The sequence below is a fragment of the Enterococcus sp. SMC-9 genome (assembly GCF_021011285.1).
In the GTDB taxonomy this organism is placed as follows: domain Bacteria; phylum Bacillota; class Bacilli; order Lactobacillales; family Enterococcaceae; genus Enterococcus_C; species Enterococcus_C montenegrensis.
On sequence record NZ_JAILYE010000005.1, the window covers coordinates 57,672 to 173,014 of the forward strand.

Annotated in this window: 100 protein-coding genes, 1 tRNA gene and 1 other annotated feature (2 of these 102 cut by a window edge); of the genes, 82 read left to right on the forward strand and 19 right to left on the reverse strand. The window is 37.2% G+C overall.

Annotated features, from left to right (window positions below):
* The 18 genes from pdhA to K4422_RS08715 form a co-directional block, all read left to right on the forward strand.
* Positions 1 to 899, forward strand: partial view of a pyruvate dehydrogenase (acetyl-transferring) E1 component subunit alpha gene (gene pdhA / locus K4422_RS08630; protein WP_396140026.1) — the 3' portion only. Its footprint begins 217 nt before the window's first position; only the last 899 of its 1,116 coding nucleotides appear in the window; its start codon lies off the left edge, out of view; the stop codon is at positions 897 to 899.
* A 2-nt stretch (positions 900 to 901) separates the two neighbouring features.
* Positions 902 to 1,879: an alpha-ketoacid dehydrogenase subunit beta gene (locus K4422_RS08635; protein WP_173103191.1), complete on the forward strand. Its 978-nt coding sequence runs from the start codon at positions 902 to 904 to the stop codon at positions 1,877 to 1,879.
* A gap of 47 nt (positions 1,880 to 1,926) precedes the next feature.
* Positions 1,927 to 3,555 carry a dihydrolipoyllysine-residue acetyltransferase gene (locus tag K4422_RS08640; RefSeq protein ID WP_230710593.1) on the forward strand — a complete coding sequence of 543 codons (1,629 nt, stop codon included), beginning with the start codon at positions 1,927 to 1,929 and terminating at the stop codon, positions 3,553 to 3,555.
* Positions 3,556 to 3,562: 7 nt separating this feature from the next.
* On the forward strand, positions 3,563 to 4,969 hold the full coding sequence (lpdA, locus tag K4422_RS08645) for a dihydrolipoyl dehydrogenase (RefSeq protein WP_230710595.1): 1,407 nt from the start codon (positions 3,563 to 3,565) through the stop codon (positions 4,967 to 4,969).
* Positions 4,970 to 5,068: 99 nt separating this feature from the next.
* Positions 5,069 to 5,344, forward strand: a complete 276-nt coding sequence (locus K4422_RS08650; RefSeq protein ID WP_206903701.1) for a UPF0223 family protein — start codon at positions 5,069 to 5,071, stop codon at positions 5,342 to 5,344.
* A 2-nt stretch (positions 5,345 to 5,346) separates the two neighbouring features.
* The gene (locus tag K4422_RS08655) at positions 5,347 to 6,111 is read left to right on the forward strand and encodes an inositol monophosphatase family protein (RefSeq protein WP_230710597.1); all 765 of its coding nucleotides are present in this window, start codon (positions 5,347 to 5,349) and stop codon (positions 6,109 to 6,111) included.
* A gap of 148 nt (positions 6,112 to 6,259) precedes the next feature.
* On the forward strand, positions 6,260 to 8,098 hold the full coding sequence (gene typA, locus K4422_RS08660) for a translational GTPase TypA (RefSeq protein ID WP_173103186.1): 1,839 nt from the start codon (positions 6,260 to 6,262) through the stop codon (positions 8,096 to 8,098).
* Positions 8,099 to 8,404: 306 nt separating this feature from the next.
* Positions 8,405 to 8,695 (forward strand): YlaN family protein, encoded by a 291-nt coding sequence (locus K4422_RS08665; RefSeq protein ID WP_206903699.1) that lies wholly within the window; start codon positions 8,405 to 8,407, stop codon positions 8,693 to 8,695.
* A gap of 3 nt (positions 8,696 to 8,698) precedes the next feature.
* Entirely contained in the window at positions 8,699 to 9,898 is a 1,200-nt protein-coding gene (locus tag K4422_RS08670; protein ID WP_230710600.1) for an FtsW/RodA/SpoVE family cell cycle protein, read from the forward strand.
* Positions 9,899 to 9,948: 50 nt separating this feature from the next.
* Positions 9,949 to 13,380, forward strand: a complete 3,432-nt coding sequence (locus K4422_RS08675) for a pyruvate carboxylase (RefSeq protein ID WP_230710602.1) — start codon at positions 9,949 to 9,951, stop codon at positions 13,378 to 13,380.
* Between the two features lie 15 nt (positions 13,381 to 13,395).
* Positions 13,396 to 14,505 carry a CAP-associated domain-containing protein gene (locus tag K4422_RS08680; protein WP_230710604.1) on the forward strand — a complete coding sequence of 370 codons (1,110 nt, stop codon included), beginning with the start codon at positions 13,396 to 13,398 and terminating at the stop codon, positions 14,503 to 14,505.
* Positions 14,498 to 14,935, forward strand: a complete 438-nt coding sequence (locus K4422_RS08685) for a YlbF family regulator (RefSeq protein WP_230710610.1) — start codon at positions 14,498 to 14,500, stop codon at positions 14,933 to 14,935. The genes K4422_RS08680 and K4422_RS08685 overlap by 8 nt, the downstream gene beginning before the upstream one ends.
* On the forward strand, positions 14,925 to 15,275 hold the full coding sequence (locus K4422_RS08690; protein ID WP_230710612.1) for a YlbG family protein: 351 nt from the start codon (positions 14,925 to 14,927) through the stop codon (positions 15,273 to 15,275). The genes K4422_RS08685 and K4422_RS08690 overlap by 11 nt, the downstream gene beginning before the upstream one ends.
* A gap of 206 nt (positions 15,276 to 15,481) precedes the next feature.
* Positions 15,482 to 16,045 (forward strand): 16S rRNA (guanine(966)-N(2))-methyltransferase RsmD, encoded by a 564-nt coding sequence (gene rsmD, locus K4422_RS08695; protein ID WP_206903694.1) that lies wholly within the window; start codon positions 15,482 to 15,484, stop codon positions 16,043 to 16,045.
* On the forward strand, positions 16,038 to 16,532 hold the full coding sequence (gene coaD / locus K4422_RS08700; protein WP_206903693.1) for a pantetheine-phosphate adenylyltransferase: 495 nt from the start codon (positions 16,038 to 16,040) through the stop codon (positions 16,530 to 16,532). Before rsmD ends, coaD begins: the two co-directional genes overlap by 8 nt.
* A complete protein-coding gene (locus tag K4422_RS08705; protein ID WP_230710614.1) occupies positions 16,522 to 17,544 on the forward strand; it encodes a SepM family pheromone-processing serine protease in 1,023 nt (340 codons plus the stop codon). Before coaD ends, K4422_RS08705 begins: the two co-directional genes overlap by 11 nt.
* A 100-nt stretch (positions 17,545 to 17,644) precedes the next feature.
* The gene (locus K4422_RS08710) at positions 17,645 to 18,025 is read left to right on the forward strand and encodes a DUF1149 family protein (RefSeq protein WP_206903691.1); all 381 of its coding nucleotides are present in this window, start codon (positions 17,645 to 17,647) and stop codon (positions 18,023 to 18,025) included.
* 9 nt (positions 18,026 to 18,034) lie between these two features.
* Positions 18,035 to 18,406, forward strand: coding sequence for a VOC family protein (locus K4422_RS08715; protein ID WP_230710616.1), 372 nt, complete (start codon positions 18,035 to 18,037; stop codon positions 18,404 to 18,406).
* 295 nt (positions 18,407 to 18,701) lie between these two features.
* Here the strand turns inward: K4422_RS08715 and K4422_RS08720 are convergent, their stop codons facing one another.
* From K4422_RS08720 to K4422_RS08730, 3 genes are read right to left on the reverse strand one after another with little or no spacing between them, the layout of a single operon-like run.
* Positions 18,702 to 19,925 carry an ABC transporter permease gene (locus tag K4422_RS08720; RefSeq protein ID WP_230710618.1) on the reverse strand — a complete coding sequence of 408 codons (1,224 nt, stop codon included), beginning with the start codon at positions 19,923 to 19,925 and terminating at the stop codon, positions 18,702 to 18,704.
* A gap of 12 nt (positions 19,926 to 19,937) precedes the next feature.
* Positions 19,938 to 20,630 (reverse strand): ABC transporter ATP-binding protein, encoded by a 693-nt coding sequence (locus K4422_RS08725; protein WP_206903688.1) that lies wholly within the window; start codon positions 20,628 to 20,630, stop codon positions 19,938 to 19,940.
* A gap of 8 nt (positions 20,631 to 20,638) precedes the next feature.
* Positions 20,639 to 21,496 carry an efflux RND transporter periplasmic adaptor subunit gene (locus K4422_RS08730; protein ID WP_230710620.1) on the reverse strand — a complete coding sequence of 286 codons (858 nt, stop codon included), beginning with the start codon at positions 21,494 to 21,496 and terminating at the stop codon, positions 20,639 to 20,641.
* 133 nt (positions 21,497 to 21,629) lie between these two features.
* On the opposite strand from K4422_RS08730, the gene K4422_RS08735 reads away from it, so the two are divergent.
* The 22 genes from K4422_RS08735 (at position 21,630) to K4422_RS08840 (ending at position 49,825) form a co-directional block, all read left to right on the forward strand.
* On the forward strand, positions 21,630 to 22,364 hold the full coding sequence (locus K4422_RS08735; protein ID WP_206903686.1) for a metallophosphoesterase: 735 nt from the start codon (positions 21,630 to 21,632) through the stop codon (positions 22,362 to 22,364).
* 437 nt (positions 22,365 to 22,801) lie between these two features.
* Positions 22,802 to 24,970: a Tex family protein gene (locus tag K4422_RS08740; protein WP_230710622.1), complete on the forward strand. Its 2,169-nt coding sequence runs from the start codon at positions 22,802 to 22,804 to the stop codon at positions 24,968 to 24,970.
* A gap of 1 nt (position 24,971) precedes the next feature.
* Positions 24,972 to 25,433 carry a SprT family protein gene (locus K4422_RS08745; protein ID WP_206903684.1) on the forward strand — a complete coding sequence of 154 codons (462 nt, stop codon included), beginning with the start codon at positions 24,972 to 24,974 and terminating at the stop codon, positions 25,431 to 25,433.
* 231 nt (positions 25,434 to 25,664) lie between these two features.
* A complete protein-coding gene (murC, locus tag K4422_RS08750; protein ID WP_230710623.1) occupies positions 25,665 to 26,999 on the forward strand; it encodes a UDP-N-acetylmuramate--L-alanine ligase in 1,335 nt (444 codons plus the stop codon).
* Between the two features lie 178 nt (positions 27,000 to 27,177).
* Positions 27,178 to 27,663: a MaoC family dehydratase gene (locus K4422_RS08755; protein WP_396140019.1), complete on the forward strand. Its 486-nt coding sequence runs from the start codon at positions 27,178 to 27,180 to the stop codon at positions 27,661 to 27,663.
* Positions 27,656 to 28,345 (forward strand): Bax inhibitor-1/YccA family protein, encoded by a 690-nt coding sequence (locus K4422_RS08760; protein WP_206903681.1) that lies wholly within the window; start codon positions 27,656 to 27,658, stop codon positions 28,343 to 28,345. The genes K4422_RS08755 and K4422_RS08760 overlap by 8 nt, the downstream gene beginning before the upstream one ends.
* Before the next feature lie 280 nt (positions 28,346 to 28,625).
* Positions 28,626 to 31,268, forward strand: a complete 2,643-nt coding sequence (gene polA, locus K4422_RS08765) for a DNA polymerase I (protein ID WP_230710625.1) — start codon at positions 28,626 to 28,628, stop codon at positions 31,266 to 31,268.
* A 12-nt stretch (positions 31,269 to 31,280) separates the two neighbouring features.
* Positions 31,281 to 32,120, forward strand: coding sequence for a DNA-formamidopyrimidine glycosylase (gene mutM / locus K4422_RS08770; RefSeq protein ID WP_230710627.1), 840 nt, complete (start codon positions 31,281 to 31,283; stop codon positions 32,118 to 32,120).
* A 5-nt stretch (positions 32,121 to 32,125) separates the two neighbouring features.
* A complete protein-coding gene (gene coaE / locus K4422_RS08775) occupies positions 32,126 to 32,728 on the forward strand; it encodes a dephospho-CoA kinase (RefSeq protein ID WP_230710629.1) in 603 nt (200 codons plus the stop codon).
* Positions 32,729 to 33,045: 317 nt separating this feature from the next.
* A complete protein-coding gene (gene nrdR / locus K4422_RS08780; RefSeq protein WP_206903677.1) occupies positions 33,046 to 33,522 on the forward strand; it encodes a transcriptional regulator NrdR in 477 nt (158 codons plus the stop codon).
* 19 nt (positions 33,523 to 33,541) lie between these two features.
* Positions 33,542 to 34,912 (forward strand): DnaD domain protein, encoded by a 1,371-nt coding sequence (locus tag K4422_RS08785; RefSeq protein WP_230710637.1) that lies wholly within the window; start codon positions 33,542 to 33,544, stop codon positions 34,910 to 34,912.
* Positions 34,912 to 35,835 (forward strand): primosomal protein DnaI, encoded by a 924-nt coding sequence (gene dnaI / locus K4422_RS08790; RefSeq protein ID WP_230710639.1) that lies wholly within the window; start codon positions 34,912 to 34,914, stop codon positions 35,833 to 35,835. Before K4422_RS08785 ends, dnaI begins: the two co-directional genes overlap by 1 nt.
* A gap of 97 nt (positions 35,836 to 35,932) precedes the next feature.
* Positions 35,933 to 36,637: a tRNA (adenine(22)-N(1))-methyltransferase gene (locus K4422_RS08795; RefSeq protein ID WP_230710641.1), complete on the forward strand. Its 705-nt coding sequence runs from the start codon at positions 35,933 to 35,935 to the stop codon at positions 36,635 to 36,637.
* Positions 36,631 to 37,749: a Nif3-like dinuclear metal center hexameric protein gene (locus K4422_RS08800; protein ID WP_230710648.1), complete on the forward strand. Its 1,119-nt coding sequence runs from the start codon at positions 36,631 to 36,633 to the stop codon at positions 37,747 to 37,749. The genes K4422_RS08795 and K4422_RS08800 overlap by 7 nt, the downstream gene beginning before the upstream one ends.
* 40 nt (positions 37,750 to 37,789) lie before the next feature.
* On the forward strand, positions 37,790 to 39,025 hold the full coding sequence (pepT, locus tag K4422_RS08805) for a peptidase T (RefSeq protein ID WP_230710650.1): 1,236 nt from the start codon (positions 37,790 to 37,792) through the stop codon (positions 39,023 to 39,025).
* Between the two features lie 114 nt (positions 39,026 to 39,139).
* Positions 39,140 to 39,406 carry a DUF1294 domain-containing protein gene (locus tag K4422_RS08810; RefSeq protein WP_230710652.1) on the forward strand — a complete coding sequence of 89 codons (267 nt, stop codon included), beginning with the start codon at positions 39,140 to 39,142 and terminating at the stop codon, positions 39,404 to 39,406.
* A gap of 18 nt (positions 39,407 to 39,424) precedes the next feature.
* Positions 39,425 to 40,465: a lysylphosphatidylglycerol synthase transmembrane domain-containing protein gene (locus K4422_RS08815; RefSeq protein WP_206903670.1), complete on the forward strand. Its 1,041-nt coding sequence runs from the start codon at positions 39,425 to 39,427 to the stop codon at positions 40,463 to 40,465.
* A 398-nt stretch (positions 40,466 to 40,863) separates the two neighbouring features.
* A complete protein-coding gene (locus tag K4422_RS08820) occupies positions 40,864 to 44,460 on the forward strand; it encodes an MSCRAMM family protein (RefSeq protein ID WP_230710654.1) in 3,597 nt (1,198 codons plus the stop codon).
* Position 44,461: 1 nt separating this feature from the next.
* Positions 44,462 to 45,880: a pilin N-terminal domain-containing protein gene (locus tag K4422_RS08825; protein ID WP_230710655.1), complete on the forward strand. Its 1,419-nt coding sequence runs from the start codon at positions 44,462 to 44,464 to the stop codon at positions 45,878 to 45,880.
* Positions 45,881 to 45,984: 104 nt separating this feature from the next.
* Complete coding sequence (locus K4422_RS08830; RefSeq protein ID WP_230710658.1) at positions 45,985 to 46,404, forward strand: hypothetical protein; 420 nt, start codon at positions 45,985 to 45,987, stop codon at positions 46,402 to 46,404.
* Between the two features lie 201 nt (positions 46,405 to 46,605).
* Positions 46,606 to 49,212, forward strand: a complete 2,607-nt coding sequence (gene clpB, locus K4422_RS08835) for an ATP-dependent chaperone ClpB (protein WP_230710660.1) — start codon at positions 46,606 to 46,608, stop codon at positions 49,210 to 49,212.
* Positions 49,213 to 49,369: 157 nt separating this feature from the next.
* Positions 49,370 to 49,825: a hypothetical protein gene (locus tag K4422_RS08840; RefSeq protein ID WP_230710662.1), complete on the forward strand. Its 456-nt coding sequence runs from the start codon at positions 49,370 to 49,372 to the stop codon at positions 49,823 to 49,825.
* 169 nt (positions 49,826 to 49,994) lie between these two features.
* Here the strand turns inward: K4422_RS08840 and K4422_RS08845 are convergent, their stop codons facing one another.
* Complete coding sequence (locus tag K4422_RS08845) at positions 49,995 to 51,215, reverse strand: GNAT family N-acetyltransferase (protein WP_230710663.1); 1,221 nt, start codon at positions 51,213 to 51,215, stop codon at positions 49,995 to 49,997.
* Positions 51,216 to 51,387: 172 nt separating this feature from the next.
* Between K4422_RS08845 and lepA the strand changes: the two genes are divergently transcribed.
* Positions 51,388 to 53,223 (forward strand): translation elongation factor 4, encoded by a 1,836-nt coding sequence (gene lepA, locus K4422_RS08850; protein ID WP_230710669.1) that lies wholly within the window; start codon positions 51,388 to 51,390, stop codon positions 53,221 to 53,223.
* A 172-nt stretch (positions 53,224 to 53,395) separates the two neighbouring features.
* On the opposite strand, the gene K4422_RS08855 is transcribed toward lepA, so the two are convergent.
* Both K4422_RS08855 and K4422_RS08860 read right to left on the reverse strand, forming a co-directional pair.
* A complete protein-coding gene (locus tag K4422_RS08855) occupies positions 53,396 to 54,751 on the reverse strand; it encodes an FAD-dependent oxidoreductase (protein WP_230710672.1) in 1,356 nt (451 codons plus the stop codon).
* Between the two features lie 84 nt (positions 54,752 to 54,835).
* A complete protein-coding gene (locus K4422_RS08860) occupies positions 54,836 to 56,302 on the reverse strand; it encodes a helix-turn-helix domain-containing protein (protein WP_230710674.1) in 1,467 nt (488 codons plus the stop codon).
* A 230-nt stretch (positions 56,303 to 56,532) separates the two neighbouring features.
* Here K4422_RS08860 and K4422_RS08865 point away from each other — a divergent pair, with 230 nt between their 5' ends.
* From K4422_RS08865 to K4422_RS08905, 9 genes are all read left to right on the forward strand, one after another.
* Positions 56,533 to 59,358 (forward strand): lectin-like domain-containing protein, encoded by a 2,826-nt coding sequence (locus tag K4422_RS08865; protein WP_230710676.1) that lies wholly within the window; start codon positions 56,533 to 56,535, stop codon positions 59,356 to 59,358.
* Positions 59,359 to 59,372: 14 nt separating this feature from the next.
* Positions 59,373 to 59,687, forward strand: coding sequence for an LPXTG cell wall anchor domain-containing protein (locus K4422_RS08870; protein ID WP_230710678.1), 315 nt, complete (start codon positions 59,373 to 59,375; stop codon positions 59,685 to 59,687).
* Positions 59,680 to 60,240, forward strand: a complete 561-nt coding sequence (locus K4422_RS08875; protein ID WP_230710680.1) for a WxL domain-containing protein — start codon at positions 59,680 to 59,682, stop codon at positions 60,238 to 60,240. Before K4422_RS08870 ends, K4422_RS08875 begins: the two co-directional genes overlap by 8 nt.
* A gap of 50 nt (positions 60,241 to 60,290) precedes the next feature.
* Positions 60,291 to 60,776 carry a hypothetical protein gene (locus K4422_RS08880; protein WP_230710682.1) on the forward strand — a complete coding sequence of 162 codons (486 nt, stop codon included), beginning with the start codon at positions 60,291 to 60,293 and terminating at the stop codon, positions 60,774 to 60,776.
* Positions 60,773 to 60,931, forward strand: a complete 159-nt coding sequence (locus K4422_RS08885; RefSeq protein ID WP_230710684.1) for a hypothetical protein — start codon at positions 60,773 to 60,775, stop codon at positions 60,929 to 60,931. Before K4422_RS08880 ends, K4422_RS08885 begins: the two co-directional genes overlap by 4 nt.
* 59 nt (positions 60,932 to 60,990) lie before the next feature.
* A complete protein-coding gene (locus tag K4422_RS08890; RefSeq protein ID WP_230710692.1) occupies positions 60,991 to 62,028 on the forward strand; it encodes a DUF916 and DUF3324 domain-containing protein in 1,038 nt (345 codons plus the stop codon).
* A 685-nt stretch (positions 62,029 to 62,713) separates the two neighbouring features.
* Positions 62,714 to 63,082, forward strand: a complete 369-nt coding sequence (locus K4422_RS08895; protein ID WP_206902679.1) for a hypothetical protein — start codon at positions 62,714 to 62,716, stop codon at positions 63,080 to 63,082.
* On the forward strand, positions 63,083 to 63,394 hold the full coding sequence (locus K4422_RS08900; protein WP_230710699.1) for a hypothetical protein: 312 nt from the start codon (positions 63,083 to 63,085) through the stop codon (positions 63,392 to 63,394).
* Between the two features lie 568 nt (positions 63,395 to 63,962).
* Positions 63,963 to 65,747, forward strand: coding sequence for an FAD/NAD(P)-binding protein (locus K4422_RS08905; RefSeq protein WP_230710702.1), 1,785 nt, complete (start codon positions 63,963 to 63,965; stop codon positions 65,745 to 65,747).
* 200 nt (positions 65,748 to 65,947) lie between these two features.
* On the opposite strand, the gene K4422_RS08910 is transcribed toward K4422_RS08905, so the two are convergent.
* The 4 genes from K4422_RS08910 to K4422_RS08925 all read right to left on the reverse strand — a co-directional run bounded on the left by K4422_RS08910 (position 65,948) and on the right by K4422_RS08925 (position 67,376).
* Complete coding sequence (locus tag K4422_RS08910) at positions 65,948 to 66,217, reverse strand: hypothetical protein (RefSeq protein ID WP_206902682.1); 270 nt, start codon at positions 66,215 to 66,217, stop codon at positions 65,948 to 65,950.
* A gap of 2 nt (positions 66,218 to 66,219) precedes the next feature.
* Positions 66,220 to 66,582, reverse strand: a complete 363-nt coding sequence (locus tag K4422_RS08915; RefSeq protein WP_230710704.1) for a hypothetical protein — start codon at positions 66,580 to 66,582, stop codon at positions 66,220 to 66,222.
* A gap of 370 nt (positions 66,583 to 66,952) precedes the next feature.
* Positions 66,953 to 67,258: a hypothetical protein gene (locus K4422_RS08920; RefSeq protein WP_230710707.1), complete on the reverse strand. Its 306-nt coding sequence runs from the start codon at positions 67,256 to 67,258 to the stop codon at positions 66,953 to 66,955.
* A 34-nt stretch (positions 67,259 to 67,292) separates the two neighbouring features.
* Positions 67,293 to 67,376, reverse strand: a tRNA-Leu gene (locus K4422_RS08925).
* Positions 67,377 to 67,556: 180 nt separating this feature from the next.
* Here K4422_RS08925 and K4422_RS08930 point away from each other — a divergent pair.
* Complete coding sequence (locus K4422_RS08930) at positions 67,557 to 68,495, forward strand: DNA/RNA non-specific endonuclease (RefSeq protein WP_206902685.1); 939 nt, start codon at positions 67,557 to 67,559, stop codon at positions 68,493 to 68,495.
* Between the two features lie 142 nt (positions 68,496 to 68,637).
* Here K4422_RS08930 and K4422_RS08935 read toward each other — a convergent pair whose 3' ends face one another.
* The gene (locus tag K4422_RS08935; protein WP_206902686.1) at positions 68,638 to 69,084 is read right to left on the reverse strand and encodes a hypothetical protein; all 447 of its coding nucleotides are present in this window, start codon (positions 69,082 to 69,084) and stop codon (positions 68,638 to 68,640) included.
* Between the two features lie 101 nt (positions 69,085 to 69,185).
* The gene (locus K4422_RS08940) at positions 69,186 to 69,713 is read right to left on the reverse strand and encodes an HdeD family acid-resistance protein (protein WP_230710709.1); all 528 of its coding nucleotides are present in this window, start codon (positions 69,711 to 69,713) and stop codon (positions 69,186 to 69,188) included.
* Positions 69,714 to 69,870: 157 nt separating this feature from the next.
* Between K4422_RS08940 and K4422_RS08945 the strand changes: the two genes are divergently transcribed.
* Positions 69,871 to 70,347: a hypothetical protein gene (locus K4422_RS08945; protein WP_230710711.1), complete on the forward strand. Its 477-nt coding sequence runs from the start codon at positions 69,871 to 69,873 to the stop codon at positions 70,345 to 70,347.
* Between the two features lie 48 nt (positions 70,348 to 70,395).
* Here the strand turns inward: K4422_RS08945 and K4422_RS08950 are convergent, their stop codons facing one another.
* The gene (locus tag K4422_RS08950; protein ID WP_206902689.1) at positions 70,396 to 70,992 is read right to left on the reverse strand and encodes a nitroreductase family protein; all 597 of its coding nucleotides are present in this window, start codon (positions 70,990 to 70,992) and stop codon (positions 70,396 to 70,398) included.
* Positions 70,993 to 71,166: 174 nt separating this feature from the next.
* Between K4422_RS08950 and lepB the strand changes: the two genes are divergently transcribed.
* The 6 genes from lepB to pheT all read left to right on the forward strand — a co-directional run bounded on the left by lepB (position 71,167) and on the right by pheT (position 83,260).
* A complete protein-coding gene (gene lepB, locus K4422_RS08955; protein WP_206902690.1) occupies positions 71,167 to 71,718 on the forward strand; it encodes a signal peptidase I in 552 nt (183 codons plus the stop codon).
* Between the two features lie 128 nt (positions 71,719 to 71,846).
* Positions 71,847 to 75,377, forward strand: coding sequence for a PD-(D/E)XK nuclease family protein (locus K4422_RS08960; RefSeq protein WP_230710713.1), 3,531 nt, complete (start codon positions 71,847 to 71,849; stop codon positions 75,375 to 75,377).
* Entirely contained in the window at positions 75,370 to 79,050 is a 3,681-nt protein-coding gene (gene addA, locus K4422_RS08965; RefSeq protein ID WP_230710715.1) for a helicase-exonuclease AddAB subunit AddA, read from the forward strand. Before K4422_RS08960 ends, addA begins: the two co-directional genes overlap by 8 nt.
* Before the next feature lie 60 nt (positions 79,051 to 79,110).
* Positions 79,111 to 79,434 (forward strand): winged helix-turn-helix transcriptional regulator, encoded by a 324-nt coding sequence (locus K4422_RS08970; protein ID WP_206902693.1) that lies wholly within the window; start codon positions 79,111 to 79,113, stop codon positions 79,432 to 79,434.
* 38 nt (positions 79,435 to 79,472) lie between these two features.
* Positions 79,473 to 79,681: a binding site (T-box leader), on the forward strand.
* A gap of 111 nt (positions 79,682 to 79,792) precedes the next feature.
* Positions 79,793 to 80,836 (forward strand): phenylalanine--tRNA ligase subunit alpha, encoded by a 1,044-nt coding sequence (gene pheS, locus K4422_RS08975; protein WP_206902694.1) that lies wholly within the window; start codon positions 79,793 to 79,795, stop codon positions 80,834 to 80,836.
* A 6-nt stretch (positions 80,837 to 80,842) separates the two neighbouring features.
* The gene (gene pheT, locus K4422_RS08980; RefSeq protein WP_230710718.1) at positions 80,843 to 83,260 is read left to right on the forward strand and encodes a phenylalanine--tRNA ligase subunit beta; all 2,418 of its coding nucleotides are present in this window, start codon (positions 80,843 to 80,845) and stop codon (positions 83,258 to 83,260) included.
* An 80-nt stretch (positions 83,261 to 83,340) separates the two neighbouring features.
* On the opposite strand, the gene K4422_RS08985 is transcribed toward pheT, so the two are convergent.
* Both K4422_RS08985 and trpS read right to left on the reverse strand, forming a co-directional pair.
* Positions 83,341 to 84,009, reverse strand: a complete 669-nt coding sequence (locus tag K4422_RS08985; protein WP_230710721.1) for a YoaK family protein — start codon at positions 84,007 to 84,009, stop codon at positions 83,341 to 83,343.
* Between the two features lie 389 nt (positions 84,010 to 84,398).
* Entirely contained in the window at positions 84,399 to 85,409 is a 1,011-nt protein-coding gene (trpS, locus tag K4422_RS08990) for a tryptophan--tRNA ligase (RefSeq protein WP_206902697.1), read from the reverse strand.
* A 340-nt stretch (positions 85,410 to 85,749) separates the two neighbouring features.
* Between trpS and K4422_RS08995 the strand changes: the two genes are divergently transcribed.
* The 8 genes from K4422_RS08995 (at position 85,750) to cbpB (ending at position 92,227) form a co-directional block, all read left to right on the forward strand.
* Positions 85,750 to 86,487 carry an amino acid ABC transporter ATP-binding protein gene (locus K4422_RS08995; protein WP_277988633.1) on the forward strand — a complete coding sequence of 246 codons (738 nt, stop codon included), beginning with the start codon at positions 85,750 to 85,752 and terminating at the stop codon, positions 86,485 to 86,487.
* A gap of 51 nt (positions 86,488 to 86,538) precedes the next feature.
* A complete protein-coding gene (locus tag K4422_RS09000) occupies positions 86,539 to 87,345 on the forward strand; it encodes a transporter substrate-binding domain-containing protein (protein WP_206902698.1) in 807 nt (268 codons plus the stop codon).
* A gap of 12 nt (positions 87,346 to 87,357) precedes the next feature.
* The gene (locus K4422_RS09005; protein ID WP_206902699.1) at positions 87,358 to 88,005 is read left to right on the forward strand and encodes an amino acid ABC transporter permease; all 648 of its coding nucleotides are present in this window, start codon (positions 87,358 to 87,360) and stop codon (positions 88,003 to 88,005) included.
* A gap of 15 nt (positions 88,006 to 88,020) precedes the next feature.
* Positions 88,021 to 88,677 (forward strand): amino acid ABC transporter permease, encoded by a 657-nt coding sequence (locus tag K4422_RS09010; protein ID WP_206902700.1) that lies wholly within the window; start codon positions 88,021 to 88,023, stop codon positions 88,675 to 88,677.
* A gap of 233 nt (positions 88,678 to 88,910) precedes the next feature.
* Positions 88,911 to 89,723, forward strand: a complete 813-nt coding sequence (gene racE, locus K4422_RS09015; RefSeq protein WP_230710723.1) for a glutamate racemase — start codon at positions 88,911 to 88,913, stop codon at positions 89,721 to 89,723.
* A gap of 4 nt (positions 89,724 to 89,727) precedes the next feature.
* On the forward strand, positions 89,728 to 91,074 hold the full coding sequence (gene rph / locus K4422_RS09020; RefSeq protein ID WP_230710724.1) for a ribonuclease PH: 1,347 nt from the start codon (positions 89,728 to 89,730) through the stop codon (positions 91,072 to 91,074).
* Between the two features lie 44 nt (positions 91,075 to 91,118).
* Entirely contained in the window at positions 91,119 to 91,631 is a 513-nt protein-coding gene (locus K4422_RS09025) for a metallophosphoesterase (protein ID WP_230710726.1), read from the forward strand.
* Between the two features lie 98 nt (positions 91,632 to 91,729).
* Positions 91,730 to 92,227 (forward strand): cyclic-di-AMP-binding protein CbpB, encoded by a 498-nt coding sequence (gene cbpB, locus K4422_RS09030; protein WP_206902704.1) that lies wholly within the window; start codon positions 91,730 to 91,732, stop codon positions 92,225 to 92,227.
* Between the two features lie 99 nt (positions 92,228 to 92,326).
* Here cbpB and K4422_RS09035 read toward each other — a convergent pair whose 3' ends face one another.
* The 3 genes from K4422_RS09035 to fabI form a co-directional block, all read right to left on the reverse strand.
* Positions 92,327 to 93,244 (reverse strand): mechanosensitive ion channel family protein, encoded by a 918-nt coding sequence (locus tag K4422_RS09035; protein ID WP_206902705.1) that lies wholly within the window; start codon positions 93,242 to 93,244, stop codon positions 92,327 to 92,329.
* A 147-nt stretch (positions 93,245 to 93,391) separates the two neighbouring features.
* On the reverse strand, positions 93,392 to 95,113 hold the full coding sequence (locus K4422_RS09040; protein ID WP_206902706.1) for a Na/Pi cotransporter family protein: 1,722 nt from the start codon (positions 95,111 to 95,113) through the stop codon (positions 93,392 to 93,394).
* A gap of 356 nt (positions 95,114 to 95,469) precedes the next feature.
* On the reverse strand, positions 95,470 to 96,225 hold the full coding sequence (fabI, locus tag K4422_RS09045; RefSeq protein ID WP_206902707.1) for an enoyl-ACP reductase FabI: 756 nt from the start codon (positions 96,223 to 96,225) through the stop codon (positions 95,470 to 95,472).
* Between the two features lie 210 nt (positions 96,226 to 96,435).
* Here fabI and K4422_RS09050 point away from each other — a divergent pair, with 210 nt between their 5' ends.
* Positions 96,436 to 96,870 carry a 3-hydroxyacyl-ACP dehydratase FabZ family protein gene (locus K4422_RS09050; protein WP_206902708.1) on the forward strand — a complete coding sequence of 145 codons (435 nt, stop codon included), beginning with the start codon at positions 96,436 to 96,438 and terminating at the stop codon, positions 96,868 to 96,870.
* Between the two features lie 63 nt (positions 96,871 to 96,933).
* On the opposite strand, the gene K4422_RS09055 is transcribed toward K4422_RS09050, so the two are convergent.
* Positions 96,934 to 97,674 carry a peptidylprolyl isomerase gene (locus K4422_RS09055; RefSeq protein ID WP_206902709.1) on the reverse strand — a complete coding sequence of 247 codons (741 nt, stop codon included), beginning with the start codon at positions 97,672 to 97,674 and terminating at the stop codon, positions 96,934 to 96,936.
* A 175-nt stretch (positions 97,675 to 97,849) separates the two neighbouring features.
* Between K4422_RS09055 and K4422_RS09060 the strand changes: the two genes are divergently transcribed.
* The 15 genes from K4422_RS09060 to dnaJ form a co-directional block, all read left to right on the forward strand.
* Positions 97,850 to 98,941, forward strand: a complete 1,092-nt coding sequence (locus tag K4422_RS09060; protein WP_230710737.1) for a DUF871 domain-containing protein — start codon at positions 97,850 to 97,852, stop codon at positions 98,939 to 98,941.
* A gap of 205 nt (positions 98,942 to 99,146) precedes the next feature.
* Positions 99,147 to 99,767: an NUDIX hydrolase N-terminal domain-containing protein gene (locus tag K4422_RS09065; RefSeq protein ID WP_230710739.1), complete on the forward strand. Its 621-nt coding sequence runs from the start codon at positions 99,147 to 99,149 to the stop codon at positions 99,765 to 99,767.
* Between the two features lie 20 nt (positions 99,768 to 99,787).
* Positions 99,788 to 100,723: an alpha/beta hydrolase gene (locus tag K4422_RS09070; RefSeq protein WP_230710741.1), complete on the forward strand. Its 936-nt coding sequence runs from the start codon at positions 99,788 to 99,790 to the stop codon at positions 100,721 to 100,723.
* 91 nt (positions 100,724 to 100,814) lie between these two features.
* Positions 100,815 to 102,128 (forward strand): GTPase ObgE, encoded by a 1,314-nt coding sequence (gene obgE / locus K4422_RS09075; RefSeq protein WP_230710744.1) that lies wholly within the window; start codon positions 100,815 to 100,817, stop codon positions 102,126 to 102,128.
* A gap of 177 nt (positions 102,129 to 102,305) precedes the next feature.
* Entirely contained in the window at positions 102,306 to 102,878 is a 573-nt protein-coding gene (locus K4422_RS09080; protein ID WP_230710745.1) for a DUF1269 domain-containing protein, read from the forward strand.
* Between the two features lie 84 nt (positions 102,879 to 102,962).
* Positions 102,963 to 103,901, forward strand: coding sequence for a ribonuclease Z (gene rnz / locus K4422_RS09085; RefSeq protein ID WP_230710747.1), 939 nt, complete (start codon positions 102,963 to 102,965; stop codon positions 103,899 to 103,901).
* 5 nt (positions 103,902 to 103,906) lie between these two features.
* Positions 103,907 to 104,698 carry an SDR family NAD(P)-dependent oxidoreductase gene (locus tag K4422_RS09090; protein ID WP_230710750.1) on the forward strand — a complete coding sequence of 264 codons (792 nt, stop codon included), beginning with the start codon at positions 103,907 to 103,909 and terminating at the stop codon, positions 104,696 to 104,698.
* A 360-nt stretch (positions 104,699 to 105,058) separates the two neighbouring features.
* Complete coding sequence (gene recJ, locus K4422_RS09095; RefSeq protein WP_442896731.1) at positions 105,059 to 107,347, forward strand: single-stranded-DNA-specific exonuclease RecJ; 2,289 nt, start codon at positions 105,059 to 105,061, stop codon at positions 107,345 to 107,347.
* Positions 107,348 to 107,358: 11 nt separating this feature from the next.
* Positions 107,359 to 107,871 (forward strand): adenine phosphoribosyltransferase, encoded by a 513-nt coding sequence (locus K4422_RS09100; RefSeq protein WP_206902717.1) that lies wholly within the window; start codon positions 107,359 to 107,361, stop codon positions 107,869 to 107,871.
* A 543-nt stretch (positions 107,872 to 108,414) separates the two neighbouring features.
* Positions 108,415 to 109,308, forward strand: coding sequence for an oxygen-dependent tRNA uridine(34) hydroxylase TrhO (trhO, locus tag K4422_RS09105; RefSeq protein ID WP_230710755.1), 894 nt, complete (start codon positions 108,415 to 108,417; stop codon positions 109,306 to 109,308).
* A gap of 226 nt (positions 109,309 to 109,534) precedes the next feature.
* The gene (gene hemW / locus K4422_RS09110) at positions 109,535 to 110,698 is read left to right on the forward strand and encodes a radical SAM family heme chaperone HemW (RefSeq protein ID WP_230710757.1); all 1,164 of its coding nucleotides are present in this window, start codon (positions 109,535 to 109,537) and stop codon (positions 110,696 to 110,698) included.
* A gap of 166 nt (positions 110,699 to 110,864) precedes the next feature.
* Entirely contained in the window at positions 110,865 to 111,905 is a 1,041-nt protein-coding gene (gene hrcA, locus K4422_RS09115) for a heat-inducible transcriptional repressor HrcA (protein WP_206902720.1), read from the forward strand.
* Positions 111,906 to 111,938: 33 nt separating this feature from the next.
* Entirely contained in the window at positions 111,939 to 112,472 is a 534-nt protein-coding gene (gene grpE, locus K4422_RS09120) for a nucleotide exchange factor GrpE (protein ID WP_206902721.1), read from the forward strand.
* A gap of 43 nt (positions 112,473 to 112,515) precedes the next feature.
* Entirely contained in the window at positions 112,516 to 114,345 is a 1,830-nt protein-coding gene (gene dnaK, locus K4422_RS09125) for a molecular chaperone DnaK (protein WP_230710760.1), read from the forward strand.
* A gap of 144 nt (positions 114,346 to 114,489) precedes the next feature.
* On the forward strand, positions 114,490 to 115,343 hold the 5' portion of the coding sequence (dnaJ, locus tag K4422_RS09130; RefSeq protein WP_206902723.1) for a molecular chaperone DnaJ. Its footprint extends 316 nt past the window's final position; 854 of the gene's 1,170 nt are visible here — the first part of the coding sequence; the start codon lies at positions 114,490 to 114,492; its stop codon lies beyond the right edge, outside the window.

Consider the following 115,343-nt stretch of genomic DNA (forward strand, 5'->3'; position numbering starts at 1 on the left):
GACGTCTAGGCTTTTACGCACCAACTGCAGGACAAGAAGCAAGTCAATTAGCAAGTCACTTTGCTTTTGAAAAAGAAGATCGCCTGTTTCCAGGTTATCGTGACGTACCACAACTCGTGCAACACGGCTTACCATTGAAAGAAGCATTTTTATGGTCTCGTGGACATGTTGCAGGTAATTTATATCCAGCAGATTTACATGCAATGCCACCACAAATTATTATTGGGGCGCAATATGTACAAGCTGCCGGTGTTGCTTTAGGTCTTAAAAAACGCAATAGTAAAAATGTTACGTTTGTATACACTGGTGATGGTGGTTCATCTCAAGGTGATTTTTATGAAGCAATCAACTTTGCAGGTGCTTACCACGCTAATGCAGTTTTCTATATTCAAAATAATGGTTTTGCCATTTCAACACCGCGGGAAAAACAAACCGCTGCAAAAACATTAGCACAAAAAGCAGCAGCTGCTGGTATCCCAGGAATTCAAGTAGACGGTATGGATGCACTTGCTGTTTATACAGTTTCTAAAGCTGCTAGAGAATGGGCCGCTGCTGGTAACGGACCTGTTTTAATTGAAACATTAACGTATCGTTATGGTCCGCATACTCTTTCTGGAGACGATCCAACACGTTACCGCTCAAAAGATTTAGACAATGAATGGCAACAAAAAGATCCATTGATTCGGATGCGTAACTATTTGACTGAAAAAGGACTTTGGTCAGAAGCTAAAGAAGAAGAAGTCATTGAAAAAACAAAAGAAGAAATCAAAACAGCTATTGCTGAAGCTGACCGTGTACCAAAACAAAAAGTTTCTGATTTCTTGAAGAGTATGTATGAAGTACAACCTCAAAGTATTAAAGAACAAATTGCATTTTATGAAGCGAAGGAGTCGAAATAGTCATGGCGCAAAAAACAATGATCCAAGCGATCACCGACGCATTGAGTTTGGAATTAGGTGCTGACGAAAATGTCTTAGTATTTGGTGAAGACGTAGGTAAAAATGGTGGGGTGTTCCGCGCAACAGAAGGTTTGCAAGAAAAATATGGTGAAGATCGCGTTTTTGATACACCGTTAGCAGAATCTGGTATTGGTGGTTTGGCTTTTGGTTTAGCTCTTGAAGGCTTCCGTCCAGTCCCTGAAATTCAGTTCTTTGGTTTTGTTTTTGAAGTAATGGATGAAATCGTAGGCCAAATGGCGCGAACACGTTACCGTATGGGCGGGACACGTAATTTGCCAATCACCATTCGTTCTCCATTTGGTGGTGGTGTGCACACACCTGAACTTCACTCCGATAATTTAGAAGGTTTAATGGCGCAATCTCCTGGTTTGCGGGTCGTTATTCCATCAAATCCTTATGATGCCAAAGGTTTATTGATTGCTTCAATTCGCAGTAATGATCCCGTTGTCTTTTTGGAACATATGAAACTTTATCGTTCATTCCGTGATGAAGTGCCAGATGAAGCTTATGAAGTTCCTTTGGACAAAGCAGCAGTAACTCGTGAAGGTAAAGATGTTTCAATTATTACTTATGGTGCAATGGTTCGTGAAGCAATTAAAGCTGCAGACAATTTAGCTAAAGAAAATATCGATGCTGAAATTATCGATCTTCGTACTGTTGCACCTTTAGATATTGAAACAATTATCGCATCTGTTGAAAAAACCGGCCGCGTCGTTGTCGTGCAAGAAGCACAAAAACAAGCTGGCGTTGGTGCTCAAGTTGTTTCAGAAATCTCTGAACGAGCTGTTTTATCTCTTGAAGCTCCTGTTGGTCGCGTTTCAGCGCCAGATACAGTCTTCCCGTTTGGTCAAGCTGAAAATATTTGGTTACCAAATGCTGCGGATATCGAAGCAAAAGTAAAAGAAATCGTCAACTTTTAATTAGACGTAAGCTTATGAATTCTATTTTCAGGAAGGAAAGATTATAAATGGCTTTTCAATTTAAATTACCGGACATCGGCGAAGGTATTGCAGAAGGCGAAATCGTAAAATGGTTCGTTAAACCTGGCGATACAATTAACGAAGATGATACGTTATTAGAAGTACAAAATGATAAATCAGTCGAAGAAATTCCATCACCTGTTACAGGTACAGTTAAAAATATTATTGTACCAGAAGGAACAGTAGCAAATGTTGGCGATGTATTGGTTGAAATCGATGCTCCTGGGCATGAAGATAATGAAGGTGATAGTGGCGTAGCTGCGACGGAACAAACCCCAGCGCAACCTGCTGCAGTACCTACTGAGCAAACTTCAGCAGCAAGTAGTGGTGTTTATCAATTCAAATTACCAGACATCGGCGAAGGTATTGCAGAAGGCGAAATCGTAAAATGGTTTGTTAAACCTGGCGATACAATCAATGAAGATGATACATTATTAGAAGTACAAAATGATAAATCAGTCGAAGAAATTCCATCACCTGTTACAGGTACAGTTAAAAACATTCTTGTCTCAGAAGGGACAGTAGCAAATGTTGGGGATGTATTGGTTGAAATCGATGCACCAGGACACAATGATGCACCGAAATCTGCACCTGCAGCACCTGTAAGTGAAGCTGCAACTCCTGAAGCTTCACTTACAAGTAGTGTTGTCAAAGCAGCTGATCCGAATAAACGTGTCTTAGCGATGCCGTCAGTTCGTCAATATGCTCGCGAAAAAGATGTTGATATTACACAAGTAACAGCTACAGGTAAAGGCGGACGTGTAACAAAAGAAGATATTGATAACTTCTTAAATGGCAACACTTCAGCTGCAACTGCCGCAACGACTTCTACACAAGCAACTGACGTACAACAAAGTCAACCAGCTGCTAAAGCGGCACCTGCACCAAAAGCCTTCACTTCAAACATGGGCGATATGGAAGAGCGGGTTGCTCTAACACCAACGCGTAAAGCAATTGCTAAAGCAATGGTTACAAGCAAACAAACAGCACCTCATGTCACATTACATGATGAAGTAGAAGTTTCTGCACTTTGGGATCACCGTAAGAAATTTAAAGAAGTAGCTGCTGAAAATGGCACTAAGTTGACATTTTTACCTTACGTTGTCAAAGCGTTGACTGCTACGGCTAAGAAATTCCCAGTTTTGAATGCTTCTATTGATGATGCAAAACAAGAAATTGTTTACAAACATTACTATAATATTGGGATTGCAACCGATACAGATCATGGTTTATACGTACCAAATGTTAAAAATGCAGATCAAAAAGGTATGTTTGCAATTGCTGATGAAATTAACGACAAAGCCCAATTGGCTCATGACGGTAAACTTGCTGCTGATGATATGCGTAATGGCACAATTACAATCAGCAATATCGGTTCGGTTGGTGGAGGATTCTTTACTCCAGTTATTAATTACCCAGAAGTTGCCATTTTAGGTGTAGGTACAATTGCACAACAACCAGTTGTTAATGCTGAAGGTGAAATCGTAGTTGGCCGCGTTATGAAACTTTCATTAAGTTTTGACCACCGCATCGTCGATGGCGCGACTGCTCAAAAAGCAATGAATAATATTAAACGCTTGTTAGCTAACCCAGAGCTAATGTTAATGGAAGGATGATAGACTCATGGTAGTTGGAGATTTCGCTATCGAATTAGATACAGTTGTAATCGGAGCTGGACCTGGTGGCTATGTTGCTGCCATCCGGGCTGCCGAAATGGGACAAAAAGTTGCCATTGTGGAAAAAGAATACATTGGCGGTGTCTGCTTAAACGTGGGATGTATTCCTTCAAAAGCGTTAATTTCTGCTGGACATCATTATCAAGAATCATTGGACTCTAAATTATTTGGTGTTTCAAGCGAAAACGTGACATTAGATTTTGCTGCTACCCAAGAATGGAAACAAAACGGTGTTGTGAACAAATTGACTAGTGGTGTTGGTTTCTTACTTAAAAAACACAAAGTTGAAGTTTTGGAAGGCGAAGCATATTTTGTTGATGATCACACGTTACGTGTAATGCATCCAGACTCTGCGCAAACATATTCTTTCAATAATGCAATCGTTGCGACTGGTTCACGTCCGATTGAAATTCCTGGTTTCAAATTTGGCGGTCGCGTATTAGATTCTACTGACGGTTTAGCATTAAAAGAAGTACCTAAAAACTTTGTTATCATCGGCGGTGGTGTTATTGGTGCTGAATTAGGCGGCGCATATGCTAACCTAGGTGCGAATGTCACTATTTTAGAAGGTTCACCACAGATTTTACCAACTTATGAAAAAGATATGGTTAAAATTGTTGAAGATGAATTTAAGAAAAAAGGTATGACGGTTATTACCAATGCAATGGCTAAAGAAGCGGTTGACAATGGGGATAGTGTTACAATTAAATATGCTGTGGATGGTAAAGAAGAAAGCATCACAGCAGATTATGTAATGGTTACTGTCGGTCGTCGTCCAAATACGGATGAATTAGGTTTAGAACAAGCTGGTGTTGAAATCGGCGAACGAGGCTTAATTACAGTTGATAAACAAGGAAGAACGAATGTTTCCAACATTTTTGCTATTGGTGATATCGTTCCTGGAGCCGCTTTAGCGCATAAAGCGAGCTATGAAGCAAAAATTGCTGCTGAAGCAATTAGTGGTAAAAAAGTTGCGGTTGACTACAAAGCAATGCCAGCCGTTGCCTTTACAGATCCAGAACTTGCTTCTGTTGGGATGACGATTGCTGAAGCAAAAGAAGCTGGTCTAGAAGCAAAAGCCTTTAAATTCCCATTTTCTGGCAATGGGCGTGCGTTGTCTTTAGGTAAAACAGAAGGCTTCATCCGCTTGGTAACAACGGTTGAAGATAACGTTTTAATCGGTGCACAACTTGCTGGTGTGGGTGCTAGTGATATGGTTTCAGAACTTGCTTTGGCAATTGAATCTGGCATGAATGCAGAAGATATCGCCTTGACGATTCATCCACATCCATCACTAGGGGAAATTGTTATGGATGCGTCAGAACTTGCTTTGGGTATGCCAATCCATATTTAATGTAAACTTTAAAACGCTTAAATTGGAGCTGCGCCATATCTGGTGCAGCTCTTTTCTTTGTATCATCTCATATGCTAAACTAACCTAGAGGTGAAATATATGCGGGAATATCAATATCCTCTTGATTTGTCTTGGACAACACAGGAGATGGTGGTTGTCATGAAAATGTGGGAAACACTAGAAGTTGCATACGAAAAAGGCACTACAGCCGAAAGTTTTTTGGCGGTTTATCAACAGTTTAAAAAAGTTGTTCCAAGTATTGGAGAGGAACGTCGCTTGGGCAAAGAATTTGAAACTTTATCAGGGTATTCCTTATACCACACAGTAAAGGTGGCTAAGGAAAATCCCAAAGGAAAGTTGAAGGTGACCAATTAGATATGGAAGCAATGGTAAATGAAATTAAAACTTGGATTTATGAAGCTGGCGAAGTTATCAAAAAAAGTTTTCAAGCAGATGATTTAGTCATCGATACAAAGAGCGGTCGCACAGATTTAGTCACAAATTTGGATAAAGCAACCCAAGAATTTCTGACACAACGAATTATGAATTTTGATCCTGAGGCAAAAATTTTAGGCGAAGAAAATGGGAAAGATAACCTAGATGATTTTAGCGGGCGTGTTTTTGTCATTGATCCAATCGATGGTACGATGAATTTTGTTTTGGAACAAGAAAACTTTTGTATTATGGTAGCAGTCTATGAAAATGGTGTAGGAAAATTGGGCTTTGTTTATGATGTCATGAAAAATGAATTTTTGTGGGGCGGTCGCGGTATTGGTGTGTATTGCAATGATAAAAAAATCGATGCACCAAAAGATATTGCCTTATCTGAAGGCTTAATTGGCTTAAATCACGTAATGTATCAAAAAGACAGTTGGCACGTGCAAAAGATGGGAGAAATTGCCCTAGGCGTACGTATGACAGGTTGTGCAGGCTATGAGTTAATTGGTCTGGTAATGGGAAGAAGAGCGGCCTATATCTCACGGTTGGCCCCTTGGGACTATGCTGCCGGTGGTGTTTTGATTGAAGAATTGGGACTACGCATGTCTAATATAAATGGTGAAGCGTTAAAACTGGCGGGCCGGGAACTTTTTGTCGCAGCAACTCCCAAAGCTTATGAAAATATTATGGAAATTAAGAGTTGAAAACCCCAGAACACTAGGCTTTTTTTAACAGATTCACAAAACTTAGCGATAAGATTGCGTTTTTTTGAAAGTTTTCACTATATTTCAGAAAGATAATCTGTTATAATGAGCCGTCAGATTATACACAAGATTAAAGGAGCCAGATAAATTGAAATTAAGAAATGATATTCGCAATGTGGCCATTATCGCCCACGTTGACCATGGTAAAACGACACTCGTAGATGAATTATTGAAACAATCCGATACCCTAGACAGCCACACACACTTAGAAGAGCGTGCCATGGACTCCAACGCCTTGGAAAAAGAACGTGGTATTACGATTTTGGCAAAGAATACTGCCGTCGAATATCAAGGTACTAAAATTAACATTATGGACACACCGGGACACGCGGACTTCGGTGGTGAAGTAGAACGAATCATGAAAATGGTTGACGGTGTTGTTTTAGTTGTTGATGCATACGAAGGTACCATGCCCCAAACACGTTTTGTGTTGAAAAAAGCTTTAGAACAACATTTAACACCAATTGTAGTTGTAAATAAAATTGACAAAGACTCAGCACGTCCGGCAGAAGTTGTCGATGAAGTTTTAGAATTATTCATCGAATTAGGTGCAGATGAAGATCAATTGGAATTCCCAGTGATTTATGCTTCTGCTGTAAACGGAACTTCTAGTTTATCTGATGATCCAAGTCAACAAGAACATACAATGTCGCCAATTTTTGACACAATTATTGAGCACATCCCAGCTCCAATTGACAACAGTGATGAACCATTGCAATTCCAAGTTTCTTTACTTGATTATAATGATTACGTTGGTCGTATCGGAATTGGTCGTGTCTTCCGTGGGAAAATCGCGGTTGGTGATCAAGTATCTTTAATTAAATTAGACGGTACAATTAAAAACTTCCGTGTTACTAAATTATTTGGTTTCTTCGGTTTGAAACGTTTGGAAATTAAAGAAGCTAAAGCTGGCGATTTAATTGCGGTTTCTGGTATGGAAGATATTTTCGTCGGTGAAACAGTAACACCGGTTGAACATCAAGATGCGCTACCTATCCTGCACATTGACGAACCAACTTTACAAATGACTTTCTTGGTGAATAACTCACCATTTGCTGGTCGTGAAGGAAAATGGGTAACAGCTCGTAAAATTGAAGAACGTTTGATGTCTCAATTGCAAACTGACGTTTCTTTACGAGTAGATCCAATTGCACCAGATGCTTGGACTGTTTCTGGTCGTGGTGAATTACACTTGTCTATTTTGATTGAAAATATGCGTCGTGAAGGTTACGAGTTGCAAGTATCTCGTCCTGAAGTTATTGAACGTATCGTAGATGGCGTAAAATGTGAGCCTTTTGAACGGGTACAAATTGATACTCCAGAAGAATATATGGGTTCTGTGATTGAAGCGTTGGGTCAACGTAAGGCAGAAATGCAAGATATGATTCACGTCGGCAATGGTCAAATTCGTTTAGTTTTCTTAGCGCCTGCTCGTGGTTTAATTGGTTTTACAACTGAATTTTTATCCATGACACGAGGTTATGGGATTATGAACCATACGTTTGATCAATACTTGCCAATGATTCAAGGTACAATTGGTGGACGCCACCATGGTGCTTTGGTTTCGATGGAAAACGGGAAAGCAACAACTTACTCTATTATGTCTGTTGAAGAACGTGGAACTGTCTTTGTTGAACCAGGTACTGAAGTATACGAAGGTATGATCGTCGGTGAAAATTCTCGGGATAATGACTTAGCGGTTAATATCGTTAAAGCAAAACAAATGACTAACGTCCGTTCTGCAACCAAAGACCAAACTTCTGTCATTAAAAAACCACGTATTTTAACATTAGAAGAATCTTTAGAGTTTCTAAATGATGATGAATATTGTGAAGTAACGCCAGAAAGTATTCGTTTACGTAAACAAATCTTAAATAAAAACGAACGTGAAAAAGCTGCGAAAAAGAAAAAAACTGCAGACAAATAATTTTTTAGCCAAACCTTTTCTTGAGGTTTGGTTTTTTTGTGGAAAAGTTTTTGGTGTTAAAAGTTAATTTAACAATGTTTTTGCGTATATTGTTAGATTAGGAAGTTTATTATTCATTTTTTTGTTCCACAAACAATCATTGTTTCACGATGTGTGAGATTAGAAACGACGAAGAGAGTTTTGCGGAAAATGTTCGGCTTTATCATGGCTTTCGTGAAAATTTTACGAAGCTTTCCAGTATTTTGTCCCAATCAATTGGGGATTATGCTATAATAATGAAACTAAGAAAGAAAGGTTGGATTAGAGATGGATTCAATTTCTCATGAATTTGCTTTGGAATTATTGATGCAAGATGCCGACCGCATTAAAAAATTAATTCGCAATCAAAAAAATAGTTTATGTATTTCTCAATGTAAAGCTTTTGAGGAAGTGGTTGATACACAAATGTACGGCTTGTCTCGTCAAGTAACCTTCGCGGTGCGCCTAGGCATCATAAAAAGTGATGAAGGGCATCAGTTATTGAGTGATTTGGAAAGAGAATTAAATCGCTTATATTCTGAGGTTTACGAAGATCAAAAGACGAACAAGGAGGCGTAAGCCTTGCCACAAAAAATAAAGAAACGTCACCTGTTGGATTATAGTATTCTAATTCCTTACCTCATTTTATGTGTTTTGGGTTTGGTGATGGTATTTAGTTCAACTTCTTATCTTTTAGTTGAACAAGGTCAGAATTTTATGAGTTCGGTCATCAACCAAGCTGTTTTTTGGCTTTTAAGTTTGGTGGCCATCAGTTTTATTTACAAGATGAAAACAGATGTTATTCGCAATAAAGCATTTGCCTCCATGGCAATGATCATTGTGATCGTATTACTTTTAGTCGTTTTAGTAATTGGTAAAGAAGTTAATGGTGCAAAAGGTTGGTTGTCTTTTGGTCCGGTTAATATTCAGCCAGCAGAGTTTTTTAAAATTACAACGATTTGGTTTTTAGCGTTGAAGCTTTCAACGCGGCAAAAAACTATTCAAGGTCAGACTTTTTTAAACACAGTTTTTCGACCATTAGTCTATGTTATTTTCGGGTTGCTTTTAATTGCCCTATTGCCTGACTTTGGGAATGCGGCTGTCATTACCTTGATTGCTTTTTCTGTCATTATGGCAAGTGGGATTAACTACTTGTATACATTAGTTTTAGGAATTGTTGGTGTAGTGGGCTCTTTTGGTGTGATTCAGTTGATTAATTTAACTAAAGGTAAATTAATCCCAGCACATGTTTATAGTCGCTTTGCGATTTATCAAAATCCCTTTAAAGATGAGTTTAATTTAGGGCATCAAATGGTAAATGGTTATTATGCCATTTATAACGGGGGACTTTTTGGCCGTGGTTTGGGCAATAGCATTCAGAAAAAAGGCTTTTTGAAATTTGCCCACACCGATTATATTTTTGCAATTGTAATAGAAGAATTAGGCTTGATTGTAGCGTTGTTGGTTTTAGCCTTGTTGTTTTACATGATTGCGCGGATTTTTCTAGTGGGAATCCGCTCAAGTGATGCCTTTAATTCGATGATGTGTATTGGGATTGGCTCACTATTTTTGATTCAGGTTTTTGTTAACTTAGGGGGAATTACCGGTATCATTCCTTTGACTGGGATTACTTTTCCCTTTTTAAGTCAAGGGGGATCATCGCTTTTAATGCTTTCTATCTGTGTTGGTTTTGCACTAAATATTAGTGCGGATGAAAAGAAAAAGCAGTATGGTATTACAACAAGTAAGCCGATGAAAAAAAGGTTACCGCAAAAAAAATGAGTTAAGCTGATTTTCAGCTAACAATAGATTAAATCTCAAGGAGTGGTTTGATGAAAAAAATTCTCGTTGCTAACCGTGGTGAAATTGCCATTCGTGTTTTCCGTGCCTGCTCAGAATTACAAATAGGGACGGTGGGTATTTATGCTGCCGAAGATGAATACTCAGTTCATCGTTTTAAAGCTGATGAAGCTTATTTAGTTGGCAAGGGGAAAAAACCAATCGATGCGTATTTGGATATTGAAGATATTATTCGAATTGCAAAAGAATCCGGTGCAGAAGGAATCCACCCAGGTTATGGCTTCCTTTCTGAAAATTTAGCATTTGCCAAACGTTGTGCCGAAGAAGGATTGGTATTCATTGGGCCAAGCGTTCACCATCTTGATATTTTTGGTGACAAAATTAAAGCCAAAGAAGCAGCGATTGCGGCTGGTATTCAATCGATTCCTGGGACTGATGGACCAGTAGCTTCAATTGATGAGGTTTTAGCGTTTGCTGCAACTCATGGCTATCCGATTATGATTAAAGCTGCTTTAGGTGGCGGCGGTCGTGGAATGCGGGTAGCTCATGATGAAAAAGAGGCAAAAGATGGCTATGAACGAGCAAAAAGTGAGGCCAAAGCCGCTTTTGGTAGTGATGAAGTCTATGTTGAAAAATATATCGGCAATCCTAAACATATCGAGGTTCAAATCTTAGGAGATAATCAGGGCAATATTGTTCATTTATTCGAACGGGATTGTTCTGTTCAACGACGCCATCAAAAAGTAGTAGAAGTAGCACCATGTGTTTCTTTAAATGACGCTAAACGTGAAGAAATTTGTCAAGCAGCTGTGCAGTTAATGAAACATGTTGGCTACATTAATGCTGGGACAGTTGAGTTCTTAGTTGAAGAAGATCAATTTTATTTCATTGAAGTTAACCCTCGTGTTCAAGTTGAACACACCATTACCGAGATGATTACAGATATTGACATTGTCACATCTCAAATTCTAATTGCAGAAGGTAAAAATTTGCATACAGAAATTGGAATTCCAAAGCAAGAAGCAATCACTTATAAAGGTGCAGCGATTCAATGTCGGATCACAACAGAAGATCCGGTTAACAATTTCATGCCCGATACAGGTAAAATTGATACGTATCGTTCTCCTGGTGGTTTTGGCGTGCGACTTGATGTAGGCAATGCCTATGCTGGTGCGATCGTTACGCCTTACTTTGACTCGTTATTGGTGAAAGTCTGTACACACGCTAGTACTTTTGAACAGGCAATTCAAAAAATGCAACGTTGTTTGCGGGAATTTCGGATTCGCGGTGTGAAAACCAATATGCCTTTTATGTCAAATGTCATTAACCATCCTGAATTTCAAAGTGGTGATGCGAAAACGACCTTTATTGACAATACACCGGCATTGTTTGTTTTTCCTTCAACACGAGATCGTGGGAATAAAACAATGAAGTACATCAGTGAAATTACCATCAATGGTTTTCCTGGTATTGAAAAAAATAAAAAGAAATATTATGGAGAAGCGAGACTTCCCCATAAATTGATTGAACCTAAAAAAAATATTTTAAGTGCCAAAAACATCTTAGATGACAAAGGCGCAGATGCTGTCGTTAATTGGGTTAAAGATCAAAAGAAACTATTATTAACGGACACGACTTTTCGAGATGCTCATCAAAGTCTTTTAGCAACGCGGGTAAGAACCCATGATTTTGAAAAAATAGCAGCTAAAACCCAAATTGCTTTACCAGAATTGTTTTCTGCAGAGATGTGGGGAGGCGCTACTTTTGATGTCGCCTACCGCTTTTTAAATGAAGACCCTTGGGTACGCCTAAAAACATTGCGCAAATTAATGCCAAATACATTATTTCAGATGTTGTTTAGAGGCTCCAATGCGGTCGGGTATTCTAATTATCCAGATAATGTTATTGCTGAATTTATTAAAGAAGCCGCTAAGCAAGGAATTGATGTTTTCCGGATTTTTGATAGCTTAAATTGGTTGCCGCAAATGGAAAAAAGTATTCAAGCAGTCCGCGACAATGGCAAAATTGCTGAAGCTGCGATTTGTTATACAGGGGATTTAAACGATCCAAGCCGTGCTAAATATAATGTGGATTACTATAAAAATATGGCCAAAGAATTGGAGCAGGCCGGAGCGCATATCATTGCAATCAAAGATATGGCGGGCTTGTTAAAACCACGGGCAGCTTATCGTTTAGTCAGTGAATTAAAAGCTACCGTTTCTTTGCCAATTCATTTGCATACGCATGATACTAGCGGCAATGGTATCATCACATATTCGGCTGCGACACAAGCCGGCGTTGATATCGTGGACGTTGCCACCAGTGCAATGAGTTCTTCAACTAGTCAGCCAAGTATGAACAGTTTGTACTTTGCTTTAGATCAAGATGAAAGACAGCCAGAAATCAATATTGACAATGCCCAACAGTTAAATCATTACTGGGAAGATGTTCGCATGTTTTATAAACCTTTTGAAAGTGGCTTAAATGCACCACAAACAGAAGTTTACAAACATGAAATGCCAGGAGGTCAATATTCCAACTTGCAACAACAAGCAAAAGCAGTTGGTTTAGAAGAGCGCTGGGATGAAATCAAAGAGATGTATCAAACCGTTAATTTAATGTTTGGTGATATTGTGAAAGTAACCCCATCTTCAAAAGTTGTAGGAGATATGGCGTTATTCATGGTACAAAATAATTTAAGTGAAAAAGATGTTTATGATCGTGGTGATGAATACAACTTCCCAGAATCAGTGATTACGTTTTTCCAAGGGGAGCTTGGGCAACCAGTTGGTGGATTCCCAGCAGAGCTACAAAAAATCATCTTAAAAGGCCGGCCAGCCTTCACAGTACGTCCAGGATCATTAGCTGAACCTGTCAATTTTGAAAAAGTCAAAAAAGAATTAGCAAAAAAAATTGGCTATGAACCAAAAAATGAAGAAGTATTGAGTTATTTAATGTACCCGCAAGTTTTTCTAGATTACCGTTCTGCTTATGAAAAATTTGCTGATATTACGGTTTTAGATACACCAACATTTTTCCAAGGCATGCGCTTAGGAGAAACAATTAATGTCGAAATTGAAAAAGGTAAAATTTTAATCATTCGCCTTGATGAGATTGGTGAACCAGATATTGAAGGAAATCGTGTTTTATTCTTTAACTTAAACGGACAACGTCGGGAAGTAGTGGTTAAAGATACATCAATTATCAGTTCAGTCCAAACCAAACAAAAAGCAGAACCAACCAACAAAGAACAAATTGGGGCTACGATGCCTGGTTCGGTGTTAGAAGTTCTAGTGAAAAAAGGCGATAAGGTGAAACAAGGCGATACTTTATTGATTACAGAAGCCATGAAAATGGAAACGGCAATTGAAGCCCGTTTTGATGGTGTCGTCAAGCATATTTATGTGTCTAGTGGCGAACCTATCGCCCAAGACGATCTATTAATTGAAATTACTGAAAGTTAGAAAGTAGGACTTGCTGTGAAACGAAGACTTATCTTTTTATTGCTATTGTTTATAGCAATACTTGTAGTCTATTTACAACCGGTCTTCTTTCCACGGCAAGCTCCCGCCTATGATAATCAGACAAACAAAGATGTGAGTCAAACGAGTTTGAAATATGAGCCGATTAAAGTTTCGGGTTATGCTAGTTTAATTGGTAAAAATTCAAGCGAATTAACGAATATTTTAGGTAAGCCACTGGTTAGTTATGACAGTGGCTTTGGCTATCGTGTGAATACGTATAAGACCGAAAATAAAACCAGCTACATCGCGGCCAATATCCGTAATGGTAAAGTTGCGGCAGTTAAAGTTGCCGGTAATGATGATAAGCATACCACACCGTTTAAATCAGGAATGACCATGAATGATTTAACCAAGGTGACGATGTTATATCCTAATTTCTCACTGGACTATAATGGCGAGAAAATTCAGTTTGAATTGATGGAAGAAGATATGAATTATCGTCCCTTAGTCGCTTTTACCAACGATACCTTTGCTATTCTTTTTTTCAATCAAAAAAAATCACAGCTGATGGGAATTACCTATCTGGATAAACAAATGCTACTAGAGTTAGCTCCATATACGTCCATTGATGGACAACTTCCCAAAGTTCATAAAACGCAGCTAACAGACTGGGATGAAGTTAATCGCTTAAAGGAGACCTCGGCTTTTGAATTGTTAAACGTCTTGCGGCAATTAGAAAGTCGCTCTATCTATACAACCAACTTTACATTACAAGGTCGCGCGGACGATATTAATGCCGACTTTTTAAAAGAGCCCCGCAAATATTTGAATGAAGAACGTTTTAAACAATTTGAACGCATGAAAGATGTTACAAATCCACAACCTTTTTTAATTGTTAGTGATGAATTTGATCAAATGTTAAAAAAAATGAAGATTCCGTCTGTTGCAGGTTTTTATTATCGTCCCATGATGGATACGATGTTTCAAATTATGTCCTTTTATAGCGATCCGTATTTGCATACGCGCTTTTTAAGTGAGGGGCGACAAAAAGTTGGGGTTGGCATTGCCGAAGACAATATGGTAATCTTGTTAGAGGATACTGAAGAAACTGAGGATAGTGAATAACGTGATTTACGATGAAACAACCTTACATTTAGTACAATTGTGTGAGAATTTAAGTGATAAGATTTGTCAAAGTCTTATCTTTCAACAATATGAGCAAACCCGTAGTGAGATGCAACAAGATGAAAAAGCTATTGCTGCTAGAAAAACTTTTCAAAAAGCAAAAGCAAGTTATGAAGAATTAAGTCGTTTTGGCTCCTATGCGCCAGGGATTAAAGAACAAACAAAAACACTCTATCAAAAAAAAAGGCAGCTGGATATGTGTGAAACAGTGGCGGACTTTCGCCAAGCTGAAACCCAATTGCAAGCATTACTTGATGGTGTTTGCCAACAAGTTGCCAACAGTTTTTCTGAAGAGATTAAAGTAGCATATGGAAATCCCTTTTTTGAAACTAGAAAGTCTGATTGTGGAGGAAATTGTCATGCAAGTTGATACAACAATTGAATTTAAACCAAAACAAAGACGTGGTCTGATCGTTTGGGTCTATAGCTTGCGTCAATTAAAAAATTTGAAACGCTATGGCTTGGTGCATTACGTTTCCCGCAAACTAAAATATGTTGTGCTATATTTAGACGAGGCAGGTTTTGAAGAAACCATGGCAAAAATCGAACATTTGCATTTTGTTCGTAACGTTGAGCCATCTTATCGACCAGATGTTGAAATGAATTTTGCTGATAAAATTGGGACTAAAGCTGCCTACCAAGTCGCCGATGATGATGGTTTTGACGTAGAAGAATTGAATACAACCATTCGTTTAGCTGAAAATGTCTAAAACTTTGTGTTACCTTTTAAAGGTAGCACTTTTTTTGTGCTAATTTTTCGATTATCACGAGTTTTGCTGTTTTATTAGGCTAACGCTACAGATTTATTCATACGTTTAAACAGTTTTTAAAATAGTGTGGCAGTTGTAAGTTGTAGGAGTCAATACTTGTCAACTATGGTAAAATATTGTGGATATGATTGATGAGGTGAAATAATATGAGAGTCGTGGCAGGAGAATATGGTGGCCGAAAATTAAAAAGTTTGCCAGGGGACAATACACGTCCCACAACAGACAAAGTGAAGGGCGCTATATTTAATATGATTGGACCTTTTTTTGATGGTGGCACTTGTCTGGACTTATATAGTGGTAGTGGCGGTCTGGCGATTGAAGCGATATCCCGTGGAATGGCGCATGCTTATTGTGTCGAGCGTAATTTTAAAGCAATGCAAGTCATTAAAGATAATGTCGCAATTACCAAAGAACCAGAAAAATTTACCCTCTTAAAAAAAGATGCGAAACATGCTTTGGACCAATTTATTGCAGAAGAAAAACAATTTGATTTGATTCTTTTAGATCCGCCTTATGCCAAGCAGCAGTTGATTGCGGAGCTTGAAGCGATGGTCAAAAATAATCTATTGACCAATCAGGCAGTGGTGGTTTGTGAAACAGCAAAAGAAGTTATTTTACCAATTCAAATTGCTAACTTAAACCAAATAAGACAACAAAATTACGGTATCACTAGCGTAACAATTTATAGAAATGAGGCGTCTCATGCGTAAAATAGCATTATTTCCTGGTAGTTTTGATCCTTTTACCAATGGACATTTAGATACAATTGAACGAGGATCTGACCTTTTTGATGAAATTATCGTTGGTGTTTTTGTGAACACAAATAAAAAGAGTTTGTTTACCCCAAAAGAACGTAAAGCTCTGGTTGAAGCTTCGGTGGCCCATCTGCCTAATGTGCGTGTGATGGAACAAGATAGTGAACTAACCGTAACCAGTGCGAAAAAATTAGGTGCAAATTTTTTATTACGAGGAATTAGAAGCGTAAAAGATTATGAGTATGAAAAAGAAATTATGACGATGAATCATCATTTGGATAAAAAGATTGAAACGGTATTCTTATTGGCTCGCCCAGAGTATACCCATATCAGTTCCAGCATTTTAAAAGAAGTCATTGCTTTTGGCGGTGATGTCAAAGAATATTTGCCAAAACCAGTATTTGAAGCATTAGTGAAGAAGAGTGATCATTATGAAGCGTAAAGTGCCAATAAAACGCCTTTTACTTTTATTGTTGGCGTTAGTTTTAATGGCCTGTGTTGCATTACCGATTCCGTATTATATCGAAGCACCAGGCTCAACGATTAAGTTAGATACATTGGTGAAAGTTAACGGCCAAAAAGATAAGTTTAGTGGCTCGTTTTCCCTGACGTCAGTTGGGATCAGGCAGGCAACTGTTGCTACCGCATTATTTGCTAAAACGCAAACTTTTTCTGATTTAGTGACAAAAGAAGAGCTGATGGGCACTGCCAGTGATGATGATTACAATAGAATTCAAAACTTTTACATGGAAAGTTCCCAAAATAATGCGATTACAGCAGCACTTCATTTAGCTAAAAAGCCTTTTAAAATGGATTATCTTGGTGTCTATGTTTTAGGCATAGAGGAAAATTCTGCTTTTTATGGCAAAATTAAAATTGGTGATACCGTTGTAAAGGTTGATTCAAAACCTTTCAAAAGTAGCGATGATTTTATGAAATACGTTCAGAGTAAAAATGTTGGCGATCAGGTGACGATTACCTATTTGCAAGACGGTAAAGAAAAAACGGCGCAGGGTGCATTGATTAAGTTGCCAAGTAATAACAAAGCAGGAATCGGCATTACACTGACTGACCACACACAGGTGAACAGTCAAGAAAAAGTTCAATTTGATGTTGATAATATAGGTGGTCCTTCAGCGGGCTTAATGTTTACCTTGGAAATTTACCAACAATTAATGAATCAAGACTTACGAAATGGTCATGAAATTGCAGGTACGGGAACTATTGATAGTCAAGGTAATGTTGGTCAAATTGGTGGTATTGATAAAAAGGTCGTTAGTGCTTCTGAAAGTGGAGCGGAAATCTTTTTTGCACCAGCTGATTTAGAAAAAGGTGATACGAATTATCAAGAGGCTAAAAAAGCGGCTGCAAAAATTAAAACAAAAATGAAAGTTGTATCCGTAAAAACAGCACAAGAGGCAGTGGATTATTTAAAAAAACATGTCACAAAATAAGTTTTTAGGCGCAGATGACCCCCAATAATAGTAAGTTGTAAAAATCAAAAAAGCATATGCTATACTAAATAACAAGAAATGTATTAAAGGAGGAACAAGAGTGGAAATTAAACGTCAAAAACCAGTGGTAGCTGCTTATCACTATGATCAACCCAATCCCGAACAAGCTTATGAAACGCAGTTGCAAGTAGGATTTACCCCATTAAATACAGAAGATCCCAATTATCCAAAAGAAAATTCAATTATTCGGTGTATTTTAGATTTTCGTTTGGTTTTTGAAGAATATGTGATTTCTGGTCGCGTCAGTCAAATTAACCATGTCGTTGACCGTAAGATTGCAAGTCAAGCAGATGTGACCGAAGAAGAGGTTAATGAAATTGTGGCCCCGTTGTTTGATATCGTAAAGCGGATGACCTATGAAGTAACTGAAATTGCAACTGACGAACCTGGATTAACCCTTAATTTTCAAACAGAAGCATAGGAGAAAATGATGTTTACAGAAGATATTCAAATTATGTTATACGTTGATGATGTCCAAAAAGCGGTGGCATTTTGGCAAGCCTTGGATTTTGTCATCCTTGAAGAGCAAGCAGTAGATGGTACCCGGGTCGTTGAAATTGCGGCCGCAAAAGATGCGAAAGCACATTTTGTCATATATGATCGTGAGTTTATTGAAAGTAATTCACCCGAAGTTGCCACCAATTCACCATCCCTGATGTTTTTTAGCCAAGATATTTACCGTCTTTATAAAAAAATTGGTGAACTTGACGTGCCACTAGGAGAAATGATTTCATTGGGTGATCGAGAAGTCTTTAATTTTGCAGACCCTGATGGTAATTATTTTGCCGTTTCAAGTATCTAAGAAAAAGGATGTGACAAAACTTTACTGTTTTGTCACATCCTTTTTCATGCCGTCTTATTGCTTGCGGTAGGCACTTTTTTTCACTTTTCGTAAACGTCGGAAAAAAAGCAACCTCTGCGACAATAAGTTGAAATTCACCAAAAATTTGAGAAACAATTTTAGGTAATCCCATCTTATTGCTTGTGGTTAAACGCTTTTTTTCCGCCTCTTTTATTAGCCTTTATCACGGGCGATGGCACCGGTATCTAGGGCTTCTTTCAAATCTTTTTTAAACTGGTGGAAAAATTTTGACAACTTATTCATAACGCAAGGCCTCGATTGGATCTAGCCGTGCTGCTTTGCGGGCGGGATATACGCCAAAGAAGATTCCGATTGCACTGGAAAATAGTAGCACAAAAGCAATTGAGCCTAATGAAAAATGTGCGGTAATATTTAAAGCATTGGCCACAATCAGTGCCAGTGATGCCCCTAATAGTAACCCAATCAGGCCACCGATTAAGCACAAAATAACTGATTCTGTAAGAAATTGGAACAAAATATTGTTGTTTGTCGCACCTAATGCTTTTCTGGTACCAATTTCGCGGGTTCTTTCGGTCACGGAAACTAACATGATATTCATAACCCCAATGCCACCAACTAGTAATGCAATTGCGGCAACTGCAGCAATAAAGTTAATAAATAAACCTAAGACATTGTTTACTTCATCTAACGCTTGCAAAAAGTTGGTTGCAGTATAAACTTTATCGCCAACAGCATCGTGGCGTACAGATAAAATATTGACAATTTGTTTTGAAACTGTATCAATGTCCTCTTTTGAATTGGCAATTACAGTTAATTCGCTCATTTTTGTTGCATCTGGTTGTAGTGTCACAGCACTTGTTAGTGGCATTGCCAAATAGCCAGGCATTTTTTCACTATCAAAAGCTCCCATCATATTTTCCATGGTACCTTTGGTAACACCAAGAACACGCAATGTGACTTGGCCGTTTTGATTTTTAATCGTAATTTTTTCACCAACAACATTATCGCGCCCATTAAAGAAGTAGCGAGCAGTATCAGCACTGATAATGGTTACTTTGGCATTTTCTTCGTATTCCGTTTGATTAAAGTAGCGACCGTAAAGCAGTGTCTTATCCATCATTTGATTGGTGTACTGCAAATCGGGCATACCTGCAATTGCCATCCCAAATTTACTTTTGTCGTTTGCAGTGAAATTTGCTTGGATAGTGGTAACAGGAGAAATGTGGGCGATATTTGGAATACTGCGTTTTAACGCTACTACATCTTGACTCGTAATTTTTTGACTGTCGCTTGCCTCTTGGCTGGTTGAAACGGAGATAGTCGAGGCCCCCAAATCACTAAAGGTTCCGTTAATTTCTTTTGTTGCGCCATTTCCTACCGCTAAAATTGCAATAACGGCACTAATGCCAATAATAATCCCCAACATGGTCAAAAATGACCGCATTTTATTGGCTAAGATACTATCTAAGGCCATTTTAAAGCTTTCGCTGATTCCCATTTTTGACCCTCCTTATAGTGTTTTTCGTTTTTTTACAGAATTATCGGCAATAATTTGGCCATCTTTAAAGGAAACGATTCTTTTGGTGTATTGGGCAACATCTGGTTCGTGGGTAACCATAACCACAGTTGTCCCTTTATCGTTTAGGTCTTGGAAAATTTTCATAATTTCTAATGTTGTTTTGGAATCTAAATTTCCAGTTGGTTCATCGGCCATTAAAACCACAGGATCATTGACAATTGCCCGTGCGATAGCAACCCGTTGTTTTTGCCCACCAGAAATGGCATTGGGACGATGGTGAACGCGATCGGCTAAACCTACTTGTTCTAGTGCCTTGAAGGCTCTAGTTTTTCTCTCGGATTTAGCAACGCCGGCATAAACCAATGGCAGGGCAACATTTTCTAATAGTGTCATCCGGGGCATTAAATTGAAAGACTGAAAGACAAACCCGATTTCTTTATTGCGTACTTTGGCACTTTCTACATCACTCAGATGGGTGACGTTTTGTCCATTTAAAAGATAGGTGCCATCATCAAAACGATCTAACAAGCCAAGAATGTTCATCATAGTCGACTTACCAGAGCCGCTTGGGCCCATAATTGAAGTGAACTCACCTTCAGCAATATGAAGATTGACATTTTTTAAAGCTACCAGCTCTTCGCCGGCAGTACGATAAATTTTTACCACGTTTTTTAAATCAATCATTTCATCACCTACTCTTTAGTAACGGCACTGCCGTCTTTAAGGCTAGAAGTAGGGGATAAGATGACTTGATTACCGTCAGTTATTCCCTTTTTAATCACGATAAATTGGTCAGATTGAATGCCCGTTTCTACTTTTGTAATTTTTGCTTTGTCATCTTTTATTTCATAGACGATGGGCTCATTTTTGTCGTTATACGTTAAAGCTTCAATTGGAATTGCCAGCGCATTTTGCTCAGTTGCAATGGTAATGTCTACATCAGCTGAAAAGCCAGCATATAATTTTTCTGGTTTATCATCAAAAGTTACAACAGCACCTAATGCGGCGCTCGTTGTTGCTTGCGTGGAAGTAGCGGTAGGATCTTTTTCGGTGACTTTGCCAGCATAATTATGACCACCAGAAGAAATAACTGCTTTTTGATCCACGTTAACTTGACGGGCCTCGGAATTTGATAAAGCGAGTTGAACTTTTAAATTATTCAGGTCAGCAACAATAATAGAAGCCTTACCTTGTTGGGCAGCTGTATCGGCTTGTCCTTTTTTTATATTGACTTCCGTTATCGTCCCGTCTATTCCTGCCGTTAAGCTTAGGCCGCTATCGTAGTTGGCTAATACTTGATCTTTTTTTACTACGTCGCCAACTTTTACATTTAAATCTGTGACATTACCAGTGCCAACTAAATTTTCTGTATTATTTGGAATCAAAGTTCCAGTTGTGCTTAAAGTTTCTGTGACAGTCATTTTTTTGGCAGTTGCACTGCGAATGGTGATGGTGTCATCTTTTTTAGTACTATTATTAAACAAAGCAAAACCGATAGCACCCACGACAACGACGCCTGCTAATAATATCCCAATTGTTTTTTTCTGCATTATCTTCACTCTTTTCCACGTAGATTGTGACATGGTGTCGTGTTCATTCTAAAGCTTTTTATACTTGGTGTCCAAATATAGCATTTGAAAGTTTTGTGAAGATTTTTGGTATACTAACTATGAGGTGAGTGTGATGAAAAAATATGTTTATGCCATTGGTGATATCCACGGAGAATATGAGTTATTTAAAAAACTTTTAGCATATTTTGATTCCAAACAACATCAACTTGTGTTAATGGGTGATTTAAATGACCGCGGTAAACGCAGCAAAGAGTGTCTTTTACTAGGAAAAAATTTGGTAGAAAAATTTGGGGCTATTTATTTGCGAGGTAACCATGAAGAATACTTTTTACAATTTTTAACCAAGCCAGAAGACTGGTTTGCTTCTTATTTACACAATGGAGGGAAAGAGACAATTGAAAGTCTTTTGCATAAAGGGGCTTGTGAGGAGTATTCGCCAACTGAAATTGCCATGATGATTCGTAGTCGTTATCGTGATTTAGTCGATTTTTTAACCCAACGACCTTTGTATTATGAATGGGAAGATTATATTTTTGTTCACGCCGGAGTGGACTTAACCAAAGAAGATTGGCATGATACTGCGCCTGCTGATTTTATTTGGATTCGCGAACCTTTTCATAATGGAAAAAATAAGACTGGCAAAAAGATCGTCTTTGGGCATACCATCACACCAATGCTTCACGGGGACATGATGACAACGGACTTGTGGCTTTCAGATAATAAAATTGGAATTGACGGCGGCGGTGTCTTTGGGGGTTCCATTCATGGGGTCGTTTTTGGTAAATCGGGTATTGTCCAAGATATTGAATATCAGAATTTATCAGGACCTTGGCAGCCTGATTTTTAAGTGTTTGAATAAAAAAGACGCGATACTTGTTTTCTTTTATAGTAAAAAAGGGTAGTAAAAATAAACTGATTTTTTATGAAACTTTAAAAAGATTTTTTTAAGGTTGTTTTATTAATAAAAAAAAGGCTGGGATCTATAGGATTCCAGCCTTTTTTGCGGCTAAACGGTGGACAAGAAGTAGCATTTTTTAGGATAAGCAAAAATTTGACAAAAATTTGGGGAACACCAAAAGTAGACCTAAACAGCAACACTACAAGCAGTGTATTGTTGAGTCATTTGGATAATTTCTGGCTTATTGCTGTGAGATAGGCGATAGCTGATGTAAAAGAGCACCTGTCTGCAGTTCAAAGCACACCACTTCTGCTTCAACTTTTTTTTCGAATTGAATAGTATTTTCTATGTTAAAATAAATGGGGTCAAAAGAAAGGTGAGATGACATGACAGCCGCAAATCAAGATTTATTAATGTTATTGCAAGCAGAGCTTACAAATTATTCCAAAAAACAAATGCAACAAGTTTTGGACTTGTTATTAGACGGGAATACTGTTCCATTTATTGCCCGTTACAGAAAAGAAGCCACTGGTAATTTAGATGAGGTTCAAATTCGTGAAATCGAAGAACGTTACCAATATTTAGAAAATCTGGAAAAACGCAAAAGCGAAGTGCTACGTTTAATTGAAGAACAAGAAAAACTAACGCCAGAACTTGCTGCCAGTATAAAAGCTGCCAGCAAAATGCAACAAGTAGAGGACTTGTATCGCCCTTATAAACAAAAACGTCGTACCAAAGCGACGATTGCAAAAGAACAAGGGTTAGAACCGTTGGCAAAATGGTTGTTACGTTTTGCCGATGAAGCTGTGGCGACCAAAGCGACAGAATTTATAACCACAGAAGTTCCCGATGTCACAACAGCTTTAGCTGGTGCCCATGAAATATTAGCCGAATTTTTTTCTGATTCAGCTAAGTTTAGAACTTGGATTAGACAGAAAACATTTGATAAAGGAATTTATACCAGCGCAGGAAAGAAAACAGAAAAAGATGAAAAAGGCGTATATGAAATGTATTATGCCTTTGAAGAGCCAGTTAAAAAGATGGTTTCTCACCGGATTTTAGCCACAAATCGGGGCGAAAAAGAAGATATTTTGAAAGTTAGTATTTTAGCCCCAGAAGATGAAATTTTAAATTATTTAAAGCGCCAAATTATAAAAGGTCAAGGTGAAGCGGTGAGTTACGTTACTGCGGCCTATGAAGATGCCTACAAACGCTTTATTGCACCGGCAATTGAGCGGGAGATTCGCAATGAATTAACAGAAATGGCCGATGAACAAGCTATCGCGGTTTTTGGTGAAAATTTACGCAATTTATTATTACAGCCACCATTAAAGGGAAAAGTGGTGTTAGGCTTTGATCCTGCTTATCGGACTGGGTGTAAATTAGCTGTTTTAGATGCCACAGGAAAAGTCTTGGCGATAACTGTTATCTATCCCCACAAACCAGCGCCGCAAAGTAAAAGAGAAGCGGCTGGTCCAGCATTCCAACATTTAATCAAAAAATACGGTGTACAAATGATTGCCATTGGAAATGGAACGGCTAGTCGTGAGTCTGAGCAATTTGTTGCTGAGCAAATTCGTAGCTTAAATGAAGAAGTTTATTATGTAATTGTCAATGAAGCAGGAGCTTCTGTGTATTCAGCCAGTGACATTGCCAGAGGTGAGTTTCCTAATTTACAAGTAGAAGAAAGAAGTGCGATTAGTATTGGTCGGCGCTTACAAGATCCTTTAGCTGAATTAGTAAAAATTGATCCTAAAGCGGTGGGCGTTGGACAATATCAACACGATGTTTCCCAAAAGCGCTTGGCTGAACAGTTGGATTTTGTCGTTGAAACTGTTACAAACCAAGTAGGGGTAGATGTTAATACTGCCAGTCCACAACTTTTACAACATATTGCTGGGCTGAACAAAACGACAGCACAAAACATATTTAATTATCGGGAAGAAAATGGGGCCTTCACTAAACGCAATCAATTGAAAAAAGTGCCGCGTTTAGGGCCAAAAGCTTACGAACAAGCAATCGGCTTTTTACGAATTCCAGGTGGTAGCGATATTTTCGACAATACTGGTATTCACCCAGAAAGTTATGGCGTGGCCAAAGAAATCTTGACACGGGCTGACCTTAAGTTAGACCAACTTGGGACAAAAGAAGCTAAAGTTCGTTTAGAAAGCCTAAATCCAGAACAAGTTGCTGCTGATTTAGATTCTGGAACGGCAACTGTGGAGGATATTTTAAAGGCGCTTTTACAGCCTGGTCGAGACATGCGGGATGAAATGCCAGCTCCGCTTTTAAGAAAAGATGTTTTAACCATGAGTGATTTAAAACCTGGGATGGAATTAAAAGGAACTGTCCGCAATGTAATTGATTTTGGTGCTTTTGTTGATATTGGGGTAAAACAAGATGGTTTAGTTCATATTTCAAAACTAAGTCGTCGCTTTGTAAAACAGCCAAAAGATGTGGTGGCTGTTGGAGATGTTGTCACGGTTTGGGTGGAACAAGTTGATGAACAAAAAGGGCGCATTAGTTTAACCATGTTAGACCCTACTGGAGAGTAAAATGACAGAAGTACAACTGCAACAATTAGTAGAAGAAATTTCGCTGCAATTTTTTAAGCGTCCTTTCAAGCATCGGGCGATTTTTAATAAGCGACTGAAAACTACTGGTGGGCGTTATCATTTAACAGATCATCACTTAGATTTTAATCCCACCTTGTTTGCGGGGATTTCTCAAGCAGAACAAGCTGGGATCATTAAGCATGAATTGTGCCATTATCACTTGCACCTATTAAAAAAAGGTTACCGCCATCAAGACCGAGATTTTAAAGTCCTATTAGCTAAAGTCGGGGGTAGTCGTTATGCCCCCAGACTACCACAAGTAAAAAACAAGGTTAAACGCCAAGTTATGTACCGATGTCTTGGTTGTGGTCAAATTATTACCCGCCAAAGAAAAATTAATACCGCGCGTTATGTCTGTGGCAAATGTGGTGAAAAACTGCAATTTTTAAAAATTGTTAGCTAAATCTTGGTGAAATACTTACTAAAAGTAACTAATAGGAGCTTTTCGGATAAAACTCATTGAATTTTTAACGTTTTTGTTAGATAATGAACCTCGTGCAAATTATTAGCTCGTTTTTTGGTAGATTAAAGCTGTGTTTTAATTTGAGAAAAAGACGAATTGGATTAAAAAGGAAAATAAAAACAAAAAAGAGTTTTTACATGATTGATATGGAAGAAAAGAGGCTAAATTAAGATGAATGACAAAGATAAGCTTTATCATTTTGTCGGAATTAAAGGTTCTGGCATGAGTTCACTAGCATTGGTGTTACATGAAAAAGGCTACCGCGTACAAGGATCCGATGTGGACAAATATTTCTTTACACAACGGGATTTAGAAAAAGCTGGAATTACGATTTTACCTTTTAGTGCCGATAATATTAAAGCAGACATGATTGTTATTGCAGGTAACGCGTTTCCGGATACTCATGAAGAAATTGTTCGCGCGAAAGAATTAGGTTGCGAAGTAATTCGTTATCACGATTTTATTGGACGCTTTATTAATGACTACACGAGCATTGCGGTTACTGGTTCTCATGGTAAAACAAGTACGACTGGTTTATTGGCGCATGTTTTTAGCGGTGTTTCACCAACGAGTTATTTGATTGGTGACGGTACTGGACATGGTGTACCAGATGCGGACTTCTTTGCTTTTGAAGCTTGTGAGTATCGTCGTCACTTTTTAGCCTATGCACCGGATTATGCGATTATGACCAATATCGATTTTGATCATCCTGATTATTATAAGAGCATTGAAGATGTCTTTACTGCTTTTCAATCGATGGCTCATCAAGTAAAAAAAGGTATCTTTGCCTATGGTGATGATGTTTATTTGCGTAAATTGGAATCAGAGGCACCAATTTATTATTATGGTTTAAATGATAATGATGATATTCAAGCAAAAAATATCAAACGGACAACTAAAGGTTCTGAATTTGATGTTTTTGTTAAAGACAAAGAAATTGGTCATTTCACCCTACCTGCTTTTGGTAAACATAACATTTTAAACGCATTAGGTGTGATTGGGATTGCTTATTTAGAGGGCATCGACATGGCAGAAGTCGCGGAAGAAATGCGGACTTTTGCAGGAGTTAAGCGTCGTTTTAGCGAGAAAAAAGTTGCAGATATGACAATCGTCGATGATTATGCTCATCATCCAGCTGAAATTAAAGCGACAATTGATGCTGCGAGACAAAAATATCCAGATAAAGAAATTATTGCAGTCTTCCAACCTCATACTTTTACCCGGACGATTGCTTTGATGGATGATTTTGCTGAAGCACTAGATTTAGCCGATAAAGTATTCTTGTGTGATATTTTTGGTTCAGCAAGAGAAGCCAAAGGTGATGTGAAAATTGAAGATTTAGGCGCTAAAATTAAAAAAGGTGGGCAAGTCATCAAAGAAGACAATGTGTCACCATTACTTGATTTTGAAAATGCAGTTATGATTTTCATGGGCGCTGGCGATGTTCAAAAATTTGAAGCTGCTTACGAAAAATTACTAAGCAATACTACTCGTAACCGTTCATAAAAAAATTACCCATTTAAAAATGTTAAAACTGGTACTTAGTTGTGCCAGTTTTTTTGTAATTTTTACTTTTAAAAACACAAAAATTTTACTAAGCTTTCCTGCTAGAAAATTTCAAAACTTGCACTTTTAAAGGGTTCTGATACAATAATGATAAAATCTATTCAAACGATATTAAAACATGGAGGAATCAAGTTTGCAGATCAATCGTGTAAAAAAAATAGGTAAGACCATCGAAGAAATTGAGGAAGGCGATTCGTTATCCTTAACAGAGTCGATTGAAGATAATCAGCTGTTGTTATATCTAGGACTGACTAATGATGCCAATCCTTTATATATTCAACATGATTATGCCCAACAAACCGCATATCAACGTCCAATTGTTCCGTCTGTCATGTTAATGGGGATTATTACCAGTGCCATTTCAAAGCACTTGCCTGGACCAGGATCGCATGTGGTGAATTTTTCGGTGAATTTTATCGAACCAGTCTATCATTATGAAACACTAACTTTTGCTTTTGAAGTGATTAAAGTGGATAAAATGAAAGATGTGGTGACGATTTCTGTGGAAGCAACCAATGCAGAAGAAGACCGTGTTTTAGACGCTGTCGTGATGGTGCAACCTCCAATAATTGAAACAGAAAGCGTAGGGGATATTCATGAATAACTATCAAACACCCGTTGTGGAAAAAGATACATTAAATCGTTTTTATGCTAAAGTTTATGCTTTTTTTGCGGTTGGACTAGGGATTAGTGGTGTTGTTTCTTATTTTTGCGCGACAACATTTCTACCACAAACCATCCGTTTTGTTAATGGCTTTCCGTTAGGATTTTTAGGGCTATGGATTGTCCAATTGATTTTAGTCTTTGTTTTAGCAGCTAAAGCCAAGAAAAATCCTGCTATGACCATTGCCGGATTTCTGATCTATTCCTTATTAAATGGGTTAACGTTGACTGCAACGCTACTACATTACGATATTAATACTATTTACGTTGCTTTTGGTGCAGCGACAGCAACCTTTGCAGCGACAGCACTCTTTGGTGTCTTTACGAAAAAAGATTTATCTATGGTAGGTAGAATTGGTTTTATAGCTTTAATTGGGATTATTGTGACGATGTTGTTAAATGGTTTTATTTTACACAGTGGTCCAATGGAGTATTTGCTTTCAATTGTGACCGTGTTTGTCTTTGCCGGTTTGACAGCTTATGATCACCAAATGATTAAAGCTTATTACAAACAAAGTCGTGGAACAGAAAATACTGGTATTGCAGTTTTTGTAGCCTTACAACTTTACTTAGACTTTATTAACTTACTGCTAGCCTTCTTACGCATTTTTGGTCGCGACTAGTTTTATAAACGAAAAAAGAATTTGCGGCATTTTGCTGCAAGTTCTTTTTTTTAAAAGAAATTTTAAGTCTTACGAGAAAGTTTGCTTTTAGTGTTCAAAGATTAAGGAGATTTCCTCAGACTTTCCTATTTCAAAATTATCACTTTTTAGGTGCTTTGATTTTTAAATTACTAGTCAATAATCATCGCTAGTTTACTGGAACTTTGTTAGAATAAAGAGGAACTTTTGTGGGATTGCAATAAAATGTTGCTAGAAAACCAACGAGATAAGGAGAATTTCCATGACGAAGAAAAAACTTTTATTAGTGGATGGCAATAGCGTGGCTTACCGAGCTTTTTTTGCGTTGCATAATTCGCTGGAGCGTTTTAAAAATAAGAATGGCTTGCATACTAATGCGATTTACGCTTTTAATACAATGTTTGATAATGTAATGACCAAAGAAAAACCAACGCATGTTTTGGTGGCCTTTGATGCAGGTAAAACGACATTTCGAACTGAAATGTATCAAGACTACAAAGCCGGACGAGCAAAAACTCCAGGTGAATTTCGTGAACAACTTCCTTATATTCGTGAATTAATTACAGCTTTAGGGGTCAAGTATTACGAGTTAGAAAATTATGAAGCTGATGATATTATCGGCACTTTGGCGACACAAGTGGACAAAAATGAATTTGAAGTCGTGGTGTTATCTGGTGATCGCGATTTAACACAATTAGCCAGTGATGATGTGACAGTTGATATTACAGTAAAAGGGGTCAGTGAAATTGAAGCCTACACACCTGCGCATATTGCTGAAAAATATGATGGTTTAACCCCTAAGCAAATTATTGATATGAAAGGTTTAGCTGGCGATACCTCAGATAATATCCCCGGTGTAACCAAAGTGGGGGAGAAAACCGCCATCAAGCTATTAAAGGAGTATGGCTCAGTTGAAGGAATTTATGAAAATATCGATAAAATAAAAAAAAGTAAAATGAAAGAAAATCTGATTCATGACCAAGAACAAGCCTTTTTATCAAAAAAATTAGCTACAATTGATACCGCAGCGCCAGTGACGATTAAAATTGAAGAATTAGCATATGCAGGCAAAGATTTGGATAAATTGGTGCCATTTTATAAAGAAATGGACTTCAAACAATTTTTAAGTAAGTTAAATATCGTAGAAGACCCAGCTGATTTGGCAGAAATTATGTTTGAGGTGGTGGATGAATTTACCGCTGAAATGTTTCAAGCAGACATGGCGCTCTATCCCGAGATGTTATCTGATAATTATCATTTGGCTGATATTGTGGGGGTTGCTTGGGGAAATGAGCAGAAAATTTATGTGACTGATAATTTAGCTGTGTTTGAAAATCACGATTTTCTAAATTGGCTTGAGGAAAAAAACAATAAAAAGACCTATGATGCCAAACGTACCTATGTTGCTTTAAACCGTTATGCCAAACGGCCACAAGGTATTACGTTTGATGTTTTACTGGCTGCGTATTTGTTAGATACAAACGATAGTAACAACGATATCGCAGGTGTAGCCGAACATTATGGCTTTACTGATATTCAAACAGATGAAGCTGTTTATGGCAAGGGGGCTAAAAAAGGGCTGCCTGAAAATATGGAAGATTTTTATGCCCACTTGGCCCGCAAAGTAAAAGCAATTTTGTTTTTAAGTGAAAAACTAGATGAAGATTTAAAAGAAAAAAATCAAAGTGATTTATTTTATCAGATGGAGTTGCCTTTATCACAAATTTTAGCTGAAATGGAAATCGCTGGTATCACAGTCGATAGCAAACGCCTTTTGGATATGAAAGGCGAGTTTGCCACACGCCTTCATGAAATTGAAGAAAAAATTTACGCAGAAGCTAAAGAAGAGTTTAACTTAAATTCGCCAAAACAATTAGGTGTTATTCTTTTTGAAAAAATGGGGCTTCCGGTAATCAAAAAGACCAAAACAGGCTATTCAACAGCTGTCGATGTTTTAGAGCAATTACAAGACCAAGCGCCGATTGTTGCGGATATTTTAACGTATCGTCAGATTGCTAAAATTCAGTCGACCTATGTTGAAGGCTTATTAAAGGTCATTCAACCGGACCAAAAAATCCATACGCGTTATGTTCAAACCTTGACTCAAACGGGCCGCTTAAGTTCGGTTGATCCTAATTTACAAAATATTCCTATTCGCTTAGAAGAAGGACGTAAAATTCGACAAGCCTTTATTCCCCGAGCTAAAGACTGGGTGATTTATTCCTCTGACTATTCGCAAATTGAACTACGGGTATTGGCACATATCTCAGATGATGAGCATTTAAAAGAAGCCTTCTTAGAAGGTCAAGATATTCACGCCAGCACAGCAATGCGGGTTTTTGGGATTGAAAAGGCTGAAGATGTGACGCCAAATATGCGTCGTCAAGCAAAAGCGGTGAATTTTGGAATTGTTTATGGTATATCTGATTATGGTTTATCACAAAATCTAGGAATTTCCAGAAAAGCAGCACAACAATACATTGATACTTATTTTGAAAAGTATCCTGGGGTTAAAAAATATATGGAAAGTATCGTTCGGGATGCAAAAGATAAAGGGTATGTTGAAACCCTGTATCATCGTCGCCGCTATCTTCCAGATATTAATGCTCGGAATTTTAATGTGCGCTCTTTTGCAGAACGTACCGCAATTAACACTCCTATTCAAGGAAGTGCCGCTGATATTTTGAAAATCGCCATGATTGACCTGGCAAAACGGTTGCAAGAAGAAAGTTTATCAGCTGTTATGTTACTGCAAGTCCATGATGAGTTGGTTTTTGAAGTGCCAGAAAATGAACTAGAAAAATTGGATAAACTAGTCAAAGATGTCATGGAAAATGCCGTGGCATTACACGTACCCCTTGTCACAGATAGTAGTTGGGGCAAGACGTGGTATGATGCCAAATAAGAAGGTGGAAAAATGCCAGAATTACCAGAAGTTGAAACAGTCAGAAAAGGGTTGTTACAACTTGTTTTAAATAAAGAAATTGCAACTGTAACTGTTTTTTGGCCCAAAATTATCGCAGCGCCAGAAGTTGAGATTTTTAAAAGCGAATTAGTCGGACAAAAAATTGAAACGATTGGGCGTAGAGGGAAATATTTAATTTTTGAACTTTCCGATTATGAGTTGATCTCCCACTTGCGAATGGAGGGGAAATACGAGTTCTTTTCATCAGACACAAAAGCAGTCGTGACAAAACATACCCATGTTATTTTTCACTTTACCGATGGTAGTCAATTGCAATATCGGGATGTGCGTAAATTTGGTCGAATGGCACTTGTTTTAAAAGGTGAGGCCCAAAATTTTAAAGGGATTGCGCAGTTAGGTCCTGAACCAACCCCGGAAACGTTTAAGCTAGCCCAGTTTAAATCAGATTTGAAAAAAACTAAACGGGAGATTAAACCGGCTTTATTGGATCAAAAAATGGTGACAGGCTTAGGCAATATTTATGTTGATGAGGTGCTGTGGTTAGCAAAAATTCATCCCATGCAGCCTTGTGATAGCTTAAATGATGCCCAGATTAAACGTCTGCGCCTTTGTATTATTGATGTTTTAAACAGAGCAGTGGCAGCTGGTGGAACGACTGTACGCACATATTTAAACGCATTAGGAAAAGCGGGAAGCTTCCAATTGTCTTTAAACGTTTATGGTAAAACGGGCCAGCCGTGTCCACGGTGCCAAACTCCGATTGAAAAAATTAAAGTGGCGCAAAGAGGAACGCATCTATGTCCCCACTGTCAAAAACTAATCTTGAGGTGATGAAGATGAGTTTTGTTTTAGGCATTACTGGTGGCATTGCCAGTGGCAAAAGTACAGTTGTGAATATCTTTAAAGAAAAGGGCTTTCCCGTGGTCGACGGGGATGTCGTAGCGAGAAAGATTGTTGCCCCTGGGCAACCTGCACTGGCAGAAATCGCAGCTACTTTTGGTTTAGAGATGATACAAGCTGACGGAAAACTAAATCGCAAAAAATTAGGGGCGCTCATCTTTCAAGATGACAAGAAACGACAACAACTTGATAAATTAATGAATCCTTATTTGCGGCAGCAAATTAAAGCTGAGATTGTAGCTGGTAAAAAGATAAGTCCATTAGTCGTGGCAGATATCCCTTTGATGTATGAAGGTCATTACGATCATTACATGGATGAAGTTGCCGTAGTTTATGTGGACTTTTTAGAGCAAAAAAAAAGATTGATGGCCCGCGATTTGATTGATGAAAAAACAGCAGAAGTTAAGATAAAAAGCCAAATGCCGCTAATCGAAAAAAAGAAATTAGCCGATACCGTTTTTGATAATACCGGCAGTAAAGCAAAAACAGTTCAGCAAGTATTAAATTGGTTAGCTGTTCATTTCAAAAATGAATCATGAGTTTTTATAATGAATAAGTCTGAAAGCTTTGGGATAAATAATCCTGAAGCTTTTTTGCTAGCAAAAGTAAGATTGCCACAAAAAATAGATCAGTTTACAAAGATGAGCCCATAAAGCTTTTTTTATCACACATTCTATGCACCAACGTTTTTTAATAAATTGTCAGGCGTTAATTTGGCACTGAAATGTGATAGTTTTTTAAATTATTCATTCAAAAGCAGACAAACACAGTCTTTTCTTAGGTACAAGACAATACAACACAATTTTTTTCTGTTATAATATAAGCAAAATTCCTAGAAATTAAATGAGGTGAGAAGATGCGTTGTCCCAAATGTCACCATAATAGTTCCCGAGTTGTTGATAGTCGTCAAACCGATGATGGGCGTACGATTCGAAGAAGAAGAGAATGTGAAAACTGCGGCTTTCGTTTTACGACCTTTGAAAAAATAGAAGCAGCACCTTTATTGGTTATTAAGAAAAATGGTGAACGAGAAGAATTCAACCGTGAAAAAATTTTACGTGGGTTAATCCGTTCGGCAGAAAAACGGCCTGTTGCAATGGAGCAAATGGAGCAAATCGTGGATCATGTGGAAAATCGTGTCCGCTCTTTAGGTGAAAATGAAGTATCGACGACTTTAATTGGTGAATATGTGATGGAGGATTTAGTGGATGTGGATGAAATCGCCTATATTCGCTTTGCCAGTGTTTATCGTCAGTTCAAAGATATGTCGGTTTTCTTAAAAGAATTACAAGATATTGTCGCCAAAGCAAATGGCAAGGACACAACAGAATAAAATTGGAGGCTGCATTTTTTTGGAATATGCCTATGAAGCCAACTTACAACCAAAAGCAATTTATGAAGTAAAAAAAAGTTTGCCCTTAACTCGTGACGCAGAGAAGTCTTTAGTTAATTTGTATCAGCCGATTATTGGGGCCGATGCGCTAGCTTTATATTTTTGCTTATTACAAGATTTTGAAGATACACAAGAAAATTATACCCATTTGGATTTGCTCAATGCCTTAGATATGGGATTATCAGCACTCAAGGCAGCCAAAAAACGCCTAGAAGGTATCGGATTGTTAAAAACTTACTACAGGGAACAACCCGAAGTTCGTTTTTTATATGTCTTAATGGAGCCGTTAGCTCCTCAAGACTTTTTGGCAGATGAATTAATGTCTTTTTTACTTGTAGTAAAAGTAGGACAAAATAAGTTTCGACAATTAAATCGACGCTTTAAGCCGGAAAGTGTCAATACGGCTGGTTATCAAGATGTAACGACAAAGTTTGGTTCGGTATATAGTTTTTCTCAAAATGAATACCAAGCCAATCAACCAGTTATTGAAGCGGCCGTAAAAAAGGCACCGCAGGATGTGGCGCAGTTACCGCTAGCTGAAAATCAATTGAACTGGACTTTATTACGAGATTTAGCTACCAAAAAATTTATTAATCCAACCCAAATAACCGACACCTTAAAAGATAGTCTTACGCTATATCATGAGATGTTTGGTTACGATGAACTGCAATTGACAAATTTAATGGCTGAAGCTGTATCTTTAACCGATGGCACAATTGATGTACGAAAATTAAAAAACGTCGTTTATAAACAAAGTCAAGATCTTTTACCGGAAAAAAAAGCAGTTGTCTTAAATTACAACAGCGACACACAACTTCGCCGCAAAAATACGCTATTGGCTCAAGGCTTTACTGAAGCTGATTGGTATCGGATTTTAGACAGCGAGGCCTTAGCACCGATGGAATACTTGGTGAAATTAAAAGCTGCTAAAGGTGGCTATGTGACTAAAAATGAAGAGTGGCTTTTAACCGATTTGGTACAAAAGTCACCATTGCCAACGTCAGTTATTAATATTTTATTGAATTACTTGTTAGTCACACAAAATAAAGCCCAATTGCCGCAAGCTTTAACCAATCAAATTGCTAATGATTGGTCGCAAAATAAAATTAATACACCAGAAGCGGCCATTAAGTATGTGCAAACGACGGTAAAAGAAAAACAAGTTGCCAAAGAACAACGGCAAAAAAATGGTGGGAGAATACAAAATATTGTCAAAAAAGAAGACGTCCCCGATTGGTCAAAAAATCAGTCGACGAGTGATCCAAGTCGTAAAGCTGAAATTGACAAGATGATGCGGGAATATTTCAATGATGAAGAAGGTGAAAAATAATGGAAGATGTCGGCAAAGGTGTCAACGAACTATTTGAACGGCGGAATTTTCAGCAAAAGTATGATGAAATGATGCAAGAAGTTTTGGCCGATACAACTGTTAAAAAGTTTTTGGCTGAAAATAAAGATAAGTTAACACAAGCAGATGTGAAAAAAAGCTATCCAAAATTGTATGAGTTTGTCCAAGAAAAACGCAAATTCACATTAAATGATCCCACCATGATGGCCCCAGGTTATGAGCCGCGCTTGGTTTTGAACTTTCATTATATTGACGTCGCCTATGTCCCCACTGAAGACTTATTGGAGCGCCGTAAACAAGAGGAGATTAAAAATCGGGTCAGTACGATTGATATCCCAAAAGATATTCGTAATGCGAATATGAAAAATTTCGACAAAACAGATGCCCGCGAGGAAGCTCTGTTTGAAACGATGAAGTTTGTTAAAAACTATACAGAAAATGCGCAGGCTTTCCATAAGGGACTGTATTTAGCTGGCGATTTTGGTGTGGGCAAGACATATTTATTAGGTGCGATGGCAAATGAGTTGGCAAAACGCGGCTATACTTCAATGATGGTGCATATGCCAACCTTTACTTCGATGATGAAAAGTTCTGTAGCCGATAATACGGTCGCAGAAAAACTGGAAAATGTGAAAAAGCCTAAAATTTTAATTTTGGACGATGTCGGGGCAGATGCGTTAACAGCTTGGACGAGAGACGAAATTTTCGGTGTTATCTTGCAATATCGCATGCAAGAACAATTGCCGACTTTCTTCACTTCTAATTTCACAATGGATGGTTTGGAGAATCATTTGCGCCTAACCAAGACCGCAGATGAACCATTAAAAGCCAAACGGATTATGGAACGTATTCGTTATTTAGCAAAAGAGATTATCATGTCAGGACCTAATCGCCGTAATGAATAAAATGAATTGACACGAATTTTCTTTTGCAGAAATTTTGTGTCAATTTTTTCGAAATAAAAATCAATGATGCGCAAATTTTTTTAAAGGAGAACACAACATGAATGAACAAGAACTGTCACAACGCCTGACAGTCGTGGGCAATGCAGTCCCTAAAGGCGCACGCTTAGCTGATATTGGCTCAGATCATGCTTATCTGCCAGTTGCATTAATGCTAGCAGGAAAGATTTCTTATGCCGTGTGTGGAGAGGTAGTAAAAGGTCCTTTTCATTCGGCACAAAAACAAGTCGCCAAAAGTGGTCTAAACAATCAAATTGTTGTACGTTTAGCCGATGGTTTAGCGGCTATTGAAGCAGGTGATGAAATTGACACCATTACCATTGCGGGTATGGGGGGAACTTTAATTGCCAGTATTTTAGAAGATGGGAAAACAAATGGGCAATTAAGCGGAAAAGAACGGCTTGTTTTACAACCAAATGTGGGGGAACAAAACGTACGGCGTTGGCTACAAAAAGAAGGCTATGAGATTTTAACAGAAAGTATTTTAGCTGAAAATGATAAGATTTATGAAGTTATTGTTGCCAAAAAGACAGCTGTTAAAAAAGAACTATCCCCAATTGAAATTTTCTTTGGACCGCATTTATTAGCTGAAAAAAATAGTGTCTTTTTAAAAAAATGGCAACAAGAACAACAAGCTTTAGAAAAAGTGTTAGGGCAACTGCAAAAAGCGAAAGTAGTACCAGAAAAAAAAGTTAACGAAATTAAACAAGAATTGGCATGGATCAAGGAGGCGTTGACATGTTAGCAAAAGACTTTATTAAACGTTTTGAAGCGTATTGTCCCTTATGGCTAGCAGAAAAAGGCGATCCAGTAGGTCTACATATTGGAACCCTTGATAAGCCAATTAAGAAAGTGATGATGACACTAGATGTGCGACCAGAAGTCGTACAAGAAGCAATTGAAAAAGATATTGATTTAATCATTGCGAAACATCCCCCGATTTTTCGACCGATTGAGCGTTTAACTGCAACAAATCCTCAGACTAAAATGTATCTGGAGCTAGTGAAACACGATATTGCAGTTTATGCAGCCCATACGAATATGGACATTATCCCCGATGGACTAAATGACTGGTTTTGTGAAATGTTGCAAATAGAAGTTGCTGACTTTATGACAGAAACCCATCAAGTAAAGTTTAAAAAATTAATTGTTTACGTTCCAATTGAAGCCGCTGCAAAAATGCGGCAAGCTTTAGGTGAAGCTGGTGCAGGTGAACAGGGCAATTATCAGTTTACCAGTTTTCAATCAGTAGGTATGGGACGCTTTATTCCAACTGCGGGTGCTAAACCTGCCATTGGTAATATTGGTGAAAAAGAAAGTGTGCAAGAAGCAAAAATAGAAGTTTTGTTGCCAGAAACAATTGAGGGACAAGTTTTAAAAGCAATGTATGAAACACACCCTTATGAAGAACCGGCTTTTGATCTAATTAGCTTAGATAATGAGCCAATAAAATACGGGATCGGTCGCGTTGGCAAGCTAGCACAACCCATGGCACTTGAAGACTTCACCCAAAAAGTGAAGGAAGTTTTTGAATTAGATGGTTTGCGGTTAGTTGAACCTGTTTTTCAGCCCAAAAAAATGATACAAAAAATTGCCATCTGTGGTGGCTCTGGCGGTAATTTTTATCCGGACGCAATAAAAAAGGGCGCCGATGTTTATATTACAGGAGACGTGTATTACCATACCGCTCACGATATGCAGGCAAATGGATTGACGGTAATTGATCCAGGGCATAACATAGAGCGTGTCTGCATTCCCCGCTTTATTGAAAAAATGAATCAATGGAAAAAAGAAGAAAATTGGGAAGTAGAATTTATTCCTTCAACAACCAATACGAATCCATTTCAATACCTTTAAAAATTAAACTGTGTTTTTTAAACACTTGGGAGGAACTATGATGTACGAAAATTTATTACCCCGCTTTTTACGCTATGTTAAAACACAAACACGCTCTGATGCTACGAGTAAAACAACACCCTCTACGCAAACGCAAGTGGCTTTTGCCCATGAATTAAAAAAAGAATTAGAAGAATTAGGCTTACAAAATGTACTTTATAATGAAAATAATGGCTATGTCATCGCGACGTTGCCAAGTAACAGCGATAAACCAGTCAAAACAATTGGTTTTATTGCTCACATGGATACTGCGGACTTTAACGCTGAAAATGTAAACCCGCAAATTATTGAAAATTATGATGGACAATCGACAATCAATTTAGATCCAGCAGGGAAATATACCTTAAATACGAATGATTTTCCAAATTTAAAAAATTATGCTGGCCAAACGCTCATTACAACCGACGGGACAACGCTATTGGGTGCAGATGATAAAGCAGGGATTGCTGAAATAATGACGGCTTTAGAAATTTTAATTAAAAACCCTGAAATTAAACATGGTACAATCAAAGTCGGCTTTGGTCCAGATGAAGAAATTGGCGTTGGCGCTGATAAATTTGACGTTGCCCAATTTGGGGCTGATTTTGCTTATACGATGGACGGTGGTCCTGTCGGTGAATTGCAATATGAAACATTTAATGCCGCCGCCGCAGAAATTACAATTCATGGTAAAAATGTTCATCCAGGGACTGCTAAAGATACAATGATTAATGCATTACGTTTAGCCATTGCATTCAATAATCAGCTACCACAAACTGAAATTCCAGAAAAAACGGCAGGCTACGAAGGCTTCTTCCACTTGATGGCCATTAACGGCAATGAAGAAGAAGCAAAAATGAGCTACATTATCCGTGACCACGATCATGAAAAATTCGAAGCCAGAAAAGCATTGATTACAGAAATTGCAGACAAAATGAATGGGCAATTTGATGAAAAGCGCATTGATGTGAATATGTACGATCAATATTACAATATGAAAGAAATAATTGAAAAAGACATGAGCATTGTAGAAATTGCCAAAGAAGCAATGTTGGCTTTAGAAATTAAACCGATTATCGAACCTGTGCGTGGTGGGACCGATGGCTCTAAAATTTCACAATTAGGCACACCAACGCCAAATATCTTTGCCGGTGGGGAAAATATGCATGGTCGTTTTGAATTTGTATCCCTTCAAGCAATGGAAAAAGCGACAGATGTTATTGTGAAAATCGCTGAATTAAATGCTGAAAATGCATAATTTATTCAAAACTTTCTAGTATACTTGTTATAATGAAGCGAGAGGCCTACGCTTGGCGTAAGTAATCTCGCTTTTCTTTTTTTAAAATAATTTGTAAATAAAGGAGTTTTGTTCTTGTTTAACGAAAACCCGTTATGGTTTTATCTAATCTTAGTGAACGTATATGTTTTCTTTTTAATGTATTACGACAAGCGGCAAGCAGTAAAAGGCGGTCAGCGAATTTCTGAAAAAAACCTCTTATTTATGGGCATGGTCGGTGGTGGCTTAGGTGGTTTACTTGCTCAGAAAATATTTCACCATAAAACCCGTAAGAAGAAATTTTATCTTTGCTTTTTAATCGGAATTGCCGTGTGTTTATTGCTTATTGTTTATTATCACTAGTAGTTTAAAGGAGTTTTTATGAAAATTAATTCAAAAACGAAATTACTCTTGAATATTGTACTACTGGTTGTAATTTTAGGGGTAATGTTTTATTTGTTGCAAAATTCCTTTGGTGAAATTTTGGCAGAGTTAAAAAGTACGACTGTTTATGCTTTAATCACCGTTTTTGCCTGTGGAACACTCTACTTGATTGCCGAAGGTATCAATATTAAAACCTTAGCCGAACCCTTTACTTCTGATTTTACCCGGCGCGATGGTTTTTTTGCTGTTTGTTATTATACTTTTTATCGTGTGGTTACCTTTGGGGCTGGGACTCTCATTTCAGAGGTGAATTATTATCGGCGCAAAGGATTGAAAGTTTCTGATGGAGTAGGCGTGACTGCTCTTCATATGGTGATGTATAAACTGGCATTACTGGTCTATGCCCTCATTGGCTTACTGATTCAATTTTCTTTGTTTTATGATAAAGCACCAAATATGATCCCGTTAATTTTAGCGGGTATGATTGTAACTTTTTTGATTATTGCAGCTCTCTTGCTTCTTTCTTTGAGCTTGAAATTGCAAGTTCTTTTTGTCAAGATAACCAATAAATTATTCAAATCACAAAAACTGCGGGAAATGGTGGATCAGGCGAATTTGCAAATATATTCGTTGCGTTTGGCAGTGAATGGTATCTTACAAGAACGTCCGCGAATTTTTAAAATCTTTTTGCTAAACTTATTGAAAATGGCAATCTGGTATGTGCTACCTTATTTTCTGTTGGTGGAGAATCATCCGTCGCTAGACTTTTTACTGACCTTTTCCCTGATTAGTTTTACCGTTATTTTGGCTGGGGTGATTCCAACACCTGCGGGAATTGGTTCTTTTGAGTTTGTGTATTTATTGTTGTTTAAACCACTGGTTGGTACAGTCGATGCCGTATCTTCTATGTTGCTGTATCGCTTTGCTACCTATATTTGGCCTTTTGCCTTGGGTTTTGTTTATGTTTTATGGGATAAACGCAAAGCAATTAAAGGCGAATTGAAAGAATTAAATCAAAGTAGTGAAAAGACAAACTAGAAGCTCATTTCTGGTTTGTTTTTTTGTTTCTAAATTTAAAATTAGAATATCATGATAATAATAATCTTCCTTAATTGTAAGCTGCGTTAGACGTTTTTCATTCCATTATTAAAGTAAAAAATACAATAAAAGCGATAATATCAGTGGATAACGAACGTATTTTTCAGTCAACTTTAACAAGATTTTTTTATGTTTTTAACGATAAAGATGAGTTTTATATATTATATAAATAAGAAAATGATAAGAATATGATTATACCAAGGCGTTTGCCGGAATAAATAACAGCGCTTTCTAAATTATCTTGTTAGTGCAGGATTTTACAACTTTTTGAAGAAAAAAATTAAGGTTGGTACAATAAAGTTGTAAGAATATGATGAAGATAATGAGGAGGGGCGAATATGACGAAACGGAAAAAAATTCTAATAGTTGTAGTTGTTGTTGCGATGTTGCTGCCCCTTTTAGAAGGTCTGTTTTCGATTTCTTCCCTTTGGCGAACATCTGCGAATGAACCAGCGCCGACGGAATTAATCAATACCGACTTTTTAAAAGTCAGCTATACTTCGCAAAACGATACAGAAAAAGGCACGACCAGTTGGTTAATTAATTATGATTATGACATGTCAAAAAGCACAACAAATGATGTGAATGGTACCTATGAGAAAGGGAAACTCAAGCTTAAATTAACAAATGGTGAAAGCGTTTCAGCAGCAGATCCCAATCTGCAATTACCAGAAACCCAGTTTCAAGCTGGTAGTGTTGAAAAAGGCAGCTGGATCGAAGCGAAATCTTTTACCGATAACGGGAAAGGCAGTTTTAAATATACGACAGCAATTGGATCTGAACCAACATTAGCATTGCAATTTGATGGTGAAAATCCAGTCGTAATTGATTCAATTAGTACGGTGGCTACTTCTGAGACAAGCGAAGAAGAAACAGTACCATCGTCTACAGAAGAGTTTGAAGTAGTAGAAAATATTTTAGTTGGCAAATCAGCTGAAACTTTCACGTTAAAAGGTCCAGCAGTTGAAAATCCAGCCGAAAAAACGCAAACCGAAACAAAGAAAGCAAATACGACAAAACAAGCTACGCAATCACGAAATACCAGAGCAGGATCTACAGTCGGGAAAGATTTGATTATTTCACAAGATGCTATTGTGGAGAAGGTCCATGTAATATCAAAAGCAAAACAAAGTGGGAAGTCAGACTACCAACCAACTATCAAACACAAAAAAAATCTAACTGCAGCACATACAGAAGACTACAATTCTGCAGCAGCGGCGTTAAGTGAAAATACCTATAAACTTTTCACCGATGGAGCAGCAGGGACCGCTATCGTTTATAATAAATCAACTAATGGGACCAACCCCTATTATACAGCAATGAAGAATTCGAAAGAATCAAACAAAACTGCTACAATGCAATTTGAAAACAGTACTGGTAAAATGGAAAATGAGGAAATCACATTAATTTATGACCACGTAGGAGGCTATATCGGCGCTGATGGGCTAACATCAAAAAAAGTCGGAGCTGTTATTCATCTAACAAATATTGTAATTGGCCCTAGTGCTACGTGGAATTCATCTGATGTGAAACCTTGGATGGAGTTTTCCCATAATCTATTTTCAGGAGTAATTTATGGAAATATCCATAAATTTGATATTGAATTTAATTTTTTTGATGCTGAAAAACATCCCAATGCCAGTGATACAAATATGCCAAATGATTTTATCGACTTTTCGGAAGGTTCGGACGCTACGATGACTTTTGCATCTTTAAACGGTTATGGTAATATAGATCTTCATTTCGGTGTAACAGCAAAAAATGCGCACGAATTTGCCGGTCGAATTGACGGTGGTCAAGCCGGGAACTTTGGAAGTACGTTAAATCCTCATAGTGGATCATGTAACTATGATAAAAATAGTTATTATAGTAATGGCTCCAATTCCTTTACAGATTATCTTGGTGGTGCAACCTTTGCAACGGCTGCTGTAACATTTCCGATGGAAGGTACAGCCCACAAATATAAATTTGGCTCAACTCAAGGGCGTGCTTGGAACACCTTTGCAAGTTCTAGTTTGGCTCAAGTTAATCAGAATCCACCAACCAAAACGGTGCAACCGCTAAAACAGTATCAGAAAGGTAATAATTGGAATAGTCCAACAGGTGGTGTGTCTGGATTTGAACAACGCTATTACAATGATTTAGATCGTTACAATGACGGCAACGATCCCTGGTCATTACCAGAAAAATATCGTGTCAAAGGTCACGATGCAGATAAGGAAAGTGAACTAAGTGAAGGCGTTCCTACTAAGGCTTCCCGTTATGTAGAAACTGGTCAGGATCACTACTATTTTATTAACCAAGAAACAATTGATGTTAGTTCAAAATCATTAATCGTACCTAAGCAATATATAATTGAAGATACGTTGCCAAAAGGAGTGGAACTTTCTGATAGTAATTGGAAAGATAGCCTAACACTTTATAATATTAACGGAACAACGAAATTTGAAACGAAAGAAATTATAAATTGGAATCCTGTTTATACTGAGGTGAAAAAACTTTTTGAAGATGATTCAAACTATGACAGAAGTACTGGTAAATTAACATTGATTTTGACGGAAGCGGCTTCTCGAGCAATTAACGAACAATCTGGTGAAGATGGTTTTTATGGGAAAGACTTTAGCCTACGTTTGAAAGTTAAAGTAACCAATACCGTAGATGATAAAATTGACGATTTAATGGAAAATAAAGCGAAAGTGACCTTTGTCTATGGAGATGGCAAGGGCCAAAAACCAGCCTTTGAAACAAACCTGGTCCACACCAAAGTCCGCGATAATAAAACTGCGATTGAATTTGAAAAAATAGACGGTCAAGGTAATTTATTATCTGGTGTTGAATTTACTTTGTATGAAAGCAATGGGAGAACTGTTATAACTTCTGCAACATCATCTGTCGATGGAAAAGTTAAATTTGATAAACTGGTTGCTCCGGGTAACTATGTCATTAAAGAAACTAAAACTCTTGAGGGGTATAAGCCAATTGGCAATTTGAAGGTGACTGTTGATCAGAACTTAAATGTAACTATAAAAAACAGTGCCGATAAGCCGATAACGGATAATAAAGTTCAAAATCACTTATATCCATTCCGACTAGAGCTACTAAAAACAGATGGATTTGGTAGCAAATTAGACGGTGTAACCTTTACATTAACAAAAGACGATAAGAAGTATACTACTAAATCAAAAGATGGCGGGAAAATCACATTTACTGAAGATTTGGAACCAGGGACTTACACGTTAACTGAAACAGAAACGATTGATGGATACAGTCGCGTTGCTAATACTTGGGAAATTGCAATCTCCGCTAAAGATAAGTCCGCCACTATCAATGGTGAAAAATTAACGGTAACTTACAATAAAGACCAAGAACGCTGGCTAATAACACCAAATGATAAAATTGGTAAGATTGAAAATAAAATTAAAGCCTTTGAGTTGTCTATATTAAAAATTGATGAAGTCACAAAAAATCCATTATCAAATGCCACATTTGAATTGTTTGCTAAAGAAGACAACGAATTTAAAACACCATTAGCAGAAGCTACAACTGATGGTTCTGGAAAATCAGTTTTCAAGAAAAAAGACAATGTTTATGAATTAGCAGCAGGAAAAACGTATCTTGTTAAAGAAAAAACTGCTCCAGATGGTTATCTCTTATTGGAACATCCATTTGAAGTTGAAATTAGTGAAAAAGGTGTTGTAACAATTACCTATAATGGAAAAGCTATCGCTAAAGAAGACTTTAAATATGAGCTTACAAAAGGAGATACAAATAATAACACAATTGAATTGAAAGCAAAGAATACCCCAGAAGGTAGCTTGCCAACAACTGGTGGTCAAGGTATTAAGAAATTTATGACACTCTCGCTAGTAGTTCTGGCAATTGTCGGAGGATTAGGCGCCTTTTATGTTTATCGTAATAAGAAAGGAGGCGCTTAAAATGAAAAAGATTATGACAAGCTTACTAGCACTGTTACTGCTATTACCTTTAGTGTTTACTTTTACTAGTAATGGCGAAACCATCGCAGAGGCCGCCGATAATCCTGAAGAAGTGACAATTTATTTGCACAAACGAATTTTCCGTGATCTTCGTTGGAAAAATAGTAAAGAGCTGGAAGATTGGGAGTATCAAAATGATGGTCTGCAAATTGTGGGTGAACAATTAACAGAGCAAGATAATACGTTACTAGAAAATTCACTACCGCTAAATGGTGCGATGTTTGATATTTACGATGCAACCCCTTGGTATAAAGATGTCAAAGAAAAAGGGCAACTGCCAAATGGAGTCAAAGTTTCTTCCCAAAAAGATTTTGTTGACTACATCGCAACTTTAGCCCGAAAAGAAGCAATTAAAATGGCGGAGGAGTCAAAATTAACTAAAGTAAACGCGCAAGCGATTGTTTCACAAAAAACGGAAATGCCAGATGGTCGGACGTTAGAAGGGATTGCAACATTCCCTAAATTACCAGTTAAAAGTGGTGATGAAGAGACAGCCTATTTGATTCTTGAAACAGGTCTGACAGAGAAAAAAGATTTAAACGTGGATATCGAAAAATTAGGCCGACCACTTTTAATCACCTTGCCAATTTATGTCAATGACGAAAGTCTAACGCAAATTCATCTTTATCCTAAAAATGTGGGCTATGTCCGTGATCCGTACTTCTTTAAATTTGGGCAACAAGCAAGCGGTGAAGACCTAGGACCAATTGCCGGCGCAAAATTTGCAATATATCGTGAAGAGGATGGTAAGAAACTTTATCTGGACATGAGCGATGTTAATGACTTGAAGAACAAATGGGTGGAATCAGAAGATCCGCTTCATGACGATCGTGTTAATATTTTTGAGTCTGATAAAGATGGGTTGGTAAACACAGGCGCACGCTTTTTACCATCGGGAACTTTCTACTTTGAGGAATTGGAGAGTGCTGAAGGGTTTGTAATCGGCAATAAAGAAAAACGAATCAAAATTGAAGTTCCAGAATCTTGGTACGATGAAGATGGTAATTACTTGCCAGTATTAATTGATGGACAACCAATGTTGGAAAATCCAGACGGTGAAGTTCCAGCTAAAGCGATGGAAGAAAAAACGCCTCGTGTCTATAACACGCAAGAAGAACCACCAACTGAATCTAGTTCCACTACACCAAGTGAACCAGCATCAACACCAGCAGAACCAACGAGAACTCGTGGTCGACTACCACAAACACTTGGCGAGTTGGTTGACACCGTTGCAACAACAGCGCGACGGATGTTACCAAAAACCAACGAAGGCAAAGCAGCCTTCTCATTATTCGGCGTTATATTAGCCGGTGGTGCAGTATTCTTATGGAAAAAGAAAAACGATAAAGACGATAAATAGCATACTGCAAAAAGATCGGAGGAATTTTCCTCCGATTTTTTTTGACATTATCTTTATTTTTTTCGTTGTTAAAGTGAGGGGAAGTGATCGAGGTGTATTTAGTCGTGAGTCCAAATCAATTAGGTTATTTTAAAGCTGAGACAACGGCAAGACGTTTGAAAGTTTTTCTAAAAAAAACCAAAGATGAAAGACGCTTTTTAACGTATTTACGTTTTATTGATGTTTGTAGTAAATTGTTTGTTAAGATAGCGCCTTTACGTCTTGAACTATATCAAGCAGAAGTCATTGCGATTTATCAAAATAAACATTGGAACCACTTTATGATTGCTCATTTACATTATTTTCGAGCGCTTTTTTCAAATATTCAATGGTTTTATATGCTGCACAAATTACGGCAATTTCAGCGCCTGCTTCTCATTGCAAAAATAGGGGGAAAAGCCATTCCTCATTTAGCTGAAATGATTGTTCCAGCGGGCACAAGTTTAAATAAAAATGGCTTGCAAGTGGTCTATGATTCCAGTTAGAAAGATCGGTCATTTTGTTAGTATTTCATAAATAATTTGCTAAATTTGAGAGCATTATGTTTGACCATTGCTGACCAAAGGCGTATTATTATATTGTGAGTAAAGGAACAATACTACGACATTCGTGCCAAAAAGGTGAGATAGTAGTATGATAAAAGTAGTTGAGCTCACAGTAAATTAAGACTTTAGGAGGAATGGCAAATGAATATTGAAAAAATGACGACAACTTTACAAGAAGCTATCGCAGAAGCACAGCAAATTGCGGTAACACGTCATCATCAAGAAATCGACATTGCTCATTTATGGAAAATTTTCTTACAACCAAATCATTTTGGACGTAATTTTTATACGGATGCTGGTGTGGATGTTGCATCTTTTGAAAGAGAAGTCGATCAGGCAATTGATGAATATCCAAGTGTAGCTGGTGGGAATGTAGCTTATGGTCAAAGCATGAGCCAAAATTTATTTAATCTATTAAATAAAGCAGACCAATTACGGGAAAGTTTCGGAGACGAATTTTTAGCCACTGAAATCGTAATTTTAGCATTAATGAAATTAAAAAATTATCGTTTGACGAAATATTTGGTGAACCAAGGAATTACGGAAAAAGAATTGCGCCACAATATTGAAGTAATGCGCGGAGGAGAAAAAGTGACCTCAAAAAATCAAGAAGAACAATATAAAGCATTGGAAAAATACGGTGTCGATTTAGTGCAACAAGTTAAAGCTGGTAAGATGGATCCTATTATTGGACGGGATGAAGAAATTCGTGATGTCATTCGGATTTTATCACGAAAAACAAAAAATAATCCTGTTTTAATCGGGGAGCCTGGGGTTGGTAAAACGGCTATCGTAGAAGGACTAGCCCAACGGATTGTGCGCAAAGATGTTCCAGAAAATTTAAAGGATAAAACGATTTTTTCTCTTGATATGGGTTCATTAATTGCCGGCGCTAAATTCCGTGGCGAATTTGAAGAGCGACTAAAAGCGGTTTTAAAAGAAGTGAAAAAAGCAGATGGGCGCATTATTCTTTTTATTGATGAAATTCACAACATCGTGGGGGCTGGCAAGACCGAAGGCAGCATGGATGCCGGAAACTTATTAAAGCCGATGCTTGCCCGTGGTGAATTGCATATGATTGGTGCTACAACATTAGATGAATATCGGCAATATATGGAAAAAGATAAGGCGCTAGAACGCCGGTTCCAAAAAGTTTTAGTCGCAGAACCAACAGTGGAAGATACAATCTCGATTTTACGGGGACTAAAAGAAAGATTTGAAATTCACCATAGCGTTAATATTCACGATAATGCTTTAGTTGCTGCTGCGACGCTTTCTGATCGTTATATTACCGATCGATTTTTACCAGATAAAGCGATTGACTTAGTCGATGAAGCAAGTGCGACAATTCGGGTGGAAATGAATTCTATGCCGACAGAATTAGACCAAGTAACCAGACGTTTAATGCAACTTGAAATTGAAGAAGCAGCGTTGAAAAAAGAAAGCGATGACGCATCGAAAAAACGTTTAGAAATTTTGCAAGCAGAGTTGGCTGAACTTAGAGAAGAAGCAAACGCCATGAAGATGCAATGGGAAACTGAAAAAGAAGAAGTGAACCAGATTACCAATAAACGTTCTGAAATCGATAAGGCTAAGCATGAATTAGAAGATGCTGAAAATAATTATGACTTAGAACGTGCAGCCGTGCTCCGTCATGGAACCATTCCTCAATTAGAAAAGGAATTGGAAACACTAGAGGAAAAAGGGACCGACGATCATGTGCGCTTAGTGCAAGAATCGGTTACAGAAGAAGAAATTGCTGCTGTTGTCGGTCGTATGACCGGAATTCCCGTAACGAAATTAGTTGAAGGAGAACGGGAAAAACTAATGAAGCTAAACGAAACACTGCATAAACGGGTCATTGGTCAAGATGAGGCCGTCAATGCGGTAAGTGATGCGGTAATTCGTTCTCGTGCGGGTTTACAAGATCCCAATCGTCCATTAGGTTCTTTCTTGTTTTTAGGACCAACCGGCGTTGGTAAAACAGAATTAGCAAAAGCGTTAGCTGAAAATTTGTTTGATTCAGAAGACCATATGGTGCGAATTGACATGAGTGAATACATGGAAAAGCATGCGGTCTCACGTTTGGTTGGTGCACCTCCAGGCTATGTCGGCTATGAAGAAGGTGGCCAATTAACAGAAGCTGTTCGTCGCAATCCCTATACCATTGTTCTTTTAGATGAAATAGAAAAAGCACATCCGGATGTCTTTAATATTTTATTACAAGTTTTAGACGATGGTCGCTTGACGGATTCAAAAGGACGGGTAGTAGACTTTAAAAATACAGTCATGATTATGACAAGTAACATCGGTTCACAGTTTTTATTAGAAGGTGTGACAGAAGAAGGCACGATTAAAGAAGATGTGAAAGAGCAAGTCATGAATTTATTACGGGGCCACTTCAAACCAGAATTCTTAAATCGGATTGACGATACAATCTTATTTACACCACTAAGCCTTGAAGACGTAAAAGGAATTGTCGATAAAATAATTGCACAATTGTCCAAGCGCTTAGAAGATCAAGAAATCGTCCTAGAAATTAATGAAGCTGCCAAAGTTTGGATTGCTGAAAATGCATATGAACCAGCATATGGTGCGCGGCCTTTGCGACGCTTTATTACCCGTGAGGTGGAAACGCCACTGGCTAAAGAAATTGTGTCTGGTCGTGTTTTGCCAAAGACCAAAGTTACTATCAGTCTTTTAAATGACCAATTGGTTTTTCAAAATGAAGCAATGGCAGAAAAATAAGAAAAAAGATAAATTGTGTTAAATGGAAAGTGTCATTTACAAAAAGGGAACCAGACTGTGATGTCTGGTTTTTTTTCTTTTGCAGGTGACGAATTACTAGGTGAAAAATCCATTCTCCACTATAATTAGAAAAAAGAGGATAAAAGGAGATAGTCAAATGGAAATAAAAACGCAGATTGTACCAGAAGTGTTGTTGTTAGAAAAAGAACAAGAAATCGATGCGGAGGATTTTGGTACAGCATTGGCAGATGCCTATGAAGAAATGGCGACAGCCCTTCTTAGTGCGGGTGTGGCAGTCAAAGGAGAACCTTTCGTTCATTATTTAGCAGTCGAAAGTAAAGGTGAAATTCACACTGACCCTTTAAAAGTCGGATTTTGTTTGCCAATTGAAAAAGAATTTTCTGTTGCATCACCTTTAAAAATCAGAAAACGGCCAGCTTTTAATGCTGCCGTAGCCAGCTTTTTAGAAGATGATAACGATAGTGAACTAATTTATCGCTTGCTTTTAGAAGAAATAGAAAAAGAAAAAGGCACATTTACCTATGAAAGCTATGAGTATTATGAAGAAGTTGCAGGAAAAGCAGAAACCATTATTCAATTACCCTATCTGTAAAATCGATAAGAGTAAAAGTTGCCCAGTGTAAAATGCATCTGTAATTTGCAAATGGACCTGTGATAAGCTGATAAGCCTATCACAGGTCCATTATTACAAATTAAAAGGGTTTCATAAGTAGCGGCTTGCGTTTATTTTTTTAGCGTAAATAAGTACCACGCATTTTTGTTTAGAAATAATCACTAAAGTAAGCTTCCATGTCGGGGATAATTTGTTCTAATAAATGAATTGTTTTCTTGCTAGCGGCTTGTAGACGTTCAATGCGGTATAAGTAAGAAGCGCGGCGATAATTCATTAAAAGACAACTTAAAGTTTGAATATCAATTGTGACACTTGGGCCTATAGCAACACCTTTTTGAATTACAACTTCATCATCTTTGCCCATAACAGAAAAAGTATCATTGTTCCAATCCGCAATGGGATCGGTCACGACAAAGTGAAAAGCTCCGTCAAAAGATTCAAAAGGAAATCTTTTTAAAAACTCTGCAACATCCACAATTCTAGCCATGTAATAAGGTTCGATTGTTTCCGTAATCTGACTATCTTCTAGTAAAAAGGCCAATGGTTCGTTTTTATAAATATCTCCTTTTACCCAATAAACCATCGAAAAATGCGCAGAAATAAAATTCCATAAGCCGTTGCGAGCTTCTTGATTTAAATAAAACATCTCTTTAACATGAAAAATTTCTTCGGCGACCCAATAAAATAAAACGCCCGTTGGTTTACCAGCGCCGTCATAATAAATTGCGGCAGTCCGTTCCTCTTCATTTTCATAACGCCAGTATTCTTCCCAATGAAAATGACTGCGTTTTAAAGCACCATGATTTTGCTTGGCAAAAGTATCGTAAACAGCAAAAACATCGGGATGATCTACATTTTGACGTTCTACCATCCCAGGGACATCTACTTGTTTGGGTAATTGGGTGTCACGAATTTTAAACGTCAATTTGTCTGACATAATTTCCCAACCTTTACGGCGATAGTAGGGGATGTTATAAGGATAAAGGTAAGAAATCCATTGCTTGTCTTCGCGCATTGTTTCCAGTGCTTTTTTCACTAAATCTTGCATTAGCCCGTGACCGGCATATTCTGGATAGGTGCCAACACCTGTGATGCCTCCCATTTTGTATGCAGCACCATGAATATTTACTTCACAAGGATAAATGGCAATTTGAGAGATCAACTGCTCTTTGTGAAACCAGCCGAATACTTTTGATAACTCTAAAATCGGCTTTTTTGATTTGATCATTTCTTTTTTACTATCAAAGCCGCTTTCTTCAATATCTGATTCTGTGATTTGAAAAACATAACTTAATAACTCGTTAAATTGATCAACATCTTTTTCTTCCACCGGTAGAATTTGTAATTCGTCGCGAAAGTGTTCCTCCATAATTTCAACTCCAATTTTTGTTCTTAGTTTTAGTATAACAAAGATTGGCAAATTTGTTGTTTTTGAGATGGGGAAAACTCTTTAAATATCTAAGTTTCGTTGGTATAATGAAAAGGCTGAAGTTAGCAGACCGCAGGGATTTTGTCGCGGTAATAAAGAAATGAGGGTATATATGAATCTAGCAGAAATGAAAAAAAGACAGGAAATGATTCGGAATTTCTCCATCATTGCCCATATTGACCACGGAAAATCCACGTTGGCAGACCGTATTTTAGAGCAAACCCATACGGTGACGAGTCGGGAAATGCAAGATCAATTGCTAGACTCAATGGATTTGGAAAGAGAACGTGGTATAACGATTAAATTAAATGCCGTTGAATTAAATTACACAGCAAAAGACGGTCAAACGTATATTTTCCACTTGATTGACACGCCCGGACACGTCGATTTTACTTACGAAGTTTCCCGCAGTTTAGCTGCTTGTGAAGGTGCTGTTTTAGTAGTCGATGCCGCACAAGGGATTGAAGCGCAAACTTTGGCCAATGTTTATTTGGCATTAGATAATGACTTGGAGATTTTACCGGTTATTAATAAAATCGATTTACCTGCTGCTGATCCAGAACGCGTGCGTCAAGAAATTGAAGATGTTATCGGTATTGATGCCAGTGAAGCAGTTTTGGCTTCAGCCAAAGCCGGCATTGGCATTGAAGAAATTTTAGAGCAAGTCGTTGAATATGTTCCTGCCCCAAGTGGCGATTTAAACGCACCATTAAAAGCGTTGATTTTTGACTCGATTTACGATTCATATCGTGGGGTCGTTTTAAATGTGCGGGTAATGGACGGTGTTGTTAAACCAGGAGATAAAATTCAATTAATGAGTAACGGTAAAACATTTGATGTAACAGAAGTCGGGGTCTTTTCACCAAAAGCGATTGCCCGAGATTATTTAATGGTAGGAGACGTAGGGTATATCACCGCAGCAATTAAGACCGTACAAGATACCCGGGTTGGTGATACGGTTACCTTAGCGAAAAATCCTGCCACTCAAGCTTTAGAAGGCTATCGTAAGATGAACCCAATGGTATTTTGTGGGTTGTATCCAATTGATACGTCACGTTACAACGATTTGCGGGAAGCGTTGGAAAAATTGCAATTAAATGATGCTGCCTTACAATTTGAACCCGAAACTTCACAAGCTTTAGGTTTTGGTTTCCGTTGCGGATTCTTGGGCTTATTACACATGGATGTTATCCAAGAACGTTTGGAAAGAGAATTCAATTTAGAGTTGATTACGACAGCGCCTTCTGTTATTTATCACGTCAATAAAACAGATGGCACTCAAGTTATTGTCGATAACCCGGCTGATTTTCCAGATCCTGTCTCCATTCAAAGTGTGGAAGAACCTTATGTGAAAGCCCAAATTATGGTACCAAATGATTATGTTGGTGCAGTGATGGAATTATCACAAAGAAAACGTGGTGATTTTGTCACGATGGATTATTTGGATGATTATCGGGTTAATGTCGTTTATGAAATTCCATTGTCTGAAATTGTCTTTGACTTTTTTGATAAGTTGAAATCCAGCACCAAAGGATATGCTTCATTAGATTATGAAATGTCTGGTTACCGCACAAGTAAGCTAGTGAAGATGGATATCTTATTGAACGCTGAAAAAGTCGATGCCCTAAGCTTCATTGTTCACCGTGACTTTGCCTTCGAACGTGGGAAAGCCATCGTTGAAAAACTGAAAAAATTAATTCCTCGTCAACAATTTGAAGTGCCAGTTCAGGCTGCAATCGGACAAAAAATTGTTGCGCGGTCAGATATTAAAGCACTCCGCAAAAACGTATTGGCCAAATGTTACGGCGGGGACGTCTCCCGAAAACGTAAATTATTGGAAAAACAAAAAGAAGGTAAAAAACGAATGAAACAAATTGGTTCTGTCGAAGTCCCACAAGAAGCCTTCATGGCTGTTTTGAAAATGGATGAGGATGAACCGAAGAAATAGCTTGGAATTTTTGAAAACAATCGAATTAGAAAGATTATTTTTGTGAAATTTCTGTTGGTACTTCGCCCAATTAAATTTGGGCGAAGTTTTTTTGGATAGATTTAAATGTTAGTAATTAAATCTTTCCGTTTTTAAAAGACAGAAGTGAGGAAATTTCAAATTTTTAGTTTTTTTATTTGGCGTGGGCGACTGCCTCTAAAAAAATTTCATTTATGAAATTTTGATCAGCTGACAGCAAAGGTGCATAGTAATATTCATTGTTAACAAGATTTTCAATCTTTTTTTTATCTGCGGTAAATTGTGTAAATATATTGATTAAAGAAACTAATTTCTCCTCAGTTGTGATTAATTGAGCGCCAAGTAAAACATGACTGGTCGTATCATAAATAATTTTAATTTTTAGTAAAAAATCTGTTTTTGGATAAATAGGTGAGTAATAGTTAAACGTTTTAGTTACTTCAGTTACAGCGATTCCTAGTAAAATGGATTCCTCGTAAGTTATACCACAGCTAGCTAAAAATAAATTGAAAATTTTAGTTGCAATGGTTCGCTGAGAAGGTTTACTGATCGTAATATTGTGTTTTGTTATATGAAACGCTGCAATTCGTGCAGTTCGATGAGCCATTGAAATCAAAGGAAGATAAGCGCGATCTATTTCTGGTCCAAAGGGAATTTTTACTAAATCTCCAATAGCATAAATATCGGGACAATTAGTTTGCATATGATCGTTAACTAGAATGGAGTTATCAGCATCAAGGTAAATTTCTTTTGGAATTATAGTGATATTGGGTCTTGGATTTAAAGCCAAGACGGCTGAGTCGGTAAGAAATGATTCCTCGCCGAAAGTTGTCACCTTAATTTTTTTTTGCATTCGTTGCGTGGATTTTAAAGTTTTGTTAAAAAGAAACTGAATATTTCCCGGCTTATACTTCATAAGTACATCGGTAATAGTAGTATCAAAATAACGGAATAAAGGACGACTCATTTGTTCTATTATCGTAATTTTTTTGTCTAAATGATGGGATAAACTACTTGCAAGTTCTAGGCCAATCAACCCTGAACCGATAATCGTAATATGCTTACTATTTTTCAATACACGATGAGCTTTTAATATTTCAGCTGGCATTTTGTAAGTTATTAAATCTGAAACAGAAGTATTTAAGATAGGCTCAGAAATTAAAAATTTTTCTGAACCCATGGCAAGGATTAAACGATCAAAGCTCAGCTTGTAGTTTTTGCTTTCGTTTTTAACTTCAATTGTCTTAGTAACGACGTTAATTTTTGTTACCTCTGTTTTTAGACGTAAGTCAATCCCCATATTCATTAATACTTCCGGTAGTACGATTCCTTTAAAGAGATTAGTATCTTCATGAAGAAGATTTTCGAAAAGGAAATTAAGATTACTCGGTACTGAGCCAAGGTATTCTCTTTTTTCCAGTAAAATGACTTCGATATTTTGATTTATTTTTTTTAAAGTTCTAGCAGCAGTAGTACCTGCATGGGATCCACCAATTATTACTACTTTCATGATAATCTCCTTTTAAAAGTATCAACGCGTTTTTTGATATTCAGTAAAATTCATATGTCTATTTAATTAGTAGTTGAGAGTAATCTACTCTATATTTTTTAAAACTTCACGTATTGGTTTTCCATAATCCGTTTGGATCTCCTCCATTAAATAGAAAAATCTAAAGTTATATTCCCATTTTGCGGTCTCGTCATCTGAAATAATAATGTCATATTTTTTATTTGGAGTAGCCGGTTCAACGTGGACATAGCTTTCTGTAATGTAGATTTTTTTTATTGAATTCGTATATAGTGACTCAATAAGTGGTGATTTGTTCAAATTGATACCAATTGTAATCGTAGAAAGATTTGAATTTAAAATTGCTGAAATGATATCATGATAAACCCACGTTAAATAAACTTCATTTATTCCGTTAAAATTCCATAGATTTTTTCTTCCAAGCCAGGCAATCAGTTTGGCAGTGACATCTTTATAAACAAAATCTTTTGGGATATCCAAAAACAAGCAATCTACTTCATTTTTTTCAATCTTGCCTTTGAAAAATAAAATCCCAGAATGAATAGAAGACAATAAGTGTTTATGATTAAAACTCAATGAATCATAAACGTGTTTTTTATCTAACTTAAAATAGTGACATACTTTTTCTAAAATAGACTCGTTTAAGTCAATGATTGCGTGAACTTTAGTAGGCCAGCTAGATTCACATAATTCTTCCAAAATAGAACTATGGGAAGGAAATGCAGATAGCAAAAAAATGTAAATATAAGCCGCATTGTAGTCTGATCCTAAAAAAGCTGAATAGCTCTGGGATAAAAAATAACACTCTCTGATAATTTTATATGCGGAATCTTCTTGTATTTCATCAATTAATTTCAAAATCACCTGTGATACGTTACTCTTTCTAGAATTACTGCGCTTTAAGATTTTACACCATAAAAGTATTCTTATTTTCGAATTTTGGGTAAAAACTACATTCAGTTTTTTTTCAAGTAAGTTAATAAATTGATTTAAATCATAGTCGGTAATTGTTTGTGTTATCAATTTTGTTGGCGCAGAATGCCAAAAAAATTGATAAAAGAAATAACACAGTTGTAAATTATCGCCTTGAATAGAACCATTTCTTATTGTGAGCTGAAATTCTTCAAGTTGCTCATTTAGATAGGCGATATATCGGTAAAGGGTAGAAATACTTATTGAGAGGTGTGTCGACAATTCATACATATTAAAATTCCGATTTAAATATAGATAGCGAATAATCGAGTGATTAATTGAAGTTTGGCTAAAATGATAATAAATCGAATTAAACTCTTTCATTGTGTAATTAGAAAGAGCTATTGAATCAGAAGCTGAATGAAAATCAAGTGACATAGTTAAATTTAATTCTATAAGAGTATCTTGCAAGTCTTCTAAAGCTCGATCGAGTAAAAAAGCGGATACATTCAAGCGTTTTAAACAAACATCTTTTTTGATCGGTTGCTTACTTTTGATCAAGTTTGTAAGCAAATCCAATTGATATTTTTGATTCTTATCGAAGAGGTCTTGAATTTTCATACTGAGAAGCTCCCACATATAATAATACGTTAAATTTATATTTAGTCGCTGTCGCTATTACGTTTAAGTAGTAGCGACTAAATATAGATATACGTGTCTAAAATATAGCTCAAAAACCAAATGAAAATTTTCGCAAATTTAAAAAAAAGTTGAAATTGATGATAATATTTTCTGGGCAATGCAATGTAATATCGATGTTGAAATAGGCGAATAAGTCTGGAGGTGAGGTATTGAAGAAAAGTGTACTTTACAAAATATTTATAACTGGTTTGGTAACGGTTTTGATTGTTCCAGTAAACATACTGATTGGGGGAAATAATTTATCCTATGCTGAAGAAACTGCTACAGTTCAATTGAATGCTGGAGAATTGCTAAGTAGCAAATTGAATGCGTATTTAAGCAGTACTTCTTATGATCGTAATGTAGATGAGTGGCTTTGGTCAATTCAATTTACTAATGTGCAATCTGATGTCGAAAAAATCGGTATCAGTTTTTCTGAAAATCAAGAAGTCAGTAATATGAAGGGAAGTAATGGGGTTATAATTTCTCAGAAAGAAGGTTTTTTTGAATTAGATCCTGGCGAATCAAAAGTAGAATTCCATACTAAGGAAAGAAGTTCTGTGACCGCAGATATATATCAGTTTAAAGATAGTAAAAAAATTAGGTTAGGAACTTTGAAAAATACAAACCGTCCAGCTGAATCAAAGAGTACAACAAAAGCCAGTGAGAATACCACAAATGTTATGCCAAGTAGTAGTGACAAGTTAGAAGAATCAGGTAAAAGCAGCGATTCTATGACTCGAGATGACGTTCAGAAAAATAGTTCTACTGACGAGAAGATTAACGCAAATGTTGCAAGTGAATCTATAACAGATACGACTAAAAAAGTTGATTCATCTGATACACAAAATTCGGTGCAAGAGAATACACGGGCTAAAATGAATACTAGTCGAGCAAGTCTAGGTTCTCCACTAACAGGAAATACTGGGAATCCAGAAGTACCTAAAGGAGCGATATTGTTGGAGGGCGTTTTCGGCAATATTAATTCTGCTGGAAACAAAGGGAGTAGTGGTGTAAATAACATTTATAATCCAAATGTAAATAACGGTGTGCCCTATTCTGAAATATCGCTATCTGGTTCAAAAAATTGGTTATCAATTTGGTCGAAGGATCAGTATCGAATGGATTTTTCCAATAGTTTTCATGGGCGAACTTATATAAATTTTGGGAATGCAGCAAATGGCGATGCAGATGGGCTGGCTTTTGTCATGCAAAATGCGTCTTCTACGGCTTTAACAACTGCAAATAGTTCTGATGATGGACAAAATTTAGGTGTTTACGGTGGAACCAAGGCATGGAGATCGAGTATTTTTAGTAGTTGGGTGACCCCAGAGACATACGCGATAAAAAAATCAGTTGCGATCGAATTTGATTTATATTCCAATAGTGATGGACGCGGACACGATTATGATAAAGATAATCCTCAAACACCACACATGGCTTACAGTTTCCCCTCAAATTTATCCAAAGGGTATAGACCCCAAGGAAATGGAGATAAATGGGAAGGTGGTGCTTTAAGTACTAATGGTGCCGATGCCGTAATTCGACATAATGGCTTTAGGTTACTCAACGGTGTAGTGGGTGACAATATTCGTGATAATACATGGTATGAATTTCGTTATGATTTTGATCAACCGACGCATACATTTTCTTATTATTTAAAAAATCCAATTACTGGTGCTCAAACGCAACCTGTAACAATACCATGGGCGGATTTAAGTGCGGAATTGAATCTGTCAGATTCAAATAATATGGCATATTGGGGATTTACTGGTGCAAATGGTGCAGCAAGTGGCCAGGTGAAATTTGTCTTTACACAAGTCCCTGTTGATTTAAGTGCAAAAATTGAAAATGATGTACTGAACCTTGGTAAATCTGTGGTGGATATTGAAGACCACGATACGTATAGTCCACAATTACCCGCTGCTCAAGATAGCGATCTACTTACTTTTCAAACAAGATTTACAGTCTCTGAGGGTGAGGCAGCTTTGAAAATTAACGAGTGGAAGTCATATGTTAGTCCAGTAGATATTGATTTAACTAAAACTGTTAAAAATGTAATAGCGCAAATTGGCGCAAAAAAATATACAGGTACAGCTACTGTTAATCGAGAAACAGGCGAAATAAAGACAACTTTTTCAAATCTTGAAGTTCATCCTGGAGAAGATGTCTATATGTCTTATGAATTAAATCCCACTAAACACACTGAAACCAAGAAAACACATTTTTCTAGTCATGTGACTACTGAAGAAGTAGGCAATAAGACGGTAAATGATTTTTTGAGTCAACAAGTTCCATTTTGGATCAAAGGAAATCAAGCACCGATACTAAGTGAGCTAATTACTGACAAAAAAGAATATACTGACTATCTGGATAGTTTTCACTACAGCTTTAAGTATAGAGATGCGGATAGAGACAAACTTTCTTATGCGGTAAAAATTAATGGTAAAACGATTAATGATCAAACAGTATTGGATAGCGATATTTCTGATCAATTATTTGAAGGCACGCTAGATTCAAATATTAATTTACTTGCTGCTAATACACCATTTGTGGTTGGGATTAATACGATCTCTGTTTCAATAAATGATGGCATTCATCCAGCTGAAACAATGGAAAGCAAATTTATACTTAATGGTTATCTGGGTTTTGAAGAATTGACGCAGGACTATTCTTGGAAATATTCAAGAACGGAATTAAGTGATACAAAAACACCAATGTCACGGCAAGAAAAGATGAAAATTAAGATTCGAGATACACGCAATTTAAAAAAAGAAAGCTTTATTCGTGTAAAGATGGAGGCAAAATCAGCAAGTAAGGCATTACTAAGCGATCAATTTACGTTTAATAATCAAAGTCTAGGGGAGACAGAATTTCCCGTAAATAAAGAGCTGAATTATGATAAAGACGCAGGATTGCTGCTGAAATTAGATAATACGAGTGAAATTGGAACAGTGAGTGGCAAATTGGTTTGGACAATAATCGATGCACCATAAAGGGGGTCAGAAGAATGAATGAGAAAAAGAGTAACGTAAAAAAGTTATGCAGAATTTTGTTCCTTCTCTGGCTTACCTTTTCAGGATTGGTGTTAGCACCTAACTCTGTAGTAGCAGCTACAGATACGATGACCAATAAAACGACACTTGTAATATCTGATAAGAGCCAGCATACATCTAATGGTGATAATACTTTAGCTAATGGAAATTCCAGAAAACATTATCCCAAGACAAATGAAATCCAATCTTTTGCATTTTCATTTTTAGGAACGCTATTGCTCGCAATCTTGTTTCTTCTATGTAAAAGAAGGAGGGAAAAAGATGCGTAAAAAGAAGAAAATCATCCCTATTGCTATGATTGGACTGTCCTTATTTCTTTTTCCGTTAGATGTTTTAGCAGCAAAAGGAAAGACAACTCTCGAGATTTTACCCTTAAATGAAAAATATCCAAGAATTTATGCAATTAATGATTTGGATTTTGGAAATCACGAGCTGACAGAGTATGGCAAAGATATAAAAGCGACAGAAAATTTAACTATAAAAATTTTAGATGCGCGATTAACATCAATACCTTGGGATCTACAAGTGAATTTTTCTAGTTTAACACAAAAAAGTGACAGTTCTTTAACTAATGCAAATATATCGCTAAAACCAGGAACAGTTACTACGGAAAAAGGACAAGCCCTTAAGACTTATCCACTTTATCAAAATCTTGATGAACCGATATTTCAAACCGTTTTACGCTCAGACAGTAATTCTGCTCATGGCTGGATTACCTATACAATTAATCGCGACGAAATTAATCTGAATTTTGGTAAGAATAATAGGGTTGGTGAGTATCAAGCCCTAAACCAATGGCGTTTTATTAATGCAAAATTTTAATCAGAGTTGACAATATTGCATTGTTAATACAATAAATGGAGGAATTTAAAATGAAAAAAATTATGAGTGGTTTATTACTAACAGGAATTTTATTAGGAACGGGAACTAATGCATTTGCAACGGATTTGGATACCAAAGAAGGAACAACAAAATTAGAAATTACAGACTATACCATTGATCCAGATACTGGATTGCCTTCTGATCCAGGTGCGTTTGCTTTAAATGAAGTGCCAAATATTGATTTTGGAAAACATTCATTAGATAGCGTTGCAGCGACGAATGCGACATTCACAGGAACCTACGATAAAGATTTGAAAGTGACAGATACACGTCCAACACAAGATTCGATTGATTCTGCTCTTGGTGAAATTGGGAAAGTTGTTCCTAATGATAAGGTAACGCAAGAAGATATTAATGTATCACAAGACAAATGGACAAAGGCTATTGCAGCTTCTCCTTGGAAAATTGATGCAAAAGCAACTGTTTTAAGTGGAATCGGCACTTCTCTCTTACAATTGGTTCTGTTGAAGTATTGACCGCCAGTGGTACGGTTGTTGATGAACCTTCATCAGCACCTGTTGGAACAAAGGCTTATGAATTGAAAGAACCGGTTCTTACTATTGCGAATAATAATTTAAGTATTCAAACATACAATGGTACAATCACCTATTCAGCAGTAAACGCCTTATAAGCAAGTGCAGGTTTTAGAACGGCAGACTATTAATGGTTTGCCGTTCTATTATTTTAAAAATGGGGGAAGACATAGTGAAAAGGACTTTTTACACGTGCATTGTATTAATCATTGGACTATTTGCTACAACTGGAGTGGTCTATGCCGAGCAAGAAGCTGAATTAGTAAATTTTAGCGTTGAGCCCATCTTTTCTGCCAATCAACTTGAGCGCGGAAATTCTTTTTTTGATTTAAGCGTTAAACCTGAAGAAAAAACAACTGTAAAAGTTAAAATCAATAATTTTTCAGAGCAACAGCAAAAGTTCGCAATTGACGTGAATAGGGCTGAAACAAATGGTAATTTAGTGATTGATTATAGTGGTGAAATAAATAAATCGAGTCCTTCAAATGAGACGGATATTCAAAAGTGGGTAAAATATCCGAAAACAGTAACGATTCCCGGTAAAAAAGCAGGGATTGTTTCTTTTGATATATCAGTTCCCAATCAAAAATTTGATGGAATGATTTTAGGTGGTATTCAAGTAAAAAGAGAATCTCAGCAAAAAAAGAAAGCTGGACTGACAACGGATTACGATTACGTTTTAGGATTAATGCTCTCGCAAAATGAAACAAAAGTTAATCCAAATTTAGAGCTAATAAGTATATCTCCTGAGGCCATTAGTAAAAATGCCGGTATAACGGTAAAGCTGAAGAACACCCAACCGGTAAATATTAGTAAAGTGCATATGATTGGGAAGATATATAAAGAGGAAGATCAAAAAAATCCGGTTATTTCTAGAGAAATTAAAGACGGTGGCATAGCACCTTCCTCTTCGTTTACGATTAATTTTTTTAACGGTACTGTTGGTGCGACTAAGCCACTTGATGCCGGTAAATATCTGTTGAAGTTAGATTTTACGGATGTTTTTAATAAACAATGGCATTTTGAACAGAAATTTGATATTTCAAAAAAGGAAGCACAAACTGTTAATACAAAAGTATTCACGGTTAAAAAAGATAATACTTTGCTTTTTATAATTATTGGAATTCTCGTAGCGTTACTCGTTATGATAATAATTTTCCTAATCATCTATTTTGTAAAAAGAAGAGAGCAATAGCTATTTATGAAGCGGCAGTAAATTTCAGGTGTTTTAGAGATGATCATTAGCGATTGTTAAATGAATAAGGTGGTTTTTTAATATGGAAGTAATAAAGATAGTCAACGATAGATTTCACCGAGGGGTAAGAAGGTATACTAGCGATTTTTTTAATTGCGGGGATCGATTAATCTACAAAGTAGGAACTACAACCAGACTTGTAGAAGTAAGGATGATAGATGGTCCGAATAATTGGGGGATGTCTAAGTTAGATTGTGTGATTCTTGGAAAATATTTTGGCAAAGTGAAAGTATCGCGACTCATGGCGATAAAAATAGTCTAAATATCAAGGGGGATACCAAAAAGTATTATCCCTATTATTGAAGGAGTAATTTTGCTAGTTTTTTTTATTACCAATGAACAATGGTATGAACAATGGTATTTTTTGTTTTGCTCGCAATTGTTTTATCGCACTTTTATTTAGTGGAAGAAGTAGCGGTCTTATTTTACTTTGTAAGAAATTGGTAAGTTATCTTCTTACCAATTTCTTACGTTGCTTGCTTTAAATAATATCTTTGGTATGGTGGATAAATAAAGAGTGTTACTTTATTTATGATTAGAGGAGGGGATAGTCTTGCAAGCTGAATATTCGACGGTAGGCTATTGCCGTCATAATAGAATAATCATAAATTAAGGAGCAAGCAAAATGTATATTATTTACGGTAACCAAAGAAAAATTAGTCATGTTTGGAATCATATAAAAAAACAACATACAGGTGAAAAAATCGCAGTCGTAGGATTTCCTAAAAAACTGCCAGAAAACTATTTGCGGAATAAGCAAGTGACGTTTTATGAAAGTCTGACGATTAAGAATAAATGGTTGAAACAAGCAGAAGCGTTTTTAGCAAAGTTTGAAGACCAGTATGATGGCGTGATTTTTTATGTTGATTGTTCAAAAAAAGAGGCAGAACAACTAAAAAAAATTGCAGCAAAATATCGCAGCTTAGTTACTGTCACTGTAGCAAGTGACACCGCTATAACAATCGAAGATTACCCTTTAAAGCAGGTGGCTTAAATGTGGCGTCCAGTCATTTCAGAAAAGGTTGTTAAGAGTGGTGTTTTAACGAGTGGTTTACGCTTAATGCAAAATTCGCATTGGCGTGTGAATAAAAATCAGCAAGAAATAATGAAATTGGGTGCTCAAATTTCTCATATCATGGCGATGCATATGGTTTCAGACGAATTAATTGTAGGTATTCCTATCAATCGCCAAGAAGTTAAATTGATTGAGGTTCCCCGTCAAAAAGAAGAACAAGGTTTCCATATTTTAAGACAAATCAGTGAATCAATCGACGGTTATTTTATCCGAATAGAAAAAATTGCGTAGCAAAAAAGTTAAGTAAACTGCATTCCGTTATCAGTAAAAGAGCGATATTTTCGGAAAAATATTGTCCTTATTTTTGAAGAGTTGCTTTGCGAAACGGGTCTGCTAGAAAGGCCTCATACTCGGAGTGAACTCTCTACGATAAGATGGAATCTTGATAAATTGCCTTTAAAATTTCTTGAAATTTCGACTTAACATCAAAGAAAGTTAGTTCGTAAAATTAGACATATAGGCCTGATATAAAACGATTTGTCCCTCCTTATAGTTAGAAAAAAACTGGTATTGATGTCTTGCTGACGTTGATACCAGTTTTTTTGTATAATTTGCATACAAGATGATAGAAGTATATTTTTGAAAATTGATATGATTTTGAGAAACAATTTCTATTATGTTGCGTTTGTGGTCAAAATAGAACTTTTTTCTTTTTTTATAAGCGAATTAAGTTGAAATAATCAAAGGTTCAGATTTGCACATGCTTGCATTATTCTTTACTCTAATAATAAGAATAACTGTTATAGCGAGGTATATGCTGGATTAGAAACTATAGGCTTTTTTACTAAGGAGGACGGATATGAAAAAAATCGCGATTATTGGTGCGGGGCCATTTGGATTGATTGCCTTGTCAAAGCTTATAAAGAGAGCCGTGGAAAGTAAAGAAGCATTTGAAATTTTTATTTTTGATCCGTATGGGCCAGGAGGAAATGTCTGGCGTAGTGATCAAAGTAAAGCTGTCATCATGAACACCGTGTTGCAACATGTAACGTTATTTTCTGAAGATGAAGGTCCTAATCTAGGGGAATGGAGTCAAAGGGAGGCCGCCGCTTTTTTAGCTACGTTAGATCGAACAGAGCAAGAAAAATTTATGTCAGAAACCAGATTAGCTAAAAACGACTATTGTTCTCGCCGCTACTACGGTATTTATCAACGGTGGTTTTATGCAGAAATTTTAAAGAAAACCACAAAAAAAATACAAGTACACTTGGTTAAAGAAAAAATTACGGATTTAACGTTAAAAAAAGAAAAAATCAGTCTAATTGGCTCAAAAGAATATCTCGTTTCTGATGTGATTTTGGCAACGGGACATTCGCAAAATGAAGCCAGTGAAGAAGAGTGCGAAAATCAGAATTTTGCCCAAAAAAATAACTTGTTTTATCAAAGACCGGGAAATCCAGCCAATACACCTTTAAAAAAATTAGTTAATGGACCAATTATTATTCGAGGGTTGGGTTTGAGTTTTTATGACTATCTGCCGTTACTAATTGACAAGTGGGGCGGGAAATTTATCGAAAAGGAGGGAAATTTGCGTTACCAGCCTTCAGGCAAAGAAGCAAAAATAATTGTTGGCTCAGGTCGCGGTCTACCTTATCATGCGCGTCCTATTAATCAAAAAGAACCTGGCGAAGACGCTAAGCCTGAGATTTTGACGCCGCATTTTATGTCTCAATTTCAAGGATCAGTAAAAGAATTAGTCACATTAGTAAAAAAAGAAGCCGAATTAGTCTATTATCAAAAGGTTTTAAAGGATGTTAAATTTGATTTGACTAACTTTCTAACAGAATATCGTTGTAAAGATGCTGCTGCCGTTTTAAAAAAATATCGTGTACCCAAAGAACTACAATTAAATTGGGAGCAGTTATTACAGCCGGCAGGAAATATTTCACCAGAACATTTTCCTAGTTTTGTTCTTGGGTATTTAAAAGCAGATATAAAATCAGCTGAATTAGGCAACAAAACAGGAGCTATTGCCTCGGCGATTGATACATTTAAAGAACTGCAGGCACCTTTTGATTATATGTTAGATCATGAAAAATTTTCTGAAAGAGAGTACTATGAAGATTTCTGGGGAGATTTCAATCGTAGCTATAGCTTTCTAGCTATCGGTGCACCTGTTGTACGACAAAAACAATTAGCGGCGTTAGTAGAAGCGGAAATTGTCGAATTTCTAGCTCCAGAGATGACGGTAACAAAACAAAACGGACAATTTGTTGCCTACAGTAAGCAAGATGAAAAGCGAAGATTTAATGGAAAAAATTTGATTGAGGCGCGTTTACCGCAACCAAGTTTTGCAACGACAAAGAATCCCTTATTAAAGAATATGAGAGAAAAAGGTTATCTAGCCCCACATAAGGTAACTTTTGACGCTAAAAGCCATGTAACAGGGGCAATCTTGGTTAGTCGCAAAACACACCAAATCATTGATAACAATGGGCAAATTCAACCGCATCTTTTTTGTTACGGCATTCCGCTGGAAGGATTAGATTGGCTCAACGCTGCCTCACCGCGGCCCAAAAGTGATGATCGCGTTTTTTATTTGGCTGATCAAATAATTGAAACAATTTTTGCAAAGAAGCGCTAAGACGCTTCTTTTTTATCTGACGAGTGTATAAATTCTTCACAAGAAAAATATTGATTTGGCTAGTTTCGTACTGTCTAGCTTTTCAAACGAACTCGCTGTAACAATAAGTCAAAATTTCAAGAAATTTGAAAAGCAATTTATTGAAATTTCGCCTTATTGCAGGCGAGTAATCAGCCAAATTTGGCTTTTCTTACTAGAAACTAAATGTGTTTCGGCGGATAGAGACTTTTTTCAAATTCAATCACGATTTGAGGTTTGCCTAAGACACTATATTTTTTTACAACAAATTGTTTACGAGCATTGTAATGACCAACAACGCTGATTGTGCTATTAACAGCAACGTCAGCTAAAAAATTCAATGCGTGAGTAGCGATTAAACAGTGGTGTTCATTCAATTGAAAGTAAACTAGGGGGTGATCAGACATTTTCAATACTTTGATTTGAGAAATAGTACCTTTTAAATTAATCATCATTATTCCTCCAATGCAGACCACTTGGCAACAGTTGTAAAGGTGACACTGCGGATTTCGTCGTAATCAATTTTTTGATTGGCAATATAAATCCCTAATTCATCATAGCCTTGTATTTTCCCAACAATATCTGGGAAATAGTGGCCTTCAGCATCTACTTCTTCTTTTTGAAGTGCAATACAGCGCTCTTTTAAGCGCGCTTCATATAAAACTTGTGCGATAGCTTCTTTATCCATTATCGGTTTGGCGGGCCAAAGAAAAGCTTGCGCAGCTTTGGTTTCAGCCATTTGACGCGTATGTTCAGATAAGTAAAAGCCATTCCACTTTAATAATTTGCGATCTTGATAAGAAGGTGGGATACGCATAAAATCACTTCCAACTTTTTGATACTCTTATTATACGAACGTATGTTTGTTTTGTAAAGAGAGAAGTAAAAAAATCTGCTAAAATGGACAATAGCCCTCTCTATTACTAGAGAAGGCTATCTAACTAATCAATATTATTATTTAAGGTTGGATCAAGACTATTACTAAAATTCATGTTATTTCTCGTTTAAACGATGTATTCCCTAACCTCTAATACATCCATGTAACTCCTAAGTTACGCCAGTTTGATTAAATTCAACGAAATAAATCAATCTATCGCATAACAATATTTTTCGCGTAAGATTAAGTATAGCACAATTTCTATCTTAAAATGATTGGACAAAGGAACTTATGAAAAAGTTAAGAACTTTTAAAAGCTTGAAAAAATTAAATCGTTGGCACCGGTAAAGTTTAAAATATAAAGAAACAAGACGATGGCATTAATCAAAAAAGAGAAGATGATAAGGGCATAGCGAATTGTTAAATAAGAATAACCGGCTGGCCGATAATTACTATAACGTTTACCGTGATAGGCAATCATTAAGATCAGTAATAAAATCGTCATAATTCCTTGAAAGATTAGGCCTAAAAATCGTAATGTACGCGAATCATTATTCAACTGCAAAAAATACGCTCCCAAGGTCAAGACATCAATTAAAATCGCAATAAATGGCATAAATTTGCTCCTTGTCAATTTTTGAGTAATAAAATGCGGAGTAAGGGATTTGAACCCTCACGCCTATTATAGGCATATGCGCCTGAAGCATACGTGTCTGCCGTTCCACCAACTCCGCCAAAAAAGTATCATGCTTTATTTTATGCCAATGAAATTTTTATTTCAAGAAAAAGGGCTGGTGACAAGCATTTGACGAAAATGAAAAAGTAGGCGATCTGAGCGTATTTCTACTTGTTTTCAAGAAGGCCATTTGCTAGGGTATAAAGGTAGATTAAATTTACAGAAAAGAAGGAAAAAAATGGATACTGTTTTAATATTAGGTGGTCTATTGGGGATAATTATTGGAATTGTTACCTTAATTCAAGCTACGACCAAACATCGCAAGAAAAAGCCAAGCTTCATTTTGGTGGCCGCATCAATTGCAGCCGTATTATCTGGCAGTGGGTTATTAAACACTGAAAATCTTCAATCAATAGCACCCAAAGATAACCCAAATACTACGGCGGCCAGCACTACTTTGCAATCTGGAGCTTCAGAAGAGAAAAGCAGTAGTAATCAAAGAGAAGATGAGGGAGCAACAGAAGAAAAAAGCGCAAGCCCCTTGCAAAGTGACGCTAAACTGACAGCTTTAAAACAAGAACTAGCCCAATTAAATTATGCAGGAAAACAAACGATTGAAATTAATCAAGGAAAGCCAACTTTTTCAAAAGCCGAATTAGCTACGACAAGTGGGGCATGGGAAAAGTATTATCCCCTAGATGCACTAAATCGGGCCACAGGTGCGGAGGCATTATTGAATCAAAGTTTAATGCCCAAAGAAAAACGCGGCAGTATTTCAAGTGTTACCCCGACTGGCTGGCGCAATAAAAAAATTGGTGGTAGCTATTTATATAATCGCTCCCATTTAATTGGCTTTGCATTAGCAGGTGAAAATGCCAATTGGCAAAATTTAATTACCGGCACACGCCAGTTGAATAACCCTGAAATGTTACGTTTTGAAATGGATATCAAGTATTATTTAGAGCAAGATAAAAATCATTTTGTTCGTTATGAAGTTACACCAATCTTTCGCAATGATGAACTTTTGGCGCGGGGTGTCCATTTGATGGCACAGTCTGTAAATAGTGAAGCAATTAAATTTAATGTTTATATTTTCAATGTTCAAGATAATGTGAAATTAAATTATGCTGATGGTACAAGTCAAATATTGAAAAGCGGAAATTCTGCTGAAAAATAAGCAGCAATAGATGAAAAAAACACCCAACTAACTAGTTGGGTGTTTTTGGTTAATTGTCAGGAAAGTATAAAACTTTCACACAAATAAGTTCGAAATATTTTGGCTTATTGCGCAAAAGCTAAAAGACTTTGTTTTGCTTTTGTTAACTTAAAGCGAGTAGATTGATGGTTTTTTGATAGTGATTTAATTGTTTGTCGACTTTGTCCAAACGTCTTGTGATACGTTGTAACAATTCTTTGGGCGCATGATTTTTTTCCTGCGCTCTTTTAGCTAGGAGTAAAATACACCGTTCTTTGTCCAAGCGGTTTTGCGTGTGATACAACGTAGCCAAACGTTCGCTGTATTCATAACGTTGATAATGGGTCCCTTCACAAAGGTAGATTAGTAAATCTTCGGCTTGATCATACTGTTTTAAGTAAAAGTAATTTAACGCTTCGCGATAAAGTTTTAATTCAAAGTCTTCTTTAGTCGCGTCAAGAGGATGATTTTCCAACCATTCTTTCACGGAGACTTTCCGTAAGATCTGTCCGTTTTTGTCTTTGACGATAATTACTGGTTGCTGTTTTAGTTGGCTTTTTTCAATTGGCATATTTCCACCTCCTCATACTTCATTGATAACAAAAGTATTATAAAGGGAAATGATTAAAAAAAGCGACGGAAATCTTTAAAAAGATTGTCATAATTAAAACTTTAAATATTTCTTAAACGAAAGAAATCAACTAAACGAGAAACACCCAAGACAACTAACAGGCCACCAAAAATTTGGAAAACTAATAAAACACTACGGAAAGGGTTAAATAGGAGTAACGCACCAGCTACAATCATTAAGATACTAAAGACAAACCAACCCGTACGTGCTGTGCCGTCTTTTTTTAATTGCAATTCCTGTAACAACTGGGTAATTCCACTAATTAAAATGAATAAGCCCAAGAAAAAGGGAATAATAGACACAATTCCCTTTGCAAAAATCAAAATCAGCAAAGCTGCGGCTAAAAGTAAAATTCCAGTTGTTAATTGGGAACCAGAATAGCCACGCTTTTGTGCCCGGTAATGGTTCACTAAGTTAATAATTCCCATAACAAAAAAGAAAGCAGCAAAAATATAAACAATCATATTGAAGAAAGGTTCAGGTTTAATTAAAATCAAGATTCCCAAAATACCGTAGGCGACGCCACTTAATAATAAATTTTCACGAAATGTTTTAAAAAAATTATCCATAATCAAAACTCCTCTTTTTTTCTATTCTCTTCTTTATTGTAACGAAATTTGAGGAATAAAGAAAATACTTGGTTCGCTTTTGCAACGGTAAAAGACACTACCAATTTGGCTGATAGCGTTTTTATGGTAAGATGAAGAAAAGGAGGGGGAAAAGTATTTGTCGACATTTACCATTTTGCTGTTAATTTTTGTGCTGGTGCTTTTTGCCTATTTATTCTTGATCGAAAAAGAAATTATTTTCAAGTCTCGCCGTAAGTCCACCAGTTTTTATTTGATTTTAGCTTTAGGAGTGGGAACAATTGTACTGGTTGGTTTAAACCCTACAACCTTAGACGAGAACGTCCGGGGTATTTTGGCAGGGTTGATTATCTTAAGCTTTTTAATTGATGCCAAAGGTTTTGCGGAAAATCATATTAGTATTAATGCAATGGATAAAAAAGGAATTCCCTATGCTGAGGTAGATCGTATTGTTTTATTAAAAACCAAGAATCAAGTGAAGGTGAATTTTTTTCGCCGAGGCATGCGCGGACCGCTATTTGTTTTGAATGAACCGCTAGAAGAAATTGTGGCGTTTTTGGCAACACATTTAAAAGAGGGAACACCAATTGATATTTTATTAGATGAAAAAAAATAGGCTAGCGCCAAACAACAGTTTAGCAGCTAGTCTATTTTTGTGTTCAAATTATTTAAAAGTTAAGAAACGTTCGTCGTCACTTAAGAATTCTTTTTCGCCAGCTTCAGCTTCTTTTGAACCGAATACTAATTGTGAACGCAATTGCCAGTTTTCAGGAATATTCCATTCTTTTGCAACAGCGGCATCAATAACTGGATTGTAATGTTGTAGGTTAGCACCAAGTCCAGCTTCTTCTAAAGCAGTCCAAGTATTTGCTGTTGCAATACCATTTGATTGTTCTGCCCAATCAGGGAAGTTATCAGCATATAAAGCAAATTGTTCTTGTAAAGTTTTCACTGTATCTGTGTTTTTAAAGAATAAAACTGTACCAAAACCAGCTTTGAAACCAGCTAATTTTGCTTGGGTATTAGGGAATGCTTCTGGAGGAGTTAAAGGTTTTAATGCTTCTTCTGTCATTTCCCATAATTTTTCATGTGCTTGGCCAAATAAGATGACAACACGTGGAGATTGCGCGTTAAATGCTGTTGGGCTATATTTAACAGCTTCTTTAATCAGGCTTTCAATTTCAGTTTCCTTAAGATTAACGTTGCGTCCTAATGCGTAGATTGAACGACGGTTTTTGATTGCTTCTAAAAAGTTTGACATGTAAATAACCACCTTTGTTTAATTAAGTAACATCGTCAGTATACATACTTACAATTAGTTAGTAAACTAATATGCTCATTTAAATTTTTCTTATTACTAGTCGCAAACTTTGGTGAAAAAAAGACTCTATGGTACTATTAATGTATGAAACTTTGAGGAAGAAGGATAAAACGCTTGAAAGATAAAAATTATGAATGGCTTAAATCGGCACTTTTTCTAATCGGCTTAGTTGTAGTATTAGTAGCAGTGCGTCTATTTATTTTCACCCCGGTAGTCGTTAAAGGCGATTCTATGGATCCCACCTTACAAGATGGCGAAAGAGTGATTGCCTTATTGAATACAAAAGTAAAACGCTTTGATATTGTAACTTTTCCGGCCCCAGATGAACCTGATAAATATTATATTAAGCGCGTGATTGGACTGCCAGGAGATACGGTTAGTTATCAAAATGACCAATTGCTGATTAATGGCAAAAAGGTGGCGGAGCCTTATTTAAATGAATATAAAAAAGATTTAACCGATGGTATGCCGTTAACTTTAAGTCCAAATCAAGAAGCAAGTTTTAAATTTGAAAAAGTACCCGCCGGCAAAATTTTAGTTTTAGGGGATAACAGGCGCATTTCAAAAGATACGCGCTCGATTGGCTTTATCGATGAAAAGACAGTTTCTGGTGATGTGAAATTTGTTTTTTGGCCTTTAAAAGAAATTGGTTTTATTAATAAATAAGTAAAAGTTTAAGAATGAAAATAAAGTTGGTAAATGAACCGCTGCGTTCAATTTATCGACTTTTTTTTGTTATACTATGCTAGTAACAAGATAACTTCAATTGCTTTTTTTGAAGGAAGGAGTTTGAGATGACTTTACAATTTTTAATTGGCAATGGTGCTTTAGATCATCGCCAAACTTATATAAAAAAAGCACAAGCATGGCTTGAGCAAGACGCAGAAAATCAAGTTTTTTTTCTAGTCCCTAACTACAATAAATTTGAGCAAGAACAAGAAATTTTAAAAGCGCTGAAACCTGAGAATACGTTATCTTTTTCCACGATTCGTGCCCAAGTTTTTAGTTTTTATCGTCTGGCTTGGTTTTATTTACAAAAAACAGGTCAATTGGCCAATCAAACACTTTCAGAGGCTGGAAGTCTCATGCTTTTACAAAAAGTATTGGAAGAAAGTAAAGAAGATTTATTGCTGTATCGTGGTGAAGTGGAAAAATCAGGTTTTTGTGGGAAATTATTAGGTTTATATCAAGAGTTAAAAGTAGGTAATTTAACACCAGAGGACTTAGTAGCTACTTTATCCAAAGAAAGCGTGAACGCTGATCAAAGCTTAAAGTTTGCCGAATTGCGTTTAATCTTGACCCGCTATGAGACAGAACTTGCAAAACGTCAATTACAAGTGGTAGATCCATTAGCCTTATTGACGAGTTATTTGAGTGGTGATGCGAGCAGTCTTTTTGCGCCACCTAATTTAAGTAAAACATTATTTATTGCGACTGATTTTCAAGAACTTTATGCCCAAGAGCGTTGTCTTTTGACGACTTTGGCCAAAAATGGTCATGTTTTATTGGATTTGGTGTTAGACAAGGCTTATGTAACAAATCCCCCTGAAGCATTGGATCTATTTCACGATACCGGTAAAATTTATTACCAACTCTTGCAAACAGCAAAAGAGAATGGAACGAAAGTTTTAGTTGATTTAACGGCTGCGCCGTTACCAGAAGCTACTTTACAAGTTGCAGTAGAAAGTTTTTGGCGTCAAACACAAAATGCAGGCAATGCGTCTGCTGCGGCTTTACCAAAAGAAAGTATCCACTTATGGCAAGCATTAAAACCTACCGATGAGGTCAATTACATTGCAACAGAAATTCGCAAACTGGTGGCTAGTGGGCAATATCGTTATCAAGATATTCAACTCTTAACAAACGATTTAGAGACTTATGGGCATTTGATCCCACCGGTTTTTAACGAGTTAGCAATTCCGTTTTATCTGGATCAACAGATTTCGATGGCCCAACATCCTCTTGTTGAATTTTTACAAGCGTTATTTGCTTTAGGCGAATACCATTATCGGCTTAGTGATATCATGCGGCTATTGAAAACAGAACTATTCATTCCTGCGTATTTTTTTGAGACTGATAATCCACTACAAAACTATCGCAATATCGTTGATCAGACGGAAAATATTGCTTTGAAATTCAATTTTCAAGGAAGTTTTTGGACACGAAGAGAAGATTGGCAGATCATTCAATATGATTTTGAAAATGAAGAACAAGAAGATGCTGACCAACTGTCACAAGATAGTAATCGACTGCGTCGGGCTTTTGCGACAGAGATTGCAGATTTTTTACAAAATCTGCAAAAAAGTAAAACAGCAAAAGAAGCTGTTAGTAAGCTGTATCAATTTTTAATGACGATTAAAGCTGACGAGCGCATCAAAGATTGGCGCCAAAAAGATATTGCAGCAGGTGACTTGGAATTAGCGCGTAACCACGAACAGACGTGGTCAGCACTGATGGACTTGATGGATGACTACGTTGAAATTTATGGAGAAGATTCGTTTAATTTAACGAATTTCAGTTTGCTTTTTACTACGGGATTGGACAATACCTTTTATGGTAAAGTTCCTTCTGCAATTGACCAAGTCCAGTTAAATCAGTTAGGCCTGGCTCGAATTGGGCAAGCAAAGATTACCTTTGCCATGGGCCTAAATGATAAGAATTTTCCCGCTCCGGTTTCAGACGATAGTTTGTTAACAATAGAAGACAGGGAAGTATTAAACACAAGCCTAACGGATGAAAAACAATTACGGGATCTTCGAACAGAGAGCGTAGCAAAAGCACCTTTTGTTGCCTACAAAGTTTTTTTATCAGCTTGTGATGAACTCTTTTTAAGCTATGCGGCTAATCATGACACAGAGCAAAACTTACGCATTTCGCCGTATTTGCAACGTTTTGTCACTCAAGGAAATTTAAAAGTAATTCCTCTAGAGGAGCTATCTTTAACAAGTGAACCAGAAAATTTTGTGGCGACTTATCGTAATTTAGTGGGCCAGCTGAATTTATTGTATCGGAATGCAAGAGATGAAAAGTTACCCGTAAACGCAAAATGGCGCGCTTTAGAAGAGATGTTGCTGGCCTCTTCTTATCGTAATTTGGCACAACGCGCTTTTGCCAGCCGAGAGTACCTGAATGTGCCAGTAACATTACCAAAGGAAGTCGCAACAAAACTTTACGGCAAAGATTTGTATTCATCGATTTCCCAGATGGAAAGTTTTTATCAGTGTGGGTACCGTTATTTTGCTAATTATGGCTTGCGCTTAAAAGAGCGGGAGTTATTTGGTCTTGATGCACTTACAACTGGAACGCTTTTTCACGATGCGTTGGATTTGTTTTTGCAAGCTGTTTTTGCGAAACAAAAATTGTTGGTGGAATTAGATGAAAATGAAGCTCAGCAGTTAATCGATACTGTTTTACAGCAAATTTTTGCGGAACCGCGCTTTATGATTTTACAAAGTTCTGCCCGCATGCATTATTTGCGTTATCGTCTTGGCAAGACGATTAAAAAAGTGATTTGGGCGTTGCATAAGCAAAGTAAGCGCACTAAAATGACCCCGCTTGCAACTGAAATTGTTTTTGGTCAGTTAGCTGGAACTAGTGGTATTAAAGGTATTGAAGCACCTTTATCAACCGGCGGCCACTTAGCCGTACGAGGAAAAATTGACCGACTGGATATGGCCCAAAGTAGCGAGCACACTTGGCTGGGAGTGATCGATTACAAATCAGGTGTAAAGGATTTCAATTTAACCGACGCTTATTTTGGTTTGGCGATGCAATTGTTGACCTATCTAGATGTTGCCTTAATAAACGCGGCTGAACTAGTAGGAACAACTGATGTTAAGGCTGCGGGGGCGTATTATATGCGCATTCATGATCCAGTTTTAAAAGCAGAAGAGGCAAGCTTGGCTGAAGTTTTAAAAGCTTATAAATATAAAGGGATTTTTGCAGAAGATAGTGAATTATATCCTTTGTTAGATGACACATTGGAGGTAAAAGAGCGCTCTTTTGTTTATCCAATTTTAAGTAATAAAGATGGTGTTTTGGCTAAAGAAAGTAATTCAAAAGCTTTTTATCAAGAAGAGGAGTTGGAGCTTTTAAGGCAACATAATCGCCATTTAATGAAAAATGCAGCAGAAAATATTGTCACCGGTGAAATTTTCTTAAATCCTTACAAGAAAAGTAGTGGGGAAAAGGCGTGCAATTTTTGTCCTTTCCGTAGTTTGTGTGGCTTTGATGTCATGCTTGCACAAAATGATTATCACGAAATTCCCAATTTACCAAAATCAGAAATTTTAAACGAAATCAAGGAGGAAAACGGCGATGTCTAAAACAAATCCAGTTATTCCGGTAAGGCCGGAAAACGAACGCTTTACAGACCGACAATGGCAAGCCGTTTTTGACGGCGGGGATAATCTATTGGTTTCTGCTTCGGCAGGTTCTGGTAAAACTACTGTCCTAGTCAGACGCGTCATTGAAAAGTTAAAAAGTGGGGTCGATATTGATCGTTTATTAATTGTAACCTTTACAGAAGCTGCTGCTAGTGAAATGAAAGAACGAATTGAAAAGGCGCTCCGGCAAAGTATTAATGAAGAAGGAAATAGTAATTTACGCGCACATTACGTGAAACAGTTAGTGTTATTGCCACAAGCCAATATCTCCACCCTCCATGCTTTTTGTATGACAGTGATTAAACGCTTTTATTATTTGATTGACCTTGATCCGGTTTTCCGTCTCTTAAGTGATGAAACTGAAAAATTATTGTTGCAAGAAGAAGTTTGGACGGGTTTAAGAGAAGATTATTATGCCAATGACGACGAGGATTTCTTTAAATTAACGGAAAACTTTGGCAGCGATCGTTCCGATGAGGGGTTAACGGATTTGGTTATGCGTTTGTATCAATTTGCTTGTGCAGCTCCTGATCCAGCTGATTGGCTAGAAGAGTTACCCAAAAATTATCAAGCGCAAGATGGTTTCCAAACAACTGCATTGTACCAATCAGCAATCAAGCCTGCTGTAGTGGCAGAATTAGAATTAGCAGTCGCAAACTATGAGCAGGCAATCGCTATTTGTCAAAATGAAGAGAAGTTGACAAAAGATGTTGCATTGTTAACAACACAGCTAAATCAGGTGATGCGATTGCAAGCAGCGCTTGTAGCAGACGATATGGCAGCTCTTTTTGCCCAAATTGAAGGACTCGATTTAAAAACGAATGTCCGAAAAAAAAGGGGAGAGCTGGCGGATCTTTCTGTGAGTGTCAAAGAATTTCAAGGAATCGCAAAAGAAAGTGTAGCCCAAGTGGTGACTTATTTTCCTTATCCTGAGGCTATGATGAATGATTTATTGGTGAAGTCCCATGCGTTAGTTGCAAAAATGAGTGAAGTTACGCAAGCTTTTAGTCAAGCCTATACTAAAAAAAAATTGGCGAAAGGTGTTTTAGACTTTAATGATTTGGAACACTATACACTGGCAATTTTAAAGGCAGAAAATAGCCCTGCTACCACTTATTATAAGAGCAAGTTTACTGAAGTGATGGTGGATGAATATCAAGATGTCAATCGTTTGCAAGAAGCGATTTTAAGTTATGTTAGAGACAATACAGAAAGTGCCGGAAATATGTTTATGGTAGGGGATGTAAAGCAGTCTATTTACGCTTTTCGTTTGGCAGATCCTACATTATTTATTGAAAAATACAATGACTATGGTAATGAGAAAAATGGCCGCAGAATCGTTTTAGCAGAGAATTTCCGCTCCCGCAAAGAAGTCTTGGATTTCACCAATTTAGTTTTTGAACAATTGATGGATCAACAGGTCGGGCAAATCGATTATGACCAAGCAGCGGCGTTAATTCCTGGTTTTCCTAATTTTCCAGCAAGCGATGCGTTTAAGACGGAATTACTTTTGTTTGAAAAAGGGACAAAAGATGATGTCAAGCATTTCGAGACACGTCAAGCTGGCGAAATTCAAATCACAGCATTAAAAATCAAAGAATTAATTAGCCAATCTTTTCAAATTTATGATAAAGACAAAAAAATGATGCGAAAACTTGAATATGGCGATATCGTTTTACTTACCCCAACAAAGGGAAACAATCAAGTTATTGTCGACACTTTTTACGACTTAGGTATTCCACTGGAGATTACGGATGCCGAAAGTTATTTTCAAGCAACTGAGATTCAAACTATTATTAGCTTGTTAAAAATTATTGATAATCCTTATAACGATATACCGCTGGCTTCTGTATTACGTTCGCCAATTGTAGGGTTACTAGAAGATGAACTGGCGCAAATTCGCCTGCAAAATAAAAATGGTTTTTATTATGAAGCTTTAAGTGACTATAGCCTTTATGGGGAAAAAGAAGAGCTAAAAGAAAAGATCAATCTTTTTTTAAGCCAATTAGAAAGTTGGCGGGCCTTCTCAAAACGCAACGCTTTACCGGATTTAATTTGGCGTCTTTATGAAGAAACTGCCTATTTGGATTATTGTTTGGGTTTACCAAACGGAATTCAGCGCCACGCAAATTTGATTGCTTTGGTAGAACGGGCAAAAAATTATGAAAAAAGTAATTTTCGCGGTTTATATCAATTCATCAGTCTGATTGAAAAAATGCAGGAAAAAGATTTAGATTTGGCTGAACCTGCGACAAAATCAGTGGAAAATGCGGTGCGGGTTATGACCATTCACGGTAGTAAGGGGTTGGAATTTCCAATTGTCTTTTTATTAGATATGGCCCGCGATATCAATCGTTTGGACTTTAACCGCAATTATATTTTTGAAGAGCATCTAGGGGCAGGCATTAAATATGTGGACCAAGAAAGACAAGTCAGCTATGAAACTATGCCCTACAAAGGCATTAAGCAAGTTCGTTTAAACAAAGCTTTTTCAGAAGAAATGCGTAAACTTTATGTTGCTTTGACGCGTGCCGAACAAAAATTGTATTTAGTTGGCTCTTATGAAAACAAAGAAAAAGCATTGCAAGCGTGGCAAGGAGCCCTAACACAAGAAAAGAAAGTGTTAAATCCTGCCTTGCGTTTAAAAGGTAGCCATGTTTTGCTAAATTGGGTGGGGATGACATTGATGCGTCATCCGGATATGGAAGCTGTTTTTAGTGAAGCAAAAGATCGCAGCTATACCGTGCAAAGTCCGGCCCAGTTCACCATTTATTGGTTTAACCAAGCCGATGTGAAAGCCTGGCGCGAAAATTATGAAGAAAATGTAATTGCGCCTATGGACGAGAAAATAAAAGAGCAGACCCAAGTAGATTTAACAACAGTCAAAAAACGCTTAGATTTTATTTATCCTTATGAAAAAGCAACACAAACGACAAGTTATCAATCCGTAACAGAGATTAAGCGGGTTTTTGAGGATCCAGATAATACCCAAGAAAATCGCTTGGATTGGCAAAGTAGTTTGGAAAAACAGGCGACTGGTAACCGTTATACAGCTGAAACTTTAGCGACACCGAAGTTTATGGCTGAAACAAAACGTGATGCCGCTAGCATTGGAACGGCTACCCATACGGTGTTGCAATTGTTAGATTTAAACAAAGCTCCCACTGAAACGCAATTGGAGCAATTTATTGCTAAACTTGTCACGGAAGGAATTTTAACTACAGAACTTGCCGCAGAAGTAGTTGTACCAGATATCCTTTGGTTTTTTGACACGCCCTTGGGTCAAAAGCTGATCGCCCAACAAAGCAACGTGCATCGAGAAGAGCCTTTTGCCATGTTGCAAAAAACAACGACAATTTTTAACGACTACGATAATGAAAATGATGAGTTGCTTATTCATGGGATTATCGATGGATATATTCTAGCAGATGAAATTTTACTTTATGATTTTAAAACCGATTATTTAACAAAAGAGAATGAAGGGCAACTTATAAAACGTTATCAAGGTCAGATTAACCTTTATAAAAAAGCATTAACAGAAACGTATAACCGTCCTGTTACAGAGAGTTATCTGATTTTTTTAAAGGGACGTAAAATAATTTCTCTTTTGTAATCTTTTGTGCTTACAAAATGTAAGAAGCGTGCTATAATGTGTCAAAAGAGGTGACCGAAAGTGGAACAAGTTGTAGAAACAGAATTTTGTTTGTGTCCAAAATTTGAAAAAGCTTTTTCGATTTTGGGGAAAAAATGGAACGGTTTGATTCTCGATGTTTTATTAGAAGATGGGGCCCAGCGTTTTGTTGATTTGGCAAATAAAATTCCCGAAGTAAGTGATCGCGTATTGGTTGAACGTTTGCGGGAGTTAGATGCTGAGGGAATTGTCGCCAAAGAAGATAATTTATATCAATTAACAGCAAAAGGCCATGATTTAGAAACCAGTTTGATTGCAGTTAAAGATTGGGGCAACAAATGGATCGATGCTGCAGAATGCAGTTGATTTTCAGCCAAAAGTTTTGTACACTAATTACAATTGGATAAAAAGCAATGATGGAAACAAGTAATTTGGCTGATTCGGAAAAAGGGAGTCCTGTCATAGACTGAAAGCAGGGGCCGCAATCGAAAAATGAAATTCACTTCCTAGCTTGCTTGGTGAAAGTCAGGCCGGTTGTCTAGCAATCGTTATTAAAATTAAGTGCGTCATATTTTGACGAATTAGGATGGTATCGCGAGACCTCGTTCCTTTAGGGAATGAGGTCTTTTTTTTATCGTTAAAGCCAAAAGTCCAGCTACCGCATTTTAAATTCCAAGTAATGAATGGGGTAAAGTTGAACTTTTTTAATTAAGGAGGAACAAGTATGTCTTTACAAGCCAAATTGGAATCATTGAAAAATGAAACCATGGAAAAAATTGACAACGTCAATGATTTACAGGCGTTAAATCAAATTCGAGTGGAAACACTTGGGAAAAAAGGCCCAATTACAGAAGTTTTGCGGGGAATGAAAGATTTATCGGCAGAAGAACGTCCTAAAGTCGGAAGTTTTGCCAATGAAATTCGCGATGAGTTAACACGCGCACTTGAAGAAAGAAAACAAGTATTAGAAGAAGCTGCACTAACCGCTGCTTTAGCGAAAGAAAGCATCGATGTAACGTTACCAGGACAACAAGTTCAAAAAGGAAATCGTCATGTGTTAACACAAATTATGGAAGAGATTGAAGATATCTTTGTTGGCATGGGCTACCAAGTTGTAGAAGGTTATGAAGTTGAAAGTGACCATTATAACTTTGAACGGATGAATTTACCAAAGGATCATCCAGCCAGAGATATGCAAGACACGTTTTATATTTCAGAAGATATTTTAATCAGAACCCACACTTCGCCAGTACAAGCGCGGACGATGGAAAAACACGATTTTTCTAAAGGACCACTACGCATGATTTCACCAGGAAAAGTTTTCCGTCGGGATACCGATGATGCCACGCATAGCCATCAATTCCATCAAATTGAAGGCTTAGTTGTCGATAAACATGTAACGATGGGAGATTTAAAAGGTACTTTGGAAGTAATGATGCAAAAAATGTTTGGAGAAGATCGTAAAATTCGTTTACGCCCAAGTTATTTTCCTTTCACGGAACCTTCTGTTGAAGTCGATGTTAGTTGTTTTAAATGTGGTGGTGCAGGTTGCAATGTCTGCAAATACACAGGTTGGATCGAAATTCTAGGAGCGGGTATGGTGCATCCTGACGTCTTAAAAATGTCTGGAATTGATCCAGAAGAATATGCTGGGTTTGCATTTGGGATTGGCCCAGATCGTGTCGCAATGTTGCGTTACGGTGTGAATGATATTCGTAACTTCTATCAAAATGACTTGCGCTTTTTAAGTCAATTCAAAGGAGAGTAAAAATTTATGTTAGTTTCTTATAAATGGTTAAATGAATATTTAGACCTTACTCAAATTTCTCCCAAAGAATTAGGAGATAAAATGTCTGTAACCGGCATTGAAGTAGAAGGTATTGAAGTCCCTGCAGCAGGGTTAAAGAAAATTGTCGTAGGGAAAGTAGAAAAGTGTGTTCCGCATCCTAACTCTGATCATTTGTCTATTTGCCAAGTGGATATTGGTGAAGAAGAATTGTCTCAAATTGTTTGTGGTGCACCTAATGTCAAAGAAGGAATTAAGGTTATTGTGGCACTGCCAGGAGCACGGATTGCCGGCAATGTGAAAATTAAAAAAGGAAAAATGCGCGGTGAAGTTTCAAATGGTATGATTTGTTCTTTACAAGAACTAGGTATTTCTGAAAATGTCGTACCAAAAGAATTTGCTGACGGTATTTATTATTTACCACAAGCTGCAGTTGTGGGCGAGTCTGTTTTTCCTTATTTGGATTTAGATGACAGCATCATCGAATTATCTATCACACCAAATCGTGCCGATGCCTTATCTATCAGAGGTGTTGCCTATGAAGTGGGGGCTATTTATAATCAAAAACCGCACTTTGAAAATGAAGAATTGATTGAAGAAAGTACAGCTGCTCGTGACAAAATTAAAGTCGTGGTGACCGATGAAAAAGATGCACCGGCTTATCAAATTCGGATTATAGAAAATGTGAAGATTGCGCCATCACCACAATGGTTGCAAAATCGTTTAATGAATGAAGGTATTCGTCCAATTAATAACGTTGTGGACATTACCAATTACATTTTGCTTTTATTTGGTCAACCGTTACATGCCTTTGACTATGGGAAATTGGATAGTCAAGAGATTTTAGTTCGTCGTGCCAATGAAGAAGAAACGCTTGTGACCTTAGATGGTGAAGAGCGAAAATTAACGCCAGAAAACATCGTGATTACAAATGGGGTAAAACCGGTAGCTTTAGCTGGTGTCATGGGTGGCTTAGATTCTGAAATTACAGAGCAAACAACCACCGTAGCACTAGAAGCGGCACTATTTGATCCATTGTCAATTCGTTTAACATCAAAACAATTCAATTTGCGCAGTGAATCTTCTGCCCGTTTTGAAAAAGGCATTAATAAAGGTGATATTAACGAAGCCTGTGAAGTAGCTGCTGCTATGATTGCTAAACTTGCTGGCGGCACTGTTTTAAAAGATGCTGTAGTTGGGTCAACAGTCGCAGTAAAAGACGAAGAAGTAAAGATTACTTTGGCTAAAATTAATCGTTCGTTGGGAACGAATTTAAGTGTATCAGAAGTAGGTGCAGTTTTTAACGCGTTACAGTTTTCATACACAGAAAGTGATGAAGAATTTTCAGTGACAATCCCACCGCGACGTTGGGATATCCACATTGAAGCAGATATCATTGAAGAAGTTGCCCGTATTTACGGCTATGATAAAATTCCAAGTACCTTGCCAAGTGGTGAGACTGTTGCAGGTGCATTAACCAAAGAACAACTAAAAACACGAGAAGTGCGTAGTGCTTTAGAAGGTGCAGGTGTAACCGAAGCAATTAGTTATGCTTTGACAACAGAAGAAAAATCTCGTCAATTTATGATGCGTGAAAGTAACATTACTCGTTTGGATTGGCCAATGACAGAAGATCGGGCAGTTTTACGCATGAACTTAATCAGCGGTTTACTAGACGATGTTGCCTACAACATGGCCCGTAAAAACGAGCAGATCGCTCTTTATGAAATTGGTCGTGTCTTTTATCAAGACAGTGATCCTTTAAAAAACTTGCCGCTAGAAGAAAATCATGTTGCTTTTGCGTTAGCTGGCTTATGGCAAACCAAAGATTGGCAGCAAGCTGGAAAAAAAGTTGATTTCTTTTTAGCAAAAGGTATTGTTGAAATGCTCCTAATAACTTTAGGTGCCAAAGATATTTCTTACGTGAAAACGTCGGCTATGAAAGAAATGCATCCTGGCCAAACTGCTGAAATTTATTTAGGCGATGATAAGATTGGTTTTGTTGGTCAAGTTCATCCGACAATTGCCAAAGCCTATGATATTGGGGCAACTTTTGTAGCAGAGTTGAACTTAGCTGCGCTATTAGCTGCTGAAAAGACACCACTTGTGTATCAAGCAGTTTCTAAATTCCCGGCAGTAAGTCGCGATATCGCCATGGTAGTAAGTGAAGAGGTTGCCAATCAAGACGTTGTGGCGGCAATTAAAGCTGCTGCTGGCAAGTTTTTAAATAAAGTTACGTTGTTTGATGTATACCAAGGCACAAACATCAAAGCAGGTTCTAAATCATTGGCCTATAGTTTAACATTTGTCAATCCAGAAGCAACCTTGACAGATGAGGAAATTAATAAGGCGATGGAAAAAGTAACGAAAAACTTGACGGAAGAATTAGCAGCGGAAATTCGTTAATTATCGGTTGGAAAAGTTTAGGATTATAAATAAAAAATACGCGGCTCTCATTAGTTTGTCCGATGAGAGCCGCGTATTTTTTAATTCTCTTTAGTGTGGAGGATAAACAGTGGGATTACTAGGACAACTGCTGACACGATAATTGTAGCTGTGCCTAAGCGATTGCCTAAAAGGCTATTTAAAGTAGCGCCAGTAACAAAACTTAAAATAACAATAGCAGTATCATTGAATTTGGCTTTAGCTTTTTTATCGTGATGAATAAAGGCATCCCAAGATGTTTCCCCTAAGGTACGTAAATTTCCCGTCATCATCAAAGAGGTAAAAGGTCCAGCATGAAGTTTACGGAATTCTTGTAACTGCGCAGCCGCAGCAAAAGAAAGTAATGCGCTAGCCAGTTTATCAGAAATATAAGGAGATAAAAAAGCAGTAAGGAGCATTAAAATAATTTCAATAACTAAGACTAATTTTTGCCGACTGCGCAAACTGGTTTCATCTTTTAAGTGATGTTGCAAAAAACGTGTGGCAACACTACCGATAAAAAAAGCACTAATCGGCACAATAAACCGAAGCAATGCTCCAAAATTACCGTGACCTAGATTTAAACCTAATAAAATGAAATTCCCTGTTTGTAGACCTGCAAAAACTTCACCGTGAAAAAGGTAAGTATAGGCATCTAAACCACCAGCTGCGGCGGCTAAAAAAACACCAATGATCAATCGTTCATGTAAAGGATATTCTTTATCCTTCATTTTTATCACCTCATTATCTTTGCCATACATACTAAATTTAGCCCCACTTCGGGCATTTGACAACTGATTTGACTTAGAAAAAATTGGTGAAATAAAAGTGATACGATCTAAATTTGAAAGCAAAAAAGTTCAAAGGAAAAATTAAAATCTGTACTTTTTGCTGAGAAATTTATGCGTCTACAAGGCAAAAAATAAAAAAGGCTTTGCAAAGGTACTTAACTTTTGAACAATAAGAACGAAATATTTAAACATTACGTCGCAAATGTTTAATATTTATTTATTGTAAGTAAAGTGCTTTTGCAAAGCTAGACATGGATAATCTTTTGTAAAACAATTTAACCATGTAGGAATTTTAGATGTTTTTTATAGTACAGTCGACAAAAAGTATTTTAGCTGAAATAAGCAATGCCCATTGCTTCTTTGACTTGCGCTAATGTTTGGGCAGCAACCATTTCTGCTTGTTGGGAGCCTTTTTGCAAAATTTCCATAATAGCAGCAGGGTCTTTTGCTAATTCTTCCCGTTTGGTTCGAATTGGCGCAAATTCTGCTTCTAAAACATCGATCAAATAACGTTTGATTTTGACATCGCCCAAACCGCCGCGACGATAGTTGTCTTTTAATTTTGCAATATATTCTTTATCGGTGCCAAAAACATCTAAATAGGTGAAAACCATATTGCCTTCAACTTGGCCAGGGTCTTCCACATGGATGTGATTGGGATCTGTGTACATACTCATAACTTTCTTTTTGATTACATCGGCAGAATCTGCGATATAAATTCCGTTACCTAAGGATTTACTCATTTTGCCATTGCCGTCAATCCCTGGTAGTCGTCCCATTCCTTTTGGCGGTAAAACAGCTTTTGGTTCAACTAAAACAGGTTTGTAGATATTGTTAAAGCTATGAACAATTTCTTGCGTTTGTTCTAACATTGGTTTTTGGTCCTCGCCAACAGGAACAAGGTTGGCTTTGAAAGCTGTAATATCGGCTGCTTGGGAAACTGGATAAATGAAAAATCCTGTTGGTACACCTTCGCCGAAATTCTTTTGCTCGATTTCACTTTTGACTGTTGGGTTACGACGGACCCGTCCAACAGAAACGAGATTCAAAAAGTACATGGTTAGTTCTGCTAATTGCGGAATTTGCGATTGGATAAAAAGGGTTGTCTTACTTGGATCTAAACCTACGGCCAAATAATCCAAGGCCACTTCCAAAACATTGGAAGAAACTTTTTCTGGATTTTTAGCATTATCCGTTAAAGCCTGCATATCTGCAATCATGATATAAAGTTCGTTGTTGGGATCTGCTTGCATTTCCACGCGTTTTTTTAATGAACCGACATAATGGCCTAAGTGTAATCTGCCAGTGGGGCGATCCCCTGTTAAAATGGTATTTTTCAAGAGTTGTCACCTTTTTCTAAATTCTATTCTCACATATGTCAGTGTACCTTTTTTTAAACTTTCCGGCAACTGCCAAAAAGGCAAATAACTGGAAATTGAAAAGTAAAACTGGGAAAATAAGAAAATAGCTGAAAAGTAGTTTTTTTAGAATTGGAAAACGCATACAACTTACATCTCTATGTCAGAAAAGTTCTCAAAATTCTCCGTTGTTATTGTCAGAAAAGTTAGTCAATTCTAATTTTTTTTGCGAAAAAACTTTACAAACGTTTTTTAATTTGCTTATAATACTACTTAAACTAAAACATCAATAGATTTTAAACTTAAAACAGGAGTGACGCCAATGTCTATGATCGAATTTCAAAACGTGGAAAAATACTACGGTAAATTCCATGCGCTAAAAAATATTAATTTAAATTTCGAAAAAGGTGAAGTAGTCGTGGTTATCGGACCTTCTGGCTCAGGAAAAAGTACGATGCTGCGCTGTATCAACGGTTTAGAACGTATTTCTTCTGGTCATTTATTGATAAATGACCACGATCTTTACAGCAAAAATAGTAAACTGACAGAAATCAGAAAAAATATCGGGATGGTTTTTCAACACTTTAATTTATATCCCAACAAGACAGTGTTAGAAAATATTACATTAGCCCCCATTAAAGTTTTGAAACAAAATGAACAAGATGCCATCGCCCTTGCAGAACGCTTGTTAGATCGTGTCGGAATGCTAGATAAAAAGGATTCTTATCCGTCAATGTTATCTGGCGGACAACAACAACGTGTTGCTATTGCCCGTGGTCTTGCAATGCAGCCACAAATGCTTTTGTTTGATGAACCAACCTCAGCATTGGATCCAGAAATGATTGGTGATGTGCTAAATGTCATGAAAAAAATCGCCAAAGATGGAATGTCCATGATTGTAGTTACCCATGAAATGGGCTTTGCCAAAGAAGTGGCTGACCGGGTCGTCTTCATGGCTGATGGTGAAGTGGTTGAAGAAAGTCGCGACGTTGAGAACTTCTTTAATAATCCGAAAACGGACCGAGCAAAACAATTTATCAGTAAAGTTATCAATCATTAATATTGTTTTGGTTTTGTTTGTTTTGCAATCGTAAGGATCGGAGGAAAGTTAATGAAAAAAATCTTTTCATTTGTGTTTGGGCTTGCAGCAGTACTGCTTATATTAAGTGGTTGTGGAAAGAGCGTTGCAGACCAAGATATTTCAAAAGTTAGTAAAGAAAACAACCAGATTATTTGGGGTGTAAAATACGATACTCGTCTGTTTGGTATGATGGATGTCACGACCAATGAAGTAAAGGGGTTTGATATTGATATTGCCAGAGCTATCACAGAAAAAATTCTTGGACGGGACGGCAATGCAATTTTTGTGGAAGTAACTTCTAAAACTCGGATTCCCTTGTTAAAAAACGGAAACATCGATGCGATTATTGCTACTATGACGATTACAGAAGAACGTAAAAAACAAGTGAATTTTTCCCAAGTCTATTTTGATGCTGGCCAATCTTTACTGGTACCAAAAGATAGTAAAATTACCGGAGTGGATAGTTTAACTGGTGATGATACAGTACTAGCAGTTAAAGGTTCCACGTCTGCCGTGAATATTCGGCAACATGCTCCAGATGCTAAAATTTTGGAGTTGGAAAATTATGCCGAAGCTTTCACTGCTTTACAGTCAGGACAAGGCGATGCCATGACGACTGATAATGCTATCTTGTTGGGGATGGCCTCTGAAAATAAAAACTATAAATTAACGGGTAGTACATTTACAGAAGAACCATATGGTATTGCCATTAATAAAGGTCAAGACAACTTTTTAAAAGAAGTAAATAAAGCACTAGATGAAATGCATCAAGATGGCACGTATGATGAAATTTATAGCAAGTGGTTCCCAAATGACAACACTGGGAAAGTAAAATAAAGGAGGCCAGTTATGCTGACATTATTTCAAGAATACAGCGGTATGTTTTTTGAAGGGTTCAAATTTACAATTTATTCCAGTATAATTGCCCTTTTCTTTAGCCTGATTATCGGTACGTTAATGGCAATTTTACAATTGTCCAGCAATCGCGTGATAAAATTTTTGGCACAGGCTTATGTTGAGTTTTTCCGGAATATTCCATTATTGATTATTGCGATGTTTTTCTTTGTCGTAGTTCCGCTATATTGGGTGCAAATTGATGGATTTCAAGCCGGAACGATTGGTTTGATTATTTATACATCAGCTTTTATTGCCGAAACGGTACGTTCTGGTATTCAAACGGTGCCAAGCGGACAGACAGAAGCGGGACTTTCACAAGGCCTAACTTATAGTCAAACGATGCGCTACATTGTGTTACCACAAGCTTTTAAAATCGTAGTGCCGCCATTAGGCAATCAGTTTATTAATTTAGTGAAAAACTCTTCTGTTTTGGCAATGGTAGCTGGTCTTGATTTGATGTATCAAGGGGACTTGATTGCCAGCACGACGTTTAATACTTTTGATACGTATATCATTGTTGCACTATTTTATTTGGTTTTAACATTGCCACTTTCATACTTAATGAATCACTTAGAGAAAAAATGGGCTATAACAGGCTAGAAAGGAGCGGATTAAATGAACTTTTTTGATGCATTTTCATTTGTTAATATGCGTTTTTTAATGGATGGGTTACGAGTAACGGTTGAAGTTTCGGTGTTATCGATTATTTTTAGCTTTATTGTTGGTGGCTTTATCGGCGTGATTCGTTTTAGTAATATCCCATTTTTATCCAAAATTTTGGGGATAGTGATTGATGTTATTCGAAATTTACCGTTGTTACTCATTATTTTCTTCACGTATTTTGCTTTGCCGCAAATTGGTATCCGCTTTGATATTTTCTGGTCAGCTGTGGTGGCGTTGACTATTTTTGAATCTGCGATGCTGTCAGAGGTTTTTCGGGCGGGGTTAAATGCAGTTCCAAAAGGTCAGATGGAAGCAGGGTTATCCACCGGTCTAACCTATGTTGAGACAATGCGGTCGATTGTTATTCCTCAGGCGTTCAAATCAATGATCCCTGCAATTGTTAGTCAGTTAATTTCTTTGATTAAAGATACTTCCTTGGCCGTAATTATTTCATTACCTGAGCTGACACATAATGCTAAGATTATTTACGGTCAAAATGAAAATTATGTTTTACCAATGTTCTTGGCGATGACAATTGCATATTTTATCGTCTGTTACGCATTGTCCCTTGTTTCAAAATATTTGGAAACAAGACAATATAATTATTAAGTCTTCATTGCCAGTCTTTTTTTCTTAAGTGAACTTTAACGCTTAAGAAAAGAAGACTGGATTTTTTGTCGCAAAATAAGTTGCTGCTATTTTTAGAAAACTTAAATGGCTTTTTGGCGGGCAAAGAGACAGGACTTGAAAAAAAACTTAAAAAAAGCGAAAATAGAGACATTGGAATGAAATAAACCAGTTTGAAATATCTTGCTTATTTCAAACATCAAAGGATGAAGAGTATGGGAAATAAGCACGCAATCGGTCTAATTGATTCCGGTGTGGGCGGATTGACCGTTTTAAAAGAAGCATTAAAACAATTACCAAATGAAAACTTGATTTATCTTGGTGACACCGCGCGTTGTCCTTATGGTCCAAGGCCCGCTGATCAGGTAATTGAATTTACAAGACAGATGACACAATTTTTGGTTCAAAAAAATATCAAATTACTCGTAATTGCTTGTAACACCGCTACTGCGGTTGCTTTAGATGTTATTCGCCAAGAAATCGCTATTCCAGTAGTCGGTGTTATTCTACCGGGAACTAGGGCGGCTGTGAAAACTACCCAAAATCATCAGGTTGCTGTGATTGGAACAGAAGGAACCATTAAAAGTGCTTCTTATCAAAAGGCAATTCAAAGCAAAATGCCAAATGTTAAAGTATATAGTTTAGCTTGTCCCAAATTTGTCTCCTTGGTGGAAAGTAATCAATTTTTATCACCAGTAGCAAAAAAAGTGGTCGCTGAAACATTATTACCTTTGCAATATAGCGGGATGGATACTTTAATTTTAGGCTGTACACATTATCCTTTATTGCGGCCGATTATTCAAAACGTGGTGGGCAGTCAGGTGAATTTAATTGACTCTGGTGCGGAAACAGTAGGAGAAGTTAGTGTTTTGTTAGATTATTTTGAAATTGCCAATAGCATTGACAATAAAACGCCAAACTATGAATTTTATACGACGGGTTCAACTAAAATGTTTGATGAGATTGCCAATGAATGGTTAGACAATATTTCGGTAAAATCAAAACATGTAGATTTAGAAAGGGATTAATAAAATGAGACATGACGGACGTGGGGTACAACAAATTCGCCCCGTAACAATTAAAACCAATGTATTTAAACATCCAGAAGGTTCAGTGATGATTTCATTTGGTGATACACAAGTTGTATGTTCTGCCACAATTGAAGAGCGAGTGCCACCTTTTTTAAAAGGTACTGGCAAAGGTTGGGTAAATGCGGAATATAGTATGTTGCCTCGCGCGACCCAAACTCGCAATCGCCGTGAAAGTGCCAAAGGCAAACTTTCTGGTCGAACGATGGAAATTCAACGTCTCATTGCCCGTTCGTTACGTGCGGTTGTGGATTTAGAAAAGCTGGGAGAACGGAGTATTATCGTTGACTGTGACGTTTTACAAGCCGATGGCGGCACTAGAACCACAAGTATTACGGGTGCCTTTGTTGCTTTACGTCTAGCAGTAAATAAGCTGCTTCAAAAAAATGAACTAATGGAAGATCCGATTAAAGAACATTTAGCTGCAATTAGCGTGGGCATTTTAGCCGATGGCACTTGTGTCACAGACTTGGATTATAGTGAAGATTTTAAAGCTTGTGTTGATATGAATGTTGTGATGACAGAAAGTGGGCAATTTGTCGAGCTACAAGGAACCGGTGAAGAAAGTACTTTTAACGGTGAAGAATTAAATGAAATGCTAGTTTATGCAAAACAGGCAATTCATGATTTGGTTGCCTTTCAAAAAGAAGCGCTATTAGGAAACGCTGAACTTGAAAATGTCCTTGCAAAAGACGATGCCAAATCAATTGTAATTGCCACTAAAAATCCCGGTAAAGCAAAGGAATTTGAAGCCCTTTTTAGCGACTATCAAGTTAAAACATTATTAGACTACCCGGAAATTCCTGAAGTAGAAGAAACCGGGCACACTTTTGAAGAAAATGCGCGATTAAAGGCTGAAACAATTGCGCAATTATTAAATCGCCCTGTGCTAGCAGATGATTCTGGCTTAGCAGTCGACTCTTTAAATGGTATGCCAGGTGTCTATTCAGCTCGTTTTGCCGGTGAAATGAAAAGCGATGCAGCCAACAATGCTAAATTGTTACATGAATTAACCAATGTTCCCGATGAAGATAGAAATGCGCATTTTCACTGCACGTTGGTTTTTGCTGCCCCTAAAAAAGAAAGTCTTGTCGTTTCGGCTGACTGGCCAGGGAAAATTGGTCGAATTCCAAGAGGCGATCATGGCTTTGGTTATGACCCGCTATTTATTCCTCAAGGGATGAAAAAGACAGCTGCCGAATTAAGTGCTGCTGAAAAAAATGCGATTAGTCATCGTGGGCAAGCACTGAAAAAATTGCAAAAGAGTTGGCAGACATGGTTAGAAGGATAAAAAATCTTTTTAAAGTTTTTCAAAACAAACAAGAGGAGCGCAATATGAAATATTTAGTAGTCAGTGATAATCACGGGGATCGTGAAATTTTAGTTGATATTTTGCAGCGTCGCCGTGATGAAGTGGATTATTTCTTTCATTGTGGGGATTCAGAGTTACCAAGTAATGATGAATTGTTTCAAATTTACAATGTCGTGACAGGCAACTGTGATTTTGATCCTGGTTTTAAGTCCCGTTTAGTTATGAAGACACCCCTAGACACGATTTATATGACCCACGGACATTTATCTAATGTTCGCTTTGGCTTAACCCAGATTTCTTTAGAGGCTAAAGCCGAAAATGCTGATATTTGCCTTTTTGGTCATACGCATCAAATTGGTTGCGAAGCAGTTAAGGGATGTTTGTATTTGAATCCGGGCAGTATCTCACAACCAAGAGGTCCCATTCAAATTCAAAGCTATGCGATTATCGAAAGTTCAGCTGATAGTTGGGAAGTGCAATATTACGACCGCACCCATGCAGCCGTTAGTGATTTGCATTTCCACTTTAAAAAGTAATCTGTAAGATTTTCATAAGGCGCGTAAGACAAGATGTTTCCCCTTACAATTTTTTGTACAATAAGGTTGTATGTTGGGTGGAAATGGAGGCAATCAATTTGATAGGAACCACTGTCCAAGAACTTTTGTTAGAAAATCAAGATAATTTTTTAGTACCAGCAGAAAACGTTGCATCTTTAATGTATTCCAATCCGTTAGATCACGCATTGTTAGTTTTATCAAAAGTCGGCTATTCAAAAATTCCAGTTTTAGATAAAGATGATCGCTTTGTCGGTTTAATCGGCTTAAATGATATAGTCGGAAAAATGATTGATTTAAGAAGAATTGATACCGATAATCTAGCAGGGTTAACGGTGGCAGACGTGATGGAAATTGGCGTAGATTATGCCAGAGAAGATGCTGATCTAGAAGATATTTTACATCTCTTAGTGAATAATGCTTTTTTACCAATTGTAAACAGTGAACGCATTTTTGTGGGAATTATTACCCGCAAAGAAGTTTTAAAAGCTACGAATCATTTGGTTCATGAACTAGAAAAGCGATATGAATTGGTGGATAAGACAGAAAAAAAGAAAGATAAACTCTTTGTCATTTAAAGACGGAAAGTTAAAAATAACCCGTCAACAATGTCTGATTAGGCATTGTTGACGGGTTATTTGTTTTAAAAACGTAGTTAGAATCGATTAATTTGAAACTTATTTTGCTGCAGGTAAAATTGGTGTTGCTGGAATGGATAGGTCAGCTGCATTTAATTCATTAATGGCGGCTGTTAACAGATCTTCTTTTATTTTGAACTGTTGGCCATTTAAGACATAAAAAGTAGTGCGAATCGCATAATTACTATTGCCTAAATCAACCAAGCCGAAAATAGTGGGTTCAGTTTGAATTTCTTCTTGATAGGTTTTTGCAATTTGATCATTGGCACGTTTTATAGCAGTTTTGATTTTATCTAAGCCTTCGTTGGGGTCAATTCGAACATCGACAATGACTTGCATATTAGAGCGGGAATTATTACTGATGGTAGTAATATTACGGTTGGGAATAAAGTGAACAGTCCCATTAGCCGAGCGTAGTTCTAACGTGCGAATGCCGACAGAAGTAACCGTTCCTTCAATAGCTAAATTACTTAAAATAATATAGTCGCCTACATCAATTTGCTGTTCCATGATGATGAAAAAACCGGTAATAATATCATTCATGAAGCCCTGTGCCCCAAGCCCAATAGCTAAACCGGCAATTCCTGCCCCGGCTAGTAGTGAGCCAACAGGAACACCAAGAGTAGAAAGTAGGGAATAGATGAAGAAAAAGCCTAATGTGTAATGAATGACATTGCGGATTAAAGTATTCAATGTATTCATCCGGCTTTCGCTGAATTTTTGTCTTTTTTGATAGGATTGATAGCTGCGTTCTACTAAAAAATCACAAAGACGCAATAAGACGCTAAATAAAATGATCAAAAAGATAATCATTAGTCCTTTTGAAATGAGCAATCCGGTGACATTCTCCCAATTGATAGTTCCCCACCAACGTTGAAAAGCATTCAATTGTCGGACTGCTGGCTCTGTAATACCTGAACTGGTAGAGTCGGTTGTTTGTGCTGCAATGTGTAACATCAAAATCCTCCCTTAAAATCCGTTGTTCCGATTCTAATAAATCTTCTGCACTATTTATCTTAACAAAAAGAGCATAAAAAAACTGCCAATTTGCTGGCAGTTTTTTAATTTTTTAATTGTTTGGCTTGGTTATTCCAAAAGCGTTCTTTAGACATCGTCTGTTTGTTGCAAATAAGACGCGGGAGCTTTAAAGCCGTATACATTTCCCAAAATATATTTGGCAATATGCAACGTACGGTCACTGCTTCGTTCTAGGTTTGAACTGATATCAATAAACAAAACACTATCAGCAGCCCGGCCATCGCCTTTACTCATTAAACGGAAATATTTTTTCCGCAATAGGTCAACTAACTCATTTACTTCTTTTTCCCGTGAAAGAATTTTAGTTGCAAGGTTGTGGTCGTCAGTCTCCAAAACGAAAAGTGCATCGCGAATATTTTTTAAAACTTTATCAAACAATGAAATTAAATCTTCATCATATAAAATGAGTGTAGTGCGCGTAGTTTTCATACCGTTGCCATTGCGTTTTTCCTTATTCCGCTGCTTTTGTTCCAATTGACAAGCTTCTTCAATAAAACCGATGATATTTTTACAGTGGTCCCCGATCCGCTCGAAGTCTTTGGTAAATTCTAGCAACATTGCTTGTTCTTGGCTTTCTGTTTGTGAAAGTTCTACAGTGGCAGTTTTAGCCAAGTAGTCGGTTAATTCAACGTCAAATTGATTGATGGCCTCCTCATATTGTAAAACATCATCTTTTTTGTCGTCTGTTGGTTTAATGTAGAAATCCTTGGTGGCAGAAAGTGCCCGAAGTGCATAATTTCCCATTTGAATAACTTCGTTTGAAGCTTGACGCAGTGCAATGCTTGGTGAGGTATATAAAAAGTCTTCGTTTAATTCCACGGCACGAATATCCAAAGATTTATCGGTACCAGGAATAATTTTTTTGACTAACATTTCAATTTGAGGGATAAACCAAAATTGAATGGCTAAGTTTGAAATATTAAAAAGTCCGTGGGCAAAGGCGATTTGCATGCTTGGGTTCAAGTTTAAAACATCTGTCATCATAATAACTACGTGTGTAAAAGGGGTTAGCAGTAAGGTGAATATCACTGCTCCCACCAGATTAAAGACTACGTGGGCTCCGGCAGTTCGCTTGGCAGCAATACTAGCGCCTAACGCAGCAATAACTGCGGTAATCGTAGTCCCGATATTATCGCCAAATAAAATTGGGAGTGCAGCCCCCAAAGCTAAGCTGTTTTGGGCATAAAGTTGTTGCAAAATTCCAATGGTGGCACTAGAACTCTGTAAAACCATTGTTAAAAGCGTTCCAATCCCAACACCTAAAATAGGATGATGAGAAACACCAATCATCAAGTCGTTAAATTGGGGTAAGTCTTTTAATGGTTCCATACTGGTGCCCATTAATTTAAGGCCAAAAAATAAACAACCAAAACCAAATAAAATTTGACCGATATTTTGAAACAATTTTCGTTTGGTAAAAAATAAAAGAATGGCACCAATCCCAATGATAGGCAAGGCGTAGGCACTTAAATTAAACCCAATTATAAAGGCGGTTACCGTCGTTCCAACGTTGGCTCCCATAATGACCCCAATTGCTTGGCGCAACGTCATAAACCCAGCGCTAACTAGCCCGACTGTTAAAACTGTCGTGCCAGAGCTACTTTGAATTAGTCCTGTGACAATAATACCCGCTAAAACAGCCCGTAAAGGTGTTGAAGTGAATTTATTTAAAACTTCTCGAAGCCTGTCACCGGCGGCTTTTTGCAGACCATCTCCCATATATTTAATCCCAAATAGGAAAATTCCCAGACCACCTAAAAAGCTAAAGAGCATTTCTTGATACGACATACAATTTCCTCCAGCAAATATTTTAACCAATTAAAGTCAGCATAGCGAAAATACGAAAGGATGTAAACGATTTTTTTGTATAATAACAAAATCAGTTGTTACTAAAAACGACGACACATTCAGTTAAAAGAAATAAGGGATAAATGTAATAAAAGTTAATTTACGTATATTATTTTTGACTTTGGTAAAACGTGATTGCCAGATAAGGGGAATACTTCATATAACGATATTTTGATTTACCTTAGAAATTGCTGTTAAAAAAAGACCGTTGCAATAAAGCGTCTTTTAAAGTCTAGCGAAAAGCTAACTTTAAATCGCTTCAAAACAACGGTCTTTTATAAAAGTGGGTGGGTGTTCTAAGATAGATGAACGCCCTTATCGACAAAAATAACTTCTCCAATAATCCCACTAGAAGCCGGGCTGATTAAAAAGGCGCAGGTATTACCGACTTCTTCAATGGTCACCCCAACATTGTCTGGTGTTCTTTCTTCAGATAATTGAATTAATTTTTGATAGTCTTTAACCCCTGTTACAGCTAAAGTCTTAATGGCACCAGCAGAAATTCCGTTTACCCGAATGCCTTCAGGGGATAATTCGGCAGCTAAGTAACGAACGGCAGCTTCTAAGGCGGCCTTAGCAATTCCCATCATATTATAATTTGGTACTGCTCTTTGGGAACCCAAGTAGCTCATAGTTACAATCCCACTGTTTTGAGCTAAAATATTTTTTGCATAGCGGGTAACTGCAAGTAATGAATACGAGCTGATATCTTGTGCTAATGCGTAACCCTCTCGTGAAATATCGACTACGCTACCAGATAAATCTTCTTTATTGGCATAAGCGACAGCGTGGACAACGCCGTGGATTTCACCGGCATAATTCCCGATTTTTGCAAAACATTCTTCAATACTTTCATCACTGGCAACATCACATTCTACTTTGAATGCTTCAGTGCCAACTAATTTTTCTAATTGTTTGGCCATGCGGTCGTTTTGGTAAGTATAAATAACTTCTGCACCTTGATCACTTAATGCTTTGGCACAGCCCCAGGCGATTGAGCGCTTATTGGCGACGCCCATAACGACAACTTTTTTTCCAGCTAATAAACTCATGTTTACACTCCTTGAATAATCAAAATAAATAATTTCATTTTTTTGCTCCGTATGATTTCTTATTATTAGATAAAATTGTTTGATTGTCAAACTATTTTTTTCTTGCAGATTATAAATTTGCAAGAAAATTAGAGATATGATACTTTGATAATCAAAATAGATTGTTTTGTCATCTATTTTATTATCAGCAAAAAAACAAGGAGGGTTCTTATGAGCCAAACATTGACCGTTGCAAACGTTAAAGAGCTGATCCCAAATCGGTTCCCAATTTTATATATTGATAAAGTTACCTCGCTTTTAGCTGGTAAAGAAATTATAGCGGAAAAACAAGTCACCTATAACGAAGATTTTTGCCAAAGCCAGCCAGATAATCCCCACATGCCAGGAACTTTAGTGTTAGAAACTTTGGCGCAAGCAGGTTCAATTTTAATTTTAAAATCTCCAGAATTTTTGGGCCAAACAGCTTATATTGGCGGGATTAATGCAGCTCATTTTTACGATTTAGTTCGACCAGGTAGTACCTTACAATTGCGTTTTGCAATTACAAAAATGAAAGGAAACGTCGGGACTGCCGATGCAAAAGCGACAGTAGCGGGTAAAAAAGTTGCCGAATGTGTCTTCACGTTTATTGTAGGTGCAAAATAAAAAAAGAATAACTTTTCATTAAGAAAAAGGATGTGACAAAAATTTATGTCACATCCTTTTTTTCTATTTTGTTTTAGCTTCTTGTAAGATTTTAATTGTTTTGATTTTTACCGGGGATTCGGGTTTGTCATTACTGTCAGTTTTTACTGCGGCAATTTTATCAACCACGTCCATCCCTTCAATAACTTGACCAAATACAGTGTAACTACCATCTAAAGAAGGGTAACCGCCTTTTTTATAAGCATCGATAATTTTATTTGGAATCCAATCTTTTAAAAGACCATCACTCATATCGTCTTTATTTTGGACGATATAAAACTGACTGCCAATGCTATTAGGTTGTTGGGATTGGGCCATCGCTAGTGCCCCGCGAATATGATATAGCTGATTAGAAGGTTCTGCTCCAAAACCTTTACCCCAAATACTTTCACCGCCAGTGCCGTCGCCTTTAGGATCACCACCTTGAATCATGAAATCATTAATCACACGATGGAAAGTTAAGCCGTCATAATAACCTTTTTTAGCATGCGTCATGAAATTTTCTACCGCTTTTGGTGCGATCTCTGGAAACAGTTTGATTTTGATATTTCCTTTATCTGTTTGCAGCTCAACGAGGTCTTCGTTATCTTTGACTTTAGCGTCTAGTTGAGGTAAGTCCAATTTATTAACATCAACTTTTTCAGAAGTTTCACTAGTCTTATCTGAGCTAGAACTAGAAGAGGTTGGACTGTTATTTGTACAACCTGCAATGACGAGCAGCGCAGAAAATAAAACTGCTGTCCCTAAAATACGTTTTTTAATCATGTGTGTAGCTCCTTTTATCTATGATAGTTAAAGAATAACAAATAAAAAAATGTTTGACCAGTCGTGGTTGGCTTTTAAATAGTGAATTGCAAAGGTAAAGGTGTAGACCAATTGGAGCGTTTTTGTTATAATGTAAGAGCATTCAAAAATGTAAACCTCAAGGAGGAAATTAGTAATGGGAAAATTAGGTATTTCAGTTTATCCAGAACGTTCAACATTTGAAAAGGACAAGACATATTTAGATTTGGCTCATAAATATGGGTTTAAACGGGTCTTTACTAGTCTTTTAGAAATTGATGGCGATAAAGAAAAAGTTTTAGCTGGGTTTAAAAAAGTAGTTGATTATGCTAACAGTTTGGAAATGGAAGTCATGGTAGATATTAATCCAGGTCTTTTTGAACAATTAGGCATTTCATATGATGATCTTTCTTTTTTTGATGAAATGGGAGCTTATGGCGTTCGTTTAGATCTTGGTTTTACTGGGGCAGAAGAAGCCAAAATGACGCGAAATCCTTATGGTATTAAAATTGAAATTAATATGAGTCAAGGAACAAATTATGTCGATAATATTATGAGCTATTCTCCTAACACCAATAACTTATTAGGTTCTCATAATTTTTATCCTCATCGTTATTCTGGCTTGAGTTATGATCACTTTGTCTTTTGTTCGAAAAAATTCCGTAAATACAATTTAAATACGATGGCATTTGTGAACTCTCATGAGGCGACTTTTGGACCATGGCCAACCCAAGATGGTCTATGTACTCTAGAAGATCACCGTGATTTAGAGATAGCTACCCAAGTTAAGCACTTCATGTTGACAGGGCTGATTGACGATATCTCAGTAGGAAATGCCTATGCCTCAGAAGCAGAGTTAAAAGCAATGTCTGAAGCTTTCTTTTCTGAATATCCTAGCTTAAAAGTCGCCCCTGCTAAGGACATAACAGCAGACGAACGTATTTGTTTGTTTGATAATTTGCACAGTTATCGTGGCGATCGTTCAGAATACATCTTGCGTTCAACGATGACGCGGGTGTATTACAAAGACAAACCATTTCCAGCTCATAATACACATGATATGACGCGGGGCGATGTTTTGATCGATAATGTTGGTTACGGACAGTATAAAGGCGAAACGCAAATTGCATTAAAAGAGATGAAAAATGACGGCCGGGTGAACGTTGTCGGGCGCATCAGTGATGATGAACTTTTCTTGCTGAATTTCTTAAAACCTTGGTCAAGTTTTAAATTAATTGAAAATAAATAATTGAACTACCCAGTTGTATCAATTCCTTCGTTAAACAAAAAGAACTAAAAATTCTTTTTGTTTAACGAGAATACTAACTGGGTATTTTTTTTTGCTGATCTTTAATCACGTAAGCTGACTTTTTAATATTTCCCATAATTTTTCTCTTTTGATGCCATATGTCTAAAGGGTTTTTTGGTATAATAATAAAGTTGGAGGTGGGTAGATGAAAAATCAGCTGGCACTTTTATTAAATGAACTCCAAGGGATTGGACAATCGGGCAAAACATATGGCCGGGATGTCTTTGACCAAGAACGCTATGATCAACTGTTGATAGTGACGGAAAAATTAATGAATTTGTTAACCGATTGGAATGAAAAACAGATTCAACATTATCTTTACACAGATGATGGGTATGCTACGCCTAAAGTAGATATTCGCGGTGTTGTTTTTGTTGAAGATAAACTTTTATTAGTAAAAGAAAAAAGCGATAATAGCTGGACGCTTCCCGGCGGTTGGGGAGACATCGGCTATTCTCCGTTTGAAATTGCTGCAAAAGAAATTTTGGAAGAAGCCGGGATTTTGGTTAAACCTTTGCAGTTAATCGCCGTGAAAGATAAAGCAAAACATCATTATCCCGCAAGTTTGACCTATGTCTACAAGTTTTTTATCTATTGCGAGGCGTTAGAGACAACGATTAGATCAGGGCTGGAAACGACAGCTGTCGGTTTTTTTACTCAAGTAGAATGTGAGCAATTAAACTTATCTTTAGCGCGGACTTCAAAAGAAGATATTAGCGCGGCTTTTACTTACCACCAACATCCGGAAAACGCAGTTTGCGATTAATTTGTAAGTGAGGAATAGAAGTGAAAAAAGTATGGATTACAATTGGTATTGTTTTGCTATTATTAGCAGGTGGCCTTGTTTTTGCTGGCAATTATTTTTATAACTATGCATTTGTACCATCAGAAAAAGATTTTTTAGCTGATGATAACGAAGCCCAAGCTGCTGCAGATAACAAACCTACTGATACGGCTTTAACGTGGTTTAAAGGTAATACGAGAAAAAATTGGTATATAACTAGCGAAGATGGCTTAAAGTTGCGGGGTATTTATTTACCCGCCTCTAAAAAAAGTGATAAAACAGCCATTATAGCTCATGGTTACATGGGGGATGCAGAATCTATGTACCAATTTGCTGACATGTATCACAGGCTGGGCTATAACGTTTTGGTACCTGATGCAAGAGGACATGGTAAAAGCCAAGGAGATTATATTGGTTTTGGTTGGCCAGAACGCAAGGACTATGTCAAATGGATTCACGAGGTTTTGAGCCAAAATGGTTCTAAGGAAAAAATTATTTTACATGGTGTCAGTATGGGGGCGGCAACCGTCATGATGACCTCCGGTGAAAAATTACCAACGAATGTCAAAGCTATTATAGAAGATTGTGGGTATTCTAGCATTCAAGCGGAGTTAATTTATCAATATCACCAACTGTTTGATTTGCCAACATTTCCAATTATTCCGGTCACCAATTTAGTGATGCGACTTCGCGCTGGTTTTTTCTTTACTGATGGCGACGTAACCAAACAACTGGCAAAAAATGAAACGCCAATGTTCTTTATCCATGGTTCTGCCGATAAATTCGTACCATTTACTATGTTGGATAAAGTTTACAATGCGACTAATGTGCCAAAAGAAAAATGGGTAGTAGATGGCGCAGCACATGCCCAAAGTTTTAATAAAGATCCAAAACGTTATGAAGAAAAAGTTAAGAGCTTTTTAAGTCGTTATGAATAAAATGGTTAAATTTTAAAATCATAGACAAATGAGCGTTAGGTCGTTACAATAATGAAGACTTAATTTATGGGAATAGAATGGAGGACAAAACATGTCCATGTTTTTAGATCAAGTAACAATTGATGTCAAAGCCGGCAAAGGCGGCGACGGTATGGTTGCTTTTCGTCGTGAAAAGTACGTGCCAGACGGAGGACCTGCCGGCGGTGATGGCGGTCATGGTGGTGATGTCATTTTAGTTGTTAATGAAGGGTTACGCACCTTGATGGATTTTCGCTTTAATCGGCATTTCAAAGCTACTCCTGGTGAAAATGGAATGAGTAAAGGAATGCATGGCCGAGGTGCAGAAGATACCTACGTCAAAGTTCCACCAGGTACAACAGTTCGTGATGCTGAAACAGGCGCGCTGTTAGGGGATTTGGTGACAGAAGGACAAACGCTAGTAGTCGCTCGTGGCGGACGTGGTGGACGTGGGAATACACGATTTGCATCACCGCGAAATCCAGCACCTGAGTTGGCGGAAAACGGTGAACCAGGACAAGAGCGCAAAATTGAACTAGAATTAAAAGTTTTAGCTGATGTGGGCTTAGTTGGTTTTCCTTCGGTGGGAAAATCGACATTACTTTCTGTAATTTCTTCAGCGCGACCTAAAATTGGTGCTTATCATTTTACTACGCTGGTACCAAATTTAGGAATGGTAACAACAACAGATGGACGCAGTTTTGCTGTGGCCGACTTGCCTGGATTAATTGAAGGAGCTTCTCAAGGTGTAGGGCTAGGCACGCAATTTTTACGTCACATTGAAAGAACGCGCGTGATTTTACATGTGATTGACATGAGCGGTATGGAAGGCCGAGATCCTTATGAGGACTATTTAGCAATTAACAAAGAGTTAGAAAGTCATAACTTACGCTTGTTGGAACGTCCTCAAATTATTGTGGCAAATAAAATGGATATGCCAGAATCAGAGGAAAATTTAAAAGCATTCAAAGAAAAATTACAAGCACAAAAAACAGATGAGTTTGCAGCGGATATCCCGATTTTCCCAATTTCAGCTGTTTCCAAAAAAGGTTTGCAAGCATTATTAAACGCAACTGCAGATTTATTGGAAACAACACCAGAATTTCCATTATACGATGAAGAAATTGAAGAAGATGTGGTGCATTATGGGTATCAATCCGATGAACCTGAGTTTGAAATTACTCGGGAACCAGATGCAACTTGGGTATTAAGCGGAGATAAAATTGAGAAGCTATTCCAAATGACCAATTTTGCTCATGATGAAACCGTTATGCGTTTTGCCCGCCAACTAAGAGGCTTGGGAGTTGATGAAGCATTACGGGCCCGTGGTGCAAAAGATGGAGATATTGTCCGCATTGGTAATTTTGAATTTGAGTTTGTTGAATAGAAAAGAATAAAAGAGCAATCCACTTTGAAGCATTCTAAGTAAACCCTTTGGTTAAGGGTTTAGAATAAGTCTTCATTTTGGATTGCTTTTCTTTTTTCTTTCCCCGCCTTAACTGGTACACTCAAACTAAGGAAATAGATTTTTTATAACAGCAAGTTGTAGTAAGGAGGATAAAAAATGAGTAAACGCGTTATTGTGATGAATTTTAAAGTTTCCTCAGAAAGTTACCAAGCTTTTTCAGAGGTAAAGCAATTGGTAATGAATCGAAAATTAAAAGGGGAGCAAATGGCTGTGGTAACGCATCAAGATGATGGTAGCCACCAATTTAAAATTGAGGACTTCATGGATTTTACTGGTAGTGATAATGCTTCTAAGGGCGGCTTTATTGGCATGTTGGTGGGGGTATTAATTAGTCCTTTGGCAATTTTATTAGGCTGGGTTGGCGGTAGTATGATTGGGGCAACGCGCGATGCAAAAGAAATCAACGAAGCGCAAGATATCTTCAAATTTTTACTAAATAAAATTGCTCCCGGTCAAACCGGCTTAATCGTCATCGCAGAAGAAGAAGATAATCGTCCATTAAATAAGATTGTATTTGAACAATTACATGGTGAAATCACGCGTTTTGACTTTGAAGAAGTTCAAGCTGAAATTCAAAAAGCACAACAAGTGACAAAAGAAACCAGGGAAAAAGCCAAAGACAGTTGGGAAAAAAGCCATACCCAAGCAAACCCAACAGAAAAAGAATGAAACAAGCATAAAATTTGGCTTTGAAGCGTGTTATACTACTAAGGAACCTTTCGTAGTTAAAATTTTAGAAAGCCAGGTTGGATAATGGAATTAGAGTTTTTAGGAACCGGTGCGGGCGTGCCGGCAAAGCATCGCAATGTAACCAGTATTGCGTTAAAGTTATTAGATGAACGCAATGCTGTTTGGTTGTTTGATTGTGGGGAAGGAACGCAGATGCAGATACTGCGGACGAATATCCGCCCTCGTAAAATTGAAAAAATCTTTATTACTCACTTACACGGGGACCATATTTTTGGTTTACCGGGGTTAATTAGTAGCCGTTCTTTTCAAGGCGGAGATGAGCCTCTTGAAATATATGGACCAGCAGGAATTAAACAATTTGTTTTAAATGCGCTTAAAATTTCCCAAACGCGTTTAGCTTACAGTCTAAAGTTTATTGAAGTAAAACCAGGAGTCATCTTTTATGATGATCAATTTACTGTTACCTGTGACCTGTTAGATCATGGAATTGATAGTTATGGCTATCGCGTGGCAGAACATGACCATGATGGGCAATTACAGGTGGATAAATTAGTAGCGCTAGGTATAAAACCAGGGCCTATTTTTGGCCAATTAAAAAAAGGCGAGACGGTGACATTACCAGATGGGCGCACCGTCAGTGGCAAAGATTTTGTCGGAGCTGCTAAAACAGGCCGTACCGTGACTATTTTAGGAGATACACGAATTAGTGATGCCTCCATTGCTTTAGCGAAAACCTCAGATGTCTTAGTCCACGAAAGTACCTTTAATAAAAACGAGGCAAAAATGGCGCGGAATTACTATCACTCCACAACCCATCAAGCTGCCGAAGTTGCTAAAAGGGCCCAAGTTAAACGCCTAATACTAACGCATATTAGTGCGCGTTATTTAGCTCAAGATGCTCTTAATTTAGAAAAAGAAGCCCAGGAAATTTTTCCTAATACAAAAATTGCCAAAGATTTTGATATTGTTGATATTCCCTTTCAAAATGAAATAAAGGAATGATAATGATGAATTTACAAGATAAAGTAGTTTTAGTCACAGGCGGTTCAGGTGGTTTAGGTGAACAGCTTTGTTATGAGGCGGCTAGAAATGGTGCAATTGTGATTGTTTGTGCTCGTCGCATTAATTTAATTGGTAAAGTAAAAGAACGCTGTGAAAGTTTAAGTGGTAAAAGTGCTTATGCTTTTCAATTGGATGTCGCACAACCAGAAAGTGTTGAGGCGATGTTAGATAAGGTACAAAGTGAAGTTGGTCGTGTAGATGTTTTGATTAACAATGCCGGCTTTGGTATTTTTGAGGACTTTACTTCCTTTGATATGGCAAAAGCTTATCAAATGTTTGAAGTGAATGTTTTAGGGATGATGGTAGTAACGCAAAAAGTTGCTCTAATGATGTTAGAAGCTGGCATTTCGGGTAGTATTGTTAATATTGCTTCAATGGCAGGAAAAATGGCTACGCCTAAAACAGCTGTTTATTCGGCTACAAAATTTGCTGTATTGGGTTTTTCAAATGCTTTGCGCTTAGAATTAAAACCGGCGAACATTCACGTTATGACGGTTAACCCAGGACCTGTCGCAACGCATTTCTTTGAACAAGCCGATCCTAGCGGAAATTATTTAGAAAGTCTTGGTAATTTTGTCTTAGAACCGGATAAATTAGCACAAGCTGTTATTAAAGGTATTAAAAAGCAAAAGAGAGAAATTAATCGGCCCCACCTTATGCAAGTGGCAAGTCAATTTTATACGTTATTTCCTCATGTTGGCGACTGGTTAGCCGGTGGAATGTTTAATCAAAAATAGTAAAAGGAGTTAACAACTCGCGGGAGTTGTTAACTCTTTTTTTTGACTGTGACTATATGGAAATACAATAATTTTCAAATGAAAAATCAGCTTGCGGCAAAATAATCCCTATCAGGTTTTACGAACAGACTTTACCGACCGGTTTAAAAAAAATTTCAAGAAATTGAAAGGCAATTTATTAAAATCTCTTCTTGAAGTTTGAAGGCAAAAGGAGTTCAAAAGGCAATTTTCCGTGTTGTTTACAGGAGGAAGATGTTATTTTTTATTTAAAGAAAGTTGGTTTAAAGTACCGGAAAACTTTCCATCTATTCGTCTCTTTGCTATAATAATCTGGTTGGGAGTGATTTTTTGAGTAGCTCTATGTATAATTGGCAACTTCCAGAAAATAAGGAAGTGCCAAAAGAATTTGTTCAAATTTGCGAAAAATATAATTTAAATACAACTTTGGCAAAACTGCTTTGGCAACGTGAAATAAAAACCGAAAACCAATTAACTGCCTTCTTACAACCACAAATTGATCAGTTACACGATCCTTTTGCGTTGTTTGAAATGGACAAGGTCGTTGAGCGCATTCAAATCGCAATTATGAATGGGGAACGAATTTTAGTTTATGGGGATTACGATGCTGATGGCATAACAAGTACGACAATTATGACAGAAGCACTAGAGCTTTTAGGAGCGGATGTTTCATTTTATTTGCCAAATCGCTTTAAAGATGGTTACGGACCTAATTTGGAAGTTTATCAAGAAAAAATTGCAGCGGGAATTCAGTTAATTATCACGGTCGATAACGGCGTTTCAGGTCATGAGGCGATTAATTATGCTAATGGCCAAGGTGTGGATGTTATCGTAACGGATCATCACGAATTGCCAAAAGAATTACCAGCTGCATTTGGAATTATTCACCCCCGGCATCCTGCTGGTAGTTATCCTTTTGGTGAATTAGCCGGTGTTGGGGTGGCTTTTAAAGTTGCGTGTGCGTTACTAGAAGAAGTACCCGCAGAGTTTCTTGACTTAGTAGCTATTGGAACTGTTGCTGATATGGTTTCATTGACTGATGAAAACCGGGTTTTAGTAACTTATGGTTTAAAAGCTTTGCAGCAGACGCAAAGATTGGGTTTGCAAGCATTGTTAAAAATTAGTGGGGTAGAAGAAAGTAAACTAGACGAACAAAGTATCGGGTTTGCTTTGGCCCCGCGTTTAAATGCCATTGGTCGCCTGTCTGATCCTAATGAAGCTGTCGACTTGTTAAAAACTTTTGATGAACAAAAAGCAATCTCTCTTGCAAAGGATTTAGATGAAATTAATCAAAAGCGTAAAAGCTTAGTTGAAGAAATCACTAAAGAGGCACTTGCGTTAATCAATAGCCAAGATGCAATTCACATTGTCGCGCAATCTGGTTGGCATGAAGGGGTATTAGGGATTGTAGCCGGCAGAATCTTAAAAGAAACCGGTAAGCCGGCAATTGTTTTGACGATAAAAGAAGATGGTATCGCAAAAGGTTCTGGTCGTAGTATTGCATCATTGAATATGTTTGCAATGTTAGATGAAATGCGGGAACTATTCACAAGCTTTGGTGGTCATCATGCTGCTGTGGGTGTTAGTGTTCCTGTTGCAGACCTTGATCAATTCAAAGAAAATGTTGCTGCTTATGCTGCTGGACATAAAGAACAGCTGATCGGTAACACGCTAGCTATTGACGGTATTTTGAATATAGCAGATGCCACAATTCCTTTAATCAAAGAGTTGAAACAACTGGCGCCTTTTGGCATGGACAATCCGCAACCTTATTTTATGTTGCAGCATATCTTTGCTCGTGATTTAAAAACGATTGGTGCGGATAATAATCATTTGAAATTTAATGCAACTGACGGTGAAAATACGCAATTAACTACGATTGGCTTTGGTTTTGGTAATCAATTAACTTCAATTGAAAACAACGAACTTTCAATTGTAGGGCAACTACAATTGAATGAATGGAATGGCCGACAATCACCACAGTTGCAATTGATAGATTTTGCAGCTGTAGGCTTACAGCTAGTGGATTTACGTGCCAAAAAGAAGCGACAAAATCTTCAATTTGATGCGAACACACTGTTTGTTTGTTTTGGTAATAAAGTTCCTACAGATATAAAAACTCAAATTCTAACACAGGTGCATCATTTTAAAGACTTAACACATTTAAAACTGGTGGTACAAGAGGAAAATTATTCCAGTATTGCATTTTTGGACTGTCCGATGGATGCCCTCGTTTTAAAAGAAATTTTGTCGCTGACGGATTTTCATCAGTTGTATTTAGTCTTAAACGCCGATGATGATGCGTATTTAGATGGTTTGGGGACAAGGGAACAGTATGGTCGACTCTTTAAACTAATTGCACAACAAGATACGCTAGATGTCCGATATAAACTTCCTAGCATTGCGCAATTTTTAAAAATACCAGAAAAATTATTAATTTTTATGATTCAGGTGTTTTTTGATTTAGAATTTGTTACAATAAGCGATGGTCTTTTACACAAGACAGAAGTTGATGGCAAAAAAGATCTTACTACCAGTGTGGTTTATAAACGTAGACAACAAAAAATCAAAACAGAAGAATTTTTATTGCTAAGTGATATGGCAACTTTAAAAACTTGGTTTGAAAACTAGGAGGAAAAAACATGGATTTAAAAGATTATATTGCAAGTATTCCCGATTACCCTTCAGAAGGTATTGTTTTTCGCGATATTTCACCTTTAATGGCTGATGGTCTGGCTTATCGGGAAGCAACAAAACAAATCGTAGACTATGCAAAAGAAAAAAGAATTGATATGGTAGTTGGACCAGAAGCACGTGGGTTTATTGTGGGCTGTCCAGTTGCTTATGAATTAGGTGTTGGGTTTGCTCCAGTTCGTAAAAAAGGTAAATTACCTCGCAAAACAATTGAAGTAACCTATGACTTAGAATACGGGACAGATACACTGACACTTCATGAAGATGCTATTAAACCTGGCCAACGCGTTTTAATTTGTGACGACTTATTAGCAACCGGGGGAACAATTAAAGCAACGACAGAATTGGTTGAAGAATTAGGTGGCGTAGTTGTGGGCTGTGCTTTTCTAATTGAACTAATGGACTTACACGGTCGAGACAAAATTAAAGACTACGATATGATTACATTGATGGAATATTAAGCACCTCTTACCTTGCAATCTTTATTGCAAGGTTTTTTTTATCTTTTTTAAGATTTTTTACAATAAAAAGCATTGATTTGGCTCCTTTAGCGCCATCTAGCATCGCACTAACTCTGTAAGAAATAAGTTAAAATTTTAAGAAATTTGTGATGCAATATATTGAAGTTCGGCCTTATTGTAGGTGTGTGAAGAGTTTGAAAAACTTTTCTTAGCTGTGGTTATTGTTTATTTGAAAGGAAATAATTATTGCTCATACTAGAGTGAGTTTAGAATGAAAAATCTGATTACCACTATTTATAAAATGGTAGCTTTTCAATGTGGGTAAATTATTTTTATATATTTTTTTCGTTTTGTGAATCATTTCCTTTGTGAGGTGAAAAGGAATTGTTGTAAAAATGTTCTTTTGAAAGGAGAAAAAATGTAATTTAAAATTGGCAGAGTTTTTTTTAAGAAAAAAAGACGGATTTTGAGATACTTGCCACAAGCAGAGAAATTTCTTCCAAGTTTGTGATTGGCTATACTACATAAGAAAGGGGAATGAAGATGGATTATGAAGTATTGCTTTACTATAAATACACAACAATTGAGGAGCCGGAAGTATTTGCACAAGAACATCTGGCCTTTTGTAAAAAATTAGGATTAAAAGGACGGATTTTAGTTGCAAAAGAAGGTATTAACGGCACTGTCTCAGGATTAAAAAAAGCAACTGCGGCATATAAAAAAGCATTGAAAGATGATCCTCGCTTTAAAAATATTACGTTTAAAAGTGATGAAGCAACGGAACACGCCTTCAAAAAGATGTTTGTCCGTCCGCGGCGAGAAATTGTGTCGTTGCAATTATCCGATGATTTTAGTCCCAACGAAGTTACAGGCACATATTTGTCGCCAAAAGAATTTAAAGAAGCTTTGTTGGCTGAAGATACCGTTGTGATTGACGCTCGCAATGATTATGAATATGATTTGGGCCATTTTCGGGGTGCTGTGCGACCAGAAATTCGTAATTTTCGCGAATTACCTCAGTGGATCAAAGAACATAAAGAAGAGTTTATGGAAAAACGGGTAGTCACCTATTGTACCGGTGGGATTCGCTGTGAAAAATTCTCAGGCTGGTTAGTAAAAGAAGGATTTAAAGATGTCGGACAATTAGATGGTGGGATTGCAACTTATGGCAAAGATCCAGAAGTTAAAGGAGAATTATGGGATGGTAAAATGTATGTTTTTGATGAACGGATTAGTGTAGAGATCAATCACGTTGATAAAAAGGTTGTTGGCCGTGATTGGTTTGACGGAACTCCTTGTGAGCGTTACATTAATTGCAGCAATCCGGAATGTAATCGCCGTATTCTGGCTTCGGTTGAAAATGAGACGAAATATTTAGGTGCTTGCAGTCAAGCTTGTCGAAACCACCCTCAAAATCGTTATCGTCAAAATACTTAAGCCAAGTAATGACAAAAAACAATATGAAGTAAAAGGTTGAATCTAGATTCAACCTTTTTATAATTTCTCAATTTAGCTTGTCATAGAGTTAAAAAAATAGACGGTAATTTTAAAAGAGTTGGTTAAAAACCCGCCATTTTTCCACGAAGGAATTTACTTGTGGTAAGATAGACGAGAAAATGAAACGATTACTAAAAAAGTAATGTTAATTGAGAGGAATTAAACCATGCAACAAATGAAAAAACCAAAGGACGCGGCAATATCAGCCTATATCCACATTCCCTTTTGTGAACACATCTGTTACTACTGCGACTTTAATAAGGTCTTTTTAGAAGGGCAGCCTGTCGATGAATACATCGCTTGTCTTTTAAAAGAAATGAAACTTACGCTAGAAAAAAATCCCATAAAAAAAAGTCCAACTTTATACGTTGGAGGTGGAACACCAACTTCACTTTCAGCTGACCAACTAGATACCCTTTTAAGGGGAATTAATGATCTTTTCCCAATGGAGACTGTTACCGAATTTACCGTGGAAGCAAATCCTGGTGATTTGACTTTAGACAAATTACAAGTGATGAAAGATCACAGTGTGAACCGTCTTTCCATGGGCGTGCAAACATTTGACGATGTTTTGCTAAAAAAGATTGGACGTAAACATACGGCTAAAGACGTCTATGACACGATGGACTTCTTAGAAAAAGCAGATTTTCAAAATGTTTCGATTGATTTGATTTATGCGCTTCCGGGTCAAACATTAGCAAGTTTTCGCGATACCTTAAAACGGGCAATTGAATTAGATTTACCCCATTACTCGTTGTATTCCTTGATTTTAGAAAACAAGACGATGTTTATGAACTGGGTGAGACAAGGGCGCTTGGAGATGCCGGATCAAGAAATTGAAGGTCAGATGTTTGAAGAAACGATGTTAGCTATGCATGATACCGGAAAATTTCAGTATGAAATTAGTAATTTTGCTAAGCCGGGATTTGAATCCCAACATAATTTAGTTTATTGGAATAATGAACACTACTTTGGTTTTGGCGCTGGAGCAAGTGGCTATCTAGGAAAAACGCGTTATAAAAATTTTGGCCCAATTCAACACTATTTAAAACCATTGAAAAACGATCAACTTCCTATTTATGAAACAGAAGAGTTAAGTCGCAATAACCAAATGGAAGAAGAAATGTTTTTGGGATTACGTAAAAAAGCTGGTATTTCTAAAGCTCATTTTGCAGAAAAATTTGGTCAAGAGCTGACGGCTGTTTACGGAAATGTTTTGGCAGATTTGGTAAGCAAACAATGGTTGCTTGAAACAAAGGACAATGTCAGACTCACTGAAAAAGGGTTATTGATTGGAAATGAAATTTTTGAGAAGTTTTTATTAGATTGATTTTCTAAATTGATGTAAGCCTGATATGATTGAAAAAAACGATTAGCACTCTATATCAAAGAGTGCTAATTTTTTGTTGCTTAATTCTTGACATTAAACTTTCTTGTGGTATATTAATATGTGTTAGCACTTAGATAGACGGAGTGCTAAATACGAGGTGATGAATATGTTGACAAAAAGACAACAAGATATTCTGCGTCTCATTATCCAACATTATACGAAGACCGGCTTGCCGGTGGGTTCTAAGTCTTTAATGGCAGCAGGAATTAATGCTAGTTCAGCAACGATCCGCAATGATATGAAAGCTTTAGAAGAAGCAGGTCTCTTACAAAAGACGCATTCTTCTTCTGGTCGTATTCCTTCGATGGTGGGTTACCGTTATTACGTTGACCATCTTTTAAAGCCTACTCGTGTAGCAAAAACGGATATGCAAGTAATCAAGCGGTCTTTTGGAAAAGAATTTCATGAGATTAACGATATTATTCAACAATCTGCTGAAATTTTATCCAATTTAACCAGCTATACTGCCTTGTCCTTGGGTCCGGATATGAAGGATAGACGTCTGACCGGTTTTCGAATTGTCCCGTTAAATAGTCGTCAAGTGATTGCGATTATCGTAACGGATCAAGGCAATGTTGAAAGTCAAGTCTTTGCCTTGCCGCAAAGTGTCAGCGGAGCTGACTTGGAAAAGATGGTACGGATCATCAACGACAAATTAGTGGGTGAGCCGTTACTAACGGTTTACCAACGTCTGCGTACTGAGATTCCGATGATCTTGCATAAATACTTTCAAACAACAGAAGGTATTTTAGATTTATTTGATTTAATGTTGGGTCAAGTTTTTGAAGAAAAGGTCTTTGTCGGCGGTCGCATGAATATGATTGATTTTGAACCTGCTACTGATGTGGATCAGTTCAAATCAATTTACCGCTTTATGAAAGACCCTGAAGAGTTGATGCAGCTTTTAATTCCACCAACAGATAACATTGATATTCGTATTGGTGATGAGTTGGGCAATGACTTATTTCATAATATGAGCTTAATTCAAGCCAGTTATGATATTTCTGGTCATGGTAAAGGTGTGATTGCATTATTAGGTCCTGCAAGTATGCAGTATTCTAAAATGTTTGGTTTACTTGATGTGTTTTCCAGAGAACTAGCCGAGAAATTGGCGGAGTATTATCGTTCGCTCGACGCAACAAGTTAAAAAAGAAATTTGCGTAGAAAGGTGGCAAGTTCAGTGTCAGAAAAAGATCAAGAATTAAAAGATCAAGAGGTAGCGGAAGCTACTGAACAAAAAGATTTGGAACAAGAATCTGTCACAGATGAATTAACTGAACTGACAGCAAAAATTGATGAAATGGACGACCAATTATTACGGGCAAAAGCAGAAATTGCGAATATTACCAATCGTAACCGTAATGAAAGAGAACTTTTACAACGTTATCGTTCACAAGACTTAGCAAAAAAACTATTACCGGCTATTGACAATTTGGAGCGAGCAATGGCAACAGATGTCTCGGATGAACAAGGCATTAATTTGAAAAAAGGTGTTGAAATGACCTTAGCTAGTTTGCAACAAGCTTTAAAAGAAGAAGGAATTGAAGAGATTGCTGCTGAAGGCGAAGCTTTTGATCCCAACTTCCATCAAGGTGTGCAAACTGTTGAAGCAAGTGATGATGCACCTGCCAATACAATTGTGCAGGTACTACAAAAAGGCTACAAGTTACACGATCGCGTCTTACGACCAAGTATGGTTATTGTAGCCCAATAAATTTTAAAAAAATTACGAGTAACTATTAAAGGAGCGTTTTATTATGAGTAAAATTATTGGTATTGACTTAGGTACAACAAACTCTGCAGTCGCAGTCCTAGAAGGCGGCGAAGCAAAAATTATTGCAAACCCAGAAGGTAACCGGACAACTCCTTCTGTTGTATCATTTAAAAATGGCGAAATTCAAGTTGGGGAAGTAGCAAAACGTCAAGCTGTAACCAACCCAAATACTGTTTCTTCTATTAAACGCCACATGGGCGAAGCAGGCTACAAAGTTGAAGTAGAAGGAAAATCTTATACACCACAAGAAATTTCAGCAATGGTATTACAATACATTAAAGGCTTTGCAGAAGACTACTTAGGTGAAAAAGTAGAAAAAGCTGTTATTACAGTTCCTGCATACTTTAACGATGCACAACGTCAAGCAACTAAAGACGCTGGTAAAATTGCCGGTCTTGAAGTAGAACGGATTGTCAATGAACCAACAGCCGCTGCTTTAGCATATGGCTTGGATAAAACAGATCGTGATGAAAAAATCTTAGTCTTTGACCTTGGTGGTGGTACTTTTGACGTATCAATCTTGGAATTAGGCGATGGTGTCTTTGACGTATTATCAACTGCTGGGGATAACCATTTAGGTGGGGATGACTTTGACAATAAAATCATCGATCACATGGTAGCAGAATTCAAAAAAGACAACGGCATCGATCTTTCAAATGACAAAATGGCAATGCAACGTTTGAAAGATGCTGCAGAAAAAGCCAAAAAAGACTTATCTGGTGTGACAAGTACACAAATCAGCTTACCATTTATCACTGCAGGAGACGCTGGTCCTTTGCACTTAGAAATGACATTAACACGAGCAAAATTTGATGAATTGACAGCTGACTTAGTTGAACGGACTAAAGTACCAGTTCGCCAAGCGCTAAAAGATGCTGGTTTATCACAATCAGAAGTAGACGAAGTAATTTTAGTAGGTGGTTCAACTCGTATTCCTGCGGTTGTTGAAGCAGTTCGCAAAGAAACTGGTAAAGAACCAAACAAATCTGTTAACCCAGATGAAGTTGTAGCAATGGGTGCTGCTATTCAAGGTGGTGTTATTACAGGTGATGTTAAAGATGTTGTCTTACTAGATGTAACCCCATTATCATTAGGTATTGAAACAATGGGTGGAGTCTTTACAAAATTAATTGACCGCAATACAACCATTCCAACGAGCAAATCACAAGTATTCTCAACTGCCGCAGATAACCAACCTGCTGTTGATATTCATGTCTTACAAGGTGAACGTCCAATGGCTGCAGACAACAAAACATTAGGTCGTTTCCAATTGACAGATATTCCAGCTGCACCTCGTGGTATTCCTCAAATCGAAGTAACATTTGATATTGATAAAAACGGGATTGTAAATGTATCTGCTAAAGACTTAGGTACACAAAAAGAACAAAAAATTACGATTAAATCTTCATCAGGTTTATCAGACGACGAAATCGAACGCATGGTAAAAGATGCAGAAGCAAATGCGGAAGCTGATAAAGCACGTAAAGAAGAAGTTGACTTGCGCAATGATGTAGATGCTTTATTATTCTCTGTTGATAAAACATTAAAAGAATTAGAAGGTAAAGTTGACGCAGATGAAGTGAAAAAAGCAGAAGATGCGCGGGATGAATTAAAAGCTGCTGTTGAAGCTAATAATTTAGAAGATATGAAAGCAAAACGCGATGCGTTAAACGAAATCGTCCAAAATTTAACAGTTAAATTATACGAACAAGCAGCACAACAACAAGCTGATGCTGACCCAACACAAGCACAAGGTGGTGCTGATGACGTTGTCGATGCTGATTTTGAAGAAGTTGACGGCGACGATAAATAATTTTGTAAAAGTGAAATAGTTCGCTGTGTAGGATTAGAAAAAAGCCAAGGCCTAGCTTTGGCTTTTTCTATGAGATAGTTCAGCTTCCTAATAAAATGTGTTAAAATACCCAAGTGAGACTAAATGTATGTGGAGGGAAAGCCTATGGCAGACAAACGTGATTATTACGAAGTCCTCGGGCTACAAAAGGGAGCTTCCGATGACGAAATCAAAAAAGCATATCGCAAGCTTTCCAAAAAGTATCATCCTGATATTAATAAAGAACCTGATGCAGAAGACAAATTCAAAGAAATTTCGGAAGCTTATGAAATTTTAAGCGATCCGCAAAAACGGGCGGCATATGATCAATATGGTCATGCTGGTACTGATCCGAATTACGGCGGAGGTTATGGTGGCTTTGGCGGCGGTAATTATGGTGGATTCAGCGGTGGCGGTAGTTTTGGCGGTTTTGAAGATATTTTTGAATCCTTCTTTGGTGGTGGCGGCGGTCGTTCTGCTGATCCCAATGCACCAAGACAAGGTGCTGACTTACAGTATGCGGTTAATTTAAAGTTTGAAGAAGCCATTTTTGGGGTGGAAAAAACGGTTAAATACAATCGTGAAGAAGTCTGTCATACTTGTGGCGGAAATGGTGCTAAACCAGGTACACAACCCGTGACGTGTTCAAAATGTCATGGTTCTGGTACGATTAATGTTGAACGCCAAACGCCTCTAGGACGGATGATGAGTCGTCAGACTTGTGATGTATGTCATGGAACAGGTAAAGAAATCAAAGATCCATGTCCAACTTGTCATGGATCAGGTCATGAAAAGAAAGCTCATGAAGTAAAAGTGACTGTCCCTGCCGGAGTGGAAGATGGGCAACAAATGCGTCTACAAAACCAAGGAGAAGCTGGTGAAAACGGTGGACCTTACGGTGATTTATATGTTGTCTTTCGCGTAGAAGAAAGTGACATTTTTGATCGTGATGGGGCTGAAATTTATTATGAATTACCACT

Coding starts and splice junctions, on each gene's coding strand:
- K4422_RS08665 (WP_206903699.1), top strand. CDS start 8,405: ATGGATTCAATTTCTCATGAATTTGCTTTGGAATTATTGATGCAAGAT.
- obgE (WP_230710744.1), top strand. CDS start 100,815: ATGTCCATGTTTTTAGATCAAGTAACAATTGATGTCAAAGCCGGCAAA.
- racE (WP_230710723.1), top strand. CDS start 88,911: ATGGGAAATAAGCACGCAATCGGTCTAATTGATTCCGGTGTGGGCGGA.
- K4422_RS09025 (WP_230710726.1), top strand. CDS start 91,119: ATGAAATATTTAGTAGTCAGTGATAATCACGGGGATCGTGAAATTTTA.
- mutM (WP_230710627.1), top strand. CDS start 31,281: ATGCCAGAATTACCAGAAGTTGAAACAGTCAGAAAAGGGTTGTTACAA.
- recJ (WP_442896731.1), top strand. CDS start 105,059: ATGTATAATTGGCAACTTCCAGAAAATAAGGAAGTGCCAAAAGAATTT.
- murC (WP_230710623.1), top strand. CDS start 25,665: ATGAATGACAAAGATAAGCTTTATCATTTTGTCGGAATTAAAGGTTCT.
- K4422_RS08825 (WP_230710655.1), top strand. CDS start 44,462: ATGAAAAAGATTATGACAAGCTTACTAGCACTGTTACTGCTATTACCT.
- K4422_RS09090 (WP_230710750.1), top strand. CDS start 103,907: ATGAATTTACAAGATAAAGTAGTTTTAGTCACAGGCGGTTCAGGTGGT.
- coaD (WP_206903693.1), top strand. CDS start 16,038: ATGCGTAAAATAGCATTATTTCCTGGTAGTTTTGATCCTTTTACCAAT.
- K4422_RS08910 (WP_206902682.1), bottom strand. CDS start 66,217: ATGATTAATTTAAAAGGTACTATTTCTCAAATCAAAGTATTGAAAATG.
- K4422_RS08800 (WP_230710648.1), top strand. CDS start 36,631: ATGTTAGCAAAAGACTTTATTAAACGTTTTGAAGCGTATTGTCCCTTA.
- K4422_RS09000 (WP_206902698.1), top strand. CDS start 86,539: ATGAAAAAAATCTTTTCATTTGTGTTTGGGCTTGCAGCAGTACTGCTT.
- K4422_RS09060 (WP_230710737.1), top strand. CDS start 97,850: ATGGGAAAATTAGGTATTTCAGTTTATCCAGAACGTTCAACATTTGAA.
- K4422_RS08655 (WP_230710597.1), top strand. CDS start 5,347: ATGGAAGCAATGGTAAATGAAATTAAAACTTGGATTTATGAAGCTGGC.
- K4422_RS08900 (WP_230710699.1), top strand. CDS start 63,083: ATGTGGCGTCCAGTCATTTCAGAAAAGGTTGTTAAGAGTGGTGTTTTA.
- nrdR (WP_206903677.1), top strand. CDS start 33,046: ATGCGTTGTCCCAAATGTCACCATAATAGTTCCCGAGTTGTTGATAGT.
- K4422_RS08840 (WP_230710662.1), top strand. CDS start 49,370: ATGGAAATAAAAACGCAGATTGTACCAGAAGTGTTGTTGTTAGAAAAA.
- K4422_RS09065 (WP_230710739.1), top strand. CDS start 99,147: ATGAAAAATCAGCTGGCACTTTTATTAAATGAACTCCAAGGGATTGGA.
- K4422_RS08740 (WP_230710622.1), top strand. CDS start 22,802: ATGACAGCCGCAAATCAAGATTTATTAATGTTATTGCAAGCAGAGCTT.
- pepT (WP_230710650.1), top strand. CDS start 37,790: ATGTACGAAAATTTATTACCCCGCTTTTTACGCTATGTTAAAACACAA.
- dnaK (WP_230710760.1), top strand. CDS start 112,516: ATGAGTAAAATTATTGGTATTGACTTAGGTACAACAAACTCTGCAGTC.
- K4422_RS08640 (WP_230710593.1), top strand. CDS start 1,927: ATGGCTTTTCAATTTAAATTACCGGACATCGGCGAAGGTATTGCAGAA.
- pheT (WP_230710718.1), top strand. CDS start 80,843: ATGTTAGTTTCTTATAAATGGTTAAATGAATATTTAGACCTTACTCAA.
- K4422_RS08715 (WP_230710616.1), top strand. CDS start 18,035: ATGTTTACAGAAGATATTCAAATTATGTTATACGTTGATGATGTCCAA.
- addA (WP_230710715.1), top strand. CDS start 75,370: ATGTCTAAAACAAATCCAGTTATTCCGGTAAGGCCGGAAAACGAACGC.
- polA (WP_230710625.1), top strand. CDS start 28,626: ATGACGAAGAAAAAACTTTTATTAGTGGATGGCAATAGCGTGGCTTAC.
- K4422_RS08915 (WP_230710704.1), bottom strand. CDS start 66,582: ATGCGTATCCCACCTTCTTATCAAGATCGCAAATTATTAAAGTGGAAT.
- K4422_RS09080 (WP_230710745.1), top strand. CDS start 102,306: ATGAGTAAACGCGTTATTGTGATGAATTTTAAAGTTTCCTCAGAAAGT.
- K4422_RS08935 (WP_206902686.1), bottom strand. CDS start 69,084: ATGCCAATTGAAAAAAGCCAACTAAAACAGCAACCAGTAATTATCGTC.
- K4422_RS08650 (WP_206903701.1), top strand. CDS start 5,069: ATGCGGGAATATCAATATCCTCTTGATTTGTCTTGGACAACACAGGAG.
- hrcA (WP_206902720.1), top strand. CDS start 110,865: ATGTTGACAAAAAGACAACAAGATATTCTGCGTCTCATTATCCAACAT.
- K4422_RS08725 (WP_206903688.1), bottom strand. CDS start 20,630: ATGATTGATTTAAAAAACGTGGTAAAAATTTATCGTACTGCCGGCGAA.
- hemW (WP_230710757.1), top strand. CDS start 109,535: ATGCAACAAATGAAAAAACCAAAGGACGCGGCAATATCAGCCTATATC.
- K4422_RS08880 (WP_230710682.1), top strand. CDS start 60,291: ATGAAAAAAATTATGAGTGGTTTATTACTAACAGGAATTTTATTAGGA.
- K4422_RS08950 (WP_206902689.1), bottom strand. CDS start 70,992: ATGTCAAACTTTTTAGAAGCAATCAAAAACCGTCGTTCAATCTACGCA.
- K4422_RS09055 (WP_206902709.1), bottom strand. CDS start 97,674: ATGATTAAAAAACGTATTTTAGGGACAGCAGTTTTATTTTCTGCGCTG.
- K4422_RS08960 (WP_230710713.1), top strand. CDS start 71,847: ATGACTTTACAATTTTTAATTGGCAATGGTGCTTTAGATCATCGCCAA.
- K4422_RS08735 (WP_206903686.1), top strand. CDS start 21,630: ATGAAAAAATATGTTTATGCCATTGGTGATATCCACGGAGAATATGAG.
- coaE (WP_230710629.1), top strand. CDS start 32,126: ATGAGTTTTGTTTTAGGCATTACTGGTGGCATTGCCAGTGGCAAAAGT.
- K4422_RS08995 (WP_277988633.1), top strand. CDS start 85,750: ATGTCTATGATCGAATTTCAAAACGTGGAAAAATACTACGGTAAATTC.
- trhO (WP_230710755.1), top strand. CDS start 108,415: ATGGATTATGAAGTATTGCTTTACTATAAATACACAACAATTGAGGAG.
- pheS (WP_206902694.1), top strand. CDS start 79,793: ATGTCTTTACAAGCCAAATTGGAATCATTGAAAAATGAAACCATGGAA.
- K4422_RS09040 (WP_206902706.1), bottom strand. CDS start 95,113: ATGTCGTATCAAGAAATGCTCTTTAGCTTTTTAGGTGGTCTGGGAATT.
- K4422_RS09005 (WP_206902699.1), top strand. CDS start 87,358: ATGCTGACATTATTTCAAGAATACAGCGGTATGTTTTTTGAAGGGTTC.
- K4422_RS08705 (WP_230710614.1), top strand. CDS start 16,522: ATGAAGCGTAAAGTGCCAATAAAACGCCTTTTACTTTTATTGTTGGCG.
- rsmD (WP_206903694.1), top strand. CDS start 15,482: ATGAGAGTCGTGGCAGGAGAATATGGTGGCCGAAAATTAAAAAGTTTG.
- K4422_RS08920 (WP_230710707.1), bottom strand. CDS start 67,258: ATGCCATTTATTGCGATTTTAATTGATGTCTTGACCTTGGGAGCGTAT.
- K4422_RS08690 (WP_230710612.1), top strand. CDS start 14,925: ATGCAAGTTGATACAACAATTGAATTTAAACCAAAACAAAGACGTGGT.
- K4422_RS08870 (WP_230710678.1), top strand. CDS start 59,373: ATGAATGAGAAAAAGAGTAACGTAAAAAAGTTATGCAGAATTTTGTTC.
- K4422_RS08720 (WP_230710618.1), bottom strand. CDS start 19,925: ATGGGAATCAGCGAAAGCTTTAAAATGGCCTTAGATAGTATCTTAGCC.
- K4422_RS08755 (WP_396140019.1), top strand. CDS start 27,178: ATGGAGGAATCAAGTTTGCAGATCAATCGTGTAAAAAAAATAGGTAAG.
- K4422_RS08845 (WP_230710663.1), bottom strand. CDS start 51,215: ATGGAGGAACACTTTCGCGACGAATTACAAATTCTACCGGTGGAAGAA.
- K4422_RS08745 (WP_206903684.1), top strand. CDS start 24,972: ATGACAGAAGTACAACTGCAACAATTAGTAGAAGAAATTTCGCTGCAA.
- K4422_RS08795 (WP_230710641.1), top strand. CDS start 35,933: ATGAATGAACAAGAACTGTCACAACGCCTGACAGTCGTGGGCAATGCA.
- rph (WP_230710724.1), top strand. CDS start 89,728: ATGAGACATGACGGACGTGGGGTACAACAAATTCGCCCCGTAACAATT.
- K4422_RS09035 (WP_206902705.1), bottom strand. CDS start 93,244: ATGTTACACATTGCAGCACAAACAACCGACTCTACCAGTTCAGGTATT.
- lpdA (WP_230710595.1), top strand. CDS start 3,563: ATGGTAGTTGGAGATTTCGCTATCGAATTAGATACAGTTGTAATCGGA.
- K4422_RS08895 (WP_206902679.1), top strand. CDS start 62,714: ATGTATATTATTTACGGTAACCAAAGAAAAATTAGTCATGTTTGGAAT.
- K4422_RS08940 (WP_230710709.1), bottom strand. CDS start 69,713: ATGGATAATTTTTTTAAAACATTTCGTGAAAATTTATTATTAAGTGGC.
- rnz (WP_230710747.1), top strand. CDS start 102,963: ATGGAATTAGAGTTTTTAGGAACCGGTGCGGGCGTGCCGGCAAAGCAT.
- dnaI (WP_230710639.1), top strand. CDS start 34,912: ATGGAAGATGTCGGCAAAGGTGTCAACGAACTATTTGAACGGCGGAAT.
- K4422_RS09010 (WP_206902700.1), top strand. CDS start 88,021: ATGAACTTTTTTGATGCATTTTCATTTGTTAATATGCGTTTTTTAATG.
- K4422_RS08815 (WP_206903670.1), top strand. CDS start 39,425: ATGAAAATTAATTCAAAAACGAAATTACTCTTGAATATTGTACTACTG.
- K4422_RS08875 (WP_230710680.1), top strand. CDS start 59,680: ATGCGTAAAAAGAAGAAAATCATCCCTATTGCTATGATTGGACTGTCC.
- K4422_RS08760 (WP_206903681.1), top strand. CDS start 27,656: ATGAATAACTATCAAACACCCGTTGTGGAAAAAGATACATTAAATCGT.
- K4422_RS08730 (WP_230710620.1), bottom strand. CDS start 21,496: ATGCAGAAAAAAACAATTGGGATATTATTAGCAGGCGTCGTTGTCGTG.
- lepA (WP_230710669.1), top strand. CDS start 51,388: ATGAATCTAGCAGAAATGAAAAAAAGACAGGAAATGATTCGGAATTTC.
- K4422_RS08820 (WP_230710654.1), top strand. CDS start 40,864: ATGACGAAACGGAAAAAAATTCTAATAGTTGTAGTTGTTGTTGCGATG.
- K4422_RS08930 (WP_206902685.1), top strand. CDS start 67,557: ATGGATACTGTTTTAATATTAGGTGGTCTATTGGGGATAATTATTGGA.
- K4422_RS08855 (WP_230710672.1), bottom strand. CDS start 54,751: ATGAAAGTAGTAATAATTGGTGGATCCCATGCAGGTACTACTGCTGCT.
- K4422_RS08985 (WP_230710721.1), bottom strand. CDS start 84,009: ATGAAGGATAAAGAATATCCTTTACATGAACGATTGATCATTGGTGTT.
- K4422_RS08635 (WP_173103191.1), top strand. CDS start 902: ATGGCGCAAAAAACAATGATCCAAGCGATCACCGACGCATTGAGTTTG.
- K4422_RS08675 (WP_230710602.1), top strand. CDS start 9,949: ATGAAAAAAATTCTCGTTGCTAACCGTGGTGAAATTGCCATTCGTGTT.
- K4422_RS08905 (WP_230710702.1), top strand. CDS start 63,963: ATGAAAAAAATCGCGATTATTGGTGCGGGGCCATTTGGATTGATTGCC.
- K4422_RS09050 (WP_206902708.1), top strand. CDS start 96,436: ATGAGCCAAACATTGACCGTTGCAAACGTTAAAGAGCTGATCCCAAAT.
- K4422_RS09100 (WP_206902717.1), top strand. CDS start 107,359: ATGGATTTAAAAGATTATATTGCAAGTATTCCCGATTACCCTTCAGAA.
- clpB (WP_230710660.1), top strand. CDS start 46,606: ATGAATATTGAAAAAATGACGACAACTTTACAAGAAGCTATCGCAGAA.
- K4422_RS08890 (WP_230710692.1), top strand. CDS start 60,991: ATGGGGGAAGACATAGTGAAAAGGACTTTTTACACGTGCATTGTATTA.
- K4422_RS08860 (WP_230710674.1), bottom strand. CDS start 56,302: ATGAAAATTCAAGACCTCTTCGATAAGAATCAAAAATATCAATTGGAT.
- fabI (WP_206902707.1), bottom strand. CDS start 96,225: ATGAGTTTATTAGCTGGAAAAAAAGTTGTCGTTATGGGCGTCGCCAAT.